Origin of the sequence: Arcicella rigui, from assembly GCF_034929435.1 — a bacterium.
Lineage (GTDB): Bacteria > Bacteroidota > Bacteroidia > Cytophagales > Spirosomataceae > Arcicella > Arcicella rigui.
Map to the genome: position 1 here is coordinate 57,672 of NZ_JAYFUM010000016.1, position 99,510 is coordinate 157,181.

The 99,510-nt window shown below is 36.5% G+C and carries 77 protein-coding genes and 1 pseudogene; 36 read left to right on the plus strand and 42 right to left on the minus strand.

Annotation, left to right across the window (positions count from 1 at the left end):
- Nucleotides 1-80 precede the first annotated feature (80 nt).
- On the plus strand, nucleotides 81-1,364 hold the full coding sequence (locus tag VB248_RS13935) for a metallophosphoesterase (RefSeq protein ID WP_323297400.1): 1,284 nt from the start codon (nucleotides 81-83) through the stop codon (nucleotides 1,362-1,364).
- Nucleotides 1,365-1,434: 70 nt separating this feature from the next.
- Here the strand turns inward: VB248_RS13935 and trpC are convergent, their stop codons facing one another.
- From trpC to VB248_RS13970, 7 genes are all read right to left on the minus strand, one after another.
- Nucleotides 1,435-2,229, minus strand: a complete 795-nt coding sequence (gene trpC, locus VB248_RS13940; RefSeq protein ID WP_323297401.1) for an indole-3-glycerol phosphate synthase TrpC — start codon at nucleotides 2,227-2,229, stop codon at nucleotides 1,435-1,437.
- A 15-nt stretch (nucleotides 2,230-2,244) separates the two neighbouring features.
- The gene (gene trpD, locus VB248_RS13945) at nucleotides 2,245-3,231 is read right to left on the minus strand and encodes an anthranilate phosphoribosyltransferase (RefSeq protein WP_323297402.1); all 987 of its coding nucleotides are present in this window, start codon (nucleotides 3,229-3,231) and stop codon (nucleotides 2,245-2,247) included.
- A gap of 44 nt (nucleotides 3,232-3,275) precedes the next feature.
- Entirely contained in the window at nucleotides 3,276-3,842 is a 567-nt protein-coding gene (locus tag VB248_RS13950; RefSeq protein ID WP_323297403.1) for an anthranilate synthase component II, read from the minus strand.
- A gap of 80 nt (nucleotides 3,843-3,922) precedes the next feature.
- Nucleotides 3,923-5,626 carry an AIPR family protein gene (locus VB248_RS13955; RefSeq protein ID WP_323297404.1) on the minus strand — a complete coding sequence of 568 codons (1,704 nt, stop codon included), beginning with the start codon at nucleotides 5,624-5,626 and terminating at the stop codon, nucleotides 3,923-3,925.
- A gap of 25 nt (nucleotides 5,627-5,651) precedes the next feature.
- On the minus strand, nucleotides 5,652-7,076 hold the full coding sequence (locus VB248_RS13960) for an anthranilate synthase component I family protein (RefSeq protein WP_323297405.1): 1,425 nt from the start codon (nucleotides 7,074-7,076) through the stop codon (nucleotides 5,652-5,654).
- A gap of 308 nt (nucleotides 7,077-7,384) precedes the next feature.
- Entirely contained in the window at nucleotides 7,385-7,786 is a 402-nt protein-coding gene (locus tag VB248_RS13965; protein ID WP_323297406.1) for a putative toxin-antitoxin system toxin component, PIN family, read from the minus strand.
- Nucleotides 7,786-8,007: a hypothetical protein gene (locus tag VB248_RS13970; RefSeq protein WP_323297407.1), complete on the minus strand. Its 222-nt coding sequence runs from the start codon at nucleotides 8,005-8,007 to the stop codon at nucleotides 7,786-7,788. The genes VB248_RS13965 and VB248_RS13970 overlap by 1 nt, the downstream gene beginning before the upstream one ends.
- A gap of 37 nt (nucleotides 8,008-8,044) precedes the next feature.
- Here VB248_RS13970 and VB248_RS13975 point away from each other — a divergent pair, with 37 nt between their 5' ends.
- Together VB248_RS13975 and VB248_RS13980 are read left to right on the plus strand one after the other, a co-directional pair.
- Nucleotides 8,045-8,194 carry a hypothetical protein gene (locus VB248_RS13975; protein WP_323297408.1) on the plus strand — a complete coding sequence of 50 codons (150 nt, stop codon included), beginning with the start codon at nucleotides 8,045-8,047 and terminating at the stop codon, nucleotides 8,192-8,194.
- Between the two features lie 67 nt (nucleotides 8,195-8,261).
- Nucleotides 8,262-8,579, plus strand: a complete 318-nt coding sequence (locus VB248_RS13980) for a hypothetical protein (RefSeq protein ID WP_323297409.1) — start codon at nucleotides 8,262-8,264, stop codon at nucleotides 8,577-8,579.
- 75 nt (nucleotides 8,580-8,654) lie between these two features.
- Here VB248_RS13980 and purB read toward each other — a convergent pair whose 3' ends face one another.
- Nucleotides 8,655-10,001: an adenylosuccinate lyase gene (gene purB, locus VB248_RS13985; protein ID WP_323297410.1), complete on the minus strand. Its 1,347-nt coding sequence runs from the start codon at nucleotides 9,999-10,001 to the stop codon at nucleotides 8,655-8,657.
- 259 nt (nucleotides 10,002-10,260) lie between these two features.
- On the opposite strand from purB, the gene VB248_RS13990 reads away from it, so the two are divergent.
- Entirely contained in the window at nucleotides 10,261-11,307 is a 1,047-nt protein-coding gene (locus VB248_RS13990) for a sensor histidine kinase (RefSeq protein WP_323297411.1), read from the plus strand.
- Between the two features lie 273 nt (nucleotides 11,308-11,580).
- Here VB248_RS13990 and VB248_RS13995 read toward each other — a convergent pair whose 3' ends face one another.
- The gene (locus tag VB248_RS13995; RefSeq protein ID WP_323297412.1) at nucleotides 11,581-14,703 is read right to left on the minus strand and encodes a glycoside hydrolase family 3 N-terminal domain-containing protein; all 3,123 of its coding nucleotides are present in this window, start codon (nucleotides 14,701-14,703) and stop codon (nucleotides 11,581-11,583) included.
- A 434-nt stretch (nucleotides 14,704-15,137) separates the two neighbouring features.
- On the opposite strand from VB248_RS13995, the gene VB248_RS14000 reads away from it, so the two are divergent.
- From VB248_RS14000 to VB248_RS14010, 3 genes are all read left to right on the plus strand, one after another.
- Nucleotides 15,138-15,740, plus strand: a complete 603-nt coding sequence (locus tag VB248_RS14000) for an RNA polymerase sigma factor (RefSeq protein ID WP_323297413.1) — start codon at nucleotides 15,138-15,140, stop codon at nucleotides 15,738-15,740.
- 46 nt (nucleotides 15,741-15,786) lie between these two features.
- Entirely contained in the window at nucleotides 15,787-15,960 is a 174-nt protein-coding gene (locus tag VB248_RS14005; RefSeq protein WP_323297414.1) for a hypothetical protein, read from the plus strand.
- Nucleotides 15,961-16,332: 372 nt separating this feature from the next.
- On the plus strand, nucleotides 16,333-20,286 hold the full coding sequence (locus VB248_RS14010; protein WP_323297415.1) for a S8 family serine peptidase: 3,954 nt from the start codon (nucleotides 16,333-16,335) through the stop codon (nucleotides 20,284-20,286).
- Nucleotides 20,287-20,423: 137 nt separating this feature from the next.
- Here VB248_RS14010 and mazG read toward each other — a convergent pair whose 3' ends face one another.
- Nucleotides 20,424-21,230 (minus strand): nucleoside triphosphate pyrophosphohydrolase, encoded by an 807-nt coding sequence (gene mazG / locus VB248_RS14015; RefSeq protein WP_323297416.1) that lies wholly within the window; start codon nucleotides 21,228-21,230, stop codon nucleotides 20,424-20,426.
- A 201-nt stretch (nucleotides 21,231-21,431) separates the two neighbouring features.
- Between mazG and sbcD the strand changes: the two genes are divergently transcribed.
- The 6 genes from sbcD to VB248_RS14045 all read left to right on the plus strand — a co-directional run bounded on the left by sbcD (nucleotide 21,432) and on the right by VB248_RS14045 (nucleotide 29,520).
- Nucleotides 21,432-22,634: an exonuclease subunit SbcD gene (gene sbcD, locus VB248_RS14020; RefSeq protein ID WP_323297417.1), complete on the plus strand. Its 1,203-nt coding sequence runs from the start codon at nucleotides 21,432-21,434 to the stop codon at nucleotides 22,632-22,634.
- Nucleotides 22,635-22,637: 3 nt separating this feature from the next.
- Nucleotides 22,638-25,694 (plus strand): AAA family ATPase, encoded by a 3,057-nt coding sequence (locus VB248_RS14025; protein ID WP_323297418.1) that lies wholly within the window; start codon nucleotides 22,638-22,640, stop codon nucleotides 25,692-25,694.
- A gap of 128 nt (nucleotides 25,695-25,822) precedes the next feature.
- Nucleotides 25,823-26,785 (plus strand): hypothetical protein, encoded by a 963-nt coding sequence (locus tag VB248_RS14030; protein ID WP_323297419.1) that lies wholly within the window; start codon nucleotides 25,823-25,825, stop codon nucleotides 26,783-26,785.
- 2 nt (nucleotides 26,786-26,787) lie between these two features.
- On the plus strand, nucleotides 26,788-27,657 hold the full coding sequence (locus VB248_RS14035) for a hypothetical protein (protein ID WP_323297420.1): 870 nt from the start codon (nucleotides 26,788-26,790) through the stop codon (nucleotides 27,655-27,657).
- A 9-nt stretch (nucleotides 27,658-27,666) separates the two neighbouring features.
- Complete coding sequence (locus tag VB248_RS14040) at nucleotides 27,667-28,644, plus strand: glycosyltransferase (RefSeq protein ID WP_323297421.1); 978 nt, start codon at nucleotides 27,667-27,669, stop codon at nucleotides 28,642-28,644.
- Between the two features lie 3 nt (nucleotides 28,645-28,647).
- Complete coding sequence (locus VB248_RS14045; RefSeq protein ID WP_323297422.1) at nucleotides 28,648-29,520, plus strand: glycosyltransferase family protein; 873 nt, start codon at nucleotides 28,648-28,650, stop codon at nucleotides 29,518-29,520.
- 69 nt (nucleotides 29,521-29,589) lie between these two features.
- On the opposite strand, the gene VB248_RS14050 is transcribed toward VB248_RS14045, so the two are convergent.
- On the minus strand, nucleotides 29,590-30,573 hold the full coding sequence (locus VB248_RS14050; RefSeq protein WP_323297423.1) for a ribonucleotide-diphosphate reductase subunit beta: 984 nt from the start codon (nucleotides 30,571-30,573) through the stop codon (nucleotides 29,590-29,592).
- Nucleotides 30,574-31,150: 577 nt separating this feature from the next.
- Here VB248_RS14050 and VB248_RS14055 point away from each other — a divergent pair.
- Complete coding sequence (locus VB248_RS14055; RefSeq protein WP_323297424.1) at nucleotides 31,151-31,912, plus strand: SDR family NAD(P)-dependent oxidoreductase; 762 nt, start codon at nucleotides 31,151-31,153, stop codon at nucleotides 31,910-31,912.
- Between the two features lie 160 nt (nucleotides 31,913-32,072).
- Here VB248_RS14055 and VB248_RS14060 read toward each other — a convergent pair whose 3' ends face one another.
- The 10 genes from VB248_RS14060 to VB248_RS14105 all read right to left on the minus strand — a co-directional run bounded on the left by VB248_RS14060 (nucleotide 32,073) and on the right by VB248_RS14105 (nucleotide 44,598).
- Nucleotides 32,073-33,239 carry a hypothetical protein gene (locus tag VB248_RS14060; RefSeq protein ID WP_323297425.1) on the minus strand — a complete coding sequence of 389 codons (1,167 nt, stop codon included), beginning with the start codon at nucleotides 33,237-33,239 and terminating at the stop codon, nucleotides 32,073-32,075.
- Nucleotides 33,240-33,429: 190 nt separating this feature from the next.
- Complete coding sequence (locus VB248_RS14065) at nucleotides 33,430-34,932, minus strand: phosphatase PAP2 family protein (RefSeq protein WP_323297426.1); 1,503 nt, start codon at nucleotides 34,930-34,932, stop codon at nucleotides 33,430-33,432.
- 38 nt (nucleotides 34,933-34,970) lie between these two features.
- On the minus strand, nucleotides 34,971-35,894 hold the full coding sequence (locus VB248_RS14070; protein ID WP_323297427.1) for a hypothetical protein: 924 nt from the start codon (nucleotides 35,892-35,894) through the stop codon (nucleotides 34,971-34,973).
- Between the two features lie 331 nt (nucleotides 35,895-36,225).
- On the minus strand, nucleotides 36,226-37,368 hold the full coding sequence (locus VB248_RS14075; protein WP_323297428.1) for a DUF3179 domain-containing (seleno)protein: 1,143 nt from the start codon (nucleotides 37,366-37,368) through the stop codon (nucleotides 36,226-36,228).
- A gap of 447 nt (nucleotides 37,369-37,815) precedes the next feature.
- Nucleotides 37,816-38,364 carry a carboxymuconolactone decarboxylase family protein gene (locus tag VB248_RS14080; protein ID WP_323297429.1) on the minus strand — a complete coding sequence of 183 codons (549 nt, stop codon included), beginning with the start codon at nucleotides 38,362-38,364 and terminating at the stop codon, nucleotides 37,816-37,818.
- A 100-nt stretch (nucleotides 38,365-38,464) separates the two neighbouring features.
- A complete protein-coding gene (locus VB248_RS14085; protein ID WP_323297430.1) occupies nucleotides 38,465-39,010 on the minus strand; it encodes a carboxymuconolactone decarboxylase family protein in 546 nt (181 codons plus the stop codon).
- A gap of 197 nt (nucleotides 39,011-39,207) precedes the next feature.
- On the minus strand, nucleotides 39,208-40,434 hold the full coding sequence (locus tag VB248_RS14090; protein ID WP_323297431.1) for an MFS transporter: 1,227 nt from the start codon (nucleotides 40,432-40,434) through the stop codon (nucleotides 39,208-39,210).
- A 30-nt stretch (nucleotides 40,435-40,464) separates the two neighbouring features.
- The gene (locus tag VB248_RS14095) at nucleotides 40,465-43,224 is read right to left on the minus strand and encodes a TonB-dependent receptor (protein ID WP_323297432.1); all 2,760 of its coding nucleotides are present in this window, start codon (nucleotides 43,222-43,224) and stop codon (nucleotides 40,465-40,467) included.
- 53 nt (nucleotides 43,225-43,277) lie between these two features.
- On the minus strand, nucleotides 43,278-43,850 hold the full coding sequence (locus VB248_RS14100; protein ID WP_323297433.1) for a carboxymuconolactone decarboxylase family protein: 573 nt from the start codon (nucleotides 43,848-43,850) through the stop codon (nucleotides 43,278-43,280).
- 343 nt (nucleotides 43,851-44,193) lie between these two features.
- The gene (locus VB248_RS14105) at nucleotides 44,194-44,598 is read right to left on the minus strand and encodes a hypothetical protein (protein ID WP_323297434.1); all 405 of its coding nucleotides are present in this window, start codon (nucleotides 44,596-44,598) and stop codon (nucleotides 44,194-44,196) included.
- 167 nt (nucleotides 44,599-44,765) lie between these two features.
- Between VB248_RS14105 and VB248_RS14110 the strand changes: the two genes are divergently transcribed.
- Nucleotides 44,766-45,668, plus strand: coding sequence for a sulfite exporter TauE/SafE family protein (locus VB248_RS14110; protein ID WP_323297435.1), 903 nt, complete (start codon nucleotides 44,766-44,768; stop codon nucleotides 45,666-45,668).
- A gap of 100 nt (nucleotides 45,669-45,768) precedes the next feature.
- Here the strand turns inward: VB248_RS14110 and VB248_RS14115 are convergent, their stop codons facing one another.
- From VB248_RS14115 to VB248_RS14130, 4 genes are all read right to left on the minus strand, one after another.
- Nucleotides 45,769-47,190 (minus strand): glycoside hydrolase family 125 protein, encoded by a 1,422-nt coding sequence (locus VB248_RS14115; RefSeq protein WP_323297436.1) that lies wholly within the window; start codon nucleotides 47,188-47,190, stop codon nucleotides 45,769-45,771.
- Nucleotides 47,191-47,634: 444 nt separating this feature from the next.
- Nucleotides 47,635-48,183: a toprim domain-containing protein gene (locus tag VB248_RS14120; protein WP_323297437.1), complete on the minus strand. Its 549-nt coding sequence runs from the start codon at nucleotides 48,181-48,183 to the stop codon at nucleotides 47,635-47,637.
- Nucleotides 48,184-48,195: 12 nt separating this feature from the next.
- Nucleotides 48,196-48,738 (minus strand): restriction endonuclease, encoded by a 543-nt coding sequence (locus tag VB248_RS14125; protein WP_323297438.1) that lies wholly within the window; start codon nucleotides 48,736-48,738, stop codon nucleotides 48,196-48,198.
- Between the two features lie 79 nt (nucleotides 48,739-48,817).
- On the minus strand, nucleotides 48,818-49,156 hold the full coding sequence (locus VB248_RS14130; RefSeq protein ID WP_323297439.1) for a DUF6984 family protein: 339 nt from the start codon (nucleotides 49,154-49,156) through the stop codon (nucleotides 48,818-48,820).
- 245 nt (nucleotides 49,157-49,401) lie between these two features.
- Here VB248_RS14130 and VB248_RS14135 point away from each other — a divergent pair, with 245 nt between their 5' ends.
- Nucleotides 49,402-51,714, plus strand: a complete 2,313-nt coding sequence (locus tag VB248_RS14135) for an ATP-dependent helicase (protein WP_323297440.1) — start codon at nucleotides 49,402-49,404, stop codon at nucleotides 51,712-51,714.
- Nucleotides 51,715-51,922: 208 nt separating this feature from the next.
- Here VB248_RS14135 and murC read toward each other — a convergent pair whose 3' ends face one another.
- Nucleotides 51,923-53,299 (minus strand): UDP-N-acetylmuramate--L-alanine ligase, encoded by a 1,377-nt coding sequence (gene murC, locus VB248_RS14140; RefSeq protein ID WP_323297441.1) that lies wholly within the window; start codon nucleotides 53,297-53,299, stop codon nucleotides 51,923-51,925.
- A 206-nt stretch (nucleotides 53,300-53,505) separates the two neighbouring features.
- Between murC and VB248_RS14145 the strand changes: the two genes are divergently transcribed.
- A complete protein-coding gene (locus VB248_RS14145; RefSeq protein ID WP_323297442.1) occupies nucleotides 53,506-54,012 on the plus strand; it encodes a PAS domain-containing protein in 507 nt (168 codons plus the stop codon).
- 290 nt (nucleotides 54,013-54,302) lie between these two features.
- Nucleotides 54,303-55,775 (plus strand): pyruvate kinase, encoded by a 1,473-nt coding sequence (gene pyk / locus VB248_RS14150; RefSeq protein WP_323297443.1) that lies wholly within the window; start codon nucleotides 54,303-54,305, stop codon nucleotides 55,773-55,775.
- A gap of 84 nt (nucleotides 55,776-55,859) precedes the next feature.
- On the opposite strand, the gene aspS is transcribed toward pyk, so the two are convergent.
- The gene (gene aspS, locus VB248_RS14155) at nucleotides 55,860-57,623 is read right to left on the minus strand and encodes an aspartate--tRNA ligase (protein ID WP_323297444.1); all 1,764 of its coding nucleotides are present in this window, start codon (nucleotides 57,621-57,623) and stop codon (nucleotides 55,860-55,862) included.
- Between the two features lie 230 nt (nucleotides 57,624-57,853).
- Here aspS and crtD point away from each other — a divergent pair, with 230 nt between their 5' ends.
- Nucleotides 57,854-59,332 carry a 1-hydroxycarotenoid 3,4-desaturase CrtD gene (gene crtD / locus VB248_RS14160; protein ID WP_323297445.1) on the plus strand — a complete coding sequence of 493 codons (1,479 nt, stop codon included), beginning with the start codon at nucleotides 57,854-57,856 and terminating at the stop codon, nucleotides 59,330-59,332.
- A gap of 75 nt (nucleotides 59,333-59,407) precedes the next feature.
- Nucleotides 59,408-59,884 (plus strand): DUF4293 domain-containing protein, encoded by a 477-nt coding sequence (locus tag VB248_RS14165; protein ID WP_323297446.1) that lies wholly within the window; start codon nucleotides 59,408-59,410, stop codon nucleotides 59,882-59,884.
- Between the two features lie 110 nt (nucleotides 59,885-59,994).
- Here VB248_RS14165 and VB248_RS14170 read toward each other — a convergent pair whose 3' ends face one another.
- Nucleotides 59,995-62,463 (minus strand): T9SS type A sorting domain-containing protein, encoded by a 2,469-nt coding sequence (locus VB248_RS14170; protein WP_323297447.1) that lies wholly within the window; start codon nucleotides 62,461-62,463, stop codon nucleotides 59,995-59,997.
- 514 nt (nucleotides 62,464-62,977) lie between these two features.
- Here VB248_RS14170 and VB248_RS14175 point away from each other — a divergent pair.
- The 4 genes from VB248_RS14175 to smpB all read left to right on the plus strand — a co-directional run bounded on the left by VB248_RS14175 (nucleotide 62,978) and on the right by smpB (nucleotide 67,556).
- Complete coding sequence (locus tag VB248_RS14175) at nucleotides 62,978-65,419, plus strand: penicillin acylase family protein (protein ID WP_323297448.1); 2,442 nt, start codon at nucleotides 62,978-62,980, stop codon at nucleotides 65,417-65,419.
- Nucleotides 65,420-65,597: 178 nt separating this feature from the next.
- Nucleotides 65,598-66,026, plus strand: coding sequence for a hypothetical protein (locus VB248_RS14180; RefSeq protein WP_323297449.1), 429 nt, complete (start codon nucleotides 65,598-65,600; stop codon nucleotides 66,024-66,026).
- A gap of 192 nt (nucleotides 66,027-66,218) precedes the next feature.
- Nucleotides 66,219-66,818 carry an OmpH family outer membrane protein gene (locus tag VB248_RS14185; protein ID WP_323297450.1) on the plus strand — a complete coding sequence of 200 codons (600 nt, stop codon included), beginning with the start codon at nucleotides 66,219-66,221 and terminating at the stop codon, nucleotides 66,816-66,818.
- A gap of 282 nt (nucleotides 66,819-67,100) precedes the next feature.
- Nucleotides 67,101-67,556 carry an SsrA-binding protein SmpB gene (gene smpB, locus VB248_RS14190; protein WP_323297451.1) on the plus strand — a complete coding sequence of 152 codons (456 nt, stop codon included), beginning with the start codon at nucleotides 67,101-67,103 and terminating at the stop codon, nucleotides 67,554-67,556.
- 101 nt (nucleotides 67,557-67,657) lie between these two features.
- Here smpB and VB248_RS14195 read toward each other — a convergent pair whose 3' ends face one another.
- Nucleotides 67,658-68,500 carry an OmpA family protein gene (locus VB248_RS14195; protein ID WP_323297452.1) on the minus strand — a complete coding sequence of 281 codons (843 nt, stop codon included), beginning with the start codon at nucleotides 68,498-68,500 and terminating at the stop codon, nucleotides 67,658-67,660.
- Nucleotides 68,501-68,776: 276 nt separating this feature from the next.
- Here VB248_RS14195 and VB248_RS14200 point away from each other — a divergent pair, with 276 nt between their 5' ends.
- From VB248_RS14200 to VB248_RS14210, 3 genes are all read left to right on the plus strand, one after another.
- Complete coding sequence (locus VB248_RS14200; protein WP_323297453.1) at nucleotides 68,777-69,313, plus strand: hypothetical protein; 537 nt, start codon at nucleotides 68,777-68,779, stop codon at nucleotides 69,311-69,313.
- A 117-nt stretch (nucleotides 69,314-69,430) separates the two neighbouring features.
- Nucleotides 69,431-70,633 (plus strand): L-2-hydroxyglutarate oxidase, encoded by a 1,203-nt coding sequence (gene lhgO, locus VB248_RS14205; RefSeq protein WP_323297454.1) that lies wholly within the window; start codon nucleotides 69,431-69,433, stop codon nucleotides 70,631-70,633.
- A 203-nt stretch (nucleotides 70,634-70,836) separates the two neighbouring features.
- The gene (locus VB248_RS14210; RefSeq protein ID WP_323297455.1) at nucleotides 70,837-72,600 is read left to right on the plus strand and encodes an ABC transporter ATP-binding protein; all 1,764 of its coding nucleotides are present in this window, start codon (nucleotides 70,837-70,839) and stop codon (nucleotides 72,598-72,600) included.
- Nucleotides 72,601-72,758: 158 nt separating this feature from the next.
- Here VB248_RS14210 and VB248_RS14215 read toward each other — a convergent pair whose 3' ends face one another.
- Nucleotides 72,759-73,247: a GNAT family N-acetyltransferase gene (locus VB248_RS14215; protein ID WP_323297457.1), complete on the minus strand. Its 489-nt coding sequence runs from the start codon at nucleotides 73,245-73,247 to the stop codon at nucleotides 72,759-72,761.
- Nucleotides 73,248-73,476: 229 nt separating this feature from the next.
- Nucleotides 73,477-73,878: a DUF983 domain-containing protein gene (locus VB248_RS14220; RefSeq protein ID WP_323297458.1), complete on the minus strand. Its 402-nt coding sequence runs from the start codon at nucleotides 73,876-73,878 to the stop codon at nucleotides 73,477-73,479.
- 126 nt (nucleotides 73,879-74,004) lie between these two features.
- On the opposite strand from VB248_RS14220, the gene VB248_RS14225 reads away from it, so the two are divergent.
- A complete protein-coding gene (locus VB248_RS14225) occupies nucleotides 74,005-75,099 on the plus strand; it encodes a J domain-containing protein (RefSeq protein ID WP_323297459.1) in 1,095 nt (364 codons plus the stop codon).
- Here the strand turns inward: VB248_RS14225 and VB248_RS14230 are convergent.
- The 6 genes from VB248_RS14230 to VB248_RS14255 form a co-directional block, all read right to left on the minus strand.
- The gene (locus tag VB248_RS14230; RefSeq protein WP_323297460.1) at nucleotides 75,096-76,331 is read right to left on the minus strand and encodes a glycosyltransferase family 4 protein; all 1,236 of its coding nucleotides are present in this window, start codon (nucleotides 76,329-76,331) and stop codon (nucleotides 75,096-75,098) included. The genes VB248_RS14225 and VB248_RS14230 overlap by 4 nt on opposite strands.
- Nucleotides 76,332-76,532: 201 nt before the next feature.
- A complete protein-coding gene (locus tag VB248_RS14235) occupies nucleotides 76,533-77,165 on the minus strand; it encodes an LON peptidase substrate-binding domain-containing protein (RefSeq protein WP_323297461.1) in 633 nt (210 codons plus the stop codon).
- 121 nt (nucleotides 77,166-77,286) lie between these two features.
- Nucleotides 77,287-77,823 (minus strand): gliding motility lipoprotein GldH, encoded by a 537-nt coding sequence (locus tag VB248_RS14240; protein ID WP_323297462.1) that lies wholly within the window; start codon nucleotides 77,821-77,823, stop codon nucleotides 77,287-77,289.
- Nucleotides 77,798-79,375 (minus strand): PSP1 domain-containing protein, encoded by a 1,578-nt coding sequence (gene ricT / locus VB248_RS14245; RefSeq protein ID WP_323297463.1) that lies wholly within the window; start codon nucleotides 79,373-79,375, stop codon nucleotides 77,798-77,800. The genes VB248_RS14240 and ricT overlap by 26 nt, the downstream gene beginning before the upstream one ends.
- A gap of 80 nt (nucleotides 79,376-79,455) precedes the next feature.
- On the minus strand, nucleotides 79,456-80,736 hold the full coding sequence (purD, locus tag VB248_RS14250; RefSeq protein ID WP_323297464.1) for a phosphoribosylamine--glycine ligase: 1,281 nt from the start codon (nucleotides 80,734-80,736) through the stop codon (nucleotides 79,456-79,458).
- 283 nt (nucleotides 80,737-81,019) lie between these two features.
- A complete protein-coding gene (locus VB248_RS14255) occupies nucleotides 81,020-83,371 on the minus strand; it encodes a RecQ family ATP-dependent DNA helicase (protein ID WP_323297465.1) in 2,352 nt (783 codons plus the stop codon).
- 107 nt (nucleotides 83,372-83,478) lie between these two features.
- On the opposite strand from VB248_RS14255, the gene VB248_RS14260 reads away from it, so the two are divergent.
- Nucleotides 83,479-84,447: a KpsF/GutQ family sugar-phosphate isomerase gene (locus VB248_RS14260; protein WP_323297466.1), complete on the plus strand. Its 969-nt coding sequence runs from the start codon at nucleotides 83,479-83,481 to the stop codon at nucleotides 84,445-84,447.
- A 92-nt stretch (nucleotides 84,448-84,539) separates the two neighbouring features.
- Here the strand turns inward: VB248_RS14260 and VB248_RS14265 are convergent, their stop codons facing one another.
- The 5 genes from VB248_RS14265 to VB248_RS14285 form a co-directional block, all read right to left on the minus strand.
- Nucleotides 84,540-84,917, minus strand: a complete 378-nt coding sequence (locus VB248_RS14265; RefSeq protein WP_323297467.1) for a type II toxin-antitoxin system VapC family toxin — start codon at nucleotides 84,915-84,917, stop codon at nucleotides 84,540-84,542.
- Nucleotides 84,904-85,068, minus strand: coding sequence for a hypothetical protein (locus tag VB248_RS14270; RefSeq protein WP_323297468.1), 165 nt, complete (start codon nucleotides 85,066-85,068; stop codon nucleotides 84,904-84,906). Before VB248_RS14270 ends, VB248_RS14265 begins: the two co-directional genes overlap by 14 nt.
- A 191-nt stretch (nucleotides 85,069-85,259) precedes the next feature.
- On the minus strand, nucleotides 85,260-85,727 hold the full coding sequence (locus VB248_RS14275) for a hypothetical protein (protein WP_323297469.1): 468 nt from the start codon (nucleotides 85,725-85,727) through the stop codon (nucleotides 85,260-85,262).
- A gap of 789 nt (nucleotides 85,728-86,516) precedes the next feature.
- On the minus strand, nucleotides 86,517-87,494 hold the full coding sequence (locus tag VB248_RS14280) for an HNH endonuclease (protein WP_323297470.1): 978 nt from the start codon (nucleotides 87,492-87,494) through the stop codon (nucleotides 86,517-86,519).
- A gap of 181 nt (nucleotides 87,495-87,675) precedes the next feature.
- Nucleotides 87,676-88,485 (minus strand): enoyl-ACP reductase FabI, encoded by an 810-nt coding sequence (locus VB248_RS14285; protein WP_323297471.1) that lies wholly within the window; start codon nucleotides 88,483-88,485, stop codon nucleotides 87,676-87,678.
- 170 nt (nucleotides 88,486-88,655) lie between these two features.
- Between VB248_RS14285 and VB248_RS14290 the strand changes: the two genes are divergently transcribed.
- The 7 genes and pseudogenes from VB248_RS14290 to VB248_RS14320 form a co-directional block, all read left to right on the plus strand.
- Complete coding sequence (locus VB248_RS14290) at nucleotides 88,656-89,096, plus strand: GNAT family N-acetyltransferase (RefSeq protein ID WP_323297472.1); 441 nt, start codon at nucleotides 88,656-88,658, stop codon at nucleotides 89,094-89,096.
- 200 nt (nucleotides 89,097-89,296) lie between these two features.
- Complete coding sequence (locus VB248_RS14295; protein WP_323297473.1) at nucleotides 89,297-89,773, plus strand: ribosome maturation factor RimP; 477 nt, start codon at nucleotides 89,297-89,299, stop codon at nucleotides 89,771-89,773.
- Nucleotides 89,774-89,878: 105 nt separating this feature from the next.
- Nucleotides 89,879-91,126: a transcription termination factor NusA gene (gene nusA / locus VB248_RS14300; protein ID WP_323297474.1), complete on the plus strand. Its 1,248-nt coding sequence runs from the start codon at nucleotides 89,879-89,881 to the stop codon at nucleotides 91,124-91,126.
- Nucleotides 91,127-91,250: 124 nt separating this feature from the next.
- Nucleotides 91,251-94,703: a translation initiation factor IF-2 gene (gene infB, locus VB248_RS14305; protein WP_323297475.1), complete on the plus strand. Its 3,453-nt coding sequence runs from the start codon at nucleotides 91,251-91,253 to the stop codon at nucleotides 94,701-94,703.
- Nucleotides 94,704-95,042: 339 nt separating this feature from the next.
- On the plus strand, nucleotides 95,043-98,621 hold the full coding sequence (locus VB248_RS14310; RefSeq protein ID WP_323297476.1) for a VCBS repeat-containing protein: 3,579 nt from the start codon (nucleotides 95,043-95,045) through the stop codon (nucleotides 98,619-98,621).
- A 118-nt stretch (nucleotides 98,622-98,739) separates the two neighbouring features.
- Entirely contained in the window at nucleotides 98,740-99,090 is a 351-nt protein-coding gene (locus tag VB248_RS14315) for a hypothetical protein (RefSeq protein WP_323297477.1), read from the plus strand.
- Between the two features lie 61 nt (nucleotides 99,091-99,151).
- Nucleotides 99,152-99,510: pseudogene (locus VB248_RS14320) on the plus strand (transposase); the annotation flags it as partial.

The following is a 99,510-nucleotide window of genomic DNA, read 5'->3' on the forward strand; positions in this document are numbered from 1 at the left end:
GACCATTCAGAACCTCATTTTAAGATTTTGAGTTAAGAAAAAGTAGCATTTGTATAAACAGCCAAATCTTTCGTAGTCAAATGAATAAATTAATTATCATTCCCGTAGTATCACTCATCTTTTTATTGATTGATTGGTACGTATGGCAAGCCATAAAAGTATCTTTTCAGAATACCAGCGACAGCACACAAGCAATTACAAAGTATATTTTTTGGGGTTTGTCGGCCATTACTATTACTGGTATGTGGCTTTATAATTTTACACCGCCCGAATGGCTTGGTAAAAACCTCAGAACGATTATCATGGTAGGAATTTTCATCAATTATTTTTCAAAAATCTTTGTAATGATTTTCCTTTTGATTGATGATATAGTAAGACTCATTCGTTGGATTACTTCTAAATTCAGTAGCCCAGAACCCATTGTTGCCAACAATGATGCAAACTCAGCTCCCTCTGTATTAAATACGCCCATTACTCGTAGTGAATTTTTGATGAAAACTGCTGTTGTGGCAGGAACGATTCCAGCAGTGGCAATGACATGGGGAATTATTTCGGGGGCTCATGATTATCGAGTACGCAGAGTAAAATTAGCTTTGAAAAACCTTCCTAAAGAATTTGAAGGCATGACGATTGCTCAAATTTCGGATATTCACTCAGGCTCGTTTTTCAACCGTGTGGCTGTAAAAGGTGGAGTAGAAATGTTGATGAAAGAAAAACCTGATGTGGTATTTTTTACGGGCGATTTGGTGAATAATTTGGCAACTGAAGTACAAGAATACATTGATATTTTCAATAAAGTAAAAGCACCGCTTGGGGTTTATAGTACTTTAGGAAACCACGATTATGCCGATTATGTAAATTGGGGCGATAATTTGGCAGGGAAACGCAAGAACTTGAATGATTTGATGCACGCTCATAAAGTATTAGGATATGATTTGTTGATGGACGAAAATCGCTTTATTGAGCAAGGAAAAGAAAAACTGGCGATTATTGGCGTACAGAATATTAGCGGACAAAATCGTTTTCATACTTATGGAAATTTAGCAAAAGCCGTAAAAGGAACAGAAGAAGCTCCTGTGAAATTATTATTATCCCACGACCCAACGCATTGGGATAAAGAAGTAAATACAAAGTATAAAGATATTGACGTAATGTTTTCTGGACATACGCACGGAACACAATTTGGTATAACCGTAGGCGGAGAAACATGGACGCCTGCACAATATGTGTATAAGCAATGGGGAGGTTTGTACAAAGAAGGCGACCAACAATTGTACGTAAATCGTGGCTATGGCTATATTGGTTATCCGGGAAGAATTGGAATGCCACCAGAAATTACGGTTTTTGAATTGCAGAGAGCGTAGATTAAGGTAAATATTCAAAAAAAGCGACAAATCGGGAAGTCTTACTTCTCCGATTTGTCGCTTTTCTTTTTTAGCTTCTTACTTCATTTATAAATTTCTTCAAAGCCTCTGCTGGATTTTCAGTTTTCATAAAGGTTTCACCAATTAAAAACCCTTTATAGCCAACAGATTTCAGCAATTTGATTGTTTCTGCTTGAGAAATACAGCTTTCTGAAATTTTGATACATTCTGCTGGAATTTTTTCTGCTAATTCTAAGGAAGCATTTACATTTTGTTCTGCAAAATTTTTCAGATTACGATTGTTTACGCCTACTACATCAATGTACTGATTCAAACTGCGGTTCAACTCTTCTTCGTCATGGATTTCTAATAATGTTTCCATGCCTAACTCTTTCGTGAGTTTACCCAAATCTTTGATGCGTTGTGGGGTTAAATTGGCAGCAATTAATAAAATTACGTCTGCACCCAAAGATTTTGCTTCGATGATTTGGTACTCATCAATCATAAAATCTTTACGAATCATCGGAATTGTTGGGTTCGTGCGACGAGCCTTTAAAAAATCTTCACTTGTACCACCAAAAAACTCAAAATCCGTTAGTACCGAAAGACAAGCCGCACCAGCTTTTACATAACCAGCCGTTACTTCTTCCACCGTCACGTTTCCGTTGATGATACCTTTTGAAGGCGATTTTCTTTTAAATTCAGCAATGATTCCAGAAGAAGCAGGATTCAGTAAACTTGTCTTTAATGAATTATTAGTTTTAGCAAAAAAGCCACTTTTTTCTAATACTTGTACCGAAACTTGCTCTTTGCGTTGGGCTACTTCTTGTGCTTTATGGGCAATGATTTTATCTAAAATTGTCATTTCTCTTTAAGTATTTTACTGAATAAATTGCTTGAAACCTGCCAAAGCCTTGCCGCTTTCTAAAGACTCTTTGGCTTTCAACACGGCATCCGACAAACTTAAAGTATCGTCGGCACAGTATAAAGCCACGGCTGCATTCGCCAAAACTGCTTGGGTTTGGGCTTGTGTTCCTTTGTTTTCAAGAATATTAATTAAGATTTTCGCCGATTCTTCTACGGTACTTCCGCCATGCAAATCTTTTTGATTACATCTTGTAAAACCTAATTGTTCGGGCGAATACGTTGCTTCTCCTTTGGCAGTAATCAGTTTAAAATCAGAAGTAAGGGAAATTTCGTCGTATCCGTCTAAAGCGTAAACTACACCAAAGTTTTTGTAAGATTTCTGTAATAATTCTCCGTAAAGCTTCAATACATCCTGATTATACACGCCAGTAATTTGTTTTTCAACCTTAGCAGGATTCAGAATTGGCCCTAACATATTGAAAAAAGTTTTCATACCCAATTCTTTACGAATCGGCCCTACAAAACGCATAGCAGGATGAAACAGCGGAGCGTGTAAAAAACATATTCCAGAAGTTTCTATTTTCTGACGAAGGTAATCTTCTTCATTTCTAAATTTTACGCCCAAGTACTCCAAAACAGTTGAAGAACCCACTGATGAAGAAACACCATGATTTCCGTGTTTGGCAATTCTTTGTCCAGCACCAGCTACTACAAAAGAGGCTGTTGTAGAAATATTGAAAGTATCTTTGCCGTCGCCACCTGTTCCGCAAACATCCATTGGGTCGTAGTCAGAAAGGTCGATAATTAAGGCTAAATCCAACATAGCGTCACGGAAACCAGCTAATTCTTCCGAAGTAATCGGATTCATCATGTAGGTTGTTAGAAATGCTGCGATATGACTATTATTGGCTTCACCTCTGGCAATGATTCCAAGGGCAGCCTGAGCTTCTTCCTGTGTTAAAGAAATGCCTTCTACTCTTTTTTGTAAGTAACTTTTCATCTTTAATGAGCTGTTAGGGCTATCAGCTTTCGTTTGATTTTCTATTAAATTTTCACCCAGTTTTCCACCATTTTTACGCCATATTCTGTGAGATAGGCTTCTGGGTGAAATTGTACTCCTCTAACATCGTAGCGAGTATGAGCTTCTGCCATGACGAAGTTTTTTTCGTCGATAGCCGTAACTTTCAACTCGGCAGGCATAGTTTCTGGCACAACCGTCCAAGAGTGGTAACGGCATACGTTTACTTCGTTGGGTACGCCTTGAAAAAGTACTTCTGTTGGGTCGGTGATAATACATTTGGTAGTTACGCCATGGAGTACATCGCCCATATTGTGCAATTTTGCTCCGAAGGCCTCACCAATAGCTTGATGACCCAGACATACCCCAAAGATAGATTTTGTAGGAGCATACTCACGAATCACATCCAATAAAATACCTGCTTCTTCTGGAATTCCCGGGCCGGGCGAAAGCAAAATTTTATCATACTTCCCTACGGCTTCTAATGAAATTTTATCGTTGCGGAATACATCCACATCGTTGCCTAAATCTTTTAAGATATAGACTAAATTATACACGAATGAATCGTAATTATCAAGGACTAATATTTTCATGGTTGTATTTTTAGGCTGTCAGCTTTCGGCTATCAGCTATCATTTTTTATTACAGAAAGACGAATGGTGACACATAAGTACTAAGTTTTGGGAAAATAAAAGCTTTTACATCTATCTCCAAAAGTCTTTAATTTTGAAGTTTCTAAACTATCCAAATCGAAATCTGTAATACTTGTTATCTTCTCTGTAATTTTATTAATCACATTTTTTAAAGCTATTTCATCATTTAAAACTTTCAATATTTCTTCACAATCTTTCTCAGTTTGTTTGGACTCAAATTGAACATTTGAAATTTTTAATTCATATCTAAGCATCATTAAAATAAAGAACTTAAACTTTTTCAACTTTGAAGGTATTATACCTTTTTTTAAACATTCTTGTATTTTGAAGAATGCAAATGCAGCAGTATAGTATACTATTAATTTATCATTTGACCTAAACAATCTATTTTTAAACTCTTTGAATAATGTTCCAAAAAACCTTGTTGAGGTTTCAGGTTTCTCAAATACAAAACTTCCGATTACTTTAATCTGTGTTGCTTTGTCTATAATTCTGCTTTTTTCTACAGAATTACTTATGAATTGTTTAGATCTCCTTTCATAAAATAGTTGATTAGAACCTTTATAAGTTTTATAGTAATCTTCTAACTTTCTCTGAAATTCAGAAAATGCAATTAAGTCTTGTTCATTAATTGCTGTTTGACGATTTGTAGAACGAATTAATTTAGATGTTAAATCTATATCCGTACTACTCACTAATTTCAAAGATACATATACTGTATCATCTAATAATTCTCTACAGTTATATAAGACATGAGATGTTTGACAACCATTGATGATTTGATAGTTTGTAAGAGTAAAGGTGTTTCTTGAGGGTTTTATAGATTCTGTGACAATTGTAATACCATTATTTAGAAGGACAAAAGTCTCCTTATTTTCAGTGCTTAACGTATCCCTTATTTCTTTATTTACTGAGTTCTCCCCTTGGAAATCTCTTACATTATCATAAAACACATTAGGGATTATTGATTCTTCATCAGAAATTAACTTTAAAATCTCTTTCGCTTTAACTATTCCCAAATATGACTCAGTCACATTATTAATTTTAGGAATTGTTATTCTTTGTTCAAATTCGATTGATTTTTGTAAAGCTTGACCTAATTTTTTGTATCGATTTTGTAAGCTATTAGTATCAATATATTCAAAATAAATATTGTAGAATAAGTTCTCCCTTTTTATATCCTCAATAATTCTACTTTTAGTACTTTCTTGATTTTGATCTCCAATATAATTCCCTAATGATACATAAAATAAGTAACAATTAGGGTTTTCTTTAAACTTTGTAGAGTAATTGAAAATTAAATCAAATAGCTTCATTCTTTCCTTTGCAAGATTTGACCAAATTAATTTTCTATCTTGGCTTACAAAATCAGCAACAGCCCTACCAAATAGGACAATCTCTTTCAAGTCAAATTTTGAAGATGTTTTTGATTGGGTAAAATATACTTCTACAAATATTGAAGATAAAGATGCCATTTCTAAATATTCTTTCAATGCTTCATAGTCGGTAAATAGCTTCTTATCAATAACCAAAGCAAAACCATCAATTCCTATTGTGCCTTCATCTCCAATATTTAAATCATCAATGTCAATACTATCTTCAACCCTATGGTCAATGATAGTATAATTAACGAAATGCTCAAAAATTTTAGAATCATTGATGCTATCAGAAAAACTATTTTTTTCCCAAAAACTATCAATATAATTTTTTATTATTCTATCCATGATAACTAAGGTATTTTTAAATTCGTTAAATTCCCTCCGCTACTTCCAAAGCTTTTCTCAAAGCACCTAATTTCAATTTGATTTCTTGCATTTCGTTTTCAATCACCGATTTGGCTACTACGCCCATACCTGCTTGGTAATAAAGCGTATTATTTTTACTCATAAAAGTACGAATAGCAATGGCATGATTAAAGTTTCCGACAAAATCCATGTAGCCAATTGCTCCGCCGTAAATATGACGATTTACGTTTTCTAAACGATTGATGATACTCATCGCATTGTGCTTTGGCGAACCCGAAAGCGTTCCAGCAGGGAAAGTATCAGCCACCAATTGTAGCGGATTTGTTCCTGCCGTCATTTTTCCTGTTACTTTAGAAACCAAGTGAATGACGTGTGAATAAAACTGTACTTCTTTGAACGTCTCCACTTTTACCACATCCGAACTTCTTGACAAATCGTTTCTGGCTAAGTCAACCAACATCACGTGTTCAGCAGATTCTTTGGGGTCAGCCAAGAGTTCACGAGCCAATTCTGCATCTTTTTCATCATCGCCAGTTCTTCTGAAAGTACCTGCAATCGGGTGAATTTCAGCCATTCCATTCTTAATTCCGATTTGTTTTTCGGGCGAAGCTCCAAAAATTCTATACTTTTCATAATCGAAATAAAACATATAAGGCGATGGATTGATAGAACGCAAAGCACGATAGACTTGGAAATCGTCGCCTTCAAAAGTACGACTAAAACGACGAGAAGGTACAATCTGGAAGACATCACCACGTAAACAATGTTTGATACATTCCTGAATAATCACTCGCATTTCATCATCAGTATAATTTGTCACTTCTTCGCCCGTCAGTTTGAATGGTTTTGTAGCATAATGTGGCAAACCCAACAACATTTCCAGAAACTCCAAACCTTTTACTTTATCTGCTTCTTGTACTTTTTCACCACTGTATTGATGCTCGTATAAGTACATTTCATCTTTGAAATGATTGATAGCAATCACATAGCGATATACATAATACACGATAGAAGGCATTTCAGTGTTTTCGTTTTTCTCTTGAATTTCGATGTCTTCAAAATACTCAACAGCATCATAAGCAATATGCCCAAACATTCCGTTTGCCATCGGAGCGTAATCAGGCTGACGTTCCCACTCAAAGCGTTTGGCGAAATCCATTAAAGCTTTTACGGCATCTTTACGATTTGCCAGTGTAAAAGTTTCTGTACTTCCATCAGGAAAAGTCTGTGTAACAACGTCATTATCAATGATAATACTCGCCACAGGGTCGCAGGCGATATGGCTATAACCATGTTCCTTTCCGTGATAGTCGGCACTTTCTAAAATGACCGAATTTTTGAATTTATTACGCAATTTCAGAAAGATTCCAACGGGCGTAATGGTATCGGCTAAACGTTTCTTTTGGGTGGTTTTTACTGAAAAAGTCATGCTTATTTTTAGTGATTTTTAAAGAGCAAAGAAAAAGGCTTACTGGTTGAACAGTAAGCCTCTTCGTGAAGAAATATATCTTTATCGAAAATACATTATGATTCTGTTCAACGGACGTTCGTCAGTTGCCACCACCATGAAGTATTTTTGAAATTTGTTGTCATTTGCTTAAATTTTATTTTACAAACTTAGTATTTAAAAATTAGATTCAAAAAATATTCCTAAATTTTTACTGATAGAAATTGATTTTTGGTTTTGTTGGTCTTTGAAAAGTTATTGTAACAAATGAAATATCTTGCTTTAGAATTTCATAAAAGCTGTTTTAGGGAATCCATGCTAATTACTCGTACTTTTGGAAAAGGGATGTCCTCTAAAATTTTGAAATGCTTATCATGTGTGACAATATAATCAGCTTGACAAGCAATAGCACAATCAACAAACTTATTATCATCAACATCATTAAGCATTAATTCCCAATGATAATAAGTTGTTACCCAAATAGTATTTTTCAAATTGGGTAGTAACTCAAGTACGTTACTTGCTAAAGTAGGACTGTAAAAATTCCCTATTATCTCTTCGTACTCTTCTAATATTTCAGTGGTAATCCCTATCTCAAACAGTCCAGCAATTATTGCTTCAAATAACCATCTTGTTTTTGATAGTTTTGGAATGCTCACCATTAAGCAATTGGTATCAATGACTAATCGCATTACTGATATTTCGTTCTTTTATGAGTAACTAATGCTTTATCCAAGTCTTCCTGAGTCATTGCTTTTTCATCCCAAATTCTATCCATTTCTAAATCAATTTGTTTGGCAAAGTAATCTACCAACAATTGTTTAATATCTTCTTCTTGCTGATTACTGATAGGTCTTTCAAATATTTTCAGCATGAAGAGTTGCATTGAATTAAGTTTTGTTGCTGCTTCCATATCAATATTGGTCTTATTGATTCAAATTTAATAATAAATGATTAGAGTTGTAAGAAATACTTTACTCATTAAATCTATTCAAAATGTGCTTTTACCGTATAATAATTTTTCTAAAAAGATAAGTCAGTTTCTTTGGCGTTTTGAGGGAATTAATGGAATTTCACAAGAACTTACCCGAAAAGCTTAGAGGTTTTCAAGTAAGTTAATAAACCTAAAATATTTTACACAAATGTATTATTCAAACTAATGATAATATGAAAAGACTTAAAACCTGGGGAGAAAGAACCTATTTTGAATATGAAGATTCTGATAGTTCAAAAATTAGCATTTATTATGGTACTGATTTAAAGTGGAAAGTTGAACTTCATAGGAGCGACTACGAAAAACTAATCAAAGAGTTTTCTGGCAAAACTGTTCCAATAGGAACAAGTCTTGATAAACCACCAGTGGGAAGTGTAGGAGAATGGATAATGAAAAACTTAAAAACCAGTCAAATTGCCTATATTCTTGGAGCTATTTTAGTTGAAGAAGGATATGCGACTAAAAACGGGTCTGAGATTATTTTTAAGTAAAAGTATTACAGTTGTAAATAAAAAGGGCTTAGAAAAGTATTTCCTAAGCCCTTTTTTATTTTAGATAAAATCTACTTATTCCAACACGCCCACATAATTAAATGGTGTAATTCTTCTTAATTCATATTTTACTTTGTCGCTAACGTCTAAGCCGTCGATAAATTCTGAAATGGTTTTTTCGGTGATTTTGTCGTTTTTGCGTGTCAAAGCTTTCAAGGCTTCATAAGGCTGTGGATAACCTTCTCTTCTCAAAATCGTTTGAATTGCTTCTGCAACAACTGCCCAGTTATCTTCTAAATCTGCGTTGATGGCTTCTTGGTTTAATTCTAATTTATTCAAACCACGCAAGAGTGCCGTTAATGCAATTAATTGATGTGCAATTGGTACGCCCAAATTTCTAAGTACTGTCGAATCTGTTAAATCTCTCTGTAAACGAGATACGGGTAATTTTGCTGCTAAAAATTCATACAAAGCGTTGGCGATGCCTACGTTTCCTTCTGAATTTTCAAAATCAATTGGGTTTACTTTATGTGGCATTGCCGAAGAACCAACTTCGCCTGCTTTGATTTTTTGCTTGAAATATCCCATCGAAACATAAGTCCAAATGTCACGGTCTAAGTCTAAAATGATATTATTCAATCTTTTTAGGTTATCCATCAAGGCCGCTAAATTGTCGTAATGTTCAATTTGTGTGGTGTATTTGCTACGAACCAAACCTAAAGATTTTACGAAGTCATTTCCGAAAGCAATCCAATCGTTTTCTGGATATGCTACGTTATGAGCATTGAAATTACCTGTTGCTCCACCAAATTTGGCTGAGTACGGAATGGTTTTCAATAAATCCATTTGGCGTTCCATTCTTTCGGCAAATACCATAAATTCTTTGCCCAAACGAGTTGGCGACGCTGGTTGTCCGTGCGTGTGAGCCAACAAAGGAACATCTTTCCACTCTTCTGCCAAAGCTTCAATTTTGGCAATAGCTTCTTCTAATTTGGGTACTAATACTTCGTTCATTGCTTCTAACAAAGACAATGGAATGGCAGTATTATTTACGTCTTGTGAAGTAAGTCCGAAGTGAATAAATTCTAAATATTCGTTGATTCCGAATTTATCTAATTTATGTTTGATAAAGTATTCAACTGCTTTTACGTCGTGGTTGGTTACTTTTTCTGTTTCTTTAATCCAAAGAGCATCTTCTTCTGAAAAGTTGAGGTAGATGTCACGCAGTGCTGAAAACAAATCAGTATTGATGGCTTCTAACTGCGGTAATGGAATTTCGCAAAGGGCAATAAAGTATTCTATTTCAATACGGACACGGTACTTGATAAGCCCAAATTCAGAGAAAAAAGGAGCAAGGCTTTCTACTTGTTTGCGGTAACGCCCGTCAACGGGAGAAATGGCTGTTAATTGATTGAGTTGCATTTTGTAATGAGTGTTTGAGTGATTGAGCGATTGAGTGATGAATCCAACTCAATTATTCAATGACCTCAATGCGTTTAAGGAAAAAACAAAGGTACAAAAGAAATACGGAGCTACGATTTACGAAAGCATTTTAGCCTTCATTTTCATAAATTTAATACAAATTATCGCCAAAAAACATGAAACTTGCAGGATGTTTGTGAACTTCCTATTAGAGTAGAAAATTAATCGACAGAAATTTAATTCAGAAAAAGGCTTACTTATGCTTTTGAATCCCAAGTTATTAGCAACTTTATTGGCAGTAGTGATTGCCGCTTTTATTACTTCATTCCTTTCGTTTTTGCCCGAATCGAATGCCAATGTTTTATTTGTAAGTTTTATCGCTTCGTTAATTGTGGCGGGTATTCTTATCTATTTTGTGTTGGATTATTTAGTTTTTCAAGAAATCAACAAAATGTATGACTCTATTAACAAGCTGAAAATCAAAGATTTTGGTGTTAGTAGAAAGAAATTATACAAAAATAGCAACCCTCTGAAAAAACTGAATGATGAATTGTTTGTGTATGTTTCTAAGAAAGAACAAGAAGTAACCGAACTCAAGCGATTAGAAAAGTATCGTCGTGAATTTTTGGCAAATGTTTCGCATGAACTCAAAACGCCCATTTTTGCAGCTCAGGGTTTTGTGCATACTTTGTTGGACGGAGCGATGGACGATGAAAATGTCCGTGAACGATTTTTGATAAAAGCCGCTAAAAGTTTAGATGGTTTAGATATTTTGGTGAAAGATTTATTGACACTCTCGCAAATGGAAACGGGCGATATTAAAATGCACCGTGAGCGAGTGGATATTAAACAAATTACCAAAGAAGTATTCGAGCAATTGGAAGGAAAAGCCAAAGCAAAAAATACAACGCTACAAATAAAATCGCCTCAGCTACAAGTTTGGGTAAAAGCCGACGCACAAAGAATTGGACAAGTAATTACCAATTTGGTGGAAAATGCCGTGAAGTATGGCAACGAAAACGGAAAAGTAGAAGTACTTTTTGAAGAGGATAAAAAAGATTGGAAAGTATCTATCAAAGACAACGGCCCGGGCATTGCTCCAGAACATTTGAATAGAATTTTTGAAAGATTTTATCGAGTTGATAAAGCTCGTAGCCGTTCGGATGGTTCTTCTGGTTTGGGTTTGGCGATTGTAAAACATATTTTGAATGCTCACCGCACTAAAATTTCAGTAGCATCGAAACCAGAAAAAGGAACGACTTTTTCATTCAAACTGGAAAAAGAACAGCAGATAATTGTAGTTTAGATTTACTCATGGCATAAATGAGACCATGTGTATTAATAAATCTTGTGATGACACAGAGGAACACAGAGAATACTAAGAGTTTCACAGAGAAATATTATAATAAACTACTCTGTGAAACTCAGTAAAATCTCAGTTAAACTCTGTGTTAGAAAATTGTCCAATAATCAACGTAAGTAAAGTTGTATTTTTGCAAATAACTGATAATTAGCAATTCTAATCACTAATTACTATTGACTAATCACTTCAAAATTCAAAATTCATAACTCATAATTCTCACAGTCCTTTTTTGATAGCCTGATAAATTACTTCATTGATATTAGTTCTGATGTTCAAATCGTAGAGTTTTGAATTATTTCTTGTCGGATATACTCTGTTGCAAAGAAACACATATACCAATTGATGCTCAGGGTCAACCCAAGTATAAGTCCCCGTAAAACCAGAATGACCAAAACTTGAAGCACTGGCACTGGCTGCGGCACTTACACCTGCACGTTTACGGTCGGGCTTATCAAAACCAACACCTCTTCGGCTATTTACTTCAACTGGGAAAGGATAGGCTGTCCACTCTTTCATCGTTGATTCTTTGATAAATTGAGTACCGCCATAATAGCCATTTTGCAAATACATTTGCATTAGTTTTCCTAAATCCTGAGCCGTTCCAAAAAGTCCTGCATGACCCGACACTCCGCCCAACATAGAAGCACCTTCGTCGTGAACTGTGCCATGTACCAATGTTTTTCTATACAAAGAATCGTACTCAGTAGGGGCAATTCTTGCAATTGGAAAATGTTGAAGTGGGTTATAAGTAAGCGTATTTGCTCCCAAAGGTTTGTAGAAAGTATCTTTCAAGAATGATTCAAAACTTTTTCCTGTAAGGCGTGGAATAATGGCTGGATACATGAAGTAAGACAAATCTGAATAAACATATTCTTTTTTCTCTCTCAAAGGCGAGTCTTCAATGGCTTTGTATAGAGTTTTGTAATAGTCTTTATGCAACCAAAGGTTTTCTACGATTTCCACCGAGTAGTCACCAGATTTTGTATAAGAGAAAGTTTTCGGCTTCCAGATGGTTGGGTCTTTTACTAAATTGATACATTCTTTCCAAAGAGCTTTGTCTGTTTGAATTGCCTGACAAATTCTCGCCAAAGCTTTTTTACGACGAAACAGTTTGTCCCAGAAAGTAAAAGTATATTTATCTGAATACTTCTCTTTATAGATTTTACTTGCTAATACCATTTTGGTAGAGTCGATACAATCCATCCAGAAAGGAATAAATGCTCTTAGACGAGCCTGATGCGTAAGAATATCTTTATAAACCAAAGAAGCTTTATTTGAATTTGCCCAATCAGGAATCAATTCGCCCATCGTTGTATTTAATGAGAATTTACCTTCGTCTTCCATTTTCATCATCGCAGGTACAGAAGTACTGATTTTGGTAATGGAAGCCAAATCATATAAATCGTTTGTGGAGGTGGGCTGAGTACTTTCGTAAGTTTGTTTTCCGTAGGCTTTGTGTAAAATCACTTTGCCATTTTTGGCTACAAAAACAACTGCTCCTGGCGTAGCTTTTTGTTTAATGGCTTCATTAACGATAGAATCTACTTTTACAGTAAAGTATTTTGAATCTATCCCAACAGCTTCGGGTGTTGCGTATTGAAAACGTTTCAAAGCTTGTGTTTTGATACCGTCATTGTATCTGAAAGTCATGTTTACGCCCACAGGTAATTTCCCTTTTGCCCCGATTGCCCCAAAAATCAATTCTGCCACCGCTACTGACTCGTGCATTTGTGGACTTTCTTGATAAGTAGTAATTAAAGCTTTGGCTTTATCTAAATTTTCGAATTTGGCTAAAGTATAAGCGTTTGAGAAAAGCGAAACGATAGTTTTAGACGAATTAGCAAATTCTTTTACCAACTCTTGAATTTTTGGCTGAATACTATAATTTTTTGCAGGACGAACCGACTGACCATTCACAGCCATTAAAACCAAATTGTAATTTTTCAAAGAGTCTCTTACCGCTTGAATCGCTTCCTCACTTGAGGTTTCGTCTAAATTAAAATGCTGTACACTGGTATAATTCGCAAGCATTTTTTGAAAATCAGTAGGTTTTTTGCTACCAAAAGTTGGCGTACCGATATTCAATGAAGCAATTTTTAAAGTATCTAAATTTTTAAGAGGAATAATATTATCGTCATTTTTCAAAAGAGTAATGGTTTCTTCTGCGAAAGTACGATTCAATACTTCTGATTTTTTAGGATTTAAGTCTGCAATTAAATTTTTAATTTCAATCGGTTGATACTTGTCTAAACCAGCCCAAGCTTTTGCCGTAAGGATTCTTTTTACTCTTAAATCAATATCAGCTTGCGAGATATCGCCTTTTTCTAAAGCCTTTTTGATGGCATTAAAAGCCGCAGGCACATCCATGAACGTTTCTAAAATATCATTGCCAGCCAAAATAGCTTTTACATTTGCTGTACCTTCTGGAAAGAACTTTACAGCTCCTTGCATATCCATCGCATCTGTAAAAACCAAACCTTTAAATCCTAAATCTTTACGAAGTAAGTCTGTTACGATATTATTAGATAAAGTTGAAGCTAAATTTTTAGTAGTGTCTAATGAAGGAATACTGAGATGAGCCACCATCACACCTTGTAAACCATTTTTAATTAATTCACGGTATGGATAAAGTTCTAAGGAATCTAATCTTTCACGATTGTGAGGAATAATGGGTAAATCAGAGTGCGAATCTACGCCTGTATCGCCATGTCCGGGGAAATGTTTGGCAGAAGTAATAATACCTCCTTTTTGTAAACCACGCATATAAGCCAAAGCTTTTGCCGTTACTTTTTCACGATTTTCACCAAAGGAACGGAAGTTGATAACAGGGTTGTTTGGATTATTATTAACATCAACCACAGGAGCATAATTGATGTGTACACCCATTCGCTTGCATTGTTGGGCAATTTGTAAGCCCATTTCTTCTAACAATTGCTCGTTGCCTTGCATTGCTCCCAAAGTCATCTGATATGGAAAACGAACAGTACTGTCTAAACGCATCTCTAAGCCCCATTCCAAATCCATGCCGACCAAAAGCGGTACTTTCGACATCGCCTGTAATTTATTGACCAATAAAGCTTGAGCCGTTGGGCGATTTCTAAAGAAAACAAAACCCCCTACATGATAATCTCTCACAATTTTATACAAACGAGCTGTATCGTATTCATAACTATAATTGCCTCTTGGCATCATTAACTGACCAATTTTTTCATCAGTCGTCATTGATTTAAAAACAGAATCCACCCAACGCTGATTGGCATTTGGAAATAAGTCTTGGGCTTTTAGTTGAATACTGATAGAAAAACAAAATAGTAGTGCAATGAAGCTGCGTTGTTTCATATAGATTTTTGATTTGTTTACCTTGCAATTTAAGCAAAAATGTGGGCAAATCTTTAAGAACTCCATTTCAGAAGCAGGACAGAAATCTCTTGAATACAACAATTCGATATATTTTTGAATATTTAAAAAATGTTAAGAAAAAAAAATATCTATTAACAGAACAATATTTTACCAAAAAAATGAAAACAATATTTAATTTTGTATGTTATTGATAAACAGAGATTAATAAATGTTTTAAGTATATTTTCATTGTTAATGTTTGTTAATGCTTTGAAAAAAATTATTGTTTTTTTGGGAATTATTGTCACAACGACTATCTTTGAATTAACCAATCAGAAATACTTCAGTAAAAGAGTTTCGATATTCACTAAAATAAAAATATAGGAGATATACTATGATATAAAGCTTTACGTTAACTAAATAGATTTATCAAAATGGAAAAAATCCATGTTAACGACAGCGAACTTGTATCACGCTATATCAAAAACAGTGACGAAAAAGCATTTGAAACTCTTGTTCGTCGATACAAATCCAAAGTTTATACTACGATTTACTTAATTGTTAAAGACACCTTCGTGGCCGAAGATTTAATGCAGGATACCTTCATTAAAGCTGTAGATGTGCTTCGTTCGGGTAAATACAATGATGAAGGAAAGTTTTTGCCTTGGGTGCTCAGAATTGCACACAACATGGCAATAGACTATTTCCGTCGTGATAAACGCTATCCAAATGTCGTATTCGAGGATGGTAGTAGTGTGTTTAATACGCTTGATTTTGCGGAAGATTCTTATGAAGATTTGCAAATTCGTAATGAGTCGCACGCACATCTTAGAGACCTGATAAAACGTCTTCCTGACACACAAAGAGAAGTGTTGGTGATGCGTCATTACGAAGATATGAGTTTTCAGGAAATTGCTGATGCTACGGGGGTAAGCATCAATACGGCATTAGGAAGAATGCGTTATGCGTTGATAAATCTACGCAAAATGATGAGCAAACATTCTCCGAGCTATGATACAAACCTTTACGCAGCATGATGTTGTCCGTTACGTCTATGAAGAAACAACGGAAGATGAAAATCTTATGATTCAGGACGGCCTCGTCCACGATTCAGAGATGTTAGAGTTTTATTTAGATATGCTTGATGTAAAAGCAGGTTTAGATAAAAGCTATCAAGAACCTTCAGAAAGAAGTGTAGATAGAATCCTTACGTATTCAAGAAATTTTTCCCAGAGCCATCATACCTCAGCTAAATAACTAAGGTACGATGGCTTTGTCTTTTTTGTTTATGTAGGTAATTGGATAAATCATGCAAATGGTTTATCCACAGTATTTTATTGGTTTTATCGTAGGTTCTGAATGACATTACATACATCTATTCATTCATGATGTAATTCTATTCCCTCGCCTGCCCAGTATAAAAATACTTCGGTAAAGTACCTATCTGAAAATCAATACGTATTTTGATAAACCTTTTTCCCTCTCAATTGTATTACTGTTAAATGTAAAGTATTATTTCAACTCTAAGCAACGGTTTTGTTTATGGGCTTGTCTTGACTAATAAATCAACATCAAAAAAAGATATTGATTTCTTTTCCAAAAATTACCTATCCATCCTAATATAATCAAATGAAAAGATTGCTTACACTAATACTTCTATGTATTACATTCGCTTCCTTCAGCCAAGAACGAACTCTGTACAACACTTCACAACAAAAAAAACTAAAGGATTTATCATCAGAAATTTCCAGTCAACAAAGCCTTACGCTTCAAAATGCCAACAAACTGGCTACTGAAAAAAAATGGAAAACAGACGGGCATCTTCGTAATGACAGAACTTTTAAATTGATGGGTTTGGATGCTACTGGTCATCCGCTGTACTTAGCTACTGAGAGCAATGCAAAAGCAGCGATTACAACTCGTACCAATTTACTATATGCTGGCGGTTCGTTGGGTTTGTCTTTGAGTGGGAATAGTTCGTCGGTTATCAATAAGCTTGGCGTTTGGGATGGCGGTGGAGTACTTACTACTCATCAAGAGCTTACTTCGAGGGTTACTCAGCAAGATAAAGTATCAGGTACAGAAGCCCATTCAACCCATGTTGCAGGTACAATGGTGGCTCAAGGAGTAGCAGCACTTGCCAAAGGAATGGCTTTTGGGGCAAATCTTAAAGCTTGGGATTATAATAGTGATGCAACAGAAATGGCGAACGCTGCTTCAAATCTATTGATTTCAAATCACTCTTATGGTTATTTGGCTGGTTGGAGCTATGATTCAGACTTAAATGCTTGGGTTTGGTACGGAAATACTTCAATTAGTCAATACGAAGATTATAAATTTGGTTTTTATGATAGTAATACTCAAGCTTGGGATAAAATTGCTTATAATGCACCGTACTATTTAATTGTAAAATCAGCTGGAAACAACAGGGGAGAAACCGGTCCAGAGGCTGGCGAAACCTATTATTTAGCCAGTTCAAACGACACCAGTAAGGTAGTACGTAGCAAAAATGATGGCTACGATATTATCGCTACAACAAGTACGGCTAAAAATATTCTAACTGTTGGGGCAGTAAACGGAACGAATGGGGTAGCTCCTTTACAGTCTTCGGATATTCAAATGTCTTCGTTTAGTAGTTGGGGGCCAACTGATGATGGGCGTATCAAGCCCGATATTGTTGCTGTTGGGGTTGATATTTTATCAAGTACTAACACTTCAACAAGTAGTTATGCTGTTTATAGTGGTACTTCAATGGCTTCGCCACAAGCTGCAGGAAGTATTTTACTCTTGCAGGAATTGTATGCCAAACAGAACGATGGTTTACTGATGCGTTCATCTACTTTGAAAGGTTTGGTGATTCATACAGCAGATGATGCTGGAAATGAAGGCCCAGATTATATTTATGGATGGGGTTTGCTAAACATGGAAAAAGCAGCCAAAGCTATTTTGAATACAGATAAAACCTATTCAATTACAGAAAGAACATTAGCTACTGGACAAACTTATACCCAAAAAATAGTGGCTTCGGGTAAAGAAACCTTAACGGCTACTATTTGTTGGACAGACCCCGAAGGAACAGCTACTACTGTAAGTGCTTCAAATTTGAACAACCGTACTCCTAAATTAATTAATGACTTAGATATTAAAATCTCGGATGGTACAAACAATTATTTACCTTTTGTATTAGACCCCGACAGACCAAGTGTGGTGGCCAGTAAAGGAGATAATATTAGAGATAACGTTGAGCAGATTCTTATTCCTGACGCAATGCCGGGAAAAACTTATACGATTACGATTAGCCATAAAAATACTTTAAAAAATACTTCTCAAGATTATGCTTTGATTTTGAGTGGTATTGGTGGTACAGAATATTGTGCTTCAACACCCGTAACTATACAAGATAATATCGAAAGCGTAAAAATTGGAGATTTGACAAGTGGCTATACGGTTTCTTCTTCTCAACAAATACCCTTAGAAATTATGTTTAAAAGTACCAATGCCAAAAATACGCTCGTGTACATCGACTGGAATATGAATGGTGTTTTTGATGAAAAAACGGAATTGGTAGCCAGTGCATTAAATCTTTCAGGGGCTTTGAAAGCGACTATTAATGTTCCTGCTGGATTGACTATTGGAAGTGCTACGTTGATGCGGATTGTTTCAAGCGACAATGTGCCACTTTCTAATTTAGCAAGCTGTGGTACTTATGTGGAAGGTGTTACGAAAGACTATAAAATTACTTATGTTAGACCTGCCAATGATTTAGCCGTAACCGCTTTAGTTACGCCCGAAAGCAGTAATTTCTGTGTAAGCTCAACAGGTACTGTTTCTGTTTCTTTGAAAAATTTAGGGACAAAACCTCAGAAAAATGTAGTGGTTTCTGTGAAAATTTCCACAGAATCTGGCACCCTTACTACGCTAACGGGTACTTATCAAGATTCAATTAAAGTATTTTCAGAAGTAACCTTAGCTCTCAATGGTACATTTAATGCCAAAGCAGGCTCTAATTATGTTTTTGAAGTGAATGTGACTTTGGCGGGCGACCAAGATTTAAGCAACAATACTCAAACTTATACTCGTCAGATTTCTGTTTCTCCAACGCCAACAACTGCTCAAGCAATTATTTGTGAAGGAGCAAGTACCTTAACTGTATCAGGTACTTCGTCATCTACTTTGCTTTGGTACGATGCACAAACGGATGGGAATTTACTTTTTACAGGTAATTCTGGGAATTTTACTAAACCCGATAATCTTTCTAAAGTATATGTTGGCATCAATGATATAAATACTTCATTCGGTCCGAAAGATAAATATACTTTTGGTGGAGGTACTTACTATGATAATTTTGGACCGGAACCTATCATCGTTACACAAACGCCTTTGGTTATAGAAAGTGCCAGAGTATATGTAGGAACATCTGGTAAAATTACTTTTACGATTTACCGTCTTTCAGATTCAACGCCAATTTCTTCAGTAACTTTTGATGTTACCGCTACTCGAACCAATAGTAACGCTACCAGAAGCAATGGTCAGTTAATCGACGATACTACCGACCAAGGCGTAGTATTGCCTTTAAACTTGGCGATTCCTGCCGCAGGTACTTATGTGCTGTCGCAAGAGTGTACCAACGGAGCATCTATTTATAGAAGTAACCTCAATGCAAATTCAACCGTTTCGGGAGCAGATATTGCGGGTTATCCCTTTAATATTCCAAACGTTATCAGTATAACAGGAGCTTTGTTCAATGGAAGTTCTATCAAAACAGGCTATTATTATACTTATGATATGAAAATCAAGTCTTATGGCTGTCCGAGTAATAGAGCTGAAGTAGCTATTACTACAAAAGCAGCTCCTAAAGCAAGTGTTACGCCATCGTCAAACTTTAGTATTTGTTTGAACGACACCAAAACAATCAGTGCAAGTACTGGTACAAACTATACTTATCAATGGTTGTTGAATGGTAGCAATATTGCAGGTGCTATTTCTTCTACTTATAATGTTGGTCAGGCTGGTTCGTTCAGTGTGAAAGTTACTGAAAATGGACTTTGTTCAGCTACTTCTTCGGCAGTTGTGGCTTCTGTATATGCTTCTCAAACACCACAACTTACTTTGAGCGGAGCTACACTTTCGCTTTCGTCGGGTTCAAATCCGAGTTGGTATTACAACGGAAATCTAATGAGCGACGCCACTACCAGTAGCATTGTTCCTTTAGCTTCTGGTGTGTATCAAGCAAAAGTAACAGACACTAATGGCTGTACAGTGTATTCGAGTAGTTATGTGTTTACGATAACGGCGGTTGAAGATGAAGTAGTAACGGATGAAATTGCCAAAATTTTCCCGAATCCTGCTCGTGAAAAATTCAAAGTAGAGTATGCCGACCCACAAAATAATCCAAAATACGTTTTTGCAGAACTTATCAATATTATTGGAATACCTGTTTCTTCACAAGAATTGGTAAAATCAAAAGGTGTTTATACGGGCGAATTTGATGTTTCAAGAGAAACCGCAGGTAAGTTTTTTATCAGACTTACTTCCGATAAAGCCACTAAAGTAATTCCTTTGGTCGTAAGTGCAACGAACTAAGTTATCAGCTATGAGCCTTGAGCAGTGAGCTTTGAGCTTTTTAGACTTTACGTCATCAAGGCTCAAAGCTCAAGGCTTAAAACTCATAGCTCAAGGCTCAAAACTTATTGCTCATAGCTCAAAGCTCAAAGCTGATATCACAAACTCTTAGCTTCTTCCCAATACACATCCATTTCAGCCAAAGTCATATCTTGCAAAGTTTTCCCTTGTTCTTTTGCTCTGCTTTCTAAATGTTGAAAGCGTTTGATGAATTTTTTATTGGTTCTTTCCAAAGCTGTTTCTACATTAATGTTGATAAATCGAGCATAATTCACCAATGAAAAGAGTAAATCGCCAAATTCGGCTTCGGCTTTTTCTACATTGATTGCCGCATTATCCACCACATTGAATTCTGCTTTGAATTCATTCATTTCTTCTTCTACTTTTTCCCAAACTTGCTGTTTTTCTTCCCAATCAAAACCTGCTCCACGAGCTTTCTCTTGAATTCGCATGGCTTTTACCAAAGCTGGTAGCGATTTCGGAACGCCTTCCAAAACCGATTTATTACCTTCTTTTAGTTTCAAGGCTTCCCAGTTTTGTTTTACTTGGGCTTCGTTTTCTACTTTTACATCTCCATAAATATGCGGATGGCGATGTATCAATTTCTCGCAAAGTCCATTCAAAACATCAGCTATATCGAAAGTATTGGTTTCAGAGGCAATCTTTGAATAGAAAACCAAGTGAAGCATAATATCGCCAATTTCTTTCTTGATTTCTTTCATGTCGCCCTCGATAATGGCATCCGAAAGTTCATAAGTTTCTTCAATCGTCAAATGTCTTAGCGATTCTATTGTCTGTTTTTTATCCCACGGACACTGCTCTCGGAGTTCGTCCATTACCGTAAGCAAACGGTCGAAAGCGATTAATTGTGCCTGTCGTTTTTCTGATAAAGTGTCAAAATTCATAAGCTATTTTTTTGAATACAAAAGTAAGTATTTGAGCTGGTTAAACCGCCCAAAGCATCGACTTCATTTCTGTTACGATACTTTTCAAAATCAAATTTTAAGAAGGATAAAGGAATGTTAAAAGAATCAAATCATTCAATTTTTTGGCTAAAACACCATAATAATTCGCTAATTTGCATGCTTTAATTTCAATGAAAAAACATGAAAATTCTACATACTGCCGACTGGCATTTTGGGAAAAAACTCCATAAGTACGACCTTCACGAAGACCATCAAATGTTTTTGGAATGGCTGATTGCCCTTATCCAAGAACGAAAAATTGACGTTTTATTGATTTCTGGGGATGTTTTCGACCTCGCCAATCCGCCTGCCGAAGCCCGAATTTTGTATTACTGGTTTTTACGACAAATGATTTTGCAAAAATGTAAAATCATCATCACGGGTGGAAACCACGATTCGGTGTCGATGTTGAATGCTCCCAAAGATATTTTGTCGATGTTGGATGTAATCGTAGTTGGCGGAGCTACGCCCAATATTGAAGATGAAATCATTGATTTAAAAGACCTCATTATTTGTGCAGTTCCTTACTTGCGTGATGCAGATTTGCGTCAGGCGGTTGAAGGCGAAACTGCCACAGGTCGTGTTGAAGCCGTTCGAAATGGAATTAAAAATCATTATGACCAATTAGCCAATATTTGTCAAGAACGTTTCCCGAATACGCCCGTGATTGCGATGGGACATTTGTACGCCAACGGTTCGGTAGCTTCTGAATCTGAACGAGAAATTCAGATTGGAAATTTGGCGGCTTTTGAAGGAAATGATTTTTCAGAAACCTTCGATTATGTGGCTTTGGGGCATATTCATCGCCCACAAAAAGTAGCTGGCAAAGAAAATATTCGTTACTCTGGTTCGCCGATTGCCTTGAGTTTTAGTGAAAAAGATGATTTAAAAATTGTCATTGAACTGGAAGTTTCAGCAGGAAAAATTCAAAAAATAGAAGAAATTCCTGTACCCAAAAATAGGATGTTGAAGAAAATTTCAGGCGATTTCGAGAAAGTAAAAAGTCAACTCAGTAGCTTTCAAAACGAATTGCCGCTGAAAGCTTTTTTAGAAATTGAAGTAACAGAAGAATTACACAATCCGATTTTGACCAGAGAGTTGAACGATATTATTGCAGTTTTTGAAGATGAAAACGCAACCGTTTTGAAACACAGAATTTCATTCAAAAATGAAGTAAGTAGCACCGAAGAACTATTTTTTGAAGGACAAAACATTGATGACATTAACGAAACCGAGATTTTGAAGCGAAGATTAGAAAAAGAAAACGGACTTTCGGAAGAGCATCAGGCTTTGTTGATGGAGGCTTTTGTGGAATTATTGCAAAAAGTAAAAGAGGAAAACTAAGCGATGAAAATCAATAAAATATATTTAAAAAATATCAACTCTTTCAAAGGCGAGCATCGGATTGACTTTACCGAAAATCCGCTGTCGTCGGCGGGGCTTTTTGCCATTGTTGGCCCCACAGGTGCAGGGAAATCTACCCTTTTGGATGCCATTACTTTGGCATTGTTCAACCGTGTACCCAGATTTGATAAAAAGATTTCTAAAGATTTAGTGGGTTCGGGCGGTTCAATTCTTACTCGTGGCGAAAAAGAGTGTGCCGTAGAAGTAGAGTACGTTTGTAAAGCTGGCGTTTTTGTGTCGAAATGGTGGATAAATGTCAACCGAAATAATAATCTGAACGATTATGGAATGGAGGTTGTCGATAAAACTAAAGAGCAAATTATCACCAATAAAAAAACAGAAGTACCCGACAAAAACCAAAGTTTGATTGGACTGAATTATGACCAATTTGTGAAATCAATTTTGTTGTCGCAAGGGGAGTTTTCTAAATTTTTGAAATCTGGAAAAGACGAGCGAGGCAAGCTTTTGGAAGATATTACGGGAATGCAAATTTACCGTTTGCTTGGCAAAAAAGCCTTTGAAATGAACAATGAAAAAGGCGGAGAATTGAAGCTCAAAAGAAATCAAATGAAAACTACTTCTGAAAAATTGGTCGCTCAGGAAATAGCCGAAATTTGGGAAAAAGATTTAGCCGAAAAAGAGTTTGCAATTACCAAAGCCAATGAAAATTTAGAAAAGACTTCTGAAAGTATTCGCTTGAAAAATACGCTAAAAAGTATGGCTGAGGAAATTCTTCAAAAGGAGAAAGACTTTGCCAATACTGCCGCTATTTGGCAAGTATTTGAACAAGAAAAATTACCGATACTTCAACAACATGAATTAGTTGAACCTTTCAGAGAAAGCATTTTACAAGTAAAAAACGACGAAAAGGAACTTGGAAATCTTCAAAATCGTCTGGAAGTTCAGCAGCAGGATTTAGTAAAAAATCAAGTAGCTTTCAAGCAAAATCTTGAAGCTATCGCCGACCTTACTCAAGCCAGCGTAAACACTGAAAATGCAAATGAAGTATTACAAACATTTCGGAAAAAAGTAACCGAATTACTCCGTGAACTCAGCGAGCAAGAAGGTACGCTAAAAGCCAAACAACAGCAAATCAGCGAAACAATTTCATTTTTAAGGATTCCGCAATTAAGTACTTTGTCGGTCGGTCAGTTGGCTGAAAACTCTTTAGCAATGATTGAATCAGTTGCCAAAGAGCAGAAAGTACAGATGGAAAAATGGTATGAAATTGCAGGAATTTCATCGCCAGACGAAGTAGAAGAAAAAGGTTTGCAATTGGAATTTGAGTTAAAATTGTATCATCATCTTAACCAATTAATTGGCGATTATAGCAACCTGAAAACACTCTTTAGCGAAGCCGAAAAAGAGGAAAAAACACAACTTGATTTTCAAAATACCACTACTTTAATTCTTGAAAAAAAACAAATTTTATATGCCGAGCTTGTTCAGAAAATAGAGGCTTTAGAAGTAGAAAAAGAACGTTTGGGGAAATCCTACAATTTTGAAAAAGACCGAGCCAAACTTTTGAAAAAAGATGAAGCTTGTCCGCTTTGTGGTTCTTTAGAGCATCCATTTTTGAGTCATTATGCCAATAATTATGTAGAAATCGACCAAGATTTGAAAGCTCAAAAAGCCGAAGAAAAAGTATTGAATAATGAAGTAAATACTTTGAAAACGCAAATTGCGTCTGCCCATCAAATAGAACTAAAAGAACAAAAGCGAAAGCAAGAAATCCAGCAAAAGCTTGATGCTAAACAAGTAGAAATTACAGAAATTAAGCAAAATCTTCATTTAGAAAAAGTAGGCAACAGAGCTTGGGTTCAGGAGCAAATCAAGCTGAAAGAACAGCAAACTAATGCCTTGAATTTGCTTGAAAAATCAGTAAAAGTACTGGAGAATTTAAGGGCTTTGCACAGAAATGTGAAGGAAACGAAGGCTTTTCAGGAGCAAAAAAATATACTTATTGATACAATTAAAGGCTTATATGCTGGTAAAAATATCAATAATGATTGTGATAAACTACAACAACAGTTCTCGCAAACACAAACAAAAATCATTACAATTCAGCAAACAATTCAGCAACTTTATGCTGAAATACAAGCCAAGCAAGCCACATTAAAAGTATTACAAAATGAACTATTGCATGGGCTTCAAACCTTGGGTTTTGTGTCGGTAGAAGATGCCCAAAAACATTTACTTTCTACTGAACAAAGTAAAAACTTGCGTGATGAACAGGAAAAACTCAGAACGAAAATCAATATTCTGACGAGCGAATTGAAGAATAAAAAAGTAGAATTTGAGCAAAAAGAAAATGAGGATAATCGGGAAGTAAGTCTTGAAGAATTACAGATACTTCGCCAAACTTTACAAGAACAAAAAGTTGCCGTAGAAAAAGAAGTAGTGGATTTGCGGGTAAAAATTCAAGCCCAGAACTCCGTTCGGCAAGAAGTAAAGGCTTTAGAAGAAGAAATTGCCTTCTTGGAAAAATCTAATTTGAAGTGGGAATTATTAAACCGATATATTGGAGATGCAGAAGGGAAAAAATTTAGTACATTTGCACAGGGACTAACCTTAGCGAGATTGATTGCTTTGTCGAACAGAAGATTGGCAGAACTTTCAGACCGCTACTTGTTAGATAAACCTTCTGAGCTTGAAGACGATGAATTGATGGTAATAGACCAGTACATGGGCAACGAGCGTCGTTCGGTAAAAACACTTTCGGGCGGTGAGACTTTTATGGTGAGTTTGTCGCTGGCATTGGCTTTATCGGACTTGGCTTCAAAGAATGTAAAATTAGAAAGTTTGTTTATCGACGAAGGTTTTGGAACACTCGACCCCGAAACACTTGATTTGGCTTTGGGTACTTTAGAAAAGCTACAACAAGAGGGACAAAAAAACATTGGTATCATTTCTCACGTTGAGTCAATAAAGGAAAGAATTTCAACCCAAATTCGTTTAGAAAGAAATAACAGAGGTTTTAGCAAGATTGAAGTTTTTTAGCAATAAACTATCTGTTGAAGTATTATGCTTTAAGCCGTAGGCATTAGGCAAAATAGCTTAAATTAATCACTTAACTATTGATAATAAAATACTTATAATCATAGTAGCCAATTGCTACTTAAAACCCAATGAAACATATACTTTTTATTTCACCTACAACGGCAGCGAATATTCATAAAGTCATTTTAGATGAATTGAATGTATATCAAGACAGTATTCGAACTTCATTTTTATCAAATGTTTCACCGAGGTACAGATATAAAAATAAAGCACAGCAGTTTTTGAATTTACTTTCAAAAGTATTTTTAGGAAGAAATATCAAGAAAATATATCATCAAAAAGTAATGCAAAAAAGGTTTGAAAGACTGGAAGAGCATTATGATTTGATATTTGTGATTCGTCCAGATTTATTGACGAATCAAGAATTGGCTACTTTGAAAGCTAAAACCACAAAATTCGTTGCTTATTACTGGGATACGATTGCTTTTTACCCAAGAAAAAAAGAAATAATGCCTTATTTCGATAAAATCTACTCTTTTGACCTTGAAGATTGCAAAACCTATCAACTCGAATTACTCACCAATTTTTATTTTTTTGAACCCGAGCCAGTGGCGATTGATAAAACGGTATTTTGTATTTCGCATCTTGAAAAGAAGCGTTTTGCCATGTTCAATCTTATGGGAAAATACTTGGAAGAAAAGCAAATTACGTATCGTTTTCTGACAAGGCAATCTAAAGAAAAACTAAAAAGTCCTTATATCGAGTACTTAAAAGCGTCGATTCCGTATCAGGAAATGTTGAAATTATTGAACCATTATGAGGTGATTTTGGATATTGCCAAACCGCAACAAAATGGGCTTTCGTTAAGAATTTTTGAAAGTTTGGGCATGAATAAGAAAATTATCACCAATAATCAGTCGGTGAAAGCTTACGATTTTTATCATCCAAGCAATATTTTGGTCATAGATTTTAATGATTTAGCTATTCCAGAAGCGTTTTTCAAATTGCCTTATCAGCCTATCGACGAAGCCATCAAAAAGCAGTATCATTTAAAAACCTTTGTTAAAAAAGTATTGAGCAATCTCAACTAACTATGAATATTTTATACTTGGTCTTCGGAGAAGAACAGCGAAACCATACGCAGGCTTACTTTTCTATTTGTTCATTTCTTGGACAAATGAATGAATCAGACAGAATTTATATCCTGACTGATGCCCCAAAGTATTATCAGCGTGTGGCAGAACGAGTAAATATTGTGGAAGTAAGCAAAGGACTTCTGGAAGAATGGGAGGGCGTGCATCGGTTTTTCTGGCGAGTAAAAATTAAAGCAATTGAATATATATGTACGATTCATCCCAACGAAGATGTACTTTATTTGGATACGGATACTTTTTTGTATGCTGATATTCACAAACTAAAAGCAGATTTAAAACAGCCTTTGATGCACCTGAACGAAGGAAAACTTTCTTTGCTAAGAAGTAAAACCGAAAGAATGATGTGGAAACAGGTAGGAAAAAAATCATTCGGTGGCGTAGTAATTCAGCCAGACCATTGTATGTGGAATGCTGGGGTTGTAGCTTTGCCAGCACTAAAAGGTATGAATATCGTAAAAATGGCTTTGGCAATTTGCGATAATATGCTTTTGGCAAAAGTAAGTAGAAGATTGATAGAGCAATTTGCTTTGTCGGTAGCGATGGCTGAATTCGGAGATTTAAAACCTGCGAGCGAAAGTATTGGACATTATTGGGCTAATAAAGTAGAATGGAATGAAGTAATACAACGTTTTTTGGCAGATTCTTTTCTGGGTTCACGAACCTTAGAACAAGACATTGCCATCGTAAAACAGTGGGATTTTGCTAAAACGCCCGTGCAGAAAAGAGTACCGAATACGCAAACTCGCCTTAAAAAATTAATAGAAAAATTGTTTCCTGCTGAAAATATTCAGCACGTGAAAACTCGATAAAGATTGTACATGAATATACTTATTCAACATAATGCCTTATTGCCTGTTAGTCAGTACGGAGGAACAGAACGGGTAGTTTGGTGGTTGGGTAAACAATTACATCAACTGGGGCATCAGGTTACTTTTTTGGTGAAAGAAGGCTCTACTTGTCCTTTTGCGAGAGTATTACCCTACAACGAGCAAAAAAGTGTAGATGAGCAAGTGCCAGATGACATCGACCTCGTTCACCTAAATTCTACTTATGAAGCCACCCAAAAACCACAAGTAGTAACCGTTCATGGCAACCCACATGAATCTGAAAAGTTAGCAATAAATTCCATTTTTGTTTCTCAAAATCATGCTGAACGTTATGGAGCTAAAGCCTTCGTTCATAATGGTTTAGACTTCGATGATTACGGAAAACCAGATTTGAATCTTCCTCGAAAACATTTACACTTTTTAGCAAAAGCCGCTTGGCGAGTAAAAAATGTAAAAGGAGCAATTGAAATTTCGAGGAGAAGCCACCATAAATTAATTGTGATGGGCGGTACTCGTTTGAATCTAAAAATGGGTTTTCGTTTTACACCCGATTTACACGTAAAGTTTTACGGAATGGTCGGTGGTGAACAGAAATTATCTTTATTAAATCAATCCAAAGCCTTATTATTTCCTGTACTCTGGCACGAGCCTTTCGGAATAGCCATTACCGAAAGTTTGTACATGGGAGCTGCCGTTTTCGGTACGCCTTATGGTTCTTTGCCCGAATTAGTGACGGATGAAGTAGGTTTTTTATCCAATCATAAATCAGAATTGGTGGAACAACTTTTGAATGTTGACCATTTTTCGCCAAAACGTTGTCACGAGTATGCTCAAGATGTATTTTCAGCCAGAGCGATGGCTGAAAAATATATTGGCTATTACGAAAGCGTTTTGGCAGGAAACCCTCTCAATTCTCAACCGCCAAAAGCTTTAGAAAATTATCCAAAGTTTTTGCCTTTTTCAGAATAAAGCATGAAAATAGCTGGATTTACTTTTGTTAGAAACGCCATTAAATTTGATTACCCCATCGTCGAAGCCATTACTTCTATTTTACCAATATGCGATGAAATGGTAGTAGCCGTGGGAAATTCAGACGACGGCACTTTGGCTTTAATTCAAAGTATTGGTTCACCGAAAATAAAAATCATCGAAACCGTATGGGATGATTCGCTTCGTAAAGGCGGACAAGTACTTGCCGTAGAAACAGACAAAGCTTTAGCCGCCGTTTCGTCCGATGCCGATTGGTGTTTTTATATTCAAGGCGATGAAGTGGTGCATGAGCAATACTTGCCCGTTATCAAAAAAGCCATGCAGGAAAATTTTGATAAACCCTCAGTAGAAGGCTTGTTGTTTCATTATACTCATTTTTATGGTTCGTATCAGTACGTTGGCAATGCACATCGTTGGTATCGCCGAGAAATCCGAGTGATTAGAAATACAGGAAAAGTACGTTCGTACAAAGATGCACAAGGTTTCAGAACAATTGATAATCAGAAATTGAAAGTAAAATTGATAGATGCCTATATTTATCATTATGGTTGGGTAAAGCCACCAGAAATTCAACGTGAAAAAATGAAAAGTTCGATTAATTTTTGGGGTGAAGGCAAAGATGTTGATAAAATAAAAGAAGTACTTGAAAATTTTGATTACTCAGAAATAGATTCACTTACGCTTTTTCATGGAACACATCCTGCCGTAATGCAAGCCAGAATTGATAGTGTAAATTGGATGTTTGATTATGACATCAGAGAAAAAAAATTAAGCTTCAAGAATCAAGTAAAAATGGCTATCGAAAACCTAACAGGTTATAGAATTGGCGAATATCGGAATTATAGATTATTGTAATCATCAAAAAGCCCTCAAACACAAATTGTTCGAGGGCTTTTTGATGGTTAAAATATATTTGATTTGCTATTAAAAATCTTCATCTAAAGAGAACGACATAGATTCTTTCTCAGACATTACACCAGATTTTTGGTACTCTGCTACTCTTTTCTCGAAGAAGTTTGTTTTTCCTTGTAATGAAATCATTTCCATGAAATCAAATGGATTGGTAGCATTGTATTGTTTTTGTAAACCTAAAGCTACCAAAAGACGGTCTGCCACAAATTCGATGTACTGGCACATCAATTCTGCATTCATTCCGATTAATGAAACTGGTAGAGCATCGGTTACGAATTCTTTTTCGATAGCCACGGCATCCATAATAATTTTATATACAGAAGCAGGAGCTAATGGGTATTTGATGTGGTCGGTATAAAGTAAACAAGCAAAGTCGCAGTGTAAACCTTCGTCTCTTGAAATCAATTCATTCGAGAACGATAAGCCCGGCATCAAACCACGTTTTTTCAACCAGAAAATAGAACAGAAAGAACCAGAGAAGAAAATACCTTCTACGGCTGCGAAGGCAATCAAACGCTCTGCAAAATTTCCTTCATTAATCCAGCGTAAAGCCCAGTCGGCTTTCTTTTTTACGCAAGGTATGGTATCTACCGCACGCAACATTTTATCTTTTTCTACTGGATTTTTGATATAAGTATCAATCAACAAAGAGTAGGTTTCAGAGTGGATATTTTCCATCATTACCTGAAATCCATAGAAGCATTTTGCTTCTGCGTACTGTACTTCCGAAAGGAAATTTACAGCAAGGTTTTCGTTCACGATACCGTCTGAAGCAGCAAAAAATGCCAAAACGTGTGAGATAAAGTGTCTTTCTCCGTCGTTTAGGCGGTTTTCCCAGTCTGCTAAATCTTGTTGAAGGTCAATCTCTTCAGCAGTCCAAAAAGAGGCTTCCGCCTTTTTATAGAATTGCCAAATATCGTTTTGCTTGATTGGAAACAATACGAAGCGGTTTGGATCTTCGATTAAAAGCGGCTCTAATTGTTCAATTTGTGTCATGGTTCTTAAAGGAAATTTTATTCAGATTTAAATTCCGAGTGATTCTTTTTTATGTTGAAAACGTTATGCTAATGTTGTTTTACAAGAACGGTTTTTGAAAAATAATTTAACCGAAAGTGTTTTTTGAATACCCAAATCGCTATCAGATTTGTTATCAATGGGTTAAAAACTTTTATTAATCTTTCGTTAATTTTAAAGGAAAACCTCAAGGCTACATACTCAACGTCACTATTCTTACAAACATCAAAAGTAGTGATGAAGTTATATTTTTGAGCAAAAAAATCTGATGTTTTTGATAAAACCTTTTTTTCCGAGACAAGCGAAAGATTGAGCAAAAGTTAAATGCAAGAGCATTTATTTAGGAGGATTTTTGGTAGATAAAATATTTATAAACCAAAAGCTGAAATGCTTACTTCATTGAAGTATCTTGTTCAAATTTAGAAAGGTTTTGTCTGAATAGCTAAGAAAATACCTTGAATTTTTTATTATTTATGCTGAGTGAAGCATAAAAAAAGAATAATGGTACTTTCTGAATATTTCTTTTACTTACTGTTTAATACTTTAATCTGTTGATGCAATGAAATATGATTTCACAGGAAAAATTGCGATGATTACGGGGGCGGCTTCGGGTTTGGGTAGAGCTACTGCTTTGCTTTTTGCTGAACTCGGAGCGAAAGTGGTGGTTTCGGATATTGCCGTAGAAGGCGGTGAAGAAACGGTAAAAATGATTCGAGAGAAAGGCGGAGAAAGTATCTTTATTGAATGTAATGTTGCCAATGAAGAAGCCGTTTGTGAATTGGTGGCACAAACCGTTCAACATTTTGGCAGATTAGATTTTGGCATCAATAATGCAGGCGTAGGAGGGATGTGGATGGCTTCGCATAAGTATCCGTTGGATAATTTCGAGAAAGTACTTGCCACCAACACCACGGGCGTTTACTTGTGTATGCGAGAAGAATTGAAAGTAATGCTTCGACAAGGCTCGGGAGTGATTATTAATGTGGCTTCTATGGCTGGACTATTGGGGTTTCCGAATAATTTGGCTTATTCTGCCAGTAAACACGCCGTTGTGGGCATGACCAAAACGGCAGCTTTGGAGTATGCAAAAAGAAAGATTAGAGTAAATGCCGTTTGTCCTGTTTATACCATTACGCCAATGGTAGAGGAGATGTTTGAAGTAATTGGCGATTTTAAGGATAAATTAGAGACTTCTATTCCGATGAAAAGATTCGGGCAAGCTCAAGAAGTAGCCGATGCAGTTGTTTGGCTTTGTTCTGATGCCGCTTCTTTTATCACGGGTCACGCTTTACCTATTGATGGTGGCTTACAAGCGGGTTAAAACTGAAAAACCTTCGCAGAAAAAACTTTCAGCGAAGGCTTTCAGGTGTGTGAATCATACTGACTTTAGTAATTATGCAGAATAAACTTTGATTTATTAGTTTTATAATCAACTGAAATTCAGATAGTTTTTCTCATAATTCATTATTCAGCATTCATATTTAGTTTACCTTCCAAGTAGGTACTTTAGCGGATTTTGCAATTCTAAATGAATAGCCTAAGCTGATAGAATAGTCAGCAAAAGCAGCATCTCCTTGTACGTGTACGTAATTTGCTGGGTCTGAAATCTTAGAGTTTTGTAAATTCTGGTCAGCAATATCCGCAGCACTTTGAATACGATTTTTAATGAAATTGTAAGGAACAAATAAGCTGAAAGTATGTTGTCCTTTGCGGTAAGTTACCCCTGGCTCAACGGCTACTACATAACCCGGACGACGATACGCCACTTGTCCACCGAAGGCATCATAAGCTGGAATTCCTTCTACTCTACCTGCCAATGAAAACGCTAAATTTTTCTGTTTGCCTACGGCTGTCATAAAACCTGCACGAGCAAAGTATTGGTCTGGACAAGCATAAATATTATAACCTGTTAAACCCGCTTTTGCCGCAGATTTAAACGAACCATTTGATTCTTTCGGGTTGAACAAATAATAAGCATTCGCAAAACCATAAATGTTTTTGTGTAATTGACGGAATCCTTGAAATTCAACTGAAAAACCTACACCACCATCACCCGGCTGAATGGCTTGGTCCATTGTTACATTTTTATATGTCCCATCAGTTTGCAAAGCATCGTCGGTAGCTTTATAATTTCCTGTTGCTAATTTGATACCTGCCCCAATCATAATATTTCCTTTGTGTGCTTTTTTGGGGTCAATCAACCAATAATTTGCTCCAAAACGAATATCAGCAAGTCCGCCAGCTTTTACGCTATAACGAGTCAATGTTTTTGTAGCAACATCCTTATTTAAAGTTAAAGTCTGTGAACGTTCTGAATCTACAAAAGGAAGTGTAGCATTTAGTTGTACTCGGCTCGAAAGTCCATAAGAAATATTAATATCCACAGCGTGTTGGTAAATATTTACAGCATTGCCTAACACTTGTCGTTGAGGTTGTTCTTCTGTACCTACGAAATGTCTCCAAGAGTGAAAATAACGATAATTTGCACCTACTTGAAATTCTCCTTTACCAAGATTGTAAGAAGAAGAGGCAGACATCGCATTGATTCCACCCATTTGGCGTACTGCCACACAGCCTTGTGCTGAGGCTTGTTGTTGGAGTACTAAAGTACTTGCGGCAAGGAATAGAGATTGTAAAAGTTTTTTCATGATTGATTTTGGATTATTGGATTAACAGAAATTTATAACTCTTTATAATTGAAATGAGGTAAGTATGAGTGCTGAGTTTAGAATTTAAAATGCTGAATTTCATGTTGTTAGGCTATTCTAAATTCTAAACTAAAATTGCACAATTACTTAATGTTAAATAATTAAAGGTTTAGAGATAATTTCACTGTTATTAGTTCGCTCCGTCTGTTTTAGCACGAGCTACGGCATAATCACCAATTTTCTTTCCGCAAGTAAGACCTACTTCGCAGTCGAAACGGTAGTGAATAGCTCCATAAATTCTTGATTCCGAGGCTTCTTTTGCCATCGCTTCTAAATTGGTTTTTTCTTCAGGAAAGAGGTAAGACAATACTGCTGCGGCTGCTGCCGAAAAAGTAGAGTGTCCAGAGGTATAACTTGGGAAATTGGGCGTTCCTGTTGCCGTTTTAATGCTTGGGTCAACTTGATTTGGACGTGGATAAAAATAATAGTACTTCGTATCCCAACAGCAAATCCCTGCATCTTCGATGGCTGTATTCAAAAGTGCTAATGAACGAGCCATTCTTACTTCCGACATATTGGCTTTTCTGAATAATTCTAAACCAATCTGATTCCAGTGTCCCGGAGGAGTTGAAGTACCCAAACCATCAGCCCAAAACTGTACAATCGACCATTGTTCACGAGTGATATTTTTAGCAAAACCTCTTACTTCTTCCAAGTCTTTTTTGAATGCTTCTGAATTTAAGGCTGGCGGTGCTGCTGGACGAATAGCATCACGAGTAGCTTTATCGAAGTTCCAAGTTTTTACTTCACCAAATTTCATCAACATTCCCGGACGAGCAGGCACGTCTAAACTTTTCCATGGGTTTGTTATTCCTCGTGCTAAAGCGGCTTCTGCGTATTGTGCTTGAATCGTAAGGTTTCCACCTGCAGTTCCCATTCCGTCGGTTTTAGCATAGGCAATGATTTTATCTGCTACGGCTTTTCCTAAAATATCTGCGGCATCAATATCACTTTGTACGCTTTTCCCAGACCAAAGTCCAACCATGCGTCCTTCGTTGTATTTGTTTTCAATCAACTGTGTTGGATAACTTCCCGGAAATAAAAACTTCAAAACTTTACTTGATGCAGCGGCAATAACAGCTTCTTCCGAAGGGTAGTCTGGCAAAGCATCCGTATTGTTTTTTCTCATGTACTTAAATTTATATGCCCAAGTAGCCACCAAAGCATCGTACTGAGCCACACTTACCAAAGCATAAGCACGTGAAGCATAAGGTGGATTCGCAAAGGGAAAGTAAGGAAGAGAATCAGGTTTTGCTGAACTCGGAGCAGAGTAAGTATCGTCTTCGTTTGGTTCTGGTGCTAAGTTGTAGCGTGCAATCAACTCACGTGCTACTTCATTCCAGCGTCCTACCGAACCCGCCTGCCAATAGGTTACCGCACTTTTTTGAGCGGAAGTCAAGTTGGCAACTACTTTTTTAGCATCTTCCAACTCTGCTTTGTACTCAGCAGAAGTAGTTTCTTTTGGAGCAGGAATTGTATAGTCGCTTGGCTGACCGAAGTACATTTTCCAGTTACCAGCATTGGGTTCAATACTTGATGGTTCTAATGGCTTTACATAAGCTTGTTCTACTTCTTTTGAACAAGCAAAGGCAATCATACTGATAAATAATATAGATAAAATTCTTGATTTCATTTGAATACAATTAAATGGCAATTGAAAATGCTTGATGTTTATTTCTGAGATTTCTTTTTACTAAAATCAAAAATGTATTGTAACTGTCCGCCGAAAGCAGCATCTACTTTACCCACATTTCGCCCAGCGATAACTTTTGCAAAATGACCATTCACAGAAAAGTTTTTGATGGGTGTATGCCAAGTAACAAAAAGTCCGATGCGTGTCCAGTCCATTTTATTAGCAGGAAGTGGCGTATCGTATCTGCGAATATCTGTGCCTGTTGTACATCTGATATTATCAATAAATGCTTCGGCAAGTACTTCTTTTTTGTTTACACCAATTCTTAATGAAGTACTCACTTGGTCGGGTACTGCCATTTCGTGACTGTACTGAATTTCATTTCCTGTATAATAGTTGGTTCTGTCCACATGTATTTTATCACGAGCGATATAACCAGCTTGTGCTGTGATATGGATGCCTAAAGGAAGTAACTGGTGGGCAATCAAACGAGCTGAAGCTGTTTTTGAATGAAGTCCAATAGAGTAAGGCAAAAAGTCAGGAACATAGTCGGTTACGGGAGTAGAAACGCCTACAACACCGAACATTCTGAATTTATGATACAATAAAAATCTGTATTTGAAAGCCAAGCTTACATCTTGAAGACCACTCAAACCCGTCATTGTTCCCGAAGTAGAAGACGTTGAGATATAAGGTAAAGAAGCAATAATATTGAACTTACTCGTAACGCCATAAGCTGCCATTACTGAAGCTGAATTGCTCGTGAAAGTACCAATATTTTGGTTTTTTCTGAGTCTGTCACCTTCCCAGTATTGCGACCACGACTCAGTGTCGTACTGCACTACTGCACAAAGTTTTTTGTCACCCATCATCAAACCATCTTGCGGAGTTTGTGCAAAAATTGTAGTTGAAGAGATGAGTAATAAACAGATAAAATAAAGTTTTTGTAAAGATTTCATCATAATTGACGCTTGAATTCCGATTTATTAGAAATTGAATTTATTTTCCAAAATTATGGAATATCTAAATTGTTTCCAAGCAAATGGAAAAAATATTGTGATTTTTAGAAAAAAAATGATTTTAATTTAATGGAAGCCCAAATTGAGTAATTTTGAAGCTTTTGAAAATCGTGAAATAGTAGAATATTTGGCGGTTTTTGATATTAGAAAAGTTCTATTTAGTTTATTTTTCCAGAATAGTGGAAAAATGAAAATTTTACGAGAAGCAGATATTTTTTCGGAATTTTTAGAAAGAGGTAGAACTATTTACATTAAAAATGTTAGGTTTATTGGTTTAATATTGTTGGGTTTGTGGATGGAAAGTCTTCCAACTATGCCAAAATTCTTGATAAGCATTCACTTTTGTAAGGGTAATTTGTGGGTTCGAGATACTTTTTCCTCTTAAATCAAATCGTGATGAACCATTGATTAAAGTGTCGTTTTTGAAAGTGAATGTTGAACTATTGGTTGGTACTTTAAAAGCAAAAAAGCTTTTGTTGTCTTTTGCTAATACCAAAACGATGGCTTCTTTCCCAATACTTGTTTGGACGATTCGTTCTTTTTTCAAACGATTCCAGTCAAACGCTTTACTTTCGCCATTCAACTGAATACCCACCACCCACGATTTATCTTTCCACGACAATGAATCCGTTCCTGTCAATTTCTTTTTCGATTTGCCCGATTCGTATTTGGCAGTACTGTCGTACTCGTCTTTGTAAAGTACATCGGCTTGCATGATTTTACTTTCGGGGTAAAGCTTCAACCAAGTATCTAATGAAACTTGCTGAGAGGCTAATTCTGGCAATACTGTGCCTTTTAGTGGCCCCGTGATGGCTTCACCGTTGGCTTGTCGCCACCAACTTTTGGTTGTTTTGTCTTCAAACATGGCGTTGAAATGATCCATGCCTACCAATCTGAAAGTTTCAGGTTTACCATTTACCAGCGGTTCAAATACTCTCCCTGTTCTACAAACAGAGCAGTATGTCACCATAATTGGTTTGCCTGCCAAAGTATCTCTTACTTGATGATGATACAGAATCAACGAAATAGGATAGGCTTTGGCTTCGCCGTTGAGTTCAACGCCTACAATTACTCTATTGGTTTTGATTTTATTTTTCTGTGCAGTTTGCATACTCAAATGTTCGGTCTGGGCAAACATTGCATCCGCAGCCATTTGGAAATTAAAAGCATAACAAACGCCCAAAGCAATCACCGAAGCAAGAGCAGTAAATACACGGGAAGATTGATAAGCGGAAGAAATACCTGCCAAGATGAGTACGCCAAAAAATACCCTGAAAGTCCAACGCCAAGTATATAAAAAATAGGCAATATCAATGCTTCGCATTTGCTGGCTTCCGGGCATAGGCATGATAAAATACACATTGAGAATTTCAAAAAGGATGAGTCCGATAATACCCAGATAGAAGAGTTTTTTCATTTTTTATTTGGCTAATGAATACTTTGAATGTTGCTGAGGGCTAATAATGAAAAAACTCTACACATCAAGCTGATAAGTAGAGTTTGAATTATTAACCATTTATAAATACTTAAAATATCTTTGAATCATTTATTACATCGGGTTTTTGTTTTAAAACTTTCCACATTCGTTAAATATGGAAAGTTTGTAATACCCCAATTTTAATATTCTGATTTTCCACTGCTAAACAAATTAAAATGACTAAATATAGATTTTTTGTCACTTTTCTAATTTCTGCTACAAAGTAATGGCTAAAATTTATTATTTCCAAATAAGTGGAAAAATTTTCCATTATTTTTTCTCTTTTTTGAATATTTGGCTTCAATCGCTCATTAATTTGACAAATTTTTATTCGTTTCTGGAAAAAGTAGGAATATTTTCAAAATTTATTTCCGCAAATCTGGAAATTCAGTTTGGCGTTGAATTAGCGTAACCTGTTTCTTCGGCAATTTTCTTGGCTCTGGCTTGATACATGGCAGGATTATCAGGGGCGAATGTACCTAAGCCATCCACATAACGATTGAACATACAAAAGGCAGCGGCGATTAAAACCGTATCATGGATTTCAAAATCACTTGCTCCTAAGCGTCGTGCTTCGGAAACTTGGCTTTCAGTAACAAACTTTCCGCCTTGTTGTACGCTTTTAGCAATGCTCAAAAGGGCTTTTAATTTATCAGAAATGGGAGAATTTTGATAATCTGCTTTTACTTTCTGCACCAAGTGTTCGTCTTCTGTGGCATAATATTGTGCCACTGCTCCATGAATATTCTGACAGAAAAAACAGTCATTTAAAGATGAAACAAAAGTGGCGATAAGTTCTCTTTCGCCTTTGCTCAAACCTTCGTCTGTACGAAGTAAAGCTTCTGCCAAAGCATTTAATGGTTTTGCCGTTTTCGGGCTAAATGCCATTAATCCACGAATGCCGGGCAATTCTTCGGTTAATGTAATGTGTGCCATAAGCAAGAGTTGTGAGTTTTGAATGATGAATTGTAGAGTTAAAATATTGGTAGGAGTAATTTATCAGGATAATATCATCTTTCAGACTAAGCTACTTATATCAAGCTTTTGTTGGTAGAACATATCCTAAAGTCCCCATTCGTTCGCCCATTTGTGCGTAAGTTTCAGCATTAGTCGGGGTAAGCGTAGCCAATCCGTCCACATAGCGATTGAACATACAAAAAGTAGCGGCAATCAATACCGTATCGTGAATATCACGGTCGTTTGCTCCGAACGAACGAGCCAATTGTACATCTTCTTCGCTTACGGTTCTGGCATCTGTTTGTACTTTGCCTGCAATCGTTAGCAAAGCCTTTAATTTATCAGAGATTGGGGCATTTTGATAATCTCCCAACACTAAATCAACTGTTTGGGCTTCGTCTTGATATAAATATCTTGCCGCCGCCGCATGACTACACGAGCAGAAAGTACAAGTATTTTTGTTGGAAACATACGTGGCAATGAGTTCTCTTTCTGCTTGAGACAAAGGTGAATCATCACGTAATAAAATTTGGGCTAATTGGTAAAGCGGTTTACCTGTGTCGGGTCTGAACATTACCAAACTTCTGATACCCGGAACATTTTCTGGAAGTTGAATATGGGGCATAATGTGAGTGATGAATTTTGAGTTATGAGTTTTTTATTTTGATAGCATTTTTTTCATGAAAAAAATGTAAAAGCAACCCTTGCGGTTGCCTTACTCGAAACAGTGAAACGGCAACCGCAAGGGTTGCCGCTACGGGATTTTATTGAGGTAAATTCAAATGCTTTGTTCAAGAGTAGTTTTGAAAGAATAATCGAAAATCACTCAACTACTTTCTTTTCTGTAAAATAAACCACAACTAAAGCAATTAAAAAAGTAATGGAAAACGACAGCAGGGCGTTGCCAATTCCGCCAAAAACTGACACTAAACTTCCTACAAAAAAGACCGCAGTAGCCGTGAAAAATCTGCCGATATTGAAACAAAAACCTGTGGCTGTGGCTCGAATAGTAGTGGAAAAAAGGGCTGGAATGTAGCTCGATAAAGAACCTTGGCTGATTCCGAAGAAAAGAGAAAGTAGGGCGGTTTCAAGATAAATGATAGGCGTGAAGCTTGAATTGGTAGTAAACAATAACAAACAAGCTAAAAAGCAACCTGAAAAAGTAAGCATCAGCGTAATTCTTGAACCTAATTTTTTGATAAGAAATCCAGAAAACATTCCGCCAACAATACCACCGATGCCCAGCAGCATCATGGTTAGTCCACGTTCTTTTTGTCCGTCCGATGAAGTATTGGCTAATAAACCTTGTACCCATGTTGGAAGCCAAGAAAAAATTGCCCAAAGACCAATCAAAACTGAACCAAAAACCAACGAACCGATGAGTAACTTTTTACCATTTTGGGCAGAAAAAATACTTTCTTTTTTCTGTTTTTTATTGAGTCCTTCACTTTGCCAAATAGAAGATTCCGGCAGAAGCATAATTACAAATGCCAACAAAATGGGAATAATACCCAGCCAAAAAGATTGTCGCCAATTGCCAAAGAGTACGTTTAAACCACCCGTTAATACAATACCAATCGGAAAAGAAACCGCTAAAATCCCCAAAGCCACTGGACGAGTACTGGCGTTCCAAATTTCGGAAATATAAACAGTGCTGATGAGTAAAACGCCTCCAACGCCCAAACCCGTGAAGAAACGATAGACCAAAAGGCTTTCCCAATTGGCTACAAAAACGGTCATTAAAGTAAATACGCCATAGAGACCAGCCGAAAAAGCTAAGGTTTTGATTCTACCAATTTTGTCGCTTATAATGCCCAAGGTTAATCCGCCGAACATCCAGCCAAAAATAAAGGAGGCATTCAAGTACGCACCGATTTGTCCTAATTCATCAACCGAAGGCGTTTTGCCTAATAGTTCAGGAATGGCAACGGGTAAATTAACGGACATCAAAGTTGCCACTGTGCCACCCAAAAGATAGCAAAGCATACAAACGGCAAAAGCAATGTTAGTACGTGATTGTACTTGTGTATCATTTAGAAATACTTCCATGATAAATTTGAAGAAGTTAAATGTTCGATTTTATCTAAATAACTCATCAAACGTTAGAGAAACATAATACAAACCACCCACCGCTGGCGAGCCATAAGCTTGTACGATATATTGATTAGTAAGGTTATTTGCTCCTAATTTCACCGTAGTTTTTAGGCTCGGCACACGGTAATTTACTTGTGCATCTATCAAACTATAAGCAGGAATATTGCCCGGACGGTTTTCATTAAACGTTCCGTACCAATCGAAAGATTCTTGCCAATGCCAAGCTACGCTAAAGCCTAAACGTTCTGTGATTTTTGAATTACTAAGGGTTAAATTGGTTTTCCAACGAGGTGTATTGAACGCTGGAATATTGTTTGGATTGGCATCCAAAATATTAAAATCAGACCAAGTAGAATTGAAACCTACTCTGAAATTTTCAGGTAAAAAGTAGGTCAAACCTAAAGAAACGCCTTGTGAACTTACTTTATCCGCCGCATTGGTATAAAGCTGGAAAGCCTGAGTTTTGCCTCCTAAAATATCTTGTGCTGCCGCTGAATTTATCGTTCCATCTGAATTTAAAACATTATTTGTCGGACGAATTACGACTTGGTTAATCAAGAAATTGGTAAAAGTACTTCTGTAATAATTCACATCTACCAAAAGTTTTTGAGCTAATAATCCCTTATAACCAATTTCAAAACTTTGTGTTTGTTCTGGTTTGATATAAGGCACATTTGATTTTACGAGTTTACTTTTATTGTTTTCAACAGCCGTCGGGAAAGGTACTCCTTTCTGTAAATCGCTTGAAAAACCGCTGGCAAAAGCTCCCACAGAAGCCGCTGTAAACGAATTTTCATAAGCATTCAAGCCTGAACTGTTCGCTGGAGCTCCGCCCAAAATGATGATTGGCCCTACATTCAACTTAATAAATTGGTCTGGAACAGTCGGGTTTCTAAAACCTGTTTGGTACGATGCTCTGAAATTATGATTTTCGGAAGGTGAAAAAACTGCCGAAGCTCTCGGCGTAAAACTTCCGTTGAAATTTTCGTTTTTATCATAACGACCTGAAAGCGTTAGTTTTAGTTTTTCATCCAAAATAGCTTTTGAGGCTTGGGCAAAAACGCCAAATTCTTTCACTCGTACTTTATTGATTTTATCGTCAAATAAAGTACCGTTAGTTTCCATATCATACACTCGGTAGCTTCCGCCGACTAATAAATTGACTACTTTCAGACTTGAACTTAAATCGTACTGAGCATCCAAATGATACAATTTGCTGTTACTCAATACGCCTGCTCCGCCCAATCCTGCGGTGGCAATGTACTTGCTTTTTTGTTGTTCAAAATCACTTGAACCTGCCGCAAAGCGTCCTTGGTCGGCAAAAGCTCTGGCTGCCGTATGGTCTTGTCCAGTTATATTATTGATTTTTCCTGTGTAGGCAGCCGTATAGCGTTCAAACCAAGTGGCATCGGCTTTGTCGGGTGTTACTACGTTTCCGTTTAAATCTCTCACCCAAGTACGGTTTATCAATTGGGCTAAAGAACGAGTATTGTAAGAATGATTCGATTGCTCTGCGGTAGAGTATCCTCTGATAAAAAAGTTTGAACCTCTTAATTCCAAACGGTTTTGAATCAATTTAAAATCATTCAAAGCAAAACGGCTACTTCCTGTATAATTTGCTGTGCCTTGACTATAATTTACCTGATAAATAGCTTCCAGACTTTCAGAAATTTTATAGTGCAAAGCCGTATTCAATTTTGTAGAGTAAACGCCATAATTGGCTAAGTCTTTTTCTTCATAACCAGTACGAGACACTCGTCCGATGCCTTGAATGGTTTGAGCTACTTCGTCGCCATAAATATTCAAGGCATTTCTTCCGGGATTATTTGCTCCACGCTGTGCTACGGGAGTATTTGGGTCGATGTCGGTATAATTATTGGCGTACCAATCTGTACCTTTCAAATAAGATGCGTTGATTTTGAAAGCGAAACGATTATTGAAAGCTTTGGCATAACGCAAGGCGAAATCAGTAAAAGGTTTTGCTCCAGAAGCATTGTCTGAAACGTGATTGATGCCCACTTTTGTTTGTACCGACAAGCCTTCGTATTTGAAAGGATTTTTGGTAGTTGTCATCAACAAGCCATTAAAAGCTACTGGCCCATAAAGTGCCGAAGCCGCTCCCGGAATTAATTCTACGCCTTCAACGTCTAAATCTGAAGAACCAAAAAGGTTTCCAACCGCAAAACCCAAGCCGGGCGATTGGTTATCTACACCATCTATCAATTGTAAAAAACGGCTATTCCCTGTTGAGTTAAATCCACGAGTATTGATTTGCTTGTAAGTCAAGCCACTCGTTACCATATCCAAGGATTTTACATTGACCAAAGCATCATAAAAACTTACCGACGGACTTTGCTGAATGGCTTTTGTATCCATTTTTTCAATACTTATCGGTGATTTTTGAATGTTTTCTTCAATTCTTGAGGCAGAAACTACTACTTGTTGTAATAATTCATCGCCAGATTTTAATGAAACATTAATTGGTGAATCGTTTGTTACTTCAATCGTTTGGCGTTCGTAGCCAACCATGCTGAAAACTAAAGTAAAAGGAATTTTGGTAGCGGTTTTCAAGGTAAACAAACCTTCTGCATTGGTGATTGTTCCTGTATTTTTTCCTTTGATGCTGATGCTTACACCTGCCAAAGGTTTTTTGGTTTCTGCGTCGTTTACTGTACCCGAAAAATTTTGTGCCTTAGCAAAAAAGACACTCAGAAGTATAATGCTTAGAGTAAAGAGTTTTTTCATGGAAAAAGGTTTTTGTGTGGTTAAAATGTGGAGGCTTTGAAAGATAAAATGGTTTATCCTTCATGTTCTTTTTTCAATTGTTCGTAAATGGCTGGTACTCTGTTGTAGCCGTTGGTCGTGATGCGTTGTCCTAATTTTTCATAAAAAGCTGGCTCGGCAGGCGTTACACTTGCCAGACCGTCCACGTACTTATTGTAAAGGCAAAACAGAGCGGCAATCAATACCGTATCGTGAATTTCACGGTCGCTTGCTCCAGCCGTTTTTGCTCGTTCGATGTCTTGCACAGTAACATTTTTGCCATTTTGCTGTACGTGACTTGCAATTGCCAACAAAGCTTTCATTTTATCAGAAACAGGAGCAGTTTCAAAATCGGCTTTTACCATTTCGCAGGTTTCACTTTCCCCTAAAAGAATATTGGCTGCCGAAGTATGGGCGGTTGTACAAAACTTACATTGGTTTTGTGAAGAAACTAAAGTGGCAATTAATTCACGTTCGCCTTCTGAAAGCGTTGATTCTCCTCTGAGTAAAATTTGGGTTAGTTCACGAATGGGCTGAGCCGTATCTTGGCGATACTCTAATAAACCCGTAATACCGGGTAAGTGAACAGCTAAAGGAATATGAGGCATGATGTTTTGAGAATTTTAATTGTATCAATCTTAGAATAAATTGAATAAAATAATTTTGTTCCAAATTTATGGAAAATAATTTTATTATTCCAAATAAGTGGAAAAAATTAATGCTCAAGAAATGCCTATAAATGAATTTTGGGTTTAAATGAATGATTTTAAAGGGAATTTTGAAGTATTTGAGCTTCAATTAGGAAAAAATAGTGAGGAATATCTTGAAAATAGCCTGAGTATATTCCATTTTGTTGGAATATTTGAGTTAATTTTACAGTTGTTTGGAGAATAAAAAAGGGAAAAACTTCTGAATGAAGCCTTTCCCTTGATTAATTTTATCAGCTTAATGCTAAAGCGTTTGTGGGTCGTTTAAAGAAGGATTGTTTAAGTTTTCAATCGTTTGATTTCTTAATGCTTGAATAAAACGTTCAGTTTCTTCAATTGATTCTTCTTGACCAGAAAGTTTCTTGACTAAATTTAATAAATGCGTTTGCGTTTGTAACATCACAGCAAGTGTAATTTGGTTATCCGCAATTTGTCTTTGGTTACGAATAATACTTACTTGATTGTTGACGATAATTTCTTGATTCTTGATAATCGTTGTCTGATTCTGAATCACTAAATCATGGTTATCAGCATTACGCTTTTGGTTTTCAATCATAATGTCATGATTCCCCACAATTCTTTGTTGCATATCTTTTAAGAAATTATGCTCGGCAATCAATTTTTGTAGTATTTCCTCTATGTTCTGCATAACGACACTCTGTTCAAGAGAGTTTTTTAATTGAAAAATGCGTTTACCTTTGTTTACCGTAAAATTAAAGATTTTTATTGATGCAAACCGACAAACTTAAAAAAATCAAATTACCTTGGCTTTACCTCTCTTTTTTTATCACGGTAATGGTGTGTTGGACTTTTTACATGTTTTCAACAGAAAGTTTTGATATTTACTTGCGACATGGCTATGCCGTACTAACCATGATTTTTGGTTCTTTCATTGCAGGTTCAAGCCCCGAAGGAAGTGCCGCCATTGCTTATCCAGTTTTTACTTTACTCCTCAAAATTCCACCAGCCGTAGCTCGTAACTTTGCTTTTGCTATTCAAAGCATCGGGATGACTTCTGCAAGTTTGTTGATTCTGAATCTAAAAATTAAAGTGGAATGGAATTATATCAAGTACGTAACTTTCGGAGGCATATTTGGCTTGATTTTCGGTACTTATTATATCGTTCCTTTGATTTCTCCGCCTTTGGCAAAGCTCTTTTTTGTGTCGCTTTGGCTAAGTTTTGGGCTGGTACTTTGGTACGAAAACACCAAACCAAAACGAGAAGTATTCGATAAAATTCAGTCTTTTCAGCGTTCGGATATGGCTCGTTTGCTCTTTTTCGGACTTATCGGTGGAATGATTTCTTCTATTTTCGGAACAGGCATTAATATTTTTTCTTTCTGTTTGATGACGATTTATTACCGTATCGACGAAAAAGTAGCCGTGCCTTCATCGGTAATTATCATGACATTAGAAACCATTTTGGGCTTTTTCCTTCATGCAGGTTTGATTCAAGATTTCCAACAAGAAGCCTTTGAAATGTGGTTGGCTTGTATTCCATTTGTAGCGATTTTTGCCCCTTTAGGGGCTTTTGTAATCAGCAAAGTACCTCGAAAAGTAGTGGCTACTTTTTTGTATATTATTCTAATAGTACAATTTTTTGGAGCAATTTGGGTGATTAAACCTAACCTCTTTCAGCTTTCATTATGTGTTATTACTTTGCTTCTGGGTTTAGGAATTTTTCTTTATTTGGCAAATGTGAAAAGGGTGGAGGCGTAGGTTTGTGTCCTTATAGAATCAAAAAGCGGTCAGGAGTTAATTTCCTGACCGCTTTTTGATTCTGTCATTATGAACAACTTACTTCTAATTCTCTAAATACCTACAATTTCACACTCAATAAATGTGGTCTTTCACGCTCAATTTTTAGCATTAATTCACCGAACAAAGTATTTGCCCAAGCAAACCATTTACGAGTAAATTTGGTAGCATCGTCTTTATCAAAAGATTCGTGCATAAAGCCTGTATTGGCATGCGTCTTTTTCAAGAAACGTAATTGTGCCAAAATCTCTTGGTCATTCGTAGAAGTCATCGCACGCATGATGATACTCATGGGCCAAATTTGGTTAACTAAAGTATGCGGACTACCCACGCCTTCGGCATCTTTTCCTTTGAAGAAATAAGGATTATTTTCGCTAAAGATAAATTTACGGGTATTTTGATAAATTGGGTCGTTGAGTTTCAGTGCCCCTAAATATGGTAAAGCCATTAAATTTGGTACGTTGGCATCATCTTGCAACAAGCGGTTGCCATAACCATCTACTTCCAAAGCATACATTTGTCCATAAATCGGATGTGAAATAATGGCGTGTTTTTTCACCGCTTGCTCTACCTGATTGGCAAAATCTGTACATTCTTTCGCAAAATCAGTTTCTTTATAAACTTTTGTGGCAATCTCTGCGATTTGTCGGAATGAAGTAACGGCAAACAAATTTGAGGGAATCAGGTACGGAAAAGTAGTGGCATCGTCGGAAGGACGGAAAATGCTATTAATCAACCCGTTTGGTTTGGTTGGGTTTCCGTAGCCATTGCCTGGCACAGTATCAGTTGACCAAGAAGTAGTTCTTCCGAAATGATAAGGCCCTTTGCCATGAAAACGCTGTTGTTCTCTACAAGTAGCGATAATCAATTTGGCAGCTTTCAACCATTTTTCATCAAAAATGCTGGTATCGTTGGCGGTTTTCCAATAATGATAAGCCAAACGAACGGTATAACACAAAGAGTCCAATTCCCATTTTCTTTCATGTAATTCGGGTTTCATGTCTGTATGGTCTGAAAGCCATTCAGATTTTCCCGGTCCATCGTTGAAAGCATTGGCATAAGGGTCAATCAAAATACACTCTGTTTGGCGGTTTACAACGCCAGCGATAAGCTCTTTCAATTTTTCATCTTGCTTAATCAAAGGCAAATAAGGCCAAACCTGAGCCGTACTATCACGCAACCACATCGCATGAATATCGCCAGTAATCACAAAAGTATCAGGGCGATTATCCTTGATTTTGAAATGAACCGTAGTATCTAAAGTATTCGGGAAACAGTTTTCAAACATCCAAGCTACTTCCGCATCTTTGATGCTGGTTTTCATACGCTTGATGGTTGATTCAATAATGCTACTGCTAAAATTTCTTTTAGCCAAAGGTACACGAACAGTAGGGAAATCGTTGGCAAAAACAGGAGAATTTGCCATTAAACCAATACTTGCTATTGAGCTTGTTTTAATAAATGTTCTGCGGTCAATGTTCATTATAATCTATCGTTTTAAATAAAAAATTGGATTGGATAAAAGCTCAATTTCTATAATTTTTTTAGGCTATCTAACCTTTTTTATAAAGATACTTATGGAGAAAAGTACTCATTTTTCTTTTCGGTAGGAGTATGAAAAGGAGAGGGGCGAACTGCTTGAAAACTTGTGATTCTAAGTCTTATAATTGCGATAATTTTCGTTTTTATTCGGGAAATTGCGTCAAAAAGAGAGGATTGATAGGCTCGGAACATATCAAAGAGAGCTTTTTACCGCAAAATCCCGCAAAAAAGCCTCGTGTGATATGCTTTTAGCGAGCCACTCCTCACTCCGAGCGAGGATTACGAGGCTTTTAGAGAGGAAAGGCTTGCTTAGAGATGGGATTTTGCTTCTTTTAGTTGGGTTTACTTTACAAAAAGAAGAGTAGTCGTGAGTGAAAAAAAGCTATTATTGGTCGATATAATCATATATTTCTTTAATTAAACCATCTTTAAAGAATTCCTCTCTAATTTCCTCATTATCAAGGAGTGTCATATATTGTTCTCTATTTTGCTTAGAGATTGTTGCTAAAAGCTTTTTAGGAGAAGTCTTTGCAAATTCCATTAACTCATCGTTGATAGTTTGATGAGTAAGCTCTTCAACGAACTTCTTGTTATTCAAAAAAACAATTTCAAATTCAGGAATTGCCCAAAATGCTTTGAAGTTATCTTTATTGAGGGTTGTGTTGATGTAGTAATTAACGAAGTCTTCTTTTTCTTTAATGGCATCATTTTCAACTGTATCCGTATCAAGTAAGAGGATAACTTTTTTATTTCTAAGTGTTAAAAGTGATTTTACTTTTGAAAGAGCAGAAGAATAACCATTTGCAGGTAAGATGTCAATATGATTATTAAATGCTTTATCGCTTAGAAGCTTTTTTAAAACTTTTGCGTCAAATTCACCTTCGGTGATTATGGCAATGTCTCTTTTATCATGAATATGTGCGTTGCTGTTCATCGTCTCTACAAATTAAATTGTGACATCAAAATTAGGGAAAGCATCTTCAATAGCGTGTCTATATTTCTTTAAAAAGCCTTCTTTAAAGTTTCCATTTTTTAAACAAAACTCAATATGGTCTTTTTCCCATAGCAAAATTGTTTGCGGAGCAGAAAACTGAGACAAAATAAGAGCGGGTTCTGTAAAACCAGTGGTACTAAAAACTGAACCAATGGTATTGGCTGGTCTTCGTAATAATTGGTTTCTTAATTTGGCGATAGGCTCAATACTCAAATTATTATTATAGTCTTTACACTCAATCAATATCGAAATATTTGAGTCTTGGAAATGAATTGCCCCATCAATTTGCTCTACAACCTGCCCATAAATTGCTACCGAGTAAGGCCATTTTACAATAGCTCCTTCAAGTTCAAAGGCTCTTAAAATTAAGAATTCAAATGCTTTTCCTTTTTCCCAGTCAGGTGTGTCTTTAGCAATGATTTGATTCCAGAGTCGTATTAGACCACTTCTGTCCTCTAATTGAATTTTTCTTATATATTCTTCAGTCGTAGGCATTTACTTAAATTATTTTATTGAATCTGAATGCGATGAGAAGATGTAACTAATTTACAAAAATACCTTCCTAAATACAAATTCATAATTCCCTCACTTCCACCTCTTCAGGCTTGGGATAAGTAATCAAGGCAGAGAAATCTACTTTCCAAAAATCTAAATCTAAGAGTTGATTACTTTTGTTTTTGGTAAGCGTTATTAATACTGGTGTTCCGTCGGTATCGGTGTATTCTACTTGTATCAAATCGCCGTCGTATTCGTTGGGGTCTTTGTTGCCTATGCTGATACTTCCCATTTTTCCGCCTTCATATTCAAATACTTCTTCGTCGATGGGATAATCTTCTGGGGTAAAATTCAATTTGGCTAAAAGATGAATAATTAAAGCCTTTTCGTTGTCTCTTATTTTTCTGGTTTGAATCATGGTCTTAATTGTGAATGAGTGATTGAGTGAATTAGTGATTTAGTGAATGAGTGATTGAAAATATTAATCACTCATTCACTAAATCACACAATCACTAAATTTCTCAAAATTACGGCTTATTTTCTTAGAAGATGAGTCTTTCAATCTTCCTTTCTTTATCATTTCTAAAACAAAGCTGAGTTCATACCAAGCCCTCCCTTATTTTTTCGTAATTTTGAGGTCAATTCAAATTGAATTAAAAATTTATGGATTATTTAAAAGGATTAAACGAACCGCAACGTGAAGCGGTACAACATATAGATGGCCCTTTGATGATTATTGCAGGTGCTGGTTCTGGTAAAACTCGTGTTCTTACTTATCGCACTGCTTATTTAATCGAAAAAGGCGTTGACCCATTCCAGATTTTACTCCTCACTTTTACCAATAAAGCCGCTGGTGAAATGCGTCAGCGTATTGAAAATGCGGTTGGAAATGATGGTAAAAACCTTTGGATGGGTACTTTTCACTCGGTTTTTGCAAAAATCCTTCGTTTTGATGGCAAGCATTTAGGCTACACTTCCGACTTCTCGATTTATGATACCGACGATTCAAAATCACTCATCAGAGCAATTGTAAAAGAGCGTGGATTGGACGATAAAATTTATAAACCCAATGTGGTGTATAATCGGATTTCTGGAGCAAAAAACCGTTTGATTGGGCCAGACGAGTACTTGAATAATCCTGTAATTGCAGCAGATGATGCAGCGGCGAAATTACCAGAAATGGGCAAATTGTATAAGCTTTATGCCTTGCGTTGCTTCCAAGCCAATGCAATGGACTTCGACGATTTGTTGTACAATACCAATATCCTCTTCCGTGACCATCCTGCGGTGTTGGATAAGTATCAACGCAAATTCAAATACATCATGGTAGATGAGTTTCAGGATACCAACATTTCGCAGTACTTGATTGTGAAGAAATTATCGGAATTATCGAAAAATCTTTGTGTGGTAGGCGACGATGCACAGTCGATTTATGCTTTCCGTGGAGCAAGTATTGATAATATTTTGAATTTGGAGAAAGATTATCCTAACATGACTACCATTAAATTGGAGCAGAATTATCGTTCAACCAAAAATATTGTAGAGGCTGCCAATTCTATCATTGCGAAAAACAAAAATCAGCTAAAGAAAAAAGTATTTACAGAAAACGAAATAGGTTCGCCGATTGACCTCATCAAAGCGAGCTCAGACAATGAAGAAGGACGCTTGATTGCAACGCATATTTTTGAATCAAAAATGGCTAATGGTCTGAAAAACACCGATTTTGCGATTTTGTATAGAACCAACGCACAGTCGAGAGCTTTTGAAGAATCACTTCGTAAACTGAATATCAAGTACAGAATCATCGGCGGTTTGTCTTTCTACCAACGTCGTGAAGTAAAAGATTTATTGGCTTACTTCCGTTTTGTGGTGAACCAAAAAGATGAAGAAGCTTTCAAACGAATTATCAATTTGCCGAAAAGAGGCATTGGCGATACCACCATTGCAAAAATTGCTGTGACGGCTTCTGAAAACCAAATTCCAATTTGGGAAGTAGTCTCAAACATTCGTCAGTTTCAAGCAGGACGTTTTGCTGATACCATCGAAGGCTTTGCCGATTTGATAAAGTCTTTCAAAATCATGGTTGAAGTCAATAAAAAAGACGCTTATGAAGTAGCTTCACATATTGCTAAAGCTTCTGGTTTACTCCGAGAATTGCATGAAGATAAAACGGTAGAAGGACTTTCTCGCTACGAAAACGTACAAGAATTATTGAACTCCATCAAGCAATTTGTGGACGACAACGAAGTACCCGAAGAAGACAAATCTATTTCAAGTTTTTTACAAACGGTTTCTTTATTGACCACCGCCGACAGCGACGACCCAGATGGCGATAACGATAGAGTAACTTTGATGACGATTCACGGAGCAAAAGGATTGGAGTTTAATCATGTCTATGTAGTGGGGATGGAAGAAGACCTTTTCCCAAGCCAAATGATGTTGCAAAGCAGAGCGGATTTAGAAGAAGAACGTCGTTTGTTTTATGTAGCTATTACTCGTGCTGAAAAGAAACTGATGATGTCTTACGCAGAATCTCGTTATCAGTACGGACGTTTGAAACCTTGCGAACCAAGTCGTTTCTTAGACGAAATCGACCCACAATATTTACAATTTGCTAAAAATATTCGTCGCCCAGAAGAAAGACCAGCTCCGCAAGGCTTTGTAAGAATGACCAACAGAGAACAAAAAGCCCCTGATTTCGGTACTTCAAACAAACCAACTTCTACGGCAAATCTGATAGCAAAACCAGCGGCTCGTCCTGTGGTAGGTAATACTTATATTCCTTCACAAGATTTTGTACCGAGCGATACCAAAAATTTAGTAGAAGGCGACCGAGTAGAGCATTTAAAATTTGGTTTCGGAAAAGTAAAAAAGATAGACGTAAACGGAACCGACCGCAAAGCCGTGATTCAATTTGAAGGAACAATTGGCGAGAAAACACTTTTATTGAGCTTTGCTAAATTGAGGATTTTGTAGGAAAAGGTAGTTCGGTTTTTCAAACCGAATACAAAAAATTGAGCTTGTCCAAAACTTTGGACAAGCTCAATTTTTATATACAGTGAAGTTTGAGATTTTTTTAGGCAAGACAACCGCAAGAGTTTGTTGCTACAATAAATCTATTGCTTTAAGAAATATGCTAATTATGGATGAAATATTACGTACATTCATAATTCAAAACTCATAATTACCTTCCATTTCCCCACTCACGAATTTTAGGAATCAGAGTATCAATATCTCCCGCACCTACACTTACGATTAATTCAGGCTGCTTTTCTTCGATGATATTCATTACCTCTTCTTTTGTACAAAGTACTTTTGTTGGAGAAGTAACCTTTTCAAAAATAATATCAGAAGTAACGCCTTCGATAGGTAATTCTCTGGCGGGATAAATGTCTAACAAAATCAAATCATCGGCTAAACTCAAACTTTCTGCAAAGCCTTCTTGGAAGTCACGAGTACGAGTAAACAAATGTGGTTGGAAAATCACCGTAAGTTTACGAGTAGGATAAAGGGCTTTTACAGAAGACAAAAATGCCTGAATTTCGGTAGGATGATGAGCATAATCATCAATATACACCACTTTTTCTGAACGAACATGATATTCAAAACGACGTTTTACGCCTCCGAAAGTACAAATTCCTTCCTTGATTTGCTCGGGGCTAAGTCCTACTTCCAGAGCCACAGCCGTAGCCGCCAAAGCATTTTCAACATTATGAAAACCGGGCGTTAGTAAAGTACAATCTTTAATAATGCCATTCGGATAAATGATGTCAAAAACCATTTCAGCATTTTCGATGCGGAGGTTTTGGGCATAAAAATCTCCTTCTTTCAAAGAGTATTCGGCAGATTGATTGTTAGTAAAACCTTCTAAATTCAAACCTTTTCTTTGATAAAGCTTTCCACCTTCTTTCAATTGTGAAACGAATAATTGGAAAGATTCTAACAATTGGCTATGGTCGCCATAAATATCCAAATGGTCGGCATCGGTTGAAGTAACGATGGTTAAATCTGGAAATAAGGTTAGAAACGAGCGGTCGAATTCGTCGGCTTCTACTACACAAATTACATCATCGGGCGACTCATTGATTAAAAAATTTGTACCATAATTCTGCGTAATTCCACCCAAAAATGCCGTCACATTTTTTCCTGCATTTTTCAGAATATGCGAAACCATAGACGAAGTAGTGGTTTTGCCATGTGTTCCCGAAACGGCGATGGTAAAGAAACTTTCGGTGAGAAGACCTAAAACCTGCGAACGTTTCATCAAAGTAAAACCATTATCTTTTAAGTAATTAAACTCTTTATGGTCTTTCGGAATAGCAGGCGTGTAAACAACTAATGTTTCGGCAGGGTTTGCCAAGTACTCGGCAGGAATTTCATTCACATCATCCGTAAAATGTACCGCAATTCCTTCTGCTTGCAAAGCGTTGGTCAGTGGCGTAGCGGTTTTGTCGTAGCCAGCCAAAGCGTAGCCATTTGCAATAAACCAACGAGCAATAGCCGACATACCGATACCGCCGATTCCAAGAAAATAAATGTGTTTTAGGGCTTTTAGATTCACTTCTTTATGATTTTTAAATTTCTCTCTCGCAAAGATATTTGGTTTTATCCTCAAATTACGATTTTGCCATTGAAGTATTAAGTCAATTTAAAATCGAATATGTAAGAATATTTTTGCAAACAAAATTCAAAAAAAACAAAACAAATAACTTCGACAAATATTTATACCTAAATAAAGAGTTTCCCAATTTTATTTTAACTAAGAAAATGCTAAGACTTTCTCCTCATTCTTTTTGCGATACTTTCGTTGATTTACACTTAAAAAGCCCTCTACTTCATGCTTATGAGTTTATGGGAATTTCACGAGAAGGAAGTTCTGAATTTGATGTTTTAAGTAGTTTTGCTGCTCATCATCATTGGTATTTTGAATTAGAGAAACTCAAAACTTTTTTGAAACAACCCAGCAATGCGATTGTTATTACTTGTAAAAGTCAGAAAATTGAGTGGGTAAATAGAGGTTTTACCAGAATGACGGGCTATTCGGCCAATGAAGCATTGGGGCGAACGCCTAAATTTTTACAAGGAAAAGAAACCTCTGTTTCTGTCAGAAAAATGATTAGAGAAAGCCTTGAACAAGAAAAAAAGTTTTCGGGACAAGTACTCAATTATCGAAAAACTGGTGAATTGTACGTCTGTGATGTAGAAATTTTACCGATTTACAATCGTTCAAAAGAGTTAGTCAATTTTATAGCATTAGAAAAAGAAGTAGCCTAATAACTGTTTTAGTATTTAAAAATCCCATGAATGTTTTGTCATTTATGGGATTTTTTGTTGAAAAAGAATAAATTGCATAGATTCCAATTAACCAAATATTACTTTACATTTTACTAAAATATATACTATTGATTTGGTTATTTATTTTCTTGATAAAATTATATTTGCAGTCGTAAAATAAAACTTATCAAAGAAAAGACAGTAATTTAATTCATAGTATAAATTGTAAAATGTAATTTCGCATTATATTATCTAATTGAACTATTCAAGATTGAACAATTAACAGAAATATGTCCTATCAAAGAAAAACTAAAATCGTAGCAACAGTAGGTCCAGCATCTGAAACAAAAGAGATGTTGCTTGAGTTTGCAAAAGCTGGCGTAAATATTTTCCGACTAAATTTTTCGCACGGAACGCATGAAGACCACTTAAAGAGATTAACAACAATCAGAGAAGTTGCTGAGGAGTTAGATATTAATCTTGCCGTTCTTCAAGATTTACAAGGCCCAAAGATTCGTACACAACTTGTTGAGAATAATGGTGTAACTATCACAAAAGGCAATAAGTTGACATTTGTAATGGATGAAAATTTATTAGGAAACTCTGAACGTGTAGGAACTACTTATACTTCTATGTATTTAGATGTGAACGTAGGAGAAAGAATTTTGATGGACGATGGTAACTTGGAAGTTAAGGTTTTAGAAATTGACAAAGAAAAGAAAGAGGTTATTACTGAGGTTATTTATGGTGGTGTTTTGAAATCTAAGAAAGGTATCAACCTTCCAGGTACAAAAGTTTCTTTACCATGTTTAACTGAAAAAGACCTTAAAGATTTATATTTTGGTTTGGACAATGGCGTTGACTGGATTGCTCTTTCTTTTGTTCGTACTGCTGCTGATATTCATGATATTAAAAATAGAATTAAGGCTTATGGAAAAAATACAAAAGTAATTGCCAAAATTGAAACTCCGTTTGCTATCGAGAATTTGGATGAAATCGTAGAAGCAACAGACGCTATCATGGTTGCTCGTGGTGACTTGGGTGTGGAAATCGACGGTGCAAGAGTACCACATTTGCAAAAACTAATGGTTGATAAATGTACATTAGCAGGCAAGCCTGTTATTGTGGCAACTCAAATGTTAGAATCAATGATTTCTAATCCTGTTCCTACTCGTGCAGAGACTACCGACGTTGCTAACGCAGTGTTGCAAGGGGCATCTGCAACGATGTTGAGTGGTGAATCTGCTTCTGGAGCATATCCATTGAAAGCGGTTGAAACGATGGCTCATATTCAAGAAGTAGTTGAACAACAACAAAATGAGATTAAAATCGTAAAAGGTGACGAAGCTTCTATTTACTTCAAAAATCACTCTTTAGGAAATCTTAAAACAGAATATCCATTAAACGACCGTATGATTGCTGGTGCTTGTCGTTTAGCTCGTGATACTGAAGCAAAAGCGATTTTGTGTATCACAAACAGTGGTTATACTGCCTTCCGTTTGTCGGCTCACCGTCCTAAAGCTGGCTTGTTTATCTTTACTTCAAACAAAGCTGTACAACAAGAAATGGGATTACTTTGGGGAGCAAGTGCTTTCTATTATGAACCAAAAGGCGATGATGTAGCCGCTACCGTAAAAGGTATGACTGACTTCTTGAAAGAAAAAGGTTTATTGGAAGTTGGCGATACTTATGTAACTACTTTGAGTGTTCCTTCTGATAAAAAATTGAAAACGAATACTGTTCAATTAGGTATTGTTGAGTAATCAATTTCAATAAAAATATAATCCCTGCAATGAGCTAAGAAATTACTTATTGCAGGGATTTTTTATTGCTACAAATATTTAATATTAAAGCACCGTGCGGATTTTTAATTCATCCATTTGTTTTTGGTCGATTGTTGAAGGTGAATCAATCATAATATCACGTCCTGAATTGTTTTTCGGGAAGGCAATGAAATCACGGATTGAATCTGAACCACCGAATAATGAACAAAGACGGTCGAAACCGAATGCCAAACCACCATGTGGAGGAGCTCCGTATTCAAAAGCATCCATCAAGAAACCAAATTGGTGTTTTGCTTCTTCGTCCGAGAATCCAAGTACTTCAAACATTTTAGCTTGTAATTCTTTTTGGAAAATACGAATAGAACCACCGCCTACTTCAACACCGTTGATAACTAAGTCGTAAGCGTTCGCACGAATTTTTCCTAATTCTCCTGTTTCCAAATATTTCAAATCTTCTGGTTTCGGACTTGTGAATGGGTGGTGCATCGCAAACCAACGGTTTTCTTCTTCGCCGTACTCCAATAAAGGGAAGTCGATAACCCAGTGTGCTGCATATTTTTTAGGGTCACGCAAACCTAAACGATTACCCATTTCAAGGCGTAATTCGTTCAATTGTTTACGTACTTTATCGCCATTTCCAGAAAGAATCAAGATTAAATCTCCTTTTTCTGCTCCGAAAGCCTCTGCCCATTTCTTCAAATCTTCTTCTGAATAGAATTTATCTACTGAAGATTTTAAAGTACCGTCGGCATTGTAACGAAGGTAAATCAAACCTTTTGCCCCAATTTGTGGACGTTTCACAAAATCAGTCAATTCGTCCACTTGCTTACGAGTATATTCTGCACAACCTTTTGCATTGATACCAACTACTGTATCGGCTGAATCGAAAACTACAAAGTTTTTACCCGAAGTCAGGTCAATTTCTTCGCTTTTCAATTCTACAAACTTCATATCAAAACGAATATCTGGTTTGTCAGAACCATAATATTTCATGGCGTGTGCATAAGTCATACGTGATACTTCGCCCAATTCCATATTTTTTACGTTCAAGAATAAATGACGAATCAAACCTTCAAACATATTCAATACGTCTTCTTGTTCGATAAACGACATTTCGCAGTCAATCTGAGTAAATTCAGGCTGACGGTCAGCACGTAAATCTTCATCACGGAAACATTTTACAATTTGGTAGTAACGGTCGAAGCCCGAAACCATCAATAATTGCTTAAATGTTTGTGGTGACTGAGGTAAAGCGTAGAATTCGCCCGGATTCATTCTTGAAGGCACAACAAAATCTCTTGCTCCTTCTGGTGTCGATTTAATCAACACTGGCGTTTCTACTTCTATAAAATCTTGTCTGTCGAGATAATCTCTTGTAAAACGAGCAACTTGATGACGCAACTGTAAGTTGGCTCTTACAGGATTACGACGTAAGTCTAAGTAACGATACTTCATACGAATATCATCGCCGCCATCGGTGTCGTCTTCAATCAAGAACGGAGGTAATTTGGCTGGGTTGAGGATTTCCAAAGAAGTTACTTTTACTTCTACATCACCTGTTGGAATTTTATCATTTTTAGAAAGACGTTCTACGACTAATCCAGTAGCCGAAATAACAAACTCACGACCGAAAGTACGAGCTAAATCCAACACTTCTTTAGGCGTTTTGCCTTCTTCAAGCATCAACTGCGTAATTCCGTAGCGGTCACGGAGGTCAATCCAAATCATGCCGCCTTTGTCACGTGTTTTTTGTACCCATCCGCAGAGGGTAACGGTTTGGTTTACATTAGTGAGGCGGAGTTCGCCATTATTGTGTGTTCTGAGCATAAAGAATTATATCCTGCCACAGGCTTTTGTTGCGAAAATCAATAGGAATTTTCCAATTCCAGAAAGGCAGAAACTTGTGGTAAGTTTTTATTTTTTGCAAAATTACAGAAATTAGACGTTTTGAAAACTATTTGACTGGTTTAAAGATTGCTAATTATGTGAGATTGATAAAATTTTGAAGAATTAAAAGTTTTTAAAATCCACGATTTGGAAAATCGTGGTACTGATTTATGAAAAAAGTAGCAATCATCGGTGCAGGTATCGGAGGAATTTCAACAGCCATTCGCTTGGCTCATAAAGGCTTTGAAGTATCAGTTTTTGAGGCAAATTCCTACGCTGGAGGCAAATTAAGCAGTTTTGACTTGAATGGTTATCGTTTTGATGCTGGCCCTTCGCTGTTTACTTTGCCCAATTTAGTAGAAGAACTTTTTGAATTAGTGGGCAAAAATCCCAAAGAATATTTCGAGTACATAAAGTTGCCAGATATTTGTCATTATTTTTGGGAAGATGCTACAAAACTCACCGCTTGGGCTGAAAATGAACGCTTTGCCAAAGAAGTAGAAGACGTTACGGGCGAGCCAGCCCAGAAAATTCTTGACTTTTTGAAAGATAGTGCTTTTAAATATGAAGTACTCGACGGACTGTTTTTACAAGATTCTTTGCATAAACTTTCTACTTGGACATCCGCCAAAGCCCTAAAAGGATATTTGAATTTACCCAAACTTGGTATTTTCGGAACGATGAACGATGCCAATGAAAAGCTATTTAAAAACCCGAAAATCGTTCAACTCTTCAATCGTTACGCTACTTATAATGGTTCAGACCCTTACCAAACGCCTGCTACTTTGAATATCATTCCGCATTTGGAGTATAATATCGGTGCATTTTTTCCGAAAAAAGGCATGGTTTCTATTACCAATTCTTTGGTGAAATTGGCGGAAGATTTGGGCGTACAGTTTTTCTATGAAAGTAAAGTAGAAGAAATTTTGGTAGAAAAAGATAAAGTTTCGGGGATTCGTTACAGTAATATTTCGGAGAAAAATATCAGCAAAGCTTATGACATAGTAGTTTCCAACATGGACGTAACGCCTACTTATCGGAAATTGATGCCCAATCAAAAACATCCAGACCGTTTACTGAATCAACCTAAAAGTAGTTCAGGCGTGATTTTTTATTGGGGAATCAAAAAGCAATTTGCTGAACTGGGTTTGCATAATATTTTCTTTAGTGATGATTATCAGCAAGAATTTAACACGATGTTTCAAGAAAAAACTATCTGCAAAGCCCCAACGGTTTATATCAACATTACTTCAAAACTAAAACCAGACGATGCACCAGAAGGCTGTGAAAACTGGTTTGTACTCATCAACGCACCCGCAAACGAAGGACAAAATTGGGATAAAATCATTGCGGATACTCGCCAAAATGTGATTCAGAAAGTATCAAGAATTTTAGGCGAAAATATTGGCGATTTGATTGAATGCGAAGAAATCCTCGACCCACGCACGATTGAATCTAAAACTTCGTCGGCACAAGGAGCTTTGTATGGCAATTCGTCGAATAATCGTTATGCCGCCTTTTTGCGTCATGCCAATTTCTCGTCTAAAATTAAAAACTTATACTTCGTGGGCGGAAGCGTACATCCGGGCGGAGGAATCCCATTGGCGATTTCTTCGGCAAAAATTGCAGCGAAGTATATTCAAGTTTAAAATACTCCACTTGCGTACTTTCATAAAGTTTTAGAACTTTGTCGGATTAAATTAACATTTACGATACACAAAGAAATGCTTCAGAGAATTCAAACATTATTATTACTTGTGGTTGCAGTGGCAATGGCATCAGTAACGGCTTTACCTATTTGGGAAAAAAGTAGTGCTACTTTAAATGAAAAAGTACAACTTTCGGCTTTTAATTTAGAACACCTTAAAGGCAATGCTTGTGTACTTGCTTCAAGTACAGCAGTGATTGGCGTTTTGGCTATTTTGGCTGCTTTGGTAGCAATTTTCTCAATTACACAATACAAAAAAAGAGTTTTACAAATGACATTGGGCGTGGTGAATTCGGTGGTAATTGCGGTGTCGTTGGGTTATACTTTTTATCAAGTATTCAAAGTAGGCGTTCCAATGTTTGAACCAGCTTCACAAGGAGATTACGGTTCTGGATTTATGGCGATGGTTGTTGCTTTATTAGCAAATATGATTGCCAACCGTTTTATTCGTAGAGATGAAATGTTGGTAAAATCAGCGGATAGAATGAGATAGTTGTTTGAATGAGGAGTTTTGAGTTGAGAATTAGGAATTAAATTAATTTCAATAAAACGAGGCATACAAAAGATAATACTTTGTATGCCTCGTTTTTGTTTTTAGCGTATTTACTTCACAATACTTACTTTTTGAATTTCTTCTTTACCATTTTTCAAGCCAATTGAAAGTACATAATTGCCAGATGGAAGACTTTTTACATCAATGCCATTGGTTGGATATGTGTTGGTTTTCAAAACCGTAGTTCCGTCTAATCCAATTAGTTTAATTGTATTGATTAAGTTGACATTGGCTGTTGTGATGAATAAAACTTCCGAAGTTGGATTCGGGAAAATTGTGGCGTTGATATTTTCTTCTGTGCCAAGTATTATTTCTTCTTCGGGTTCATCTTCAATTGGCGGACATTCGTCTGTAATATTGGGGTCTCTTACAGTTCCCGGAATAATAAACATCGGTGTTTCGCTTACTTGTAAATTAAATTTTCCCGAACACTCTTTCATACCTTGGCTGTCCATTGTATCACTGCCTGCTTTGGGTTTAAATATCTGAATGTCTTTGATACGTTTTAATTTTAAAGTGTAGTCTATTGTTGTTCCTTTTTCGTCTGGTACAACCAGCATATAAGCAGATTTTCCATCCAACTCATATCTATCTACCAGTGGGTTTTGTGAAATGGTTTCTTTATAAATATATTCGCCTAATAAATTTTTTGTTTGGTATAAGTAATCAGCCAAAGGGCGACGATTTTTATTGGCATCAATCAAACCAGAAGAGGCAAACTGCGTACCATTATTAATGTCGAAATCGGTCAACATATAGAAAAAACTTCTTGCAATTCCCAAACGATTATACATCAAAGCAGAACGTAAACCCCAGTCAGCTTGCGTCATAATAGCTGGTTTATCGCCAATAGGAATTGCCTTTAGAGGACTTTTCTGATTCAAATCATAGCCTAATTCTGTTATCCATACAGGCATATCGTTTAATTCCTCATGTGCCAATTGTACAAATTCTTTGGCAACTTCTCCTGCATTAGAAACTTCTGGAGCAACCCCACGAGTAGCATTACCTGTTTGGTTTGAATTGCTATCGTTGGAATACAAGTGATAGTTAATAACATCCCAACAAATATTTACTGAGCCATCGGGATTGTAACCTCTGAACTCTTTGCACCAGTCAATCATACCTCTTACATAATCCGTAGAAGCATAAGCCAAACCTGCCATTACTACTTTTACGGTAGGGTCGGCATTTTTTACGCCAACACCAATGCCCATCGTATTTTTGTGTCCATCATAAAATGCAGAAAGATTAGCGGCATATTCACGGGCAGTTTGGTAGTAGTCTCTTCCCTTCCACCATTTGTCTCTTTCGTTGCCACACTCGATGTACTTTACTATGCCAAGTCCTACTTTACGGACATTCACATAGTCGTTTGTCCATCGAGGTTGGTCATAAATCGTAAGTAAAGTAGTGTCAATATTTGTATTACTTCCGTAGCGAGCAATGTATTGAAATCCAGCTTGTGCTTGTTCGATGTAGGAGTGAGGGTCTGCAAAATCTTTTCCATATATCACAGGCACTAAATCTGAATTACGTTTTTCTTCTGGATTGTTTTCATACATCCATTCCGGAATCCCTTGTAAGCAGGGTAATACTTCTATGTTTTCTTGTTTACAACGTTCATAAATTATATCATAATTCCAGCCACCGCTGTAACAGGGATTGTACGTGTATTTTTGTTTGAAAGGTTCAATTCTGTTCCAATCCATGTACTGACGGAAGCACGAAAAAGGAGCGAAGGTTGCCATTTCTTTTTCGTCGATTTTAGAAGCGTCGTCTCTTTGTAAAAAATCCCATTCAAAGGCATTAATACCAAAATTATCTTTCATTTTGATATTTTTTTCCACACGAACTTTCGGTTTTACTGTTGGAGGAGTATAATTGCCGTAAAGCTCCATTTCAGTAGGATACTCTCCGTAGCAATTGATTAATAAGTACCTAAAATTTTCGGTTGGTGGATTACTAAGGACAAAGCTATTATTTGGCGGAGGATTTGGCCCAACCCATTGATTATATCTTTCACCCGTGAAAGTAGCGATATATACTCTTTTCCATTTATCCGTAATACCATAAAGGCGGAATGGCGTATTGGTTTCTATGCCTTCGCCATCATAAAATCTAATACTTTGGATTTCTATTTTTTCTCCTTCTTTCAAAGGATAATAGGCATCAAAATTTAGCAAAAGTCTTTCCCAGTCTGTCGGAACAGCCGTTTCCGTCGAACCATCGAATAATGGTCCAAGTCCTTGTTTGATATGATTTAGTTGATACCAGCGTTTAGCGTCGATAGGAATTTTCTGTCCGACAATCGTGGCTTCTTCATGTACTTTATTGGCTTTACTTTTTACAGTTTGTACAAGCGTAGAAGTTTGAACTTTGTTGACTTGTTTGGTAGAAATACTTTTTTTGCGGTACTTATTTGCAGTATGATACTTTATAAAAACTGGACTATGGTAAATCCCAAAGGTGAACCAAAAGGTGGAAATTAAGAGAAAGAACAATATTGATAACTTCATTCTTGAATCTTTGTTGTTTTATAAAGTGATGATTATGGTAATTGTGGGGGTTGCGTTATTGCCAATACGAAAAAAATGGCTCAAACGATTTGGGTTTTGTGATTTTTTTAGAGGAGTAATAATTTTTTAATATTTGGTATAAAACACTAAGTGTTGATTGCTTGGTAAAATATAATTTGGTTTTATTTTGTAAAATTAACAGTTTGTATTGAAATAATGTTTTGTAATAAAATTTTATTTTGTTTTGAAAATTGTCCTTTATTAGGAAAATGATAAAATGTGTAATCAATTTTGTATTTTTTGAAGTAGATACATTATTTAAGATTAAGAGTATTATGTTGAATCCTTTTTGTTAACAGCTAAAGTAACAGTCTTGTTGTAATTTCTTGTCAGAACTGTTCTGTGGGGCAATTAAAATGTTTATTCCCTGCTTAATTTTTGATTTCAACTAAGTTTAATATAAAATTTCTCTAAATTAGTGCAATTATCGTCAAACTAACATTTCTCATTTTCAATGAAATACTTCAAAACAATAGCATCGCTGGCGATTACCGCAAGTTTATGTTATGCACTCAACAGAGGTTGGGGTTCTGCTCCTGCTTTTGGTCGTTTTCTTAGTCCCTTTACTGGTTTTTGGGTAAATGGCGAAAAACCTCTTAGCGATAAGTCTTTAGAAGGTTCTTTACAATTAATAGGCTTGCAAGATGAAGTAACCGTAGCGTATGACGAATTGGGAATTCCGCACATTTTTGCTAATAATGACCACGATTTATACATGGCTCAGGGCTATGTTACGGCAAAAGATAGACTCTGGCAAATGGAGTTTCAGACGCACTATGCGGCTGGTCGCTTAACAGAAATTGTAGGCGAAAAAGCTTTGGAGTCGGACCGTTATAACCGCCGAATGGGAGCTGTATATGGAGCTGAAAAATCGTTGACTGGTATGATGGAAGACCCTAAGTCGAAAGTGGCTCTCGAGGCGTATTCTGAAGGAGTAAATGCTTATATCAATCAATTATCAGTAAGGACATTACCTGTTGAATACAAGTTATTAGGTTATCAGCCAGAGCTTTGGACTCCTCTGAAAAGTGCATTGTTCTTGAAAAATATGTCTTTTGTTTTGGCTTCTGGTACAGACGATTTACGAATGACCAATATTCTAAGAAAGTATGGCAAAGAAGTAGCGGAAGAACTTTTCCCGAATTATCCTTTTGAAGAAAGTCCCATCATTCCCACAGGTACGCCACAAGACTTTACGCCACTGCCTTTACCAAAAGCTCCAGCAGATTTTGTAGGCATGGGAAGTATGAAAGCACATCCTGAAAGAGACAAAGGGATTGGCTCAAACAACTGGGCGGTAAGTGGCTCAAAGTCGGCTTCGGGTTTGCCACTTTTAGCAAACGACCCACACCTTACGCTAAGTTTACCTTCTATTTGGTATCAGATGCAATTGGTTGGCCCTGGTGTAAATGTGTATGGAGCTACAATGCCAGGTACGCCAAATGTAATTGGCGGTTTCAATCGTGACATCGCTTGGGGTGTTACCAACGTTGGAGCGGACATTGTGGATTGGTATGAAGTAAAATTCAAAGATGCCAAAATGAATGAGTATTGGCACGACGGACAATGGAAGAAAATCACGAAGCGTCCTGAAAGTTTTATTATGAAAAATGGTGAAATCGTTAGAGATACCATTTTATTTACCCATCATGGCCCAATTGTATATTTAGATGCTGAAAAACCATTCAAGAAAAATATTCCCACGGGGCATGCTTTGCGTTGGATTGCTCATGATAAATCTCAAGAATTGACTACTTTTTATCAATTGAACCGAGCAAAAAATTATGATGATTATGTAAAAGCCTTGAGTTTTTACTCTGCTCCAGCCCAAAATTTTGTTTTTGCCAGCAACCAAGGCGATATTGCTCTTTGGGTAAATGGCAAATTTCCACTAAAAGCAAAACTACAAGGAAAGTATATCTTGGACGGAAGCGATAAAACTGCCGATTGGCAAGGTTTTATTCCGCACGCACACAATCCACATGTGAAAAACCCGTCAAGAGGTTTTGTTAGTTCGGCAAATCAATTCTCAACAGACCCCTCTTATCCTTATTATATCAACTGGGAATTTGCTCCTTCCGAACGTGGAAGACGTATCAATCAGCGTTTGGAGGCAATGACTAAAGTAACTGTTGATAGCATGAGAGGTTTACAAAATGATAATTTCAACCTAAAGGCGAATGGTATTCTTACGCAATTAATCGGCTTAGTAAAAACGCCAACGCCTAAACAAGCCAAAGCCATTAAAATTTTACAAGCTTGGAATAAAAGAAATGACCCAGACGAAATTGCTCCGACGATTTTTGAAACGTGGGCTAATTTCTTGTACGAATCTGTTTGGAAAGATGAATTTGCTTATGACGAAAATATTCCGATGAAGTACCCTTCGGTAGATAAAACGATTCAACTTATCAAGCAAAATCCAACAGCAAAATGGTTTGATAATGTAAACACCAAAAACAAAGTAGAAACTTTGGAAGAACTGGCAAGTACTTCTTTAACTGCTACTTTGGACAGCCTAACGAAATGGCAAAAATCTGATATTGGTACAGCTTGGGCTTGGGCAAATTATAAATCAACTGATATTAAACACTTGATTCCGGGCTTGAATGCTTTCAGTAAAATGGATGTAAAAATTGGTGGCGGTGCAGGTATTGTTAATGCTATAACCGAACGCACGGGGCCGTCGTGGAGAATGGTTGTACAATTAGGAAAAAATAACGCTGTAAAAGCCTATGGTGTAATTCCGGGCGGACAGTCTGGAAATCCTGGAAGCCCACATTACGACGATATGATTGAAACTTGGCGACAAGGAAAATTGAATGAATTATTATTCCTTCAAAACAAAAACGAAAAATCAGCAAGAATTAAAAAGACGATTAAACTGACAAAGTAGCGATTGGAGCTTATTAGTTTCTTTAGGCAATAAGCAAAAATACTTTTTATCGTGAAAAATAACATTTTGCCTATTGCTAAAGCTTACAGCTTAAAGCAAATTTTTTAAATCATTTAATGATATTTCTGGATAGCTGATGACCGAAAGCTCATCGCTAACCTATTAAATTAGCCAAACAATGACTGAAAATACTGTTAAAAATACACAAGAATCTTCCTCTTTTTTAAAGAAATTAGGAACGTCATTTTTTAGTCCGCTAACATCACTGATTATTATGTTAGCTTTTGTGAGCCAATACTTTTTCGATTGGTGGGTAATAGCCCTTGCTGCTTTTACGGGTTGTTATCTACAAGCCAAGTCGAGTGGCGAAGCCTTTCGTAAGAGCTTTGTAGCCATAGCGATACTCTGGCTGATGATTATTCTGTACTATCATATTGCTACGGATGGCATACTTTCTACTAAAATTGCTTCTATTTTACCATTGAACGGAAACGCTGGTTTACTAATTTTTATTTCCGTTTTGATTGGTGGATTAGTTGGTGGTTCGGCAGGAGTAAGCGGTTATTTAGTCCGTGATTCGGTCGATAAATATCAAAATAAATCGTAAATTTTAGAATTAATAACATTGTTTTACTGAATAATAATATTAACTATTTGATTTTCAGTATTTAATGTTCAAATTGTGGCATTTTCAAATTGACACAATTTTAGTATATTTGTCAAATTTTATCTTCCAAATCCCCAATTGAAGACTAACTACTTACAAAAATTTCCCTCTGGGGCAGGGATTTTAACTGAAATGAAAAAATTATCTTTAATCTTGTGCGGAGGTTTATTAGCGTTAGGAGTAATCTCTTGTGATAAATCAGGCAACAAGGAAACAGCTTCTACGGGTGCTTCAACTTCAGCAAGCAGTAGTGGCAAAAGAACAGTGTATGTAAATACAGATTCATTGTTGGCAAATTACCAATTCTACAAAGATGCTCAGAAAGAATTTGAAAATAAGGGCTATCGTTTACAAGTAGATTTAGGTCAGCGTGAAAGAGCTTTACAAGGTGAATTACAAGCTATTCAGCAGAGAGCACAAACAATGACGCAAGCTGACTTACAAGCTGCCGACATGATGTTGAAGAAAAAAGGCTCTGAATTACAGCAGTATAGCCAACAAAAACAAGCAGCTTTAGCCGAAGAACAAGCTAAAAAAATGCAAGAATTGTATGCTAACATTCGTGAATATGTGAAAAAACATAACGACGAAAACAAATTTGAATTTGTTTTAGGTTATACTTTAAGTGGCGGTGGAATTCTTTTTGCTGACGACAGTGCCGACAAAACAAAAGAAATCATCGAAGGCTTAAACAAAGAATATGCTGAGAAAAAAGGAACTACTAAAAAATAATTTGAACGTTATTCCTTAAAGTTTTTATAATTTTGTATAAAGAAAAGCCGTACAGATTTCCTGTATGGCTTTTTTTAGCAAGAAGTTTTACTGCAATTTATAAGTAATCGTGCAAAATTAGTTTTAGAATTTTGCTTTAGACTATAAGCTTTAGACAATAGACAAAATGTTTATTTTTACGAAAAAAGTATTTTTGCTTACGGCTTAAAGCCTATTGCCAAAAGCATTACCATTGATTTAATTCTACCTTATTACTTACAATTTGACTAAACTATATCAAAAATGGCAAAGGATAATATCGAAAAACATATAGAAATTAAAAACAGAAGAGCTTCGTTTGAGTACTTTTTTCTTGAAAAATTTACGGCAGGCGTAATGTTGATGGGAACAGAAATTAAGTCGATTCGCCAAGGAAAAGTAAACTTGACGGATGCTTATTGTTTGTTTCTGAACGAAGAATTATACATCAGACAAATGAATATCTCGAAGTACAACGAGGGTACGCACTACAACCACGAGCCTCTTAGAGATAGAAAATTGCTGTTGACTAAAAAGGAAATCAAAAAATTGCTGAACAAACTGAAAGACCAAGGACTGACGATTGTTCCGACAAGAATGTATATTTCAGAAAGAGGTTTTGCTAAAATCGACATTGCTTTGGCAAAGGGTAAAAAACTATACGACAAGCGTGACTCTATCAAAGAAAAAGATGTAAAACGAAGTATGGAACGGGAGTAGAGCGAGTGATGAGTTTTGAGTGATGAATTATGGCATTAGTCATACACGAAAGTATAAATGCTATTTCAGGTTTGGGATTTCTGATTTCGGATAAAACACACTTAATTTTTAGCTCCTGTGATGGCCGTTCCTCTTTTCAATTCCACAGGAGTACCGTTTACTACGTAGCCCAAAATCTTAATTTCTGTTCTTCGGTTTACGGCGTGTTCTTTTTCTGAACAATTTACTCCGTCTTTACAATGATTCAATAATTGTGTTTCGCCATAGCCTTTGGCTGTGATGCGTTCTTTCGGAATGTTTCCATTCCAGACAATGTATTCTACGGCAACTTCTGCTCGTTTTTGCGAAAGTGTTTGGTTAAATTCAGTACTTGCTCGGCTGTCGGTGTGCGAACCTAATTCTACCACAATACCGGGATTATCTTGTAGAATCAAGATTAAATTATCCAATTCTTTTTTAGCGTCTTCCCTGAGTGTCCATTTACTGAAATCATAATGAATATTTTCTACTTGGTAGATGTCGTTCAAATTGATTTTTTTTAGCCCGATTGCAGCTTCTACCAAATCGCTGTTGTCCGCAATTTTAGAAATATTTTCAATGATAATACCCGAAACACAAAAGATTTTTTTAGGGTCTTGCAAGTAACAAGCGGCATTAAAATTAGCTCGGCGAGTCATATATTGGTCGAACTGCCCAACAATATCATAGTCGTTTCCTTTATCAAGTTTAAATGTAGCAAAGCCATTTTTCACCATTGCCGAGTCTATTACTTTTCCCTTCGTTCGGTTGAAAAGCTTCATGTATGTACCTTCCAAATTAGCTTGATTGTCGCTGTCAAAAGCCCTTAGTTTTAGGAGATAAGTCTTGTTCGAATCGTTGCGTTTTGTTTGAGCAAAGCTTCCTAAAAAGCATATCCACAGGATACAAATAAGTATTGTTTTCATGGGTAAAATGGTTTAATAATTCTCTTAATAAAATCGAAAAATACTCAATTTTTAGTGTGTATCGTAGAAAAATAGGTTTATTAGTTTAAAAATGTGTGTGAAAAATTACTTAAAATGTATTTTTATAAAAGTATTTACTGCACTAATAACATATTTATAACGAAAAACACTGATTTATCTTTCTTTATAAAAATAGATTTTTTTAGCTACCAGAAGTCATTTTGGAAATTCACGAAGACTTCTATATTTGTAATGAATTTAACCGCCATTATATTCATGAAAAAGCTCCTAACAACTTTCGTTTGGGTGCTTTCAATCGGCTTTTTACAAAGCTGTAATGAAAGTATTGCCCCTGCTGTAAACCCAGCAATTAGCACTGACAACCGTGTTGTCAATGTAACACAAACTTTACTTAGCAACTCTTGGCAATTTAATGAGATTTCTATTCAAGCTGGAGAGAATGCAAAAATGCTATTTTCAAGACCCCGCCATATAGGACTCAACAATAGTATTATCAATGTATCGCTTACTTTCAAAACAGATGGAACGGTAGTCAGTCAAAATGAAAGTGGAGTATCACAAAAAGGCACTTGGAAATTGACAAACTACGATACGTTGTTGTCTCTTACTTTTGAAAACCAAGCTACTGAAACTTTTGAAGTAGAAGCTTTTGAAGATAAAATGTTTAAGTATAGTACTAAACTTGAAAAAGAAAAGACTGATGCCGCCACTTGGTCTTCAACTTTATCTTTATTGCAAGCCTCAGAAGCCGTAACAGAAATTAAAACGATTTATAAATTGTCTTCAATTTAATCAAAAACGAAGTTTGAATCAAAAGCCTGCAATGTTTTAATACCTTGCAGGCTTTTTGTTAGCAATTTACTTAGTATTTTTGTTGTATCATTTATTTTAGATAACACTAAATATACCATGCAGCATGATATTATCGTAATCGGAGGAGGAATTGTTGGACTCGCTACTGCTCTGAGAATCAAAGAACAAAGCCCAGCCCTAAAAGTGTTAGTACTTGAGAAAGAGTCGGAAGTAGCCTTACATCAAACAGGAAATAATTCAGGCGTTATTCACTCAGGCTTATATTATAAACCGGGTTCTTTGAAAGCTACTAATTGCATTAGAGGCTATCATCAATTGATTGATTTTTGTAATCAAGAAGAAATCCCCTACGAGCTTACAGGTAAAGTAGTAGTGGCTACCAAAAACGAGCAACGCCAACAGTTAGAGAATCTCTACGTTCGTGGACAGCAAAATGGTTTGGAAGGTTTACGTAAAATTTCGCCAGAAGAAGTAAAAGAATACGAACCTTACGTTACTTGTGTTGAAGGAATGTGGGTACCACAAACAGGTATTGTTGATTATAAGGTAGTTTCACAGAAGATTGCTGAAAAACTTAAAAACTTAGGAGCAGAATTTCGCTTTAATGAAAAAGTAACGGGCGTTACCAAAGGACATACTTTGTCGATTATCAAAACAGAAAGAAATACTTATGAAACCAAATTGGTGATAAACTGTGCTGGTTTGTATTCAGATAAAGTAGCTCAGATGTCACAAGATAGACCGATTGATGTGCGTATTGTTCCTTTCCGTGGCGAGTATTACAAGATTCGTCCAGAGAAACATTATTTGGTAAAAAACCTCATTTATCCTGTACCAGACCCTAATTTTCCTTTCTTAGGCGTACACTTTACCAGAATGATGCGTGGAGGTATTGAAGCGGGGCCAAATGCAGTATTAGCATTCAGAAAAGAAGGGTATAAAAAATTAGACATCAATCCTAAAGAATTGTGGGAAACCCTTACTTGGGGCGGTTTCCAGAAAGTGGCTGCAAAATACTGGGAAACGGGCTTAGGCGAAATGTATAGAAGTTTCTCTAAAGCTGCTTTTACAAAAGCTTTACAAGAATTGATTCCAGAAATTCAGGAATCTGACCTAATCGAAGGCGGAGCAGGCGTAAGAGCCCAAGCTTGCGACCGTACTGGCGGTTTGTTGGATGACTTCGCTATCATCGAAGACGAAAAAGTAATCAATATTTTAAATGCTCCTTCGCCAGCGGCTACTTCATCTTTGTCTATCGGACAAACAGTATCGGAAATGGCTCTGAAACGTTTTTCTTAAAATTTAAAATCTTTAACTTTCTAAAACCTGCGTTGACCAATCTTCGCAGGTTTTTTTATGGGATTATCTTTAAAAATTTCTTTAGAAAAGCCGTTAAATTAAGAAAACAGTATTTTAACTTCAACATACACAAACAGTAATAAAGAACTTATTTTTTTATATTCTGGTTAATAAATCAATACATTCCACGAACATAATTCCACATGAAAATACTTTTCCGTTATTTAAAAAAATACCAAATGACCGTTTTGGGTGCTTTGGTATTAGCTGCTGTTAATCAAATTTTTTCATTACTCGACCCTTACATTTTCCGTAAAATCATCGACGACGTAGCCACAATTTATCGCTCTGATAAATTCACTGTTCAACAATTCTTGGCTGCTATTTTGCCACTTTCTGGGGCTTCCATCGGTGTTGCTTTTGTGAGTAGAGTAGCCAAAAATTTTCAAGATTACTTCATTAGTACCGTTACCCAAAGAGTAGGAGCTCAGATTTATGCCGACGGTATTAGTCACTCTTTAGAATTACCTTATGAAACTTTTGAAGACCAACGTTCGGGCGAAACACTCGGAAAACTTCAAAAAGTACGAGTTGATGTTGAAAAACTGATTTCTGTGGGTATTAATATTCTTTTTCAATCGGTAATTGCCCTGATATTTATTTCGGTTTATGCCTTTTCGGTTCACTGGATGATTTTGCCTTTGTTCCTAATTACGGGGCCAATGATTGCTTGGATTAGCTCAGTTTTAAGCAAGAAAATCAAAACTATTCAGATTCAGATTGTAAAAGAATCCACTGGTTTGGCAGGTTCTACTACCGAATCGCTACGAAATATTGAGTTGGTGAAATCTTTAGGTTTGGCAAAGCAAGAAATCGCTCAGTTGAATGCCACTACCCAAAAAATCTTGGCTCTCGAACTCAAAAAAGTACGTTATGTGCGTTCAATGTCTTTTGTTCAAGGTACTTGTGTCAACTTCATCCGTGCCATGATGGTACTGGTGTTGATTTACTTGATTTATGAAAATAAGATTACTTTAGGTCAATTTTATTCATTGAATATTTACTCTTTCTTTTTGTTTGGGCCTTTGCAAGAGATTGGCAATGTGGTAAATACTTATCGTGAAGCAGAAGTTTCTTTACAGAATTTTGAAGATATTTTTAAAATTCCGACAGAAGTAAAACCTGCCAATCCGTATCCTGTAATAAGTATTGATACCTTGAAATTTGAAGAAGTAAAATTCCGTCATCAATCTGCTACGAAAGACGCTTTACGTAAGATTTCTTTTGAAGCTAAAAAAGGCGAAACCATTGCTTTTGTTGGTCCTTCTGGTTCTGGTAAATCTACTTTGGTAAAACTTTTGGTTGGTTTGTATCGTCCGAAAGAAGGGAAAATTTTATACAACGGACATAATTTTAATGAAATAGATTTCGACCAATTGCGTGAGCGTATCGGTTTTGTTACACAAGATACTCAGCTATTTTCGGGTACAATCCGTGAGAATTTATTGTTTGTAAATCCAACAGCGACCGATGAACAGTGTTTGGATGTATTGAAAAAAGCCGCTTGTAATACACTTTTAGAAAGAGCCGACAAAGGTTTGGATAGTGTTATTGGCGAAGGTGGCGTAAAAGTATCGGGCGGTGAAAAACAACGTTTGAGTATTGCCAGAGCTTTGTTGCGTAATCCGAATTTATTGGTTTTTGATGAAGCTACTTCTTCTTTAGATTCATTGACAGAAGAGGAAATTTCTGAAACTATTCGTGAAGTATCCGAAGGTCATACACATTTGACTATCGTTATCGCCCACCGACTTTCAACCATCATGCACGCCGATAAGATTTTTGTTTTGGAAAAAGGAAGAATCGTAGAAAATGGCTCGCATCACGAATTATTAGACCACAAAGGTTTGTATTATGCCATGTGGAGACAACAAGTAGGAGAGAAGGACGGTGTGGATGTAGAGTAGTTAATTTGTTTTTGGATTTGAAGATTTGGTAATTTGAAAATGGTTGAATTTGAAGATTTTGTATTTTGGAAAATATAAATCTTATCTTCAAACTTTCAAATTTCCACATCTTCAAATCTCCCAAAAGTGTATCTTCAAATCTTCAAATCCCCACATTTTCAAATTAAAGACTGGTACATCACAAAAGCATCAACATATCCTTTAGTTTGATGATTGAAGGCTTTTGGAATGGTACATAAAATCTCGAAGCCGATACTTTTCCACAATTTCACGGCATAAGTATTGGTACTTACTACAATATTGAATTGTATCGCTTTGAAACCTAAGTTTTTGGCTTCCTCTAAAGAATGTTCACCCAATAATTTGCCAATGCCTCTGCCCTGAAAGGCTGGATGAACCATATAAGAGCCATTGGCAATATGCGAACCTAAATCAATTTGATTGGGCTTTAGAATATATGTACCACAAATAACGCCATTCTCTTCCGCCACATAAGTAAACATATAATCTGCAAACCAATGTTTGGCTAAAGCACTTTTGGGAGTTTCTGGATGAATGACATAAGTATCACCAGAAGCAATTACTTGTCTGAAAATCTCCCAAATCCCATCATAATCTTTTGTAATATCAGCCTTTCTGATTTCCATTTTGTAAAATAAAATTTAAAAAACAAAGAGTATCATTCATCAGTAGTTCAGTACGAAGGACGCTAAAATTGTTGATTTTGGGTTTCGGATGTCGGATTTCAGCTTTATAAAAAACGTTTTTAGAAGTATTATATCCAATCTCCGAAATCCTAAATCTGTAATAACGTTAAAATATGTTGTCCAAAATCTCAAATTTCATTGCTCACAGCTTATAGCTCACCACTCTCAATTATCTCGGTTTATACTTTATAAAGCCAAACAAATGAATGAATATCGAACGAGAAATTCTAAAATTGAATGGTACTGCCGCCAACGAAAATACCGTGATAGGAATGATATAATAAAGTATCGGTGGGTCGTTGAAAATAATGTAAATCGCTACGCCCAAAAAAGCTAAAAACATCACATTGATAGCATAACTGATAAACATTGCCCCATACCAAAAACCCGGTTCTACCTCAAAACGCAAATTACAAACAGGACAATGAGCGTGCATTTGGTCAAATTTTGTTACTTGCCAAAATGGATACATAAACATTTTTCCTTCTCTGCACTGCGGACATAAGCCTTGTGCCATTGCTTGTAGCTTAGTACGCTTTACATCTAATCTCAGCTTTGTATTTTCTTCCATAAATTGTTGATTTTATTTCAGCAAAGTTAAATTTAATTCTACAATATTCTTTCTTTATCGTTGGTGCTTTCATTGTTTCAGGCATATTGAATACTTTTGTTATGAATACAAACGACAATAAAGCTTATGTCAAATCAAAATACCTTAATCCTTACTCTTCAATCGGATAAAAATTTATCTAAACTTCAGAAGCAGTTTAATAGTAATATCAAAAAAATCAATGAACTGAAAGAACGCTTGGTAAAGGATACTCAGCACTTAGCATTTATTAATAGTCGAATCAAAGCTGACCTTGTGCCTTTGGAAATGAAACAAATTGATAAAATCGTAGAAATGGTTTATCTTTTTGATAAACATTACGAGGAGTCTTTTTTCAAGAAAAAAGAAAAAGAAAAAATGGCACATTTTATTCTTTCTAAGTCGGAAGAATTGATTGAGCAAGCTGGAAAAGAGGAACTAAAAGTAATGTTTGATAAGTATTCCGACCAAACCTATGATGAAATATCCGAAGAAACGGAGACCGAAGGTTTAGACAAGATTAAGCAAATGATGAAAAGTATGTTCAACATCGAGCTAAACGAAGAGGAAGAAAACATCAGCGACCCCGATATTTTGCAAGATATATTTGAAAAGAAAATGGGTGAACGAGAGGCTTTTCAAGAAACACATAAAAAGGAGCAGAAGAAAACAGCCAAGCAATTAGAAAAAGAAGAAAAACTAAAAGCGGAAGCTCAAAATGTGAATAAGGCAGCAAGGAGTATTTATACAGATTTGGTAAAAACCTATCATCCCGACCGTGAACCTGATGAAGCCGAACGTGAACGCAAAACTGAGATTATGAAGCAAATCACGCAGGCTTATGAGAAAAATGACTTGTTTGAATTGCTACGTTTGAAAATTTCTTTACAGAGTATCGACATCAATGCTTGGAAAATGGCAGACGAACAATTGAAGTATTACAACAAACTTTTGAAAGAACAAATCATTGAATTAGAGCGTGAACATTGGGAATTACACCGATTAGCCAATGTACCAAGTGGCAATTTATTTCAACGTTTTGGCTACGATACCAATACGACAACAGTACGTATTAAACGTGAAATGACTCGCATAAAAAGTCTTGTCAAAACGCTTGAAAATGAAATAGCGATGTTGAGAACAAAAGAAAATATGCGAGCCTTTTTAAAAAACTATTCGATGTACGAAGATGATTTTTTCTAAAAACCATTTTTTACTTGTTCGCTAAGAGCAGCGTTAATTCTTTCAGAACCTGCTTTTAGTGACCAATTTTCTTGTACATTTTTGATAGCAAAATTTGCCATTTCTTCTCTGAGTGCTGGTTCAGCAATAAGTTGTTGAATGTACTTTGCCATTTCAGCCGTATTTTTATTGCTCAGAAAACCATTTTTGCCATGTATTACGGTTTCTCTTACTCCCCCTTCGGCAACAGCTACAACGGGCGTTCCGCAGGCGTTGGCTTCTAAAGGAGCAAAACCAAAAGGTTCGAGTTTAGAAGTATAAACCATACAGATAGCTCCGCCTAACAGCCTAATCAGCTCATCGTCAGAAACCATCTTTTTAAACTCAAGTACTACGCCAAGTTGTTGGGCAAGCGTAGCCATTTCTGTACCGTAGGCATCATCAGCTAAATTTCCAATCCAAACGATTTTGGGACGATTTTCTTTGATTTGTGCAATGGCACGAATGGCAAACTCAGGATTTTTATGACGCATAAAACTCCCCAAACCCACTACATAAGGCGTGTTTTTTGAAGGCTTTGCCACAGGTTTAAAAATACTTGTGTCAATACCCAAATAGCATACTTCTGAAGGCAAACCATATACTCTTTCGCAACTTTCGGCAGAGAAGTATGAGTTTACTAATACTTTATCAAAAGCTTTGTAGTTTTTCCATTCTTCTCTCACATAAGTACGGAAGCGATTAAAACGCCAAGCATTCGCAAAAGAATGCGTCCAGTACTCAAGGCTGAATTTACTTTGTGTTCTTTCGGGAGCTTCCCATACTTGTTTGGGCATGGCTTCGTACAAGAAACGCATCGGTTCGCCCAAGTACAAAACTTTTGGAATTTTCACAAAACGCCCAATAAATGGAACGGCAAAATATGAGCAGCTATTGGCTAAGAGTACATCAAAATTACCTGCATGAATTTCATCAGCACATTGCTGGCAGTGGGCTTCCATGGCCAACATATTGGCTTCTTTTTCAAAAAACAATAAGGAAATTTTCTCTTTGAAACTTGGATTTGCCTTTGAATGATGCAAAGCCACTTTATGAAGTACTACACTCGAAGGCAATTTCATAAAACCGCCTGCATCGGGGTCTGATGCCCACACTTCAACATGATGCCCTTGTTCTACCAAACCGTGGATATGATACTGTAAAGCACGACTTCCGCCACCACTATGTAAATTATGCCAAACAGCAATTTTCATCGAAGATATATATTAAAATATTAAGTACTGAATTGTGAGCTTTGAATGATGAATGTGATGGGATGTCGGATGTCTGATTTCGGCTTTCTGATTTATTAAGTCATTTTACCTTACCCAATTTCCGAAATCCCAAATCCACAATAATCTTAACTCCGTAAAGATTAAATCACTACTCACTCATTCTCTCAATTATAAGATGCCTCAAAAATTCAAAGGGTCGAGGTTTTTAAAATGCCCATTCATACTGATTCGCTCTTTGGTTCGCTCTATTTCTTGTAAAGTATTGATGATTCTTTCTAAATTTTGAATCAAATAACCTTGTCTTTCGGCTTCGGTAGGCATTTTTAATAATTGATATTCTTCCTCTAAAGTCAAACCAATTTTATGAGCTATCTGATAGGAGTAGGGCTGAGGTTTGTTGACATCAAAAGTATTTTCTTCGTCGATAAAACGATAAAGTGTTTTTACTCTTTCTACCAAACCGACCATTACAAAAGGTCTTACTTCGGGCATAGGCAACATTTCTAAAAGTCCGCCAGCGTAGGGTTTTAGAGCCATAGGATTTTGAAAGTCCAAGATTCTAAATACTCTAATGCCTTCGGTTTTGATGTCCATTCTTCCGTCTTCATATTTTTTAGAAAGAGCCGTTACTTTCACTTCTGTTCCAAAACCGGGAAGTTTACCATTGATAAAAGCAGGAATACCGAAGGTAGTACCATTATCAAGACATTCGTTGATGAGGGTTCTGTATCGAGGTTCGAAGATGTGAAGATTGAGGGCTTCCATCGGATAAACCACCAAATTAAGCGGGAATAAAGGAAGATATTTCTGCATGATTAAGTTTTCTTAGTAAAATAAACGACGCTGTTAATTGAGTTTTGTAGGATGAATCTCAATTCTCAATTCGTAATTCTGTATTGCTAAATTACTTATCTAAGAAGTCAATTGTTTACAATTAATGAACAACTTTTTCAATCGAAAATCCTGCACTGACAATGTCCACGAGGGGGTCTTGTCGCATATACTGGCGAATTTGTATTTTGTAAGTTCCTTTTTGTGGGAAATGAAAATCTTTGAAAGCTAAAACTTTATGGTCGTAAATATCGCCTAAGCCTTCACCCAAAGGTCGCCCAGTACTTTGGTCGAATAAAATTACTTCATCTAATTTTTGATGAATAATTTTTCCTGATGGCGAAGTTAGGTAATGCGTAAGGTAAAGGTTGTAATAAGGATACGAGCGGTTGTTGCGAATGGTATAAAAAACATTATATGCCGTTAGCGTGTCTTTTACTTCAAAAGTAAAAGTAGGCGTGTCTTTGATATACCATTTGGCATCTGGAATATCATAATTATCCTTCAAGATAGTATTGCTATCGCATGAAGTAAGTATGAAAGAACAGATAGCCAATAAAGCCAATAAAACTCCTTTTATGGGAGTTTTATTGACTTTACGAAATCCTATGCTTTTATGAAACTGCTTTGCTATCGTCATTATTGTTATTACGATTGTTCCGAGGCTGTTGCTGTTGCGGACGATTTGGTTTTTGGTTTGAATACTGAGGTTTTTTGTTACCTTGGTTATTCTGTACTTTTGGTTGCTGTGGCAACTTCTCCTGTGGCTCGTTGGCAGCATTTGCCGAAACATTTGGCTGTTGCTGAGGTTTAGGTTTGTGTTGATGCTGAGGTTTATGTTGCTTTGGCTGATGATTATTAGGCTTCTGCTCCTGAGCTTTTTGTCCTTGTGCTTTTGGATGCTGATGCCCCTTTTCTTGTTGAGGCTTCTCATCTACTTTCACGTGCGAACGCTGCTCTGGGCGATGCTCTCTTTTTTCAGCTTTGAAGTCTTTTCTTTCTGGGCGACTAAACTCTTTTTTGTCAGCCTTTATGTCCGGACGTTCTCCTTTTTTCTTATCAACATTCTTTTTGTTACCACCGTACTTTTTATCCATTTTATCCAAATCGGCATTCAATGGGCCAGCACCTTTTTCAATTTCTAAATCTATTTTAGCAGATTCTGCTCCGTCAATAGATTGTGGTCTGATTCCTTTTTCGTTCAAAGCCATAATTTCTTTGACACGCTCTACCGAAACAGGAATCCAGTTACTTTCTTCGCCTCTGTATCCAAACCACATCACTCTTTTAAAAATATCTGTTTTCTGTAAAAAGGCTTCCCCTTTTACCGTCAACAAAGATTTATCAATGGTCGGAATGTCCTTCAAGGCATCCATATAAGTTTCAAGTTCATAGTTTAAGCAACATTTCAATCGCCCACACTGACCAGAAAGTTTTACAGGATTCAAAGAAAGGTTTTGATAACGAGCCGCAGACGTTGTTACGTTTTTAAAATCCGTCAGCCAAGTAGAGCAACATAATTCTCTTCCACAAACACCAATACCGCCTACTCTGGCTGCTTCTTGGCGAAGTGAAATTTGTTTCATTTCTACTCTTACTTTAAACTCGCTTGCCAACATTTTAATTAACTCTCTGAAGTCCACACGGTCGTCGGAAGAGTAATAAAAAATGGCTTTGGTATTATCTGACTGAAACTCTACATCTGAAAGTTTCATGTTCAGTTTTAAGTCCTTGATAATTTCACGAGTACGGTACATCGTCGGATAATCACGTGCAACGGCTTGGTCGTGTTTTTCAAGGTCTTTTTCGTTGGCTTTTCGATAAATAACTTTAATGTCTTCGTTATCTTTCAAGCCTTTTTTCAACATTTGTAGCCTTACAAGTTCACCTTGTAAAGACACAAAACCAAGATGATGACCACTTGGTACGTCAACAATCACAGGGTCGCCAGCGTAAAGTTCAATTTGGTTGGTATTTCTAAAATACTCTTTTCTTCCTCCTTTAAATTTTACTTCAACAATGTTAAACTTATTGAAAGTTGGAATATCCATATTCGACAACCAGTCGAATACATTCATTTTATTACAACCTCCAGTACTACAAGCTCCATTGTTCTGACAACCGCTTACTGTTGCACCATCTTGTTTATTTTTAGTTCCGCAACTCCCTGAGGAGCATGATTTACATCCCATAATGATAAGAGTGAATCAAAGCTTTTCAACGCTCTGTGTCTGTGCTTTCATTCACTTTATGTGTATTACATTAAGTATAATTAATACCTCAACACATCTAACCCAATATCTTTTCGATAATATTTTCCATCAAAAAGCACATCATGGGCAGCTTTTTGAGATTTTTGAATGGCTTTTTCTAAAGTATTAGACATTCCCGTAAGAGCCATTACTCTACCGCCATTCGTTACTACTAAATCGTTTTCTAATTTTGTTCCAGCATGGAAAATCATCGCTTCGCTGATGGTATCATAGCCCACGATTACATCTCCTTTTTTATACTCATTCGGATAACCTCCCGCTACTACAACCGTGGTTACGGCGTGTTGTTTACTTACCGTAAAGGCTGCTTCGTGAAGTTCATTTTTAGCCGTAGCAATCATCAAGGCTAAGAAATCTGATTCTATTCTTGGTAATACTACTTCTGTTTCTGGGTCGCCCATTCGAGCGTTGTATTCAATTACATAAGGTTCGCCTTCGTGGTTCATTAAACCAATAAAGATGAAGCCATTATATTTGATACCTTCTGCTTTTAAGCCTGCCATTGTAGGCTTGATTACTTGGTTGTCAACAGCCTCAATGAATTTAGCTGTGGCAAAAGGCACGGGCGATACTGCTCCCATTCCACCAGTATTCAAACCTGTATCTGCTTCGCCGATACGTTTGTAGTCTTTGGCTTCTGGTAAGATTTTATACGAATCGCCGTCTGTCAATACAAAAACGGATAGTTCAATTCCTGTTAAAAATTCTTCAATGACTACCTTACTGCTGGCATCTCCAAATTTAGCATCCACCAACATTTCTGTAAGTGCATCTTTGGCTTCGTCTAAAGTTTGAGCAATAATAACCCCTTTACCTGCCGCCAAGCCATCTGCTTTCAAAACGATAGGTAATTTTTGGTTTTCAAGATAGCTTAAACCTGCGTCGAGGGTATCTTTAGTGAAAGTCTGAGATTTTGCCGTTGGGATTCCGTACTTCAACATGAAGTTTTTTGAAAAGTCTTTTGAACCTTCCAACATAGCTCCGTGTGCATCCGGCCCTACCATTAAAACATGTTGTAAATCTTCTCTCGACTGAAAATAATTTCTAACGCCTTTTACTAATGGTTCTTCTGGCCCAACAATAATTAGCTCGATATGATGTTCTAAAACGGCATCTGCTATTTTTTCAAAATCATTATAAGCAATGGGTAAATTTGTGGCAATTTGTGCTGTACCTGCGTTGCCGGGTGCTACAAATAATTTTTCACAAAGTGTACTCTGGGCAATTCTCCAAGCAAAAGCGTGTTCACGTCCGCCAGAGCCTAAAATTAGTGTATTCATTGATTGTTATTTTCTTAGGATTTAATGATACTGGGCTTAAGTAAGAGGCTTTATCTAACAAGCTTTTTATCATTAGAAACTATCATGGGGCAATGTTAAAATATGAGTGCTGAATTGTGAACGGTTCGCCGTAGCGATGTTGTGTTGTGAATTTAAAATACTAAATTTCAAAATGTTACAACATTTACAATTCTAAAATAATTCTGCACGATTGTTTAATACTTTACTTTAACTTGTGCCTTTGAATGATTGGGGTTACTACCTCATTCAAAGGCACAATGTATTAGTTTCCTACTTCGCTCAAGAATTTGATTCGCATCAATCTTAATTCTTCTTCTGTAATATCATCAATATTACATTCTTCTAAAGCTACGGCAATATTGTCTGATTCTGCTTCCATAAAGTAGTCGAAAATCTCTTCTTGCTTATCTGGCTCAACTACTTGGTTGATATAATAATCAAGATTGAGTTTTGTTCCCGAATAACAGATATGTTCGATTTCTTCAATCAATTCTGCCATCGTAAGTTCTTTCTGGTCAGCAATAATGTCTAAATCTACTTTTCTATCTACTTGTTGGATAATATGAATTTTGATTTTCGATTTATTAACTGCCGATTTTACTACTACTTCGGTTGCGGTTTCAATCTCGTTATCTTCAACGTATTTTTTGATTAAATCAATAAACTGACGACCAAATTTTACTACTTTACCCATGCCCACACCATTAATCTGAGCCATCTCATCTTTAGTGGTTGGATAAGTAGTTGCCATTTCCTCTAACGATGGATCTTGGAAGATAACATAAGGAGGAAGATTTTTTTCTTTGGCAATCTTTTTACGAAGATTTTTAAGCAATTCAAATAAGGCTACATCATAAGAACCACTGCCTGAAGCTGCTTCTTTTTCTTCGTCTTCTTCGATTTTCTCGTTTTCGTAATCGTGGTCTTTCGAGAGCGTCAATGGATATGGGTCTTTGATGTATTCTTTTCCTTTTTCAGAAAGTTTCAATACGCCATAGTTTTCCACATCTTTTTCTAAGAAGCCCAGTACTGCAATCTGGCGTACCATCGAAACGCATTGTTCGATAGGCTCAGGTTCTGCATTTTTTCTGCTTTTTGCTTTTACTGGTTTTGATTTTTTCGGTTTCGGAATTGGATTTCCATCCTCATCTTCTTCATCCGAAAATTCTACTTCGTCCTCATCTTCGTCTTCGTCGTCTTCATCTTCATCAGCATTTAGTTTGAATAAAGATTTTGCTTTCCCGAAAGTTTCAATTTTGTTGTGTTCATAGCTACCAACGTATTGGCTCTTATAACCCATCAAAATATCAGCTATATGTTGTGCATCGAAGCGTTCGCCTGTTAGTTCTACTGTTTTCAAAGCCAATACTACGGCTTCTTCTACTTTATATTTTGGTGTTGGTTTATTACAGTTGTCGCAGTAGCCACAATCTTTTTCAACGTGTTCGCCAAAATAATTTAATAACTGACGGCGGCGACAAGTACCTAAATTGGCATAATGTACCATTTCATGCAATAGCATTCGGGCAGTATCACGCTCAGTAACGGTTTTGTCTTTATTGAATTTGTCTAATTTATTAATGTCTTCTTTTGCATAGAACATAATACAAGTACCTTCCAAGCCATCACGTCCTGCTCTTCCTGTTTCTTGATAATATCCTTCTAAAGATTTCGGAGCGTCGTAGTGGATAACAAAACGAACATCTGGTTTGTCGATACCCATTCCGAAAGCAATCGTTGCTACCATTACGTCGGTTTCTTCGTTCAAGAAAGCCTCTTGGTTAGCCATACGAACGTCGCCATCTAAGCCTGCATGATAAGGCAAAGCTCTGATACCATTTACATTTAATAAATTGGCGATTTCTTCTACTTTCTTTCTGCTCAAGCAATAGATAATACCTGATTTCCCATGATTGGCTTTGATGTACTTGATAATTTGCTTATCTACATCATCACGTTTTGCACGAATTTCATAGTAAAGGTTCTTGCGGTTGAATGAAGACTTGAACAAACGAGCATCATCCATATTCAGGTTTTTCTGAATATCTTGTTGTACTTTTGGTGTTGCCGTAGCCGTAAGAGCAATAATAGGAAGTTTGGTATCAATACTTTCTACAATAGAGCGAATGCGGCGGTATTCAGGGCGAAAATCATGACCCCATTCCGAAATACAGTGAGCTTCGTCGATAGCTACAAAAGAGATTTTTGCTTGTTTTAAAAATGCTAAATTATCTTCTTTAGTAAGAGATTCAGGAGCAATGTAAAGTAATTTTACATCTCCTTTAATTACAGCATTCTTTACTTTTGTCATTTCTGCACGGTTCAACGAAGAGTTTAAAAACTGAGCGTTAATACCAAATGCGTTCATTTGATCTACCTGATTTTTCATCAGAGCAATCAATGGTGAAATCACAATCGCAGTACCACCCATAGCAATGGCTGGCATCTGATAGCAAAGCGATTTCCCTGCTCCTGTCGGCATGATAACAAAAGTGTTTTCACCCGAAAGAATATTTTTTATAATATCTTCTTGTTCACCACGGAACTGGGAAAATCCAAAAGTCTCCTTGAGTTTCTCTTTTAAAAAGTCGGTGGTTTCTTGTGTGATACTCATTGTTTTTGAAACTTGAATAAGGTTTTTTGATTAATATCGTGGTTAATAATCCTTTATCTTTGTAATAAATTTAACACAAAATCAGTATTTAAAAACTGTTTCTAACATTGAAATTAGTAAAAAATATCCAATCAACTGCAAAAAAAGTTTTAGAGGAAGAAGCAAATGCTATCCTAAAAATTATCCCATCAATTGATTCTTCCTTTGAATCATGTGTAAATCACCTACTTAACGCCAAAGGAAGGTTTGTGATTACGGGTATTGGGAAATCTGCAATCATTGCACAGAAAATTGTGGCTACACTTAATTCTACTGGAACGCCCGCTTTGTTTATGCACGCTGCCGATGCTATTCATGGCGACTTAGGAATGATACAAAATGACGATACCGTAATGTGTATTTCTAAGTCTGGTGATACCCCAGAAATTAAGGTTTTAGTACCTCTTATCAAGCGTACTGGTGTAAAATTAATTGCAATGGTTTCAAATCCAAGCTCTTATCTTGGGAAAAATGCAGATTTTATTCTACATGCCCTTGCCGAGAAAGAAGCCGATTTACTCAATCTTGCTCCAACTACCAGTACAACAGTAGCATTAGCCTTGGGCGATGCTCTGGCGGTATGCTTATTAGAATGCCGTGGTTTTAATAGTCAAGATTTTGCCAAATATCATCCCGGAGGAGCATTAGGTAAAAAACTCTATCTAAAGGTATCAGATATTTATCCAAATCACGAATTACCTATCGTTTTTGAACATTCAAATATCAAAGAAGCTATTTTAGAAATCAGTTCTAAGCGTCTGGGAGCTACTGCCGTACTGGATTCAAAACAAGAACTGGCTGGTATTATCACGGATGGTGATGTACGAAGGATGCTAAATGTACATGATAATTTAACGGGACTTACTGCAAAAGATATTATGACCGTAGCCCCAAAATCTATTGAACCAGATGCTTTTGCCGTAGAAGCTCTTCAAATTATGCAAGCCAAAAACATCACTCAATTGATTGTAGTAGAAAATAATAAACCATTAGGCTTTATTCACCTTCACGATTTATTAAAAGAAGGTTTGGTGTAAACAGTAACACGAGTTTCCAACTCGTACAAAACACTTACAAAAACGCTCGTGAAGACAGGGCGTTTTTGTATTCATCCCCTTATGAAACCAACTTATTTATTAGACTCATATAGGATAAATGTTAATTCTGCAATTTTATCAAAATGTCTATCGGCTGAAATAAGTGGAATTCCTAAAAAAATGGCTGTGGAAGCTACAATTGCATCTGGTAATTTGAGGGCGTACTTACGGCGTAAACGAATAGTAATATCTTTAATCCCTTTGTTAAAATCCATGATATTACATTCCTCTAAAAATAATTCTAACCAATTTTCCTCTTGAGGCGTTATTGTTTTATGCCCTAATAGTTCAAGCTGATTAATAAAAGAAACATAAGCCTCAGTGTCTTGAAGAATATTTCCCAAGTCATCATCACCATTGAATAAATAAATAGCAATATTGGTGTCGATTAATATTTTATTCCCACTCATTACGGATTCTTCTTTGAATTTCTAATGGGTCTTCTGCTGATTTAACCATGCCAACATACTTTTTGGCATTTAATTTTTTACTACCCTTTGCGGATATATTGGGTGGTAGCACTTCTTCAAGTTTCTGTCCTTTTTTGAGTACGATAGTCATAATAGATTCTATTGATAAATTGAAAACCGTTTTACTTAACGAATATACAAAAAATGAATGATAGAAAAGGATGTATTTTATCTCAATCTTAACACGTTGCTGGTCTCCCTACCATTGCTATTCGGAAGACCAACCACAGATAAAAGTAGCACGAGTTTCCAACTCGTGCCAAACAAAAAATACTAACCCTATCACTCTTTACTCTTCTTACTACTCTTTTTTACAAAGCGTTTGGCTAAATCTTCATAAATATCTTTAGCTCCCGGTTGTTTAAGTTCCGCTTGCATCTTTACATTTCGGTAATATACTAAGGCAGCAGAATACGCTTCTGAGCCCGACAAAAAACAAATGTCCTCAATAACCCTAATAACCTGTTGAGCGTAAGTCAAAAACTGTTTCCCCAGTTTATAAGCATTCAAATCAATGTCAGCTTCTTCGAGACTAACAAAGTCGGGCTTAAAAGCAGGGTTGCTGTGCATGTAACCTATGGCTTTTTCTGTAAAAGGAAGTGTGCCATCTGCCATCTTGAGAATCTCCATACGGTCGCTGGCATCTAAAACCACTGCTTTGGGTTGGAGGATAGCTAAAATGCTGTTGAGATGCTGATTAATTTGGGCTTGTTCAGCATCAGTGAGGGTGAATGAAATGCGATTTTCCATTGTCTGATTTTTTTAAGTAGAAAGATAATTACCCTAAATACTTCTACTTAAACAACTGATGATATGCCTTATAGACGGTTTATCGTCAGTGAGTGTAGAAGCTATTTAACAGTATGAAAATAATAAATAAATTGTTAAGTTGTTGGTTTTTAGGTGTTTATTTTTTCAGAAAACTTTCAAGCTACTTATTTGTATCTGCTTCGATATTTTTCCTACAAATACGCATATCCCTAAACTATCTATGATATACCATAAAGCAAAGCCAATGATACTTTTAGCTACTACCGAGAGAGCATTTTGCGGTATTTTGCGGTTTTTATAGTCCAAAAAGAACCTAAAAGGTTCTCCAGACATTCTTTTAGGTTCTTCGGAGAACCTTTTTACCGCAAAATACCGCAAAAAAGGATGTCGAGAGACCCTTTTAGGTTCTCCGAAGAACCTTTTTACCGCAAAATACCGCAAAAAAGGATGTCAGGAGACCCTTTTAGGTTCTTCCGACACCCTTTTAGGTTCAAAATACCACCAAAAAGAATGTCAAGAGCTAATTTAAGCTTTGACAAAGAAGCTTTTAGCATAAAGACTGAGGCTTAAAGAAAGTAAAGAGAAGCTTTGAGGAGTGACTTAGATTCAAGCAGTTTAAGAGCTAAATAAGCGATAAGCTATGAGCTTTAAGCTTTGAGTTCTTTTGAAACTCTATTTTTAAAATGTAAAAACCTTAAAGTCATGGCTTTAAGGTTTGAAATAGTATTTTGGATTGATTAATGGTAACAGCAATTTTTTCAATCCAATCTACCTCTTAAAAACATTCTCTCGATGCCAAGCAAAATTTTCTAAAGCGGGTTGATATGCGGTTTGTTGGGGTAATACAATGTTTTTGCCTTCTAATTGATAAAAACTATAATCACTTTCTCGATTTTCTTTAAAAGATTTTGATATGATTATTTCGTAATGGTCGTTTACGGCAATCAATCCACGGTCAAAAGCCCTATGAAGATTGGGGCAAAGAGCAATACCATTACTCAACGTATTGTCAAACCCGATAGCAAAAGGAATAATATGACAAGCGTCCACCATCGAAATACTAAAAGAAGCCGACACGCTTAATCCAGACATAGCACAAGTAGCATCATAGATTTTTACTACTTCTCTTCTAAAAATAGTACCTCTATTATATACTTCTATTTGATAGGTTTCGGGGTCGAGGTTTTTCTTTAAATCTTCTAATTTACTTTTATAAGCAATGGAAGGCTCATAAATATCATTTTTGAGTTGAGCAAAGTAATTATCTTGTTCAAAAGAATCTTGTTGGAGCGTCTTGTGGGGGAAATAGGTTTTTAGCAATACTTGTTTTAGGATATTTCTACTTTCTTGATTTAATAACAAAGTTGCCAAATTTATATCAATCATTGCATAAGCCACTGCTGCACTCAAATTGCCAAAACTTCGCATCGAGCCAGCATTTTCAATCCATAATTCACAACCTACATTAGGCATTAATTGCCACCAATTCCCTTTTTCGCCTGTAAGATGAAAAAAAGGTAAAGTAAATCTTGGGTCATGTGCAGTAGTAACCAATTGATTCCAAAAAAGAGAGAATGAATGGGTAAGTTCTGGACTAATATAAATCTTGTGGTCGGGGATATGTCCTAATTCATATTCATGAATAATGGCTAATAGCAAAATAGGTTTGTGCGGAGCACCTCCGTTTTTACTATCACGGCGTAGATGTGTAAAAGCATGAATAAAATAATCTAAAATATTAGACATAAGTGATGAGGTTTTAAGTGTAAAAATAAGTATTTGTAGTACGAGTTTCCAAAAGTATAAAATGAATAAAAAAAAGAGTGGTCAAAAAACTAATTTTGACCACTCTTTCTATTTTGTAAATCTTAAATGATTACTATGATTGATAATTGTTCCAAAGATTGAAAAATTATCAATACTTTATTTAGCTCATTCTTGCTACGATTTCTTCTGAAATACCTACCGAGCTAAAACCACCGTCGTGGAATAAGTTTTGCATCGTTACTTTTTTAGTAAGGTCAGAGAACAAAGTAATTACATAGTCAGCACATTCGTCAGCCGTAGCATTTCCTAAAGCCGACATTTCGTTGGCATATTCATAGAAAGCATTAAAGCCAGAAATACCAGTACCCGCAGTAGTTTTGGTTGGCGATTGTGAAACAGTGTTTACTCTTGTTCCATTTTTCTTTCCGTAGTGATAGCCATAAGAGCGAGCGATAGATTCTAACATCGCTTTTGCTTGAGCCATATCTGTATAGTCAGGGAAAGAACGTTGTGCAGCGATATAAGACAAAGCCACAACAGAACCATTGTTGGCGATAGCGTCCATTTTATCAGCTACTTGCAACATTTTGTGAAAAGAAAGAGCCGAAACGTCTAAAGATTTCATAAACCATTCGTAGTTCAAATCGCTATATGGGCGGTTTTTACGAATGTTAGTACTCATACCGATTGAATGTAATACGAAATCAATTTTTCCGCCTAAAGCTTCCATTGAGCCTGCATAAAGTTTTTCCAAATCTTCTACTGAAGTAGCATCGGCAGGAATAATTTTTGCCTCGCACTCTTCCGCCAATTTGTTGATTTCTCCCATTCGCATCGCCAAAGGAGCGTTTGTGAGTGTAATAATTGCTCCTTCTTCTTTAGCACGTTGAGCTACTTTCCAAGCGATTGAGTTGGAATCTAATGCTCCAGAGATGATACCTCTCTTTCCTTTTAATAAACCGTATGACATTGTTTTGATTTCTGATTTTTGATTTTAGAAGCTTTGGACTTTAAAAAATACTTCAAATCTAAGGATATTCTTAGGATATGGAGTTCATTTTAAAATAATTAACTATTTTAGCCACGTTCTAAAGTCAAGGTTAAATTTTGACCAAAAGTAATATTTTTTTTCTTAAAACCATGAATATTCAGATTAGGCAAGCCACAAAAGCAGATTTACCTGCTATTCTAAATCTCTATGCTACGGTATTAGACAAGGGTAAAGTTTTGAGTATCGAACAAGCAGAAACACTCTTTGCCAAGATGGCGGTTTATCCTAATTATAAAGTGTATGTGGCTGAAAACGAAGCTGGCATCATTGGTACTTTTGCTTTATTGATTATGGATAATTTGGCACATGTGGGTACACCTTCGGGCGTGGTTGAAGACGTAGTAGTGGCAGACGAAGTACAAGGAAAAGGCATTGGAAAAGCCATGATGAATTTTGCAATGGAGCGTTGTAAGGAAGTAGGTTGTTATAAATTGGTACTTTCCAGCAACCTAAAACGCCACGAAGCCCATGCTTTTTATGAAAGTTTAGCTTTTGAAAAACATGGATTTAGCTTTAGGGTGAATCTCTAAAAAATGAAAAGTGAAGAGAAATATCAGGATAAAAAATCTAAAAGATAATTAGTTGATTAAAAAGCGTGTAAAGGCTACGTTAAACTTGTTTTCTTTCATAAAATGTATTACTTTTGCAGAGAAATTAAAGGAAGAGGGGTCGATAATCCCTCTTTTTTGTTTATTAGATTGTAGCACGATGATGAAATCGTGAAAGAAAAATGACAAAAGAGAAAATCGCCGAACTTATCGAACCATATCTTGAAGAAGGTAGATTGTTTATCGTAGATATTCAGGTAAGTGCTGGTAAAACAAGAACAAACATCACTATTTTATTAGATACCGACGAAGGTATCAAAATAGAAGAATGTGCCTCTGTAAGTAGAAGATTAGCCCATTATATCGAAACCAACGATTTAATAACGGGAGCTTACAATTTAGAAATTTCGTCTCCGGGTATCGACTTTCCGTTGGCTTCCAAACGCCAATTTACCAAAAACATTGGTAGAAATTTGAAAGTAATTTTAAAAGAAAGTATCGAGAAAGTAGGAGTGTTGGAAGATGTAAATGATGAGGGAATTCTTTTCAAGGAAGAAATCAAAAAAACAAAAAGTAAGAAAGTAGAGCCAATTGTTGAAGCTATCACAATTCCTTTTTCGAGCATACAACAAGCAAAAGTACAAATATCGTTTAAATAATGGTCGAGTTGCCGAATTGTTGAATTGTTGAGCTTTAGAGAACCATCTCTTACTTATACATTTTTACTGCTTGGCTTTTTTGCTCATTAATAAAATTATGAAAAGATGAACAGTGCAGAGTTAATTTCGTCGTTTGCGGATTTTGCAAAAGAAAAAAACATTGACCGCCCGACGATGATAAAAGTGCTGGAAGACGTATTCCGCACGATGATTCGTAAGAGATACGGTACAGACGAAAATTTTGACGTAATTATCAACCCTGAAAGTGGCGACTTAGAAATGTGGCGTACACGTGAAATCGTTGATGATAATTCAGAAGATATTTGGGATTACGACAAAATTCCATTGGCTGAAGCGAAGTTGATTGAACCTGATTTTGAAATCGGTGAAGAAGTAGCTGAGTTAATCAAATTAGAGGATTTCGGTCGTAGAATTGTTCAAACGGCTCGTCAGACATTGATCCAAAAAGTTAAAGATTTAGAAAAAGAGGGTCTCTTTGATAAATACAAAGACTTAGTAGGAGAAATGGTAACGGGTGATGTGTATCAAATTATTGGGAAAGAATTTATCATCACTGATAGCGAAGGCAATGAATTGACTTTGCCGAAGTCGGAGATGATTCAGAAAGACCGTTTCAAAAAAGGTGAATCCGTAAAAGCGGTAATTCATAAAGTAGATATGAATAATGGTACGCCAAAGATTATTCTTTCACGTACTTCACCTGTTTTCTTGGAACGTTTGTTTGAGCAAGAAATTCCTGAGATTTATGACGGACAAATTATGATTCGTAAGGTAGTACGTGAGCCGGGCGAGCGTGCAAAAGTTGCCGTAGAATCGTATGACGACCGCATAGACCCAGTAGGTGCTTGTGTAGGGATGAAGGGTTCTCGTATTCATGGAATAGTTCGTGAATTACAGAATGAAAACATCGACGTTATCAATTATACAGAAAACCTTGAGCTTTTGGTGGGCCGTGCATTAAGCCCAGCGAAAGTAAGTTCAATGAATATTGATAAAGAAAGAAAAAGAATTGCGGTGTATTTACAACCAGACCAAGTGTCGTTGGCAATTGGTAAAGGCGGACAGAATATCAAGTTAGCTGGAAAGTTGGTTGGTTACGAATTGGACGTTTATCGTGATATTAAAGAAAGTGAAGTTGATGAAGAAGACGTTGATTTAACTGAGTTTTCTGATGAAATCGAAGATTGGGTAATTGCAGAATTACACAAAATCGGCTTGGATACGGCAAAACAAGTTCTGAAATTAAACAGCGATGAGTTGATTCGCCGTACAGAACTTGAAGAAGAAACCGTAAACGAGGTATTATCAATTCTACGTTCAGAGTTTGAATAATTTAGAATGAGTAAGTGATTGAATGATAGAATAGTCATTGTTTTATTTCACTTACTCATCAAAGCTATTCTATCATTCATTACTTAAAATTTGAAATTATTATAGAAAAGTATCAACAGAAATTATGGCAGAAGATAAAATGATGCGTTTGAGCCTTGTGGCAAAGCAGATTAACGTGGGAACCTCAACCATTGTTCAATATCTCTCTGTCAAAGGCCATAAGGTTGAGAACAACCCCAACGCCAAACTTAATTTTGAGCAACTCAAGCTCGTAGCAAAAGAATATGGTGCTGAATCTCTCTTGAAAGATGTCAGTGCTTCTTCGGCTTCAAAACCAGCTGAAGAGATTGTAGTACCTGCTAAAAAGCAGGATGATGGCTTACCTTTATACTTTAGAGAAAAAGACAAAGCAGTAGAGCCAACTAAAGCACCCGAACAACCAAAGGTTGAAAAAGACGCTGACGTAATTTTGGGAAGAGCAGAAGTACAGTTTAAAGTACTTGGTAAAATTGAATTAGATGCTAAAGGAAATCCAATTCCTCCGAAGCCCGTTCAAGCAGAACCAAAGCCCGAACCTAAACCAGAGCCAAAAGTAGAAGAGCCAGTAATTGTAAATGTAGAGCCTGTAAAACCAGAGCCTAAGCCGGTAGAAATTAAAGTAGAAGTAGTAAAACCAGAGCCTGTTCCAGCGGTAGTAGCAGCAGAACCAATTAAAGTAGTTGAACCTGCCAAAGTGGAAAAGGTTGAAGAAGCTCCAAAACCAGAGCCTGTTGTGGTTGTGGTGGAGAAACCTGTCGTGATAGAAGAAGTCGTAACACCAATAGCGGTTGCACCAAAACCTACTGAAGTAGCAGCAACACCAGCCAATAATCAGAATCAACACAATAGACCACAAGGTGGGGTGAATAATAACAATAACCAAAACCAACACAACAAGCCACAAGGCGGAGGGAATAATAACCAAAACCAACAAAATAAGCCGCACGGTGGCGGGAATCAGAACCAACATCCACAGCATAATAAGCAACAGGGAGGAGGAAATCATAACCAAAACCCACAGCACAACAAGCAACAAGGGGGTGGTAATGTAAATCAACAAAACCATAACCGTCCTGCTCAGCAAGGTGGAGGAAATTCATTTACGCCAAACACGCCTCAACAACCTCAACAACAACGCCCTGCTCCAGTTCAAAAGTTAGGTCGTAACGACGAAATCCCAGAGGATACTTCAAATGTTGAATTGATTGAAGCAAAAGGCGAGCAGTTGAAAGGACTTACGGTTTTAGGTAAAATTGCCTTGCCAGTTGAGCCTTCTCGTGGTGGTTCGAGAAACAACAACAATAACAAGAAGAAACGCAAGCGTATTGATAAACCGGGTGGAGCAAAAGTAACTGAAGCTGAAATCCGTAATGAAAGAGGTGCACCTCGTCCGAAAAAAGACGGAGTACCAAACAACGCTCCAGCTACGAATGACCCTAATGCTAAAAAACCTAATAACCAAGGTAATAATAGTAACACTGGTTCAAACAATACGAATAACAATAACAACAATCAGAACAATAATAATAACAACGCAAACAACAACTTTAAGAAGAAGCAAGGAGGCAATAATAATAATAACAATAATGCTGGAAATGCTCCTAAGAAAGAAGTAAAAGGCGAAGTTTCTGAAAAACAAATCCAAGACCAAATCAAGGCTACGATGGCTCGTCTGCAAGGACAAACCACGAAGTCGAACTTTGGTGCTAAAGAACGTCGTGTAAAACGTAAGTTCCGTGCAGAAAGAGACGAACAACGTCAGTTAGCAGAAAACGAAGAAGCAAAAATCTTGAAAGTAACTGAGTTTATCTCAGCAAGTGAATTAGCTTCTTTAATGGATGTATCTGTAAACGAAATTATTTCTACTTGTATGAGTTTAGGAATGTTCGTTTCAATCAACCAACGTCTTGAAGCAGATGTCATTGCTTTAATTACCGAAGAATTTGGTTTTGATGTTCAGTTCGTTTCGGCAGAAGAAGAAATCGAATCGGCAATTGTTGAAGCGGAGGATGCTCCAGAAGATTTATTACCGAGAGCTCCAATCGTAACCATTATGGGTCACGTTGACCACGGTAAAACTTCTTTACTTGACTACATCCGTCGTGCAAAAGTAGCGGCTGGTGAAGCAGGGGGTATTACACAGCACATTGGTGCGTATTCAGTAAAACATGACGATGGTCGTAGAATTACTTTCTTAGATACTCCGGGTCACGAGGCGTTTACAGCCATGCGTGCCAGAGGTGCTAAGTTGACAGACGTTGCCATTATCGTAATTGCAGCCGATGATGCCGTGATGCCACAAACAGAGGAAGCTATCAACCACGCAATGGTAGCAGGCGTACCTATCGTTTTTGCTTTCTCGAAAGTAGATAAGCCGGGTGCAAATACTGAGAAAATTCGTGAGCAATTATCTATCAAAAATATGCTGGTTGAAGAATGGGGGGGTAAATACCAAACCCAAGAAATTTCTTCTAAATCAGGTTTAGGTATTAATGAATTATTAGAGAAAGTATTGTTAGAAGCAGAATTATTAGAATTGAAAGCCAATCCTAATAAACGTGCAGTAGGTGCTGTTATCGAGGCTTCATTAGATAAAGGTCGTGGTTATGTTGCCAATATCATGGTACAATCAGGTACTTTGAAAGTAGGTGATATGATGCTTGCGGGAGCTCATTACGGTCGTGTGAAAGCGATGTTTGATTACCGTGGCGTAAAATTAAAAGAAGCTGGGCCTTCAATACCAGTACAAGTATTAGGTTTGAGTGGTGCACCAGCCGCAGGTGATAAACTTAGCGTAATGGAAAATGAGCGTGATGCACGTGAAATTGCCAACAAACGTGAGCAAATCATCCGTGAACAATCTTTACGTACTCGTAAACATATTACGCTTGAAGAAATCGGTCGTCGTAAGGCAATTGGTACATTCAAAGAATTGAACGTAATTGTGAAAGGTGACGTGGATGGTTCAGTAGAAGCATTGTCGGATTCATTATTGAAACTATCAACCGAAGAAGTACAAGTTCGTATTATTCACAAAGGCGTTGGCCAGGTTTCAGAATCAGACGTATTGTTGGCTTCTGCTTCAGACGCTGTAATTGTTGCATTCCAAGTTCGTCCAAGCGTAAACGCTCGTCGTTTGGCAGAAAACGAACAAATCGAAATCCGTACTTATTCAGTTATTTACCAAGCAATTGATGATGTTCGTGATGCGATGGAAGGCTTATTAGCTCCAACATTTGAAGAAGTTATCACTGCTAATATCGAAATCCGTGATGTATTCAAGATTTCTAAAGTAGGTACAGTAGCAGGTTGTTATGTATTGGACGGAACGGTGAAACGTGCCCATAAAATCCGTGTTATTCGTGACTTCGTGGTTGTTCATGAAGGCGAAATTTCTGCCTTGAAACGTTTCAAAGACGATGTAGCAGAAGTGAAATTCGGATACGAATGTGGCCTTTCTGTGAAAAACTTCAACGACCTCGAAGTTGGCGACAATATCGAATGTTACGAAATGAAAGAATTGAAACGTACTTTATAAGTATGAATGAAATAGTAATTTAGGCTGTCGGATTTCAGCTAAAAGTATTTATGGCGTTGTAATCATGTTAATTAGATTGCTGATGACGATAAATCTTTTTATAATAATCTGATAGCTGACAACTGAAAGCTTATTTCACAAATCATATTATTTTCCCAAAAAAGCTCGGAGATTTCTTCGGGCTTTTTTCGTATTCATCAAGTAATTATCAGCGAATGCTCGGATTTTGTAAAATAATATAGATTAATCAGAGGTATGGGAACAAAACGTATAGAATTAATATAAAATCATGTTAATTTTATATTCTTATTGATGAACCAACCTAATGTATCTTATTTTATGTTTAAAAAATCTTTACTACTCATCTCAATTTTTCTTAGTTTCTTTTTATGTTCTTGCAACAACGAAGGAACACTTTTCTCAAAACTGTCTGCCGAAGAAACAGGCATTACTTTCTCTAACCGAATTGTTGAAAACGACACTATGAACGTACTTGCATTCGAGTATGTATATAATGGTGGCGGTGTAGCACTGGGTGATTTCAACAACGACAACCTTACTGATATTTACTTTACGGGAAATCAAGTAGCCAATAAATTGTACCTCAATAAAGGCGTTGATGAAGCTAATAAGTTGAAATTTGAAGATGTTACGCAAAAAGCTAACGTAGCTGCCGAAGGCAAATGGTGTTCTGGCGTAGCTTTGGTCGATATTAATAATGATAAATTATTAGATATTTATGTATGTGCAACGGTGAAAAAAGTAGCTTCTGAACGAGCAAATATGTTGTACATCAATCAAGGAGTAGGCAAAGATGGCGTACCGACTTTCAAAGACATGGCAAGTGAATATGGTGTTGCCGATACTACTCATACAACGAACGCCGCTTTTTTTGACTACGATAATGATGGCGATTTAGATTTGTACGTTTTGGTAAACGAAATGGAAGATGTTCGTTATCCAAACAAGTATCACGATAAAATTGTGGATGGCTCTTCAAAAAGAACCGATAAATTGTATAGAAACGATTGGGACCCGAAATTGAAACACGCTGTATTTACGGATGTTTCAAAACAAGCAGGAATCCTGATTGAAGGCTACGGTTTAGGACTCAACATTACCGATATTAACCGTGACGGCTGGAAAGATGTATATGTAACCAACGATTACTTGACCAACGATTTATTGTACATCAATAATCATAATGGTACTTTCAGCGACCAAGCCCACGATTATTTAAAGCATACTTCATACTCGGCAATGGGGAATGATGTTGCCGACCTCAATAATGATGGTTTAGTGGATATTTTGGCAGTTGATATGATGCCTGCGGATAATTACCGCAAGAAAATGATGTTGCCACCTAATAATTATCTAACCTACCAAAACAACGAAAAGTACGGTTATGATTATCAATATCCACGAAATACTTTGCAGATGAATCAAGGCGTAAATCCAAAAACTGGCAAGCCTGTATTTAGCGAAGTAGGTTTATTGGCTGGCATTGCAGAAACAGATTGGAGTTGGACACCGATGGCAACCGATTTTGATAATGACGGGCTGCGAGATATTATCATTACCAACGGATTTCCGAGAGATATTACCGACCAAGATTTTATGATTTATCGTGCCGAAATGCGAAACGTAATGTCGGATATGATGTTACTTGATTTGATTCCTTCGGTAAAAATCACGGACTATGCTTTTAGAAATAAAGGCGATTTTGGCTTTGAGGATGTTTCAAAAGCTTGGGGGCTTACTACGCCAAGTTTCTCTAATGGTGCAGCTTATGGTGATTTAGATAACGATGGCGATTTGGATTATGTAACCAATAATATCAACGATTCGGCTTCTGTTTATCGCAATAACCTTATCGAAATGCGTCCGGCTGAAAGTAATTATTTACGAGTAAAACTGAACGGAAAAGACAATAACATTGGTGGTTTGGGGGCTTTTGTTGAAATCAAGTATCAAAATGGTCAGCAACAAATCTATGAAAACTCGCCGTATCGTGGTTATCTTTCTACGATAGAAAACATTGTGCATTTCGGTTTGGGCAAAAACAATCTTGTAGAAGAAGTAAAAGTAACTTGGCAAAGCGGTAAAGTACAAGTACTAAAAAATGTGAAAGCCAACCAAGTATTAGTGTTGGACGAAAAAAATGCCGTAGATAAATCCACACTGCCGAATACAAACGAAACACAATTTACGCTTTTCAAAGACATTACGGATTCGCTACAAATCGGTTTTGTTCATGACGAACGTGATGCAATTGATTATAATATTCAGAAATTAATTCCGCATAAATTATCACAATACGGCCCTTCTATTGCGGTTGGTGACGTTAATGGCGATGGTTTAGAAGATGTATTCATTGGCGGTTCTGTTTTTCATAAAGGAACATTCTTACTCCAAAATCAGGCAGGGAAATTCACCAAAGCCGATTTAATTACCAATGAAAACGAGGCTGATAAGCAATCAGAAGATATGGGGGCATTACTTTTTGATGCCGACCTTGATAATGACCTTGATTTGTACGTCGTCTCGGGAAGTGTTGAATTTTCAAAAGACCATCCTTCGTATCAAGATAGATTTTATCAAAATGATGGAAAAGGACATTTTGCCCTTCAAGCTCAAGCTTTGCCAACTTTCTTGAAAAGTGGTTCTTGTGTAAAAGCAGCCGATTACGACCAAGACGGTGACCTCGATTTGTTTGTGGGTGGTAGAGTAGAAATTGCGGCTTATCCAAAACCTGTTTCAAGTTATATTTTACGGAATGATTCTAAAAATGGACAAGTAAAATTCACGGATACTACGCCAAAAGCAGCAGAAGCTTTAATCAATGCAGGTTTGATTTGTGATGCTCTTTGGACAGACGTGGACAATGACGGCTGGGTAGATTTGATGTTGGCTGGTGAATGGATGCCGATTACAATTCTGAAAAATAATAAAGGTCATTTAGAAAAAATGGAAACTGATTTACAAAAACAAATTGGTTTCTGGAACAGTATCGTTTCGGGTGATTTTGATGACGACGGCGACATGGACTATATTGTTGGAAACTTCGGTAAAAACTCGTTGTACAGAGCTACCGACAGCGAACCTGTGTCAATTTATGGGAAGGATTTCAATACAGATGGAAATTACGATGCCATCCCTACGGTATATTATAAAGTAAAAGAAGGCGACCTTACTCGTAAAGAAGTACCCTATAACGGCAAAGATGATTTGAATAAACAGATGATTACGATGCGTCGTAAATTTGATAATTACAACAAATTAGCCATTGCCAGTATCAAAGAAGTACTTTCAGAAGAAGACCTAAAAGATGCTCTTATTCTTAGAGCTAATTATTTGAAAACCAGTTATGTCGAAAACTTAGGCGAAGGTAAATTCAAGATAAAAGAATTGCCAATGCAAGCACAGACTGCTCCAATTTTTGGAATGTTAGCTGAAGATTTCGACAACGACGGTAGCCTTGATGTACTTATGGTCGGTAACGATTTTGGTGGAGAAGTATCAGTAGGGCGTTTTGATGCTTTCAACGGACTTTTATTGAAAGGCAATGGAAAAGGTAATTTCAAATCGACCCGATTACCCGAAAGTGGTTTTGCCGTATTGGGCGATGCCAAAGGATTGGTAAGACTGAGTAACCCACAAGGCAAACCATTATTGATGGCAACACAAAACAGAGCGGAACTCAAAACTTTCAAGTTGAGCAACAATATTTATCAAACAAAACCCTTAAAAACCAACGATGTGGCAGTAATCGAAACTTTGAAAAACGGGAAAACCCGCAAAGTAGAAATAGATTATGGTAGCTCATTTTTATCACAATCTTCAAGAAGTATTTTATTGTCGCCACAAATAAAATCTGTGGAAGTAATTGATGCTAAAGGAAAAAAACGAGTACTTTAATCTTTACGTTTTCGATTACAACATGAGTCATCCCGAATTTTGGGTATGACTTGACAAATAAAAACCTCCTTGTTTATTTTGTGAATTACGACAAACACAAAAAACAGGAGGTTTTATTATGCCCAAGGCACATCTACAAAAAAACGATAGTTTTACAAAAAAAGCAAATGCTTCATATTTTCTTCTCAAAAAAATTGATGTTTATCTTTCTGATTTAGAGCTTACTTTAGACAATCTTCTTGATAAACGTCTTGTTGAGACTTTCTACAATTTATTTGTTGCTATTCTTCTGAATAGAAATCGCTCTATTGGGTTGCTTCTGAGTGAGTTAGGAGGCTTTATTTGTGGATTCAATCATGCACCAGCAGGAACAAAACGTATCAGCAACCTTCTACGTTCAAAGAAATGGACAGTTACTGTGATTGATGATTTTCTATTTGCTCGCAGTAAAAACGCATTGAACAACTAATTCAAATAGGAAAACGCCCTTTGTTAGTATGGGATGATAGTAAAATAGAAAAGCCAGAGAGTTGGCGACCGACGCTCGGTTTACCGAGGGTTTATGCAGTGTAGAAAGTAGTAAAGGAAAACGTCTGACAAAAGTCAAGAAAGGTTTTTATCGTCCACCCGTAAGTCGTATCTGTGTGCCAGGTTATCGCTGGACTGCTACATTGCTTTCTGCTTTGGGTGAAGCTCCCAGTGTTTGTCAAATGTCATGGTGGACTACAAGAGGAAAACATAAAGAACACGGTACTAATATTATCTTTAGAATGCTGGAAAAATTGCATAAATCTATTGGTAATGGTGTTTTACATGTACTTGATAGAGGTTATGCAAATGCTTGGACTATCGAGTGGTTTACGCACTTTAAACAAGATTTTTTAGTTCG

Excerpts from the sequence above, each read along its gene's own strand:
- VB248_RS14110 (WP_323297435.1), top strand. The coding sequence starts at position 44,766 with ATGTTTTCAACAGAAAGTTTTGATATTTACTTGCGACATGGCTATGCC.
- VB248_RS14090 (WP_323297431.1), bottom strand. The coding sequence starts at position 40,434 with ATGGAAGTATTTCTAAATGATACACAAGTACAATCACGTACTAACATT.
- VB248_RS13960 (WP_323297405.1), bottom strand. The coding sequence starts at position 7,076 with ATGACTTTTTCAGTAAAAACCACCCAAAAGAAACGTTTAGCCGATACC.
- VB248_RS13980 (WP_323297409.1), top strand. The coding sequence starts at position 8,262 with ATGAAAAGACTTAAAACCTGGGGAGAAAGAACCTATTTTGAATATGAA.
- crtD (WP_323297445.1), top strand. The coding sequence starts at position 57,854 with ATGAAAAAAGTAGCAATCATCGGTGCAGGTATCGGAGGAATTTCAACA.
- trpC (WP_323297401.1), bottom strand. The coding sequence starts at position 2,229 with ATGACAATTTTAGATAAAATCATTGCCCATAAAGCACAAGAAGTAGCC.
- VB248_RS14085 (WP_323297430.1), bottom strand. The coding sequence starts at position 39,010 with ATGCCCCATATTCAACTTCCAGAAAATGTTCCGGGTATCAGAAGTTTG.
- VB248_RS14135 (WP_323297440.1), top strand. The coding sequence starts at position 49,402 with ATGGATTATTTAAAAGGATTAAACGAACCGCAACGTGAAGCGGTACAA.
- aspS (WP_323297444.1), bottom strand. The coding sequence starts at position 57,623 with ATGCTCAGAACACACAATAATGGCGAACTCCGCCTCACTAATGTAAAC.
- VB248_RS13970 (WP_323297407.1), bottom strand. The coding sequence starts at position 8,007 with ATGGAAGCAGCAACAAAACTTAATTCAATGCAACTCTTCATGCTGAAA.
- purB (WP_323297410.1), bottom strand. The coding sequence starts at position 10,001 with ATGCAACTCAATCAATTAACAGCCATTTCTCCCGTTGACGGGCGTTAC.
- VB248_RS14165 (WP_323297446.1), top strand. The coding sequence starts at position 59,408 with ATGCTTCAGAGAATTCAAACATTATTATTACTTGTGGTTGCAGTGGCA.
- VB248_RS14215 (WP_323297457.1), bottom strand. The coding sequence starts at position 73,247 with ATGGAAATCAGAAAGGCTGATATTACAAAAGATTATGATGGGATTTGG.
- VB248_RS14315 (WP_323297477.1), top strand. The coding sequence starts at position 98,740 with ATGCCCAAGGCACATCTACAAAAAAACGATAGTTTTACAAAAAAAGCA.
- VB248_RS14235 (WP_323297461.1), bottom strand. The coding sequence starts at position 77,165 with ATGCAGAAATATCTTCCTTTATTCCCGCTTAATTTGGTGGTTTATCCG.
- VB248_RS13950 (WP_323297403.1), bottom strand. The coding sequence starts at position 3,842 with ATGAAAATATTAGTCCTTGATAATTACGATTCATTCGTGTATAATTTA.
- VB248_RS14005 (WP_323297414.1), top strand. The coding sequence starts at position 15,787 with ATGATTCAGGACGGCCTCGTCCACGATTCAGAGATGTTAGAGTTTTAT.
- VB248_RS14145 (WP_323297442.1), top strand. The coding sequence starts at position 53,506 with ATGCTAAGACTTTCTCCTCATTCTTTTTGCGATACTTTCGTTGATTTA.
- VB248_RS14265 (WP_323297467.1), bottom strand. The coding sequence starts at position 84,917 with ATGAGTGGGAATAAAATATTAATCGACACCAATATTGCTATTTATTTA.
- VB248_RS14050 (WP_323297423.1), bottom strand. The coding sequence starts at position 30,573 with ATGACACAAATTGAACAATTAGAGCCGCTTTTAATCGAAGATCCAAAC.
- pyk (WP_323297443.1), top strand. The coding sequence starts at position 54,303 with ATGTCCTATCAAAGAAAAACTAAAATCGTAGCAACAGTAGGTCCAGCA.
- VB248_RS14225 (WP_323297459.1), top strand. The coding sequence starts at position 74,005 with ATGTCAAATCAAAATACCTTAATCCTTACTCTTCAATCGGATAAAAAT.
- VB248_RS14170 (WP_323297447.1), bottom strand. The coding sequence starts at position 62,463 with ATGAAGTTATCAATATTGTTCTTTCTCTTAATTTCCACCTTTTGGTTC.
- VB248_RS14295 (WP_323297473.1), top strand. The coding sequence starts at position 89,297 with ATGACAAAAGAGAAAATCGCCGAACTTATCGAACCATATCTTGAAGAA.
- VB248_RS14220 (WP_323297458.1), bottom strand. The coding sequence starts at position 73,878 with ATGGAAGAAAATACAAAGCTGAGATTAGATGTAAAGCGTACTAAGCTA.
- lhgO (WP_323297454.1), top strand. The coding sequence starts at position 69,431 with ATGCAGCATGATATTATCGTAATCGGAGGAGGAATTGTTGGACTCGCT.
- sbcD (WP_323297417.1), top strand. The coding sequence starts at position 21,432 with ATGAAAATTCTACATACTGCCGACTGGCATTTTGGGAAAAAACTCCAT.
- VB248_RS14035 (WP_323297420.1), top strand. The coding sequence starts at position 26,788 with ATGAATATTTTATACTTGGTCTTCGGAGAAGAACAGCGAAACCATACG.
- VB248_RS14125 (WP_323297438.1), bottom strand. The coding sequence starts at position 48,738 with ATGCCTACGACTGAAGAATATATAAGAAAAATTCAATTAGAGGACAGA.
- VB248_RS14290 (WP_323297472.1), top strand. The coding sequence starts at position 88,656 with ATGAATATTCAGATTAGGCAAGCCACAAAAGCAGATTTACCTGCTATT.
- smpB (WP_323297451.1), top strand. The coding sequence starts at position 67,101 with ATGGCAAAGGATAATATCGAAAAACATATAGAAATTAAAAACAGAAGA.
- VB248_RS14230 (WP_323297460.1), bottom strand. The coding sequence starts at position 76,331 with ATGAAAATTGCTGTTTGGCATAATTTACATAGTGGTGGCGGAAGTCGT.
- VB248_RS14280 (WP_323297470.1), bottom strand. The coding sequence starts at position 87,494 with ATGTCTAATATTTTAGATTATTTTATTCATGCTTTTACACATCTACGC.
- VB248_RS14040 (WP_323297421.1), top strand. The coding sequence starts at position 27,667 with ATGAATATACTTATTCAACATAATGCCTTATTGCCTGTTAGTCAGTAC.
- VB248_RS14030 (WP_323297419.1), top strand. The coding sequence starts at position 25,823 with ATGAAACATATACTTTTTATTTCACCTACAACGGCAGCGAATATTCAT.
- VB248_RS14010 (WP_323297415.1), top strand. The coding sequence starts at position 16,333 with ATGAAAAGATTGCTTACACTAATACTTCTATGTATTACATTCGCTTCC.
- VB248_RS13995 (WP_323297412.1), bottom strand. The coding sequence starts at position 14,703 with ATGAAACAACGCAGCTTCATTGCACTACTATTTTGTTTTTCTATCAGT.
- VB248_RS14120 (WP_323297437.1), bottom strand. The coding sequence starts at position 48,183 with ATGAACAGCAACGCACATATTCATGATAAAAGAGACATTGCCATAATC.
- VB248_RS14210 (WP_323297455.1), top strand. The coding sequence starts at position 70,837 with ATGAAAATACTTTTCCGTTATTTAAAAAAATACCAAATGACCGTTTTG.
- VB248_RS14075 (WP_323297428.1), bottom strand. The coding sequence starts at position 37,368 with ATGAAAAAACTCTTCTATCTGGGTATTATCGGACTCATCCTTTTTGAA.
- VB248_RS14270 (WP_323297468.1), bottom strand. The coding sequence starts at position 85,068 with ATGACTATCGTACTCAAAAAAGGACAGAAACTTGAAGAAGTGCTACCA.
- VB248_RS14055 (WP_323297424.1), top strand. The coding sequence starts at position 31,151 with ATGAAATATGATTTCACAGGAAAAATTGCGATGATTACGGGGGCGGCT.
- VB248_RS14045 (WP_323297422.1), top strand. The coding sequence starts at position 28,648 with ATGAAAATAGCTGGATTTACTTTTGTTAGAAACGCCATTAAATTTGAT.
- VB248_RS13990 (WP_323297411.1), top strand. The coding sequence starts at position 10,261 with ATGCTTTTGAATCCCAAGTTATTAGCAACTTTATTGGCAGTAGTGATT.
- VB248_RS14240 (WP_323297462.1), bottom strand. The coding sequence starts at position 77,823 with ATGACGATAGCAAAGCAGTTTCATAAAAGCATAGGATTTCGTAAAGTC.
- VB248_RS14115 (WP_323297436.1), bottom strand. The coding sequence starts at position 47,190 with ATGAACATTGACCGCAGAACATTTATTAAAACAAGCTCAATAGCAAGT.
- VB248_RS14095 (WP_323297432.1), bottom strand. The coding sequence starts at position 43,224 with ATGAAAAAACTCTTTACTCTAAGCATTATACTTCTGAGTGTCTTTTTT.
- ricT (WP_323297463.1), bottom strand. The coding sequence starts at position 79,375 with ATGGGATGTAAATCATGCTCCTCAGGGAGTTGCGGAACTAAAAATAAA.
- VB248_RS14000 (WP_323297413.1), top strand. The coding sequence starts at position 15,138 with ATGGAAAAAATCCATGTTAACGACAGCGAACTTGTATCACGCTATATC.
- VB248_RS14185 (WP_323297450.1), top strand. The coding sequence starts at position 66,219 with ATGAAAAAATTATCTTTAATCTTGTGCGGAGGTTTATTAGCGTTAGGA.
- VB248_RS14080 (WP_323297429.1), bottom strand. The coding sequence starts at position 38,364 with ATGGCACACATTACATTAACCGAAGAATTGCCCGGCATTCGTGGATTA.
- VB248_RS14100 (WP_323297433.1), bottom strand. The coding sequence starts at position 43,850 with ATGCCTCATATTCCTTTAGCTGTTCACTTACCCGGTATTACGGGTTTA.
- VB248_RS14255 (WP_323297465.1), bottom strand. The coding sequence starts at position 83,371 with ATGAGTATCACACAAGAAACCACCGACTTTTTAAAAGAGAAACTCAAG.
- VB248_RS14200 (WP_323297453.1), top strand. The coding sequence starts at position 68,777 with ATGAAAAAGCTCCTAACAACTTTCGTTTGGGTGCTTTCAATCGGCTTT.
- VB248_RS14025 (WP_323297418.1), top strand. The coding sequence starts at position 22,638 with ATGAAAATCAATAAAATATATTTAAAAAATATCAACTCTTTCAAAGGC.
- VB248_RS14275 (WP_323297469.1), bottom strand. The coding sequence starts at position 85,727 with ATGGAAAATCGCATTTCATTCACCCTCACTGATGCTGAACAAGCCCAA.
- VB248_RS14105 (WP_323297434.1), bottom strand. The coding sequence starts at position 44,598 with ATGCAGAACATAGAGGAAATACTACAAAAATTGATTGCCGAGCATAAT.
- VB248_RS14130 (WP_323297439.1), bottom strand. The coding sequence starts at position 49,156 with ATGATTCAAACCAGAAAAATAAGAGACAACGAAAAGGCTTTAATTATT.
- VB248_RS14065 (WP_323297426.1), bottom strand. The coding sequence starts at position 34,932 with ATGAAATCAAGAATTTTATCTATATTATTTATCAGTATGATTGCCTTT.
- VB248_RS14180 (WP_323297449.1), top strand. The coding sequence starts at position 65,598 with ATGACTGAAAATACTGTTAAAAATACACAAGAATCTTCCTCTTTTTTA.
- VB248_RS13935 (WP_323297400.1), top strand. The coding sequence starts at position 81 with ATGAATAAATTAATTATCATTCCCGTAGTATCACTCATCTTTTTATTG.
- VB248_RS14175 (WP_323297448.1), top strand. The coding sequence starts at position 62,978 with ATGAAATACTTCAAAACAATAGCATCGCTGGCGATTACCGCAAGTTTA.
- VB248_RS13975 (WP_323297408.1), top strand. The coding sequence starts at position 8,045 with ATGATTAGAGTTGTAAGAAATACTTTACTCATTAAATCTATTCAAAAT.
- infB (WP_323297475.1), top strand. The coding sequence starts at position 91,251 with ATGGCAGAAGATAAAATGATGCGTTTGAGCCTTGTGGCAAAGCAGATT.
- trpD (WP_323297402.1), bottom strand. The coding sequence starts at position 3,231 with ATGAAAAGTTACTTACAAAAAAGAGTAGAAGGCATTTCTTTAACACAG.
- nusA (WP_323297474.1), top strand. The coding sequence starts at position 89,879 with ATGAACAGTGCAGAGTTAATTTCGTCGTTTGCGGATTTTGCAAAAGAA.
- VB248_RS14310 (WP_323297476.1), top strand. The coding sequence starts at position 95,043 with ATGTTTAAAAAATCTTTACTACTCATCTCAATTTTTCTTAGTTTCTTT.
- VB248_RS14285 (WP_323297471.1), bottom strand. The coding sequence starts at position 88,485 with ATGTCATACGGTTTATTAAAAGGAAAGAGAGGTATCATCTCTGGAGCA.
- purD (WP_323297464.1), bottom strand. The coding sequence starts at position 80,736 with ATGAATACACTAATTTTAGGCTCTGGCGGACGTGAACACGCTTTTGCT.
- mazG (WP_323297416.1), bottom strand. The coding sequence starts at position 21,230 with ATGAATTTTGACACTTTATCAGAAAAACGACAGGCACAATTAATCGCT.
- VB248_RS13955 (WP_323297404.1), bottom strand. The coding sequence starts at position 5,626 with ATGGATAGAATAATAAAAAATTATATTGATAGTTTTTGGGAAAAAAAT.
- VB248_RS14060 (WP_323297425.1), bottom strand. The coding sequence starts at position 33,239 with ATGAAAAAACTTTTACAATCTCTATTCCTTGCCGCAAGTACTTTAGTA.
- VB248_RS14195 (WP_323297452.1), bottom strand. The coding sequence starts at position 68,500 with ATGAAAACAATACTTATTTGTATCCTGTGGATATGCTTTTTAGGAAGC.
- VB248_RS13965 (WP_323297406.1), bottom strand. The coding sequence starts at position 7,786 with ATGCGATTAGTCATTGATACCAATTGCTTAATGGTGAGCATTCCAAAA.
- VB248_RS14070 (WP_323297427.1), bottom strand. The coding sequence starts at position 35,894 with ATGATGAAATCTTTACAAAAACTTTATTTTATCTGTTTATTACTCATC.